The following is a 110,320-nucleotide window of genomic DNA, read 5'->3' on the forward strand; positions in this document are numbered from 1 at the left end:
ATAGGCGGCGGGCAGGCCGAACTTGGCCGCCAGCCTGGCGGTGGAGACCACTTCGTCCTGTCCTATCCAGCCCAGGGCCACGCAGCAATGCAGGCCCCACTCCACGCCTTCGCTCATCCTCATGGCTATGCCTCGTAATGGATAATCCGGACTATACACATCCAGATTATGCTTAGCCAGCGTCTGGATCGGGCCCGGAATCCGCGGGATGCTAGCGGATGGACACGCGGTGCATGGTCCGCGGCGAGGGGTAGTAGTCGTTGATCGCATAGTGCTGGGTGGCCAGGTTGTCCCACACGGCCACCGAGCCCTTGCGCCAGTTGAACCGCACCTGCCATTCCGGCACGCGGGCCAGGCCGGCCAGGAAGGACAGCATGTGCGCGCCGTCGTCGTGCCCCATCTGGTTGATTCGCGTCGTGTACAGGCTGTTGACGAAAACCACGCGCTTGCCCGTGGCGGGATGGGGCAGGAAGACGGGCTGGTCCACAGGGGGGTAGCGGCGGCGCATGGCGTGGTACTTCTCGTCGCCGTCGGGCTGGCGCTTGAGGTTGTTCACCAGGGCGGGAGCTTCCCAATGGTGGACGGCGGTCATGCCGGCCAGGTAGCGCCGCAGTCCTTCGTCCAGGGAATCGTGCGCGGCCGTCATGCTGGCCCACATGGTGTCTCCGCCCACCTCGGGCACCTCGACCGCATACAGGCAGGCGGCCACCGGCGGGCGAGGCTGCCAGGTCAGATCGGCGTGCCAGATATCGGTGCCGGTCTCCTTGCCGCGGGTGACGAGCATTTCCACGTAGGGATTGGCGGGGTGCGACGGAAAGGTCGATGACACCGGTTCGACGTCGCCGAACACCTGCGAGAAGAACACCTGGGCATCGGGCGAGAGCCGCTGCTCGCGGAAGAAGATGACCTGGCGCTCGGCCAGCAGGGCGCGCAGCCGGTCGGCGTGGCGGGTGACCTGGGTCGCGTCGGCAAGGTCTATGTCCAGCACTTCCGAACCTATGGCCGGCGTAAGGGGGCGGATCAGCATGATGTCTCCGGACGATGCGGCGCTAGGGCGCCTTGCCGACGAAGCGGTCGGTATAGAAGTCTTCCAGCGGTGCGCGCCTGGCCAGCAAGCCTTCCTTGACGTAGAAGTCCTGCAGCCGCTGCAGCAGGGCGGGGTCCATCTTGCCGGGCACGGCCTGCCCGGGATAGACGTCGCGGGCATAGGCGCCGATGATCTGCGCGACATAGTCGCGCTTGTCCTGGTAGGCGGGTACGGCGGCGACGAAGTCGTCCACGGCGGCGGCGGGGTCCTGCATGATCTCGCGCATGGCGCGCAGGGTGGCGCCGACCACTTTCTCGACCAGGTCGGGCCGGGTGCGTATCGTTTCGTCCGAGGCCACGATGGCCTGGGGAAGGCCGGGGAATACCTGGTCGCCGTAGAACACGCGCACCTTGGCGCCCGCGTTGACCGCCGCCAGGGCCCAGTCGGGCGTGGCGACCATGGCGTCGGCCTCGCGGGTGGCGAACAGTTTCCAGACGCCGGTCGGGCCGGCGGCCTGGATGTTCACGGCCTTCTTGTCCACGCCATAGTGCTTGAGCATGCCCAGGAAGCTGTAATAGATCGAGTCGGTATACGAGCCGACCGTGACCGTCTTGCCGCGCAGGTCCGCCGGCGTCTTGATGCGGGCGTCGTCGTCGTGGACCACGACCTGCATCAGGGAGTGGCCGCCCAGCACGGCCACCACCTTGATGGGAATGCCGTTGGGCCGCAGAAACAGCGGCGCGTCGCCCACCGAGCTGCCGGCCAGCGCGATGCCCGCGCCCACCTGCTTGGCCACCTGGACCCCGCCGCCGTTGGCCGCCATCAGGTTGACCTTCAGGCCCCGGTCCCGGTAGTAGCCGCGGGCCTGCGCCAATATCCAGGGAGCGAACCCGGGCAGGGTGGGGGGAGCGGGCGTCAGCACCGTGATCTCTTCGGGCGTGGCCGCTGCCTGGGCGCCGGTCCCGGCCAGCGCCCAGCAACAGGCCAGTGCCCCGGCGGCGCGCAGCATCGATGAGCGAGGACGAAGCATGACGGGTACTCCTTCACATGGTTACCAGGGGTGGCGCGGCGCTACCGGATGCCTGCCGGCTGGGCGCCGCGTTCGGCTTCGATCAGACGCGCGAGAATCCGGCGCGCCTTGACCGGCGCCAGGTCGGGAGCAAGGTAGACGGGATGCAGCGACGCCATGTAGGCGCCCGGCCCGAGGTTGTCCTGCTGCGCTTCGATCATCGGCTCGTCTTCCAGCATGAAGGCGCGCTCGGTGGTCGCCTGTATCCAGCCGGTCAGTTCGTCGTCGTCCGGGGAGTGGCTGCGCGTCGCCGCCCAGAAGTAGTGTGTCCGGGTGCCGCTTTCCGGTGTCGGCAGATGCAGGAACGACAAGGTCACTCCGTCGCCGGGGTCGGCGCCCGTCTCGGTGGCGCCGACGTCCAGGAACAGGGTGCAGGGAGGGTGCCAGCGTATGCACGACCGCGCGTCGCCGATGGCATCGGGCCTGCCCCAGCACCGGCCCAGCAGCGGGCTCACGGTGCAGCCCGGTTTCCAGCGATTCGCGTGCACCACGCCGTCCGCCTCGATGACTTCGTGGCGGGTGTTGCCGATGGCGCCGCCGCTGGCAAAGGCGGGGTGCAGGTACTCGACGTGGCTGAGGTCCAGCAGGTTGTCGATGACGAGCTGGTAATGCGCGTCGATGCGCAGGTAGCCCCATTGGGTCCGATATCCCGGACGCGGGTCGAACGGGGAAAGGTCCGGCAGCAACGCGGCGTCGGCGAGCGCCGGATCGCCCGGCCACAGCCAGATGAAGCCGTAGCGCGATGCGAGAGGATAGGCGCGTATGTCGGCATGGGCGGGGATCCGGGGGCCGTGCGGGTTGTGCACGCAACGGCCGCCGGGGTCATAGCGCAGGCCGTGGTAGCCGCACTGCAGTTCGTCGCCGAGCAGGGTGCCCCGGGACAGCGGCGCGAAGCGGTGCGCGCAGCGATCCTGCAGGGCGACGGGGTTGCCGTCCAGGCTGCGGAACAGCACGACGGGCGTGTCCAGGAGCATCCGGCGCAGGGGCGTCCGGGTGATTTCGGCCTCGGCCGCGGCGGCATACCAGGCATTGCGCAGATATTCCAAGGCTGTCTCCCCGGGCATGCATCGCTTCGGCCCGGCAATAATTACCATAAGTGGTAATTAAAGTCAGGATAAGACGGCCGGGAGGGCGCGTCAACGCCGGACCGGACAGGGGAATCCCTAGGTGGGCGAGGGGAGGCGTCCGCCGCCGTCCGGCCGGATCTGGTCCTCCAGCATGCGGGCGACGAAGTCGACGTAGGCGTCCATCATCGTCTCGGCCTGGGGGCCGGTGCCGAACAACGTCTCGATGAGCGGCTGCGCCGTCGAGACGAAGGCCGGCACGCCTATCAATATTAGATGCACGAAGCGCGGATCGACGGCGGGCGGCACGCCCTCCGGAAAGAGCATGGCGGTGATCTCCAGCCCCCGCGCGGTCACGCGCTGGATGGGGGTGGGCGCGCCGGCCTTGTTCCCGGTCCTGGGCGCATGGTAGATCTCGGCCAGCGCCAGCCGCTCGAAATGGGGATGCTGCCGCATGAACTCGAGACGCAGCGTCAGGCGCGCCTTGAGTTGCTCCCGCAGGGAGCCCGGCTGCCGCAGCGCCCGCTCCATGCGGTCCTGCAGCTGGCGCATCAGGAATTCGGTCACCTCGTGCAGCAAACCCCGCAGATCGCCGAAGTAGTAGCGCACCAGCGCCCGGTTCACGCCCGCTTCGGCGGCGATCTCGAGGATGGTGAGTTCTTCCGGGGTGCGGCGCCCGAGCAGGTCCACGGTGCAGTCGATGATACGATCCCGGCCTACCGACTGGCTGTCGACCGGCCGGCCGGCGCCGCGCGGAGCGGGGGCGTCTTTCTTGGTTCGAGGCATGGAGCGGGCCGGCTGCTGGTGGCGACGCGCCATTCTAGTCGGCCCGCCGGTGTGCCCGCCACGGTACGCCCGAGCGGATCTGTCGTTGACAGTCTCGCGCCGTGCACGCTATTATGGCAAGCTCTCTGGAGTCGGCTCGCCCGGGCCGCGCGTTCTTTGATGTGCAGAATTGCAATATCCGGCTGGTACAAATTGCCCGGATGTCCCGCAAACACTGCCTTTCTCAAGAGCCGCGTCGCGGCGTTCCTCCCCCAGCAGGTTTTCATGCCGCACGATCGTGCGGCCCGTGCATGTTCCTCTTCCGGTTCGCCCCGGTTGCGGCTTCCTGCTCGGGGCCGCGCTGCCGGATGGCTTGTTGTAGATGTCTGGGCCTTGTGACGTAGGCCCCAGACCTAACCAAAAGACCCCAAAAGGTTACGGAAGAGGGCTTATGCCAACTATCAGCCAACTCGTGCGCAAGCCGCGCGAATCCAGCCACGCCAAGAGCAAGTCGCCCGCTCTTGAATGCAGCCCGCAGCGTCGCGGCGTCTGCACCCGTGTCTACACCACGACCCCCAAGAAGCCGAACTCGGCTCTGCGTAAGGTTGCGAAGGTGCGCCTGACCAACGGTTACGAAGTCATTTCGTACATCGGCGGCGAAGGCCACAACCTGCAGGAGCACTCGGTGGTTCTGGTGCGTGGCGGCCGGGTGAAGGATCTCCCGGGTGTGCGCTACCACATCGTCCGCGGCTCGCTGGACCTGCAAGGCGTGAAGGATCGCAAGCAGGCCCGCTCGAAGTACGGCGCCAAGCGCCCCAAGAAGGCCTGATCCCCAGGTCTCGCAGCTTTACCCGTTGCGTCGCCGCATCCTGGATTGCAGGAGCGGCACGAGTAAGGGGCCCGTCGGGGCGCAAGCCCAACGTGACAGGCCACGGCCGCAGGCGAAACCCCGCGGTTCAACTGAAGACATAGGAAGTAGAAATGCCTCGTCGTCGCGAAGTACCCAAGCGTGAAATCCTGCCCGATCCCAAGTTCGGCAGCGTTGAACTCGCCAAATTCATGAACGTCGTCATGCTCTCCGGCAAGAAGGCCGTCGCAGAGCGGATCGTTTACGGCGCCCTCGAACAAATCCAGACCAAGACCGGCAAGGACCCCATCGAGGTGTTCGGTCAGGCGATCGGCAACGTCAAGCCCATCGTCGAGGTCAAGAGCCGCCGGGTTGGCGGCGCCAACTACCAAGTGCCGGTTGAAGTGCGCCCCGTGCGCCGCCTGGCCTTGGCCATGCGTTGGGTTCGCGAGGCCGCCAAGAAGCGTGGCGAGAAGTCCATGGACCTGCGCCTGGCCGGCGAGCTGATGGATGCGTCCGAGGGCCGCGGCGGCGCGGTCAAGAAGCGCGACGACACGCACAAGATGGCCGAGGCCAACAAGGCATTCAGCCACTTCCGCTGGTAAGCAGCACTCTTCGTTTCTCAAATGGCCCGCGGCCGATCGCCGCGGGCCAACCAGTCCAGTCACCAAGGAAATCCGATCATGGCCCGCAAGACCCCGATCGAGCGCTACCGCAACATCGGCATCTCTGCGCACATCGACGCAGGGAAGACCACCACCACCGAACGTATCCTGTTCTATACGGGCGTCAACCACAAGCTCGGCGAAGTGCACGACGGCGCCGCCACGATGGACTGGATGGAGCAGGAGCAGGAACGCGGCATCACGATCACCTCGGCTGCCACCACCTGCTTCTGGAAGGGCATGGCGGGCAACTATCCCGAGCATCGCTTCAACATCATCGACACCCCGGGGCACGTGGACTTCACGATTGAAGTCGAGCGCTCCATGCGCGTGCTGGACGGCGCCTGCATGGTGTATTGCGCCGTGGGCGGCGTGCAGCCCCAGTCGGAAACCGTCTGGCGCCAGGCCAACAAGTACGGCGTGCCCCGTCTCGCGTTCGTCAACAAGATGGACCGTACCGGCGCGAACTTTTTCAAGGTCTACGAGCAGATGCGTCTGCGCCTGAAGGCCAACCCGATCCCGCTGCAAGTGCCGATCGGCGCCGAGGACTCGTTCAAGGGTGTGGTCGACCTGGTCAAGATGAAGGCCATCCTGTGGGATGACGCCAGCCAGGGCACCAAGTTCGAATACGGCGACATCCCCGCCGAGCTGGTCGACACCTGCAACGAATGGCACGAGAAGCTGGTCGAGGCGGCCGCCGAGTCGTCCGAAGAGCTGATGAACAAGTATCTGGAATCCGGCGAACTGTCGGAAGCCGAGATCAAGTCCGCCATCCGCCAGCGCACCATCGCCGGCGAGATCCAGCCCATGCTGTGCGGCACCGCCTTCAAGAACAAGGGCGTGCAGGCCATGCTGGACGCGGTCATCGACTACCTGCCTTCGCCGATCGACATCCCCCCGGTCGACGGCACCGACGAGAACGACCAGCCCGTGGTCCGCAAGGCCGACGACAAGGAAAAGTTCTCGGCGCTGGCGTTCAAGCTGATGACGGACCCGTTCGTCGGCCAGCTGACCTTCATCCGCGTGTATTCGGGCGTGCTGGCTTCCGGCGACACCGTCTACAACGCGATCAAGGGCAAGAAAGAGCGCGTCGGCCGTATCCTGCAGATGCACGCCAACCAGCGTGAGGAAATCAAGGAAGTTCTGGCGGGCGACATCGCCGCGGCCGTGGGCCTGAAGGACGTCACGACCGGCGAAACGCTGTGCGATCCGGAATCGATCGTCACGCTGGAAAAGATGGAGTTCCCCGAGCCCGTGATCGCGCAGGCCGTCGAACCCAAGACCAAGGCCGACCAGGAGAAGATGGGCATCGCCCTGAACCGCCTGGCCCAGGAAGATCCGTCGTTCCGCGTGCGTACCGACGAGGAGTCGGGCCAGACCATCATTTCGGGCATGGGCGAGCTCCACCTCGAGATCATCGTCGACCGCATGAAGCGCGAATTCGGCGTGGAAGCCAACGTGGGCAAGCCCCAGGTGGCCTACCGCGAAACCATCCGCAAGACCTGCGAAGAGTCCGAAGGCAAGTTCGTCAAGCAGTCGGGCGGCCGCGGCCAGTACGGTCACGTGGTGCTGAAGGTCGAGCCCCAGGAAGCCGGCAAGGGCTTCGAGTTCGTCGACGCCATCAAGGGCGGCGTGGTGCCCCGTGAATTCATTCCGGCCGTGGAAAAGGGTTGTATCGACACCCTGCAGGCTGGCGTGATGGCCGGCTACCCGGTGGTGGACGTCAAGGTGACGCTGTTCTTCGGTTCGTACCACGACGTGGACTCGAACGAAAACGCGTTCAAGATGGCCGCCTCGATGGCCTTCAAGGAAGGCATGCGCAAGGCCAACCCTGTGCTGCTCGAGCCCATGATGGCCGTGGAAGTCGAGACGCCGGAAGACTACGCCGGTACCGTGATGGGCGACCTGTCCTCGCGGCGCGGCATGGTCCAGGGCATGGACGACATGGTCGGCGGCGGCAAGATCATCAAGGCCGAGGTTCCCCTGGCCGAGATGTTCGGTTATTCCACCGCGCTGCGTTCCGCGACCCAGGGTCGCGCGACGTACACGATGGAGTTCAAGCACTACGCGGAAGCGCCGAAGAACGTCGCCGACGCAATCATCAGCGCCCGCGCCAAGTAATTGGCGACAGGCAAGTAATCGTTAAATCTCCAGGCAAACTGCAGGAAGAGAGAACATGGCAAAAGGCAAGTTTGAGCGTACCAAGCCGCACGTGAACGTGGGCACGATCGGTCACGTTGACCACGGCAAGACGACGCTGACGGCGGCGATCACGACGGTGCTGTCGAAGCAGTTCGGCGGCGAGGCCAAGGCGTACGACCAGATCGACGCGGCGCCGGAAGAGAAGGCGCGTGGGATCACGATCAACACGGCACACGTGGAATACGAGACGGAGACCCGTCACTACGCGCACGTTGACTGCCCGGGGCACGCGGACTACGTGAAGAACATGATCACGGGCGCGGCGCAGATGGACGGCGCGATCCTGGTGGTGTCGGCCGCTGACGGCCCGATGCCGCAGACGCGCGAGCACATCCTGCTGTCGCGCCAGGTTGGCGTGCCGTACATCATCGTGTTCCTGAACAAGGCGGACCTGGTTGACGACGCCGAGCTGCTGGAGCTGGTGGAAATGGAAGTCCGGGAACTGCTGTCGAAGTACGACTTCCCGGGCGACGATACGCCGATCGTGAAGGGCTCGGCCCGCATGGCGCTGGAAGGCGACAAGGGCGAGCTGGGCGAGCAGGCGATCCTGCAACTGGCGGCGGCGTTGGACTCGTACATCCCGACGCCCGAGCGTGCGGTCGACGGTGCGTTCCTGATGCCGGTGGAAGACGTGTTCTCGATCTCGGGTCGTGGCACGGTGGTGACGGGGCGTATCGAGCGTGGCGTGATCAAGGTCGGCGAGGAAATCGAGATCGTCGGTATCAAGGACACGGTCAAGACGACGTGCACGGGCGTGGAAATGTTCCGCAAGCTGCTGGACCAGGGCCAGGCCGGTGACAACGTGGGTATTCTGCTGCGCGGCACCAAGCGTGAAGACGTCGAGCGTGGCCAGGTTCTGGCCAAGCCGGGTTCGATCACGCCGCACACGGAGTTCTCGGCCGAGGTGTACGTGCTGTCGAAGGAAGAGGGCGGCCGTCATACGCCGTTCTTCAACGGCTATCGTCCCCAGTTCTACTTCCGTACGACGGACGTGACGGGCACGATCGAGCTGCCCAAGGACAAGGAGATGGTGCTGCCGGGCGACAACGTGTCGATCACGGTCAAGCTGCTGGCGCCGATCGCCATGGAAGAAGGCCTGCGCTTCGCCATCCGTGAAGGCGGTCGTACCGTCGGCGCCGGCGTCGTCGCCAAAATTATTGCTTGATTTTAAGGGTCTCCCTTAAAAAAACGGCCCCACCCAGGACGCCGCGGATCCGGCTCTGCCGGTCCGCCAGCGTCGCCCCCCCTGGGGGGCGCGCGTAAGCGCGTAGGGGGGGTCCAACCTCGCTCTTTAGGACAGTTTCATGAAAAAGCAGAAGATTCGCATCCGCCTCAAGGCGTTCGATTACAAGCTCATCGACCAGTCGGCCGCTGAGATCGTCGAAACCGCCAAGCGCACGGGTGCCGTGGTTCGTGGTCCGGTTCCCCTGCCGACCCGTATCCGCCGCTACGATCTGCTGCGTTCGCCGCACGTCAACAAGACGTCGCGCGACCAGTTCGAGATCCGCACCCATCAGCGCCTGATGGACATCGTGGATCCCACCGACAAGACCGTGGACGCGCTGATGCGCCTGGACCTGCCGGCTGGCGTGGATGTGGAAATCGCTTTGCAGTGACGTGGTATTTGCGCCCGGGGCTTGAAAAGGCCGCCGGGCGCAGGCTATACTAGCCGGCTAGCCCGTGGGTGAGCCCATGGGCTTTTGGCACGTATTTTTGGCACGTATTGATCCGGCGGGGTTTCCCCGGCATTTTTCCCGGGTCGTGCCGCCAGCAATCACTATCGCATCAATGTAGGCGCAGCGCCCTTGGCGTTGCTGTCCGGTGCCGCACTTCGGTGCGACGCCATTTTTAGCCCCGGCCAATCGTAGTCGGGAATGGAGAAAACGATGTCGACCCAATCGACGGCCTCCACGCCAGCCGCATTCCGGCTCGGCCTGGTGGGTCGCAAGGTTGGCATGACCCGCATTTTCACGGACGATGGCGAGTCCATCCCCGTGACCGTGCTGGACGTGTCGAACAACCGTGTGACCCAGGTCAAATCCCCGCAAACGGACGGTTACGCCGCCGTTCAGGTCACGTTCGGTACGCGCCGTGCTTCGCGCGTCACCAAGCCTCTTACCGGCCATTTCGCGAAAGCGGGTGCCGAAGCGGGCAGCGTGCTCAAAGAATTCCGCCTTGATCCGGCCAAAGCGGCCGAGTTCGCTCCGGGCGCAGTCATCACCGTGGAATCCGTCTTCACGGTCGGCCAGAAGGTCGACGTGACGGGCACGACCATCGGTAAGGGCTTCTCGGGCGCGATCAAGCGTCACAACTTCTCGTCGAACCGCGCTTCGCACGGTAACTCGGTGTCGCACAACTCGGCCGGCTCCATCGGTATGGCGCAGGATCCGGGCCGCGTGTTCCCGGGCAAGAAGATGGCCGGCCACTATGGCGACGTCACCCGCACCGTGCAGAACCTCGACGTGATCCGCGTGGACGCCGAGCGCGGCCTGCTGCTGGTCCGTGGCGCCGTCCCGGGCCATGCCGGCGCGAACATCGTCGTTCGTCCCGCTGTGAAAGGAGCCTGAACATGGCAGATCTCAAGCTCCTGAATGACCAGGGCCAGGTCGCTGCGACCGTCAGCGCCCCCGATACGGTCTTCGGCCGCGAATTCAACGAAGCGCTGGTGCACCAGGTCGTTGTCGCCTACCAGGCCAACGCCCGCAGCGGCAACCGCGCCCAGAAGGACCGCACGGAAGTCAAGCACTCCACCAAGAAGCCCTGGCGCCAGAAGGGTACCGGCCGCGCTCGCGCCGGTATGACCTCGTCGCCGCTGTGGCGTGGGGGTGGTCGCATTTTCCCGAATTCGCCTGAAGAAAACTTCAGCCAGAAAGTGAACAAGAAGATGTACCGCGCCGGTGTGCGGTCGATTCTGTCGCAACTGGCCCGCGAAGACCGGATCGCGATCGTCGAGAACTTCGTGGTCGATTCGCCCAAGACCAAGGTGGCCGCCGACAAGCTCAAGAGCCTGGGCTTGAACTCGGTCCTCATCATTACCGATACGGTTGACGAAAACCTCTATCTGGCCACGCGCAACCTGCCGCACGTGGCGGTGGTCGAGTCCCGTTATGCCGATCCGCTGTCGCTGATCCACTACAACAAAGTGTTGATCACCAAGCCCGCGATCGCTCAGCTCGAGGAGATGCTGGGATGAGCAACGACCGTCTGCTCCAGGTTCTGCTGGCTCCGATCGTCTCTGAAAAGAGCACGTTCATCGCCGACAAGAACCAGCAAGTGGCTTTCCGCGTCCTGCAAGACGCCACCAAGCCGGAAATCAAGGCTGCCGTCGAACTGCTCTTCAAGGTGCAGGTCGAGTCCGTGCAGGTTCTCAATACCAAGGGCAAAGTCAAGCGCTTTGGCCGCTTCATCGGTCGCCGCCGCAACGAGCGCAAGGCGTACGTGTCGCTGAAGCCGGGTCAGGAAATCGACTTTGCGCAGGAGGTGAAGTAAATGCCCCTCGTCAAGCTGAAGCCGACTTCCGCCGGTCGCCGCGCGATGGTGAAGGTGGTTCACCCCCACCTGCACAAAGGTCGCCCGCTCGACAGTCTGCTTGAAAAGCAGATGCAGAATGCCGGCCGCAACAACAACGGCCATATCACCACGCGTCATCGCGGCGGTGGTCACAAGCAACATTATCGTGTGGTCGATTTCAAGCGCACCAAGGACGGCATCCCGGCCAAGGTCGAGCGCATCGAATACGACCCCAACCGTACGGCGCACATCGCTCTGTTGTGCTATGCCGACGGCGAACGTCGCTACATCATCGCCCCGCGCGGTCTTGAAGTCGGCGCCACGCTGGTGTCCGGTAGCGAAGCGCCCATCCGCGCTGGCAATGCCCTGCCGATCCGCAACATCCCGGTCGGTAGCACCATCCACTGCGTGGAAATGATCCCCGGCAAGGGCGCCCAGATGGTGCGTTCGGCAGGCGGATCGGCCGTGCTGCTGGCTCGTGAAGGTACCTATGCCCAGGTTCGCCTGCGTTCGGGCGAAGTCCGCAAGGTGCACATCGAGTGCCGTGCGACCATCGGCGAAGTCAGCAACGAAGAGCATGGCCTGCGCCAGATCGGCAAGGCCGGTGCCACTCGTTGGCGCGGCATTCGCCCCACCGTTCGCGGTGTTGCCATGAACCCGATCGACCACCCGCACGGTGGTGGTGAAGGCCGTACTGGCGAAGCCCGTGAGCCGGTCAGCCCCTGGGGCACTCCGTCCAAGGGTTTCAAGACCCGCCGCAACAAGCGGACGAACAATATGATCGTCCAGCGGCGCAAGAAGAAGTAAGCGAGGCGAGCCATGTCACGTTCGATTAAAAAAGGCCCGTTTGTCGACCTGCACCTTCTGAAGAAGGTTGAGTCGGCCACGGCCGGCAAAGACAAGCGCCCGATCAAGACCTGGTCGCGTCGTTCCACGATCCTGCCCGAGTTCATCGGTCTGACGATCGCGGTTCACAATGGTCGCCAGCATGTTCCCGTGTATGTCAACGAGAACATGGTCGGTCACAAACTCGGCGAGTTCGCGCTGACCCGTACGTTCAAGGGTCACGCTGCGGACAAGAAGGCCAAGAGGTAAGCGCGATGGAAACCACTGCGATTGTTCGTGGCGTACGCGTGTCGGCCCAGAAGGCCCGTCTGGTCGCGGATATGATCCGCGGCAAGTCGGTGGCCCAGGCCATCAACATTCTTACGTTCACGCCCAAGAAGTCCGCCGGCATCATCAAGAAGGCGGTCGAATCCGCCATCGCGAATGCCGAGCACAACGACGGTGCCGACATCGACGAACTGAAGGTGAAAACCATCTACGTCGACAAGGGTGCGTCGCTCAAGCGTTTCGACGCCCGCGCCAAAGGCCGCGGCGTCAAGATCGAGAAGCAGACTTGCCACATCGTGGTCAAGGTCGGCAGCTAAGGAGCCACGATGGGACAGAAAATTCACCCGACCGGGTTCCGTCTCTCGGTCAGCCGTAACTGGTCCTCCCGCTGGTACGCCAGCGGTAGCGCCTACGCCGGCATGCTGGCGGAAGACATCAAGGTCCGCGAGTACCTGAAGAAGAAGCTGAAAGGCGCTTCCGTGGGTCGCGTGGTCATCGAGCGTCCTGCCAAGAACGCGCGCGTCACGGTCTACTCGGCTCGTCCGGGCGTCGTGATCGGCAAGAAGGGCGAGGACATCGAGATCCTGAAGGCCGATCTGCAGCGTCTGATGGGCGTGCCCGTGCACGTCAACATCGAAGAGATCCGCAAGCCGGAAATCGACGCCCAGCTGATCGCCGACTCGATCGCCCAGCAGCTCGAAAAGCGCATCATGTTCCGCCGGGCGATGAAGCGCGCCATGCAGAACGCCATGCGCCTGGGTGCCCAGGGCATCAAGATCATGAGCGCCGGTCGCCTGAACGGCATCGAGATCGCCCGTACCGAATGGTACCGCGAAGGCCGTGTGCCGCTGCACACCCTGCGCGCCAACATCGACTACGGCACGTCCGAAGCCGGTACGACCTATGGTCTGATCGGCATCAAGGTGTGGGTCTACAAGGGCGACACGCTGGGCTCGGCCGAGCTGGCCGCCGCCCCTGAAGCAACCAAGGACGAAGAGCGCAAGCCGCGCCGCGGCCCGCGTAACGACCGTCCGGGCAACCGCCCCGGCGCTGGTCGTGGTCGCGGCGGCCGCCGGCCCGAAGGCGAGGCAGCTGCTGCTGCCGCGCCCGAGGGTGGTGCCCGGCGTGCGCCGCGCAAGCCGGCTGCTGACGCGGCCGCGCCTGCCAAAGACGGAGAATAAGCATGCTGCAGCCATCGCGCAGGAAATACCGCAAGGAACAAAAGGGCCGCAATACCGGCCTGGCCACGCGCGGCGCCAATGTCTCGTTCGGCGAATTCGGTCTGAAGGCCACGGGTCGTGGCCGCCTGACCGCTCGCCAGATCGAGTCGGCCCGTCGTGCCATCACCCGCCACATCAAGCGTGGCGGCCGTATCTGGATCCGCGTCTTCCCGGACAAGCCGATCTCGCAGAAGCCCGCCGAAGTCCGGATGGGTAACGGCAAGGGCAACCCGGAGTACTGGGTCGCCGAGATCCAGCCCGGCAAGGTGCTGTATGAAATGGAAGGCGTCAACGAAGAACTGGCGCGCGAGGCGTTCCGCCTGGCGGCTGCCAAGCTTCCGATCTCGACCGTCTTCGTGACGCGTCATCTCGGAACGTAAGGAGATAGCAATGAAGGCAAGCGAACTCCGTTCGAAGGACGCCGGCGAGCTCGGCAAGGAGCTCGAGGGTCTGCTTAGGGCTCAGTTCAGTCTGCGCATGCAGCTGGCTACCCAGCAGCTTTCCAACACCAGCCAGCTCGGCAAGGTGCGCCGCGACATCGCGCGTGTCCGTACCGTGCTGCGCGAGAAAGCCGGGAAGTAAACATGAGCGAAACCAAGCTGAAGCGTACGCTGACCGGTCGTGTGGTCAGCGACAAGATGGACAAGACGGTAACCGTGATGGTCGAACGCCGGGTCAAGCACCCGCTGTACGGCAAGATCGTCGTCCGGTCCGCCAAGTACCACGCTCACGACGAAACCAACCAGTACAAGACCGGTGATCTGGTCGAGATCTCGGAAACCCGTCCGGTTTCCAAGACCAAGGCCTGGTCGGTGGTCCGTCTGGTCGAAGCCGCGCGGATCATCTGATCCCCGCAGGCTGAACGGGCATCGCGAGATGTCCGGCGCAAGGCCGTGGAGGCAACTCCACGGCCTTTTGTTTTGGGTGCCCGCCGCCACGGGCGCAGAGCCCCGTCTTCAGTTGGCCGGTGGAACCGTGTCGCCGCTCGACAGGCGTTGCTCGAACTCGCCTATCCGCGCCGCTTCCGCCTGCAGGCGGGGAACGAGAGCCAGAGCCTGGGCGCGTTCCGCCTCGGTGTGGGCGGTCAGCAGCAGCAAGCTGCCCATGACTTGCCCGTCGACATGGCGTACCGGAACGGCCAGTGCCAGGATGCGGGGATTGCGCTTGCCCACCGTAGCCACGTAACCCTGCTTGCGGATGGTCGCGAGGGCGCTGCGGAATTCCTGCCAGTCCTGGCCCAGTCCCGACTCGGCGATCTCGGCCTGCTTCGCCAGGTACAGGGCCCGAATCTGATGCGGAGCCAGGTTGGCCAGGATGGCTTGCGAGCCGGCGCCCTGGAACAGGGGGAAGGCGGATCCACGGCCACGATACAGCGGCATGCGCTCCCCTTCGTGGATGATGTGGCTGGAGCCCACCTGATGGGTACACAGGACGCGATCGTTGTACAGGGTGCATAGCAGCAGCGCCCGGTTGTCGCAGATGTCGGCCATACCTGCCATGACCGACTTGCCGGCGTTGAGCAGCGGATCCGATTGCTGCAGCAGCCTTTCGAGTTCGACGATGCGCGAGCCCAGCGAATAGCGGCCCTTGCCCCGCTGCGCCAGCAGCCCGCGATCGCTCAGTTCCTGCAGGTAGCGATAACAGGTGGAGCGGCCCACGCCCAGCCAGGCGGCAACTTCGTCCACCTGGATCTGCAGGTTGTCGGCGGTGAAGAGATCCAGGATGGTCAGCAGCCGGCCGACCGCGCTTTCGCCTGTGGCTGGCGGCGGCGTGGCGTCGGTCGGGATGGGAGGGAGCGCTGCGGGAGAAGGGGAACGGACGGGCATCGGCGGCGGCGGGATCAGGATTTTCCTATGATCGCACAACATCGCACTTCTTCGTAATTGTGGGAATAGTAAAAATTCTCTCTTTGACGGAAAAATTTATTTCTCCTAATATGGGAAAAATTTTATCCAACAAAGGAAGGATCATGCGCCGAGAGGAAGTGCTGAAGGACTACGAGGAATATCGGGAACAGGGCCGGATCTGGGGGCAAGTGCCGGTAGAACGCATCACTCGCATCAAGTTTCCCCGTGTCTCGCGGGCGGTCGTGGAGCGTTACCTGGCGCTGCCCGACCTGACCACCACCGTGTCCGACCTGCTGGACGGCTTCGGCGTGTGCGGGGTGGTCGCCGCTTCGCACATCAAGCCGCTGCAAAGCGGCAGGAAGATCGTGGGCCATGCCGTCACCCTGCGCTCCATGCCCGAGCGCAAGACGCCCACGCAGGGCTACCTGGACAAGGAGCCCATCAAGATGTCCACGCGCGAGATCTACTATCTGTCCGAGCCGGGCGACGTGCTGGTGGCCGACTTCGGCGGCGACCTGAACGTCTCGAACATGGGCGGGCAATCGGCGCTGGTGGCCAAGACCCACGGGTTCGCCGGGGCGATCGTCAACGGCGCGGTGCGCGACCTGCCGGCCATTCGCGAGATCGACTATCCGGTCTGGGCCGCGGGCGTGACCCCCATCACCGGCAAGTTCCGGATGGAGGCCATGGAGATCAACGGACCGGTGCGCGTGCACGACATCGTGGTCTATCCGGGTGACCTCATCGTGGCTGACGATTCAGGCATCTGCGTGGTCCCGGCCGAGTTCATCGAGCCTTTGATCGACGAGGCCGAGAAGGTCGGCGGTGCCGAGGACAAGATGCGGGAACTGATCGTATCCAAGGCGCCCATTTCCGAATTGCGCCCCCTTTTCCGCAAGCGCTACGACTGACACCGGACATGGGGACGGCCGCGCGGGCCGTCCCGCGACAAGATCAGGAGACTTTCATGCATCGCTTCGGCATTTTTGCGTCGTTGCTGCTGGCGGCGCCGTTGCCCATGGCGCTGGCCCAACCTTTTCCCTCGGCCCCGGTCAAGCTGGTGGTGCCGTTCGCGCCCGCGGGCGGGACGGACGCCGTGGCGCGCGCCGTGGCGCAGTCGCTGGGCAAGCAACTGGGGCAGTCGGTCATCGTCGAGAATCGGCCGGGAGCGGCCGGGGCGCTGGGGTCGCTGGCCGTGGTGCGGGCGCCGGCCGACGGCTATACCCTCTTGCTGGGCAGCAATGGCCCGATCGCCATCAGCCCCAGCCTTGATCCCAAGCTCCTTTACGACCCTGCCCGGGACCTGCGGCCGGTCGCTGCCGTGGCCTCGGTGCCGTTCATGCTGGTGGCGAACCGCAACCTGCCGGCCAATGATGTGAAGGGGCTGGTGGAACTGGCCCGGCGCAAGCCTGGCGCCATCAATTTCGCTTCTCCCGGCACGGGCACTACCAACCACCTGGTAGGGGAACTGCTCAAGACGATGGCGAAGGTGGAGATGGTCCACATTCCCTACAAGGGCGCTTCGCCAGCGATGAACGACGTCGCCAGCGGGGTGGTGCAATTCATGTCAGGCGACATCAATACCTTGCTGCCCATGATCCAGGGCGGTCGGCTCAAGCCGCTCGCGGTCACGGGTGCCACGCGCAGCAGCCTGGTGCCCGATGTGCCGACCGTGGCCGAGAGCGGCATCGCGGGTTTCGAGGCCACCGGCTGGTTCGGCCTGTTCGCGCCGGCCGCCACGCCGCGACCGGTGGTGGACCGGCTGGCCGCGGCCGTCGCCGCGGCGCTGAAGGATCCGGAGGTGGACGAGCGGATCAAGGCCCTGGGCGGCGCGCCGCTGGAGCTGTCGGGCGACGCCTTCGGCGCCTATGCCGCGAAGGAGCGCGCCAAGTGGAAGCAGGTTATCGACGCCCACCAGATCAAGCCCGACTAGCAGCGGGCCGCCCCGGCGGGCGGCCCGCCGCGGTCAGCGCAGCGTGAAGCTGGCGCGCTTGACGTCCTGGGAATCCAGCCCGATCTGGACCTCGAAGTCTCCGGGTTCCGCCACGTGCTGGAGGCGGGCATCGAAGAACTTCAGGTCGTTCTCGTCGATCTCGAAGCGCACGGTGCGTGTCTCGCCCGGTTCCAGCGCGATGCGCTGGAAGCCCCGCAGCTCCTTCACCGGCCGCACGACCGAGGCGGCGGCATCGTGGATGTATAGCTGCACCACCGTCTCGCCGCGCCGCGTGCCGGTGTTCTTCAGGTTGACCTGGGCCCCGAGCTTGCCGCCCCGGGCCATCGTGGCGCTGTCCAGCACGACGTCCGACAGGCTGAAGCCGGTATAGCTCAAGCCGTACCCGAACGGATAAAGCGGCCCGTTCTTTTCCTCGAAGTACTGCGAGGTATAGTTGCCCGGCTTGCCTTCGACGAAGGGCCGGCCCACTCGGGGATGGTTGTAGTAGGTCGGAATCTGGCCGATCGAGCGGGGGAAGGAGATGGGCAGCTTGCCGGCGGGATTGTAGTCGCCGAACACGACGTCGGCGATCGCATGGCCGCCCTCGGTGCCGCTGTACCAGGTCTCGAGCAGGGCATCGGCGTTGGCGCTCTCCCATTGCAGGTCCAGCGGCCGGCCGTTCATCAGCACCAGCACCAGCGGCTTGCCCGTGGCCTTGAGCGCATGCAGCAGCGCGCGCTGGCTGGCGGGAATGTCCAGCCGGGTGCGGCTGGAGGATTCATGCGACATGCCGCGCGATTCGCCCACCGCGGCGACGATGACGTCGGCCTGCCTGGCGATGCCGACGGCTTCGGCGATCATGTCGGCGGGCGGCCGCGGGTCCTGGAAGACTTCCTTGTTGTCCCAGTTCAGGAAGTTCAGGTAGTCGACGATGCGCGCATCATCGGTGACGTTGGCCCCTCGCGCGTAGAGCAGGCGGCCCTGGCCGCGCATGGCTTCTTCCATGCCTTGCCGCAGCGTGATCGAGGATTCGCTCTTGCCGGCCGCCGACCAGCTGCCCATCATGTCCAGCGGCGAATCGGCCAGCGGACCGACCAGCGCGACGGTGGCCGTCCTGGCCAGGGGAAGGGTCTGGTTGCGGTTCTCCAGCAGGACCAGCGATTTGCGCGCCAGCTCGCGCGCGTCGGCGCGGTGCATGCGGCTTTCGGCATAAAGGTCGGGCGGATCGTCGGCCGCGGCGCCGATGCGCAGGTAGGGGTCGTGGAACAAGCCCATGTCGTACTTGGCACCCAGTACGTTGCGCACCGAGCGGTCGATCTCCGCGACGGTGACTTCGCCCGACTTGACCAGGCCGGGCAGCTCCTGCAGGTACAGCGTGTCGGCCATGCTCATGTCCACGCCCGCCTTGATGGCAAGCCGCGCGGCCTCGCGGTCGTCGCGCGCCACGCCGTGGCGGACCAGCTCGGTGATGGCGCCATGGTCGCTGATGGCGATGCCCCGGAACCCCCAGTCCTTGCGCAGCAGGTCCTGCAGCAGCCAGGTGTTGGCGCTGGCGGGGATGCCGTTGATGGAGTTCAGCGCCACCATCACGCCGCCAGCTCCGGCGTCGATGGCCGCGCGGTAAGGGGGCAGGTAGTCCTGGTACATGCGCAGGGGGCTCATGTCGACGACGTTGTAGTCGCGGCCGCCTTCGACCGCGCCGTACAGCGCGAAATGCTTGACGCTGGCCATGATGCTGTCGGCCCGCGCCGGCGACGGGCCCTGGTAGCCCTTGACGGTGGCCCGCGCGATGCGTGAGACCAGATAGGGGTCTTCGCCGAACCCTTCCGAGGTGCGGCCCCAACGCGGATCGCGCGAGATGTCCACCATGGGGGCGAAGGTCATGTCCAGGCTGTCGGCGGCGGCCTCGATGGCGGACACGCGCGCGGCACGTTCGATCGCGCCCATGTCCCAGCTCGACGCCAGGCCCAGGCCGATGGGGAAGATGGTCCGGTGGCCGTGCACGACGTCATAGGCGAAGAACAGCGGGATGCGGAGGCGGCTCTTCCTGGCGGCGGCATCCTGCATCATGCGGTTGTCGACGTGGATGACCGAGTTGAACGTGCCGCCTATGCGGCCGGCCGCGATCTCCTTGGCGATCTTCTCGCGCGGCATGTCCGGGCCGATGCTGATCAGGCGCAGCTGGCCGATCTTCTCGTCCAGCGTCATCTGCGACATCAGGTCGGCGATGAAGGCATCCTTGTCGTTCAGCAGCGCGGGGTTGGCCGCGGCGCGGGCGCCGCCGGAAGCGAGCAGGAAGGCGCACAGGCCCAGGGCGAGCCGCTTCGCCACCGACCGGCCAGCGGCGCCGGCCGTCCCGCGCGAAGGGCGGGCCAGGGGAGGATGGGGGAGAAGGCGGAATCGATGGGATGAACTTGGCGCCAAGTGGTCGTCCTCCATGGGGGCGGGCCTGGGGAGCGGCGACGCGGGACGCGGCGCCGCGGAAGGTCGCCCGATTGTACGGGTGCACGGCGCGATTCTGCCCTCGTGCGCCCTGGCGCGGCGTTCGGCTGTGATACTTTCCGTTTCGCCCGGGCCGCGTGGCGGCAGGGCGCGCGGGCGTTGGTGCGCCAGACGGCTTGTTACAACCGCGACGGTCCGGGACCCCCGGATCGAGGAATCATCGTGCCTTGCGGCGGTCGTAACCCGACTCGGGGTTCCACCGTCCACATCGTTCCAGGGAGAAACTAGTGGGTTTTGCAGACGTAGCCAGCTTCGCGCGCAACAGGTTCGCGCCTGTGTCGCTCGGGATCGCCACGGTCTTGTTGTCCTTGCTGGGCGCGGCCACGGCAAGCGCCTTTACGCTCGACGACGTGACGGCGCGGGCCAGGACGCTTGCCGACCGGGCCTACCAGGCCCCGGTCAGCAACCTGCCGCCGGCCTTCAGCAAGATGCAGTTCGCCGATTACCTGCGCATCCAGCCACGCCGCGACCAGTTCGAGTGGCACGACCGCGATACGCCGTTCAGGTTGGCGTTCTACCACCAGGGCATGCATTTCTCCACGCCGGTCGGCATCAACGAGGTGGTCGACGGCCAGGTCCACGAGATCAAGTACGACCCCGCCAAGTTCGACTTCGGCGGCATGTCCTTCGATGCGAACACGACGCGCAACCTGGGCTACGCGGGCTTTCGCGTGCTCTATCCCATCAATCGCGATGGCGTGCACGACGAAATCATGAGCATGCTGGGCGCGAGCTATTTCCGCGTGATCGGCAAGGGCCAGGTTTACGGCCTGTCGGCGCGGGGCCTGGCCCTGGACACCGCGTGGAAGGACGGCATGGCCGAGGAGTTCCCGCGCTTTCGCGAGTTCTGGATCGAACGGCCCAAGCCCCAGGACCGCTTCCTGGTGATCTACGCCTTGATGGATTCGCCGCGCGCCACCGGCGCCTACCGCTTCGTGCTGCGGCCGGGCGAGGACGCCGTGCTGGACGTCGAGTCGCGCGTGTTCCTGCGCGGCCAGATCAACAAGCTGGGCGTTGCGCCGCTGACGAGCATGTTCCTGTACGGGCCGAACCAGGGCGTGCGGGGCAACAACTTCCGTCCGGCGCTGCATGATTCCAACGGCCTGGCCATCCACACCGGCAGCGGGGAATGGCTGTGGCGGCCCCTGAACAACCCGCCCACGCTGTCGGTCAGCTCATTCCAGGTGACCGATCCCAAGGGGTTCGGCCTGCTGCAGCGGGGGCACGAGTTCTCCCGCTACGAGGACCTGGCCGACCGCTACGACCTGCGCCCCAGCGCGTGGATCGAGCCCAAGGGCAACTGGGGGCCGGGCAAGGTGGAGCTGGTCGAGATCCCGACGGCGGACGAGACCAATGACAACATCGTCGCGTTCTGGACGCCGGACGTGGTGCCGCCCAAGGGCCAGCCCATGCGCCACGACTACCGCATCCACTGGACGATGAACGAACCCGCGCTGATCGAGAAGGACGTGGGTTGGGTCAAGCAGACGCTGCGGACCGACGGCGAGATCCGCCAGGCCAACCTGATCCGCCACCTGGACGGCAGCACGGCCCTGATCGTGGATTTCGAAGGACCGGTCCTGGCGCGGCTCTCGCCCGATGCCACGGTGGGCGCCGAGGTCAGCGTGGGCGACAACGCCGAGCTGATCGAGAATGTCCTGCAGCGCAATCCCGCCATCCAGGGCTGGCGCCTGACGCTGCGAGTCAAGGTCAAGGACCCGAAACGGCCGGTCGAGATGCGGGCCGCGCTGGTCGAGGGCAAGCGCGCGTTGACCGAGACCTGGAGCTACCAGCTGCCAGCGCGGTAATCTGGAGGGTCCGCAAGCCGAGTTTCCAGACGGACCCACCATGATCATCAAGAACCAGGAAGACGTTACCCGCGCGGTGCTGGCCGAGGCCGCCCGCGCGCCCGATGCGCGCTTTCGCGAAATCCTGTCGGCGGGCATCCGCCACCTGCATGCCTTCGCGCGCGAGGCGCGGCTGACCGAGGCGGAGTTCCACCAGTTGTGCGGCGCGATCGCGCGGCTAGGCCAGGCGACCACCGCCTCGCACAACGAGGTGGTGCTGGCCGCCGGCTCGCTGGGCCTGTCCGCGCTGGTCTGCCTGCTCAACAACGGCGACAACGGCCAGACCGAGACCACCGCCAACCTGATGGGACCGTTCTGGCGGATGGGCTCGCCCGAGACGCCCAACGGCGGGTCCATCGTGCGTTCTCCCACGCCGGGCGACCCGGTGTTCGTCCAGGCCTGGGTGCGCGACCGCGAGGGGCGGCCGGTCGAGGGCGCGGAAGTCGACGTCTGGCACAGTTCGACCGAGGGCTTCTACGAGAACCAGGATCCGGCGCAGGGCGACATGAACCTGCGTGGCAAGTTCGTTACCGACGGCGATGGCCGCGTCGCGTTCCGCAGCATCAAGCCGGCCGGCTATCCGATCCCGGTGACCGGCCCCGTGGGCGAACTGATCCAGGCCCAGGGCCGGCACAACATGCGCCCGGCCCACATCCATTTCATGATTTACAAGCCGGGCTTCAAGACCCAGTTCTCGCAGGTCTATTCCAGCGACGATCCCAACCTGGAGACCGACGTGCAGTTCGGCGTCACGCAGGCGCTGGTGGGGCAGTACGTGCTGCACGACAGCGCGACCGAGCCCGCGCCCGACCCCGATCTGCGGGGCAAGTGGTACTCGATGGACCACCACTTCGTGATCGAGCCCGGCGAGGCCCGGCTGCCCCGGCCGCCCATCACCGGCAAGGCGGACGGCGAGCGGCCCGTCCTGACGGTGCTGGCGCGGCGCCCCTGACGGGCATCGGTCACGCGCACTGCCGGGGCTGGCCGATGGCGGGCGCCGAGGCCGGCGACATCCTTGCGCTCCACAGCGCCAGCAGCAGGCCCACGCCCGTGAGGGCGGCGCCGGCCCAACCCACCGACACCAGGCCCAGGCCCGACAGGGCCAGGCCGCCCACCCACGCCCCCAGGGCATTACCCAGGTTGAAGGCGGCGATGTTCAGGCTGGAGACCAGCGTGGCGCCGGCGGGGCCGGCCTGTTGCAGCACGCGCATCTGCATGGGAGCGACGGTGGCGAACGCCACCGTGCCGAGAACGATGGTGTACGCCATGGCCACCAACGGCTGGCCGAAGGCCCAGGGGCCCAGTGCCAGGGCCGCCATCAGTGCCGCGGTGGTCAGCAGCAGCGCCTGCATGACGCCGCGGTCGGCCATGCGCCCGCCCAGCAGGTTGCCGGCCGCCAGGCCGGCGCCGAACAGCAGCAGGGTGACCGCGACCAGGTTGTCGCTCATCGCGGTGACCTGTTTGAGCAGCGGCTCGATGTAGGTATAGAGCGCGAACACCCCGGCGAACCCGAATACGGTGATGCCCAGACCGGCCCAGACCTGGATGCGGCCGAGCACGGCCAGCTCCTGGCCCAGCGGCGCGAGTTGCGGGCGGCCCTGGTCGCGCGGCACGAACCAGGCAAGGATGACGTAGGCGGCCACGCCCACCATGGCCACCGCGGCGAAGGCCGAACGCCAGCCGAAATGCTGGCCGATCCAGGCGCCGGCGGGCACGCCCAGCAGCGTGGCCAGCGTCAGCCCCGAGAACATCAGCGCGATCGCCGAGGCGCGCTTGTGGGGCGGGACCAGGCCCGTCGCGACCACGGCGCCCACGCCGAAGAAGGTGCCGTGCGTGAGCGAGGTCAGCATGCGGGCGGCCATCAGCCACCCGTAGCCGGGCGCCGCCGCGGCTGCGACGTTGCCGGCGATGAAGATGAGCATCAGGGACAGCAGCAGGCGCTTGCGCGGCCAGGTCCGGGTCAGCAGCGTCAGCACGGGCGCGCCCACCGCGACGCCGATCGCGTAGCCCGAGATCAGCGTGCCCGCCGTGGGCAGGGAGATGCCCAGGTCCGTGCTGACCTGCGTCAGCAAGCCCATGATGATGAATTCCGTGGTGCCGATGCCGAAGGCACCGGCGGCCAGCGCCAGGAGAGAGAGTGGCATGGTCGGGGTCCTGTGAGTGGATTGCAGTCGATAGCGACACTGTGGAGGCGGGCGCGACCTTTGTGTAGATGGAATAATGGAATGACATCTGTTCCATCAAGGAAAAACCGTGCCGATCTCCGCCAAGACCGCCCCGACCCGTGCCGCACGGGCTCCTGCGCCCGCCGATGCCAACCGGTCGGGCGAGCTGGAGACCTTCGTGCTGGTGGCCGAGCGGGGCAGCCTGTCGGCCGCGGCCCGTCGGCTGGGCGTGTCGCCCTCGGCCGTGAGCAAGGTCATGTCGCGCCTGGAGGCGCGGCTGGGCGTGCAGTTGTTGCAGCGCAGCACCCGCCGGGTGCTGCTGACCGCGGAAGGCGCCCAATACTATGAGCAGGGCAAGCGCGTGCTGGCCGACCTGGACGAACTGGAGACCTCGGTCGCAGGGCAGGCCGAGCCCCGCGGACTGGTTCGCATCACTGCCAGCACGTCGACCGGACAGACCCTGCTGGGGCCGCTCATCCCGCGGCTGCTGGCGGCGCACCCCGGCTTGCGGCTGGACCTCAGCTTCACCGACCAGGTCGTGGACCTGTTGGAAGCGGGGGTCGATATCGCGATCCGCTGGGGGCGGCTGCCCGCCTCGGATGTGGTGGCTCGGCTCCTGGGCCGCACGCGCCAGGTCGTCGTCGGCAGCCCTGAATACCTCGCCGTCCACGGCACGCCCGTCCATCCCGGCGACCTGGGCGCCCACCTGCGCCTGGGCTGGAACTACCGGCGCGAAGTCCCGCGCTGGCCTTTCGAGGTGGCGGGGCGCCGGATCGAGGTCGACATCGGCGAGATCGTCCGGGTGAACGACGGCGAGGTGATGCGCCGCCTTGCCCTGAACGGCGCTGGACTGGCCCGGCTGTCGGTGTATCACGCCTGGGACGACCTGCTGGCAGGCCGCCTGGTGCCGGTGCTGGAGCCCTACAATACCGGCGACCTCGAGCCCATCCACGCGGTCTACGTGGGCAAGCCCGGCCGGCTGCCGCCCCGCACCCGGGCGGTGCTGGATTTCCTCCAGGCCAACGTCGACCTGCGATACGCCGAGCACACGCCCGGGCCGGCCGGCGGATGAGGGCGCCGGCTGTGGGGGATATCCCGACAAAAGGCTTGCTATGTGGCAGTTTGCCGGGTATGATGGCAGGCTTACCTATGGGTTCTTGCCTTTTTGCCAGTGTAGTTCGCGGCTATCGCGCGTGGCGGGAAGGGGGAGTCCGGGGTGGGTAGTAACTGGCCTGGCACCGCGTTCTTGCGGTGTCCGCTTCAGAATTTCAACCCAGGGTGCGCAAGTCGCATTGCCGCCTGACGGGACCAAAACTGATCGGAAGGCTTGGCGTTCACTGAAAAGGTGGTGCCGGGCATTTCGGGTTAAGTTGGAACAGGGTAAACCATGATTCAAATGCAGACCACGTTGGACGTGGCCGACAACACCGGTGCGCGCTCGGTTATGTGCATCAAGGTGCTCGGCGGCTCCAAGCGCCGCTATGCCGGCATCGGCGACGTCATCAAAGTGAGCGTCAAGGATGCGGCCCCCCGCGGTCGCGTGAAAAAGGGCGAAATCTACAACGCCGTGGTGGTTCGTACCGCCAAGGGCGTCCGTCGCAAGGACGGTTCGCTGATCCGTTTCGGTGGCAATGCCGCCGTGTTGCTCAACGCCAAGCTCGAGCCCATCGGCACTCGCATCTTCGGACCCGTTACGCGTGAACTGCGTACCGAGCGTTTCATGAAGATCGTGTCGCTGGCGCCCGAAGTGCTGTAAAGGGACCGCGATGAACAAGATTCGCAAAGGTGACGAAGTCATCGTCCTGACCGGCAAGGACAAGGCCAAGCGCGGCGTCGTGCTGAGCGTTGCCGAAGACCGCGTCGTGGTCGAGGGCATCAACGTCGTCAAGAAGAATGTGAAGCCGAATCCGATGGCCAACCAGCCCGGCGGCATCATCGACAAGACCATGCCCATCCACGTCTCCAACGTGGCGATTTTCAACCCCGCCACCGGCAAGGCCGATCGCGTGGGCGTGAAGAAAGTCGACGGCAAGAATGTGCGCGTCTTCCGTTCCAATGGCGAAGCCATTGCGACGAAAGCGTAAGCGGGAGCAAACACAATGGCCCGTCTTCAAGACTATTACCGCGAGAAGGTCGTTGCCGACCTGACCAAGCAGTTCTCGTACAAATCCGTGATGGAAGTGCCCCGCATCACCAAGATCACCCTGAACATGGGTGTCTCGGAAGCGGTCGCTGACAAGAAAGTCATCGAGCACGCCACCGGCGACCTGACCAAGATCGCCGGCCAGAAGCCCGTCGTGACCAAGTCGCGCAAGGCCATCGCCGGTTTCAAGATCCGCGAGAACTACCCGATCGGCTGCATGGTGACCCTGCGTGGCGCCCGCATGTACGAATTCCTCGATCGCCTGATCAGCGTCGCGCTGCCGCGCGTGCGCGATTTCCGTGGCGTGTCCGGCCGTGCTTTCGACGGTCGCGGCAACTACAACATCGGTGTGAAAGAACAGATCATCTTCCCCGAGATCGAGTACGACAAGATCGACACGCTTCGTGGGCTGAACATCAGCATCACGACCACGGCCAAGACCGATGAAGAAGCCAAGGCGCTGCTGTCGGCCTTCCGCTTCCCGTTCCGTAATTAAGGGGTGAAATAGTGGCTAAGCTTTCACTCATCAACCGCGATATCAAGCGTGCCAAGCTGGCGGCCAAGTATGCCGCCAAGCGCGCCGCGCTCCAGGCTATCGTCGACGATGCGTCCAAGTCGGACGAAGAACGTTACCAGGCTCGCCTGAAGATTCAGCAGCTGCCCCGTAACGCCAACCCCACCCGCCAGCGCAACCGTTGCGCGGTGACCGGTCGCCCCCGTGGCGTGTTTCGCAAGTTCGGTCTGGCCCGTAACAAACTGCGCGAGATGGCTATGCGCGGCGAAGTTCCGGGCATGACCAAGGCCAGCTGGTAGGAGAGTCATTCATGAGCATGAGCGATCCGATCGCCGATATGCTGACGCGCATCCGCAATGCGCAGCGCGTAGATAAGGCGTCCGTGTCCATGCCCTCCTCGAAGCTGAAGGTGGCGATTGCCACCGTGCTGAAGGACGAGGGCTATATCGACGGTTTCGAGGTCAAGGCCAACGATGGCAAACCCGAACTCGAAATTTCCCTGAAGTACTACGCCGGCCGTCCGGTCATCGAGCGCATCGAACGCGTCTCGAAGCCCGGCCTGCGCATCTACAAGGGCCGTCATTCCATTCCCCAGGTCATGAACGGCCTGGGCGTGACCATCGTGTCCACCTCTCGTGGCGTGATGACCGATCGCAAGGCGCGCGCCAACGGCGTGGGCGGCGAGGTCCTCTGCTACGTGGCGTAAGGAGCCGACATGTCGCGTATAGCTAAATATCCCGTCGAGCTGCCCAAGGGCGTCGAAGCCACGATCGCTGCCGACCAGATCACCGTCAAGGGTCCCCTTGGCACGCTGGTCCAGGCCCTGACCGGCCAGGTCACGATCGCGCAAGACGCCGGCAAGCTGACTTTCGCCGCCGCCAACGACAGCCGCGAAGCCAAGGCCATGTCCGGTACCGTCCGGGCCCTGGTCAACAACATGGTGACCGGCGTGAGCAAGGGCTTCGAGCGCAAGCTGACCCTGGTCGGCGTGGGCTACCGTGCCCAGGCGCAAGGCGATTCCGTCAAGCTGCAGCTCGGTTTCTCGCACGATGTCGTGCATCAGATGCCTGCCGGCGTGAAGGTCGAGTGCCCCTCGCAGACCGAAGTGGTCATCAAGGGCGCCAACAAGCAGCAGGTTGGTCAGGTGGCCGCCGAAATCCGCGCCTACCGCTCCCCCGAGCCCTACAAGGGCAAGGGCGTGCGCTATGCGGACGAACGGGTCATCATCAAAGAGACCAAGAAGAAATAAGGCGGGCAAGGACGAATCATGGACAAGAAGCAAGCTCGTTTGCGTCGCGCGGTACCTACCCGCCGGAAGATCGCCGAGTTGCGCGTGCATCGCCTGTCGGTGTTCCGCACCAACCTGCACATCTACGCAAACATCATTTCGCCTGAAGGCGATAAGGTGCTGGTCAGTGCCTCGACCGTCGAACCCGAGGTTCGTCAGCAACTGGCTGGCGATTCGGGCAAGGGCGGCAACGTGGCCGCAGCAACCCTGGTGGGCAAGCGCGTGGCCGAGAAGGCCAAGGCTGCCGGTATCGAATCCGTCGCGTTCGATCGCAGCGGTTTCCGCTACCACGGCCGCGTCAAGGCCCTGGCTGATGCCGCGCGTGAAGCCGGCCTGAAGTTTTAAGCGAGGATTACATGGCCAAGATGCAAGGTAAGAATGCAGCGGCTGAGGAACGCGACGACGGTCTTCGCGAGAAGATGATTGCCGTCAACCGCGTCACGAAAGTCGTGAAGGGCGGTCGTATCCTCGGTTTCGCGGCGCTGACGGTGGTCGGCGATGGCGACGGTCGCGTCGGCATGGGCAAGGGCAAGGCCCGGGAAGTCCCGGTCGCCGTCCAGAAAGCCATGGAAGAAGCCCGCCGCAAGATGGTCAAGGTGCCCCTGAAGAACGGCACCCTGTACCACAACGTGGTCGGCAAGCACGGCGCCTCGACCGTTCTGATCTCGCCCGCCGTCGAAGGTACCGGCGTGATCGCCGGCGGCCCGATGCGCGCGATTTTCGATGTGCTCGGCGTTCGTAACGTGGTGGCCAAGAGCCTCGGCTCGACCAACCCGTACAACCTCGTGCGCGCTACGCTCAACGGTCTGAGCGCAAGCTCGACTCCGGCCGACGTCGCCGCCAAGCGCGGCAAGTCGGTCGAAGAGATCCTGGGATAAGCCATGACGACGAAGAAAAACGTCAAAGTGACGCTCGTGCGTTCCCCCATCGGGACGCCCGAATCGCACCGCGCCACGATTCGTGGCCTGGGACTGCGCCGGCTGAACAGCTCGCGCGTCCTGGTCGACACGCCCGAAGTGCGCGGCATGATCCGCAAGGTGTCGTATCTGGTCACCGTGTCGGAAGCCTGAGAGGTCTAGCATGCAACTCAATACGCTCAAGCCCGCCGAAGGCGCCAAGCACGCCAAGCGCCGTGTCGGTCGTGGTATCGGCTCCGGCCTCGGCAAGACCGCCGGCCGCGGCCACAAGGGTCAGAAGTCCCGTTCGGGTGGCTTCCACAAGGTCGGTTTCGAAGGCGGCCAGATGCCGCTGCAGCGCCGGCTGCCCAAGCGTGGCTTCAAGTCGCTGGGCCAGCACCTGTACGCGCAGGTCCGCCTGTCCGAACTGCAAGCGCTGCCGGTCGACGAAATCGACGTGCAGGCGCTCAAGCAGGCCGGCGTGGTCGGCCAGCAAGTCCGCTACGTCAAGGTCATCAAGACCGGCGAGCTCACCCGCAAGGTGGTGCTCAAGGGCATGACGGCGACGGCCGGTGCCAAGGCGGCGATCGAAGCCGCTGGCGGCTCCCTGGTCTGATAACCGAGGACTGAGCTTTGGCTAATGCGAACGCACTGGGCAAGACCGGCAGCAAGTACGGCGACCTGAAGCGCCGGCTGGTCTTCCTGTTGCTCGCCCTGGTGGTGTACCGGATCGGTACGCACATCCCTGTTCCCGGGATCGATCCGGTCCAGCTGACCTCCCTGTTCCATCAGAACCAGGGCGGGATTCTGGGCCTGTTCAACATGTTCTCGGGCGGTGCGCTTTCGCGTTTCTCGATCTTTGCATTGGGGATCATGCCGTACATCTCGGCGTCGATCATCATGCAGCTGATGACGGTCATCGTGCCGTCGTTGGAAGCGATCAAGAAGGAAGGCGAGGCCGGGCGGCGCAAGATTACGCAGTACACGCGCTACGGTACGCTGGCGCTCGCGCTGGTGCAGTCGGTGGGCATCTCGGTCGCGCTGGAGTCGCAGCCCGGGCTGGTCATCGATCCTGGCCTGATGTTCCGGGCCACCACGATGATCTCGCTCGTCACGGGAACGATGTTCCTGATGTGGCTGGGTGAGCAGATCACCGAGCGGGGCCTGGGCAACGGCATCTCGATCCTGATCTTCTCGGGTATCGCGGCCGGCCTGCCGCACGCATTGGCTGGGCTGTTCGAGCTGGTCAATACCGGAGCGATGGCTGTCCTGACGGCGCTGTTCATCGTCGTGCTGGTGGTGCTGGTGACGGCTTTCGTGGTGTTCGTGGAACGCGGGCAGCGCAAGATCGTCGTCAACTACGCCAAGCGCCAGGTGGGCAACCGGGTGTATGGCGGACAAAGCTCGCACCTGCCGTTGAAGCTGAACATGGCCGGGGTGATTCCGCCGATCTTCGCGTCGTCGATCATCCTGTTCCCGGCCACGGTGGTCAGCTGGTTCTCGAGTGGTGACGGCCTGCGCTGGCTGAAGGACCTGGCCGCCGCGTTGTCGCCCGGGCAGCCGCTGTACATCACGCTGTATGCCATTGCAATCGTGTTCTTCTGCTTCTTCTACACGGCGCTCGTGTTCAACAGCCGCGAGACCGCCGACAACCTGAAGAAGAGCGGCGCGTTCGTTCCGGGTATCCGTCCGGGCGAGCAGACCGCGCGGTACATCGACAAGATCCTGATGCGCCTGACTTTCAGCGGCGCCATCTACATCACGTTGGTGTGCCTGCTGCCGGAGTTCCTGGTCTTGCGGTGGAACGTGCCGTTCTACTTCGGTGGTACGTCTTTGCTGATTATCGTTGTGGTCACGATGGATTTCATGGCCCAGGTGCAGGCATACGTGATGTCGCACCAATATGATTCTCTGCTCAAGAAGGCGAACTTCAAGGGCGGAAATCTACCGGTGCGGTAACGAGAAAATGTCCAAAGACGACGTTATCCAGATGCAGGGCGAGGTCCTGGAGAACCTGCCCAATGCGACGTTTCGTGTCAAGCTCGAGAATGGCCATGTCGTGCTGGGACATATCTCGGGAAAAATGCGGATGAACTACATCCGCATCCTGCCGGGGGATCGTGTGACGGTCGAACTGACGCCATACGATCTATCGCGAGCAAGAATCGTGTTCCGCTCGAAGTAAGCCTGGGGCTTACCGGGTAAGAATTAGGAGTCAATCATGAAAGTAATGGCATCGGTCAAAGCAATTTGCCGGAACTGCAAGGTCATCAAGCGCAAGGGCGTGGTGCGGATTATCTGCACCGACCCGCGCCACAAGCAACGTCAGGGCTGAGCCTAGGCTCGGTTCTACGCTACAGGTATTCAAGGAAACGTTATGGCCCGTATTGCTGGCATCAACATTCCGCCGCATCAGCACACCGAAATCGGTCTGACGGCTATCTTCGGCATCGGTCGTTCGCGCGCTCGCAAGATTTGCGAAGTGGCCGGCGTGCCGAGCAACAAGAAGGTCAAGGATCTGAACGACGCCGAGCTCGAGCGGATTCGCGAACAGATCAACACTTTCACCGTCGAAGGCGATCTGCGTCGTGAAATCCAACTGTCGATCAAGCGTCTGATCGACCTCGGCTCGTATCGTGGCTTCCGCCACAAGCGCGGTCTGCCCGTGCGTGGCCAGCGTACCCGTACGAACGCCCGCACCCGCAAGGGTCCGCGTCGCGCCGCTGCGTCGCTCAAAAAGTAATCGGCTGACAGCCAGTCAAGGATTCAGAAATGGCGAAATCCCCGAACAGCGGCGCCCAGCGCGTTCGCAAGAAAGTCAAGAAGAACGTCTCGGACGGCATCGCGCACGTTCACGCGTCCTTCAACAACACCATCATCACGATCACCGATCGCCAGGGCAATGCCCTGTCGTGGGCGACGTCGGGCGGCGCCGGCTTCAAGGGCTCGCGCAAGTCCACCCCGTTCGCGGCCCAGGTCGCGGCGGAGTCCGCCGGTCGCGTGGCGATGGAATACGGCATCAAGACGCTGGAAGTGCGTATCAAGGGCCCCGGTCCCGGCCGCGAATCGTCGGTTCGCGCCCTGAACGCCCTGGGCATCAAGATCTCCAGCATCGCCGACATCACGCCGGTGCCGCACAACGGCTGCCGTCCGCCGAAGCGCAGAAGGATCTAGGCCCCCCCCTACGCGCTTCGCGCGCCCCCCAGGGGGCGGCACTGGCGGACCGGCGGAGCCGGATCCGCGGTGCCCTGGATCGGTGGGCTCGTTGCCCGTTGGGCAACGTTGCCTGGGGGTTTGGGGCAAAGCGCGGTAGAATAGTGGGCTTTGCTGTTGGCAGTACGTAGTTTTTATTGTTTTCTGGGGGCGCGGCCGGCATGGGTCGGGCGCGCCGAGTAAGACCACCGTTTGCCGCGTTCTGGTTCATCGAACGTAATAGACCAAGGCAAACTCCTCGCCATGTCTGGTGCATGGCCTGACAGAGAAAAGGATACATCGTGGCACGTTATATTGGCCCCAAATGTAAGCTTTCCCGCCGCGAAGGCACGGACCTCTTCCTGAAGAGCGCCCGCCGTTCGCTGGATTCCAAGTGCAAGCTCGAGAGCAAGCCCGGCCAGCATGGCCGCACCTCGGGTGCCCGTACCTCGGACTACGGTCTGCAGCTGCGCGAGAAGCAGAAGCTCAAGCGCATGTACGGCATTCTGGAAAAGCAGTTCCGCAAGTACTTCGAAGAAGCCGAGCGCCGCAAGGGCAACACCGGTGAAAACCTGATCCAGTTGCTCGAATCGCGCCTGGACAACGTGGTCTATCGCATGGGCTTCGGCTCGACCCGCGCCGAAGCGCGCCAGCTGGTCAGCCACAAGGCGCTGATGCTGAATGGCCACACCGCCAACGTGCCGTCCATCATCGTCAAGGCCGGCGACGTGATCACCGTCCGCGAGAAGGCCAAGAAGCAGGCCCGTATCCAGGAAGCGCTGCAACTGGCCTCCAGCCAGGGCATGCCGCAGTGGGTCAGCGTCGACATGACCAAGCTGGAGGGCACGTTCAAGCAGGCCCCGGATCGTGCCGATGTCGCCCGCGACATCAACGAATCCATGGTCGTGGAACTCTATTCGCGGTAATAACTGAAGCCGGCTCTAGGTGCCGGCTTTCCCATCCCTGGGCACAGAGGATCCGGCTTTGCCGGTCCGCCAGTGCCGCCCCTTGAGGGGCGCGCGGAGCGCGTAGGGGTGGGCCTATTTTTCCCCCAGCCTTATCGGTGTAACGAGCCGAGGGTATTGATAAGGAATAAGGAAGATTCATGGCGAATGCCGCATTTCTGAAACCGCGCAATATCGACGTCGAAACCATCGGCTCGAATCATGCCAAGGTGATCATGGAGCCGTTCGAGCGCGGCTACGGTCATACCCTGGGCAACGCGCTGCGCCGCATCCTGCTGTCGTCGATGGCGGGCTACGCGCCGACCGAAGTGCAGATCACCGGTGTCGTGCACGAATATTCGGCCATCGATGGCGTGCGCGAAGACGTGGTCGACATCCTGCTGAACCTCAAGGGTGTGGTGTTCAAGCTGCACAACCGCGACGAAGTCGTGCTGACCCTGCGCAAGCAAGGTCCCGGCGTGGTCACCGCCGGCGACATCGAGATCTCGCACGACGTCGAGATCATCAACCCCAACCACGTCATTGCCAACCTGACGGACAACGGCCGCCTGGAAATGCAATTGAAGGTGGAGAAGGGCCGCGGCTACGTGCCGGGCAACCTGCGCAGCTTCGCCGATGATCATTCCCGCACCGTGGGCCGCATCGTGCTGGACGCTTCGTACAGCCCGATCCGCCGCGTCAGCTACACCGTCGAAAGCGCCCGCGTCGAGCAGCGTACCGACCTGGACAAGCTGGTCCTGGACATCGAGACCAACGGCGTGATCTCGCCGGAGGAAGCCGTGCGCCAGTCGGCCCGCATCCTGATGGACCAGCTGTCGGTGTTCGCCGCGCTGGAAGGCTCGACCGAGACCATCGAAGCGCCCGCCCGAGGCACGCCGCAGATCGATCCGATCCTGCTGCGCCCGGTGGACGACCTCGAACTGACCGTTCGTTCGGCCAACTGCCTGAAGGCCGAGAACATCTACTACATCGGCGACCTGATCCAGCGTACCGAGAACGAATTGCTGAAGACCCCGAACCTGGGCCGCAAGTCGCTCAACGAGATCAAGGAAGTCCTGGCCGCACGCGGCCTGACCCTGGGCATGAAGCTCGAGAACTGGCCGCCTCTCGGCCTCGAGCGGCCGTAGGGGTCCCCCCCCCCTACGCCCTACGGGCGCCCCCCAGGGGGCGGCACTGGCGGACCGGCGGAGCCGGATCCGCTGTGCCTTGGGTAGCGGAGCTTCTTCCGTGCAGTAGTAGCAGTACCGAATTTTTTCACCGGCCCGCGGCGCTTTGCCGATAGAAGAGCTGGAAACCTCGCGGCAAAGCCGCTCTTAGATTCATAAAGGAAGTCATCATGCGTCACCGTCACGGTCTCCGTAAACTGAACCGCACCAGCAGCCACCGTCTGGCCATGTTCCGCAACATGGCTGTCTCGCTGCTTACGCACGAAGCCATCAAGACCACCCTGCCCAAGGCCAAGGAACTGCGCCGCATCGTCGAGCCGCTGATCACCCTGGGCAAGGAACCGACCCTGGCCAACAAGCGCCTGGCGTTCGCCCGCCTGCGCGATCGCGACCTGGTCGTCAAGCTGTTCGCCGAGATCGGCCCCCGCTTCAAGGAGCGCAACGGTGGCTACACCCGCATCCTGAAGATGGGTTTCCGCCAGGGCGACAACGCTCCCATGGCCTACATGGAGCTGGTCGACCGCGCGCCGGAAGCCGAAGCCGCCGACGCCGAGTAAGCAAGGCCAAGCCGGGCTTGCCCCGGCCGGATGTCTGGTTTCATGAAAACTGCGAGCTTGTCTCGCAGTTTTTTTCGCCCGGTGTATGTTGTCCGCACTCGCGTACCTTACCGAAAAGGGCATGCCATGGCTCGTCTGACTGCGCAGGACTTCGACCCTCGACTGCTGGAGCTGTACGACTATTACGTCCACGGCAGGATATCCCGGCGGGAGTTCCTGGACCGGGCGGCCAGGTTCGCGGTGGGCGGGCTGACCGCCGCCGGGCTACTGGCTTCGCTCAGCCCGGACTATGCGCTGGCCGAGCAGGTGTCCTTCACCGATCCGGACATCGTTGCCGAATACATCGGCTATCCCTCACCCAAGGGTCACGGCACGGTGCGCGGCTACCTGGTGCGGCCGGCGAAGGCCGCGGGCAAGGTGCCGGGCGTGGTCGTGGTGCACGAGAACCGTGGCCTGAACCCCTATATCGAGGACGTCGCGCGCCGCCTGGCCAAGGCGGGCTTCCTGGCGCTGGCGCCCGACGGCCTGAGTTCGGTGGGCGGGTATCCGGGCAATGACGACAAGGGGCGGGACCTGCAGCGGCAGGTCGATCCGGCCAAGCTCATGAACGATTTCTTCGCCGCGGTCGAGTTCCTGATGCAGGGCGACAGGACGACCGGCAAGGTGGGGATCACCGGCTTCTGCTACGGCGGCGGCGTGGCCAATGCCGCCGCGGTGGCGTATCCCGAGTTGGCCGCGGCGGTACCCTTCTACGGCAGGCAGGCCAGCGCGGCGGACGTGCCGCGCATCAAGGCGCCGCTGCTGCTGCACTATGCCGAACTGGACAAGGGCATCAACGACGGCTGGCCCGCCTACGAGGCGGCCCTGAAGGCGGCCGGCAAGACCTACGAGGCTCACGTCTATCCGGGCACGAACCACGGCTTCCACAACGATTCCACGCCCCGCTACGATGAGGCGGCGGCCAGGCTGGCCTGGGACAGGACGATCGCCTGGTTCAAGCGCTACCTGGCCTAGCCGCCGGGGCTGGCCCGGTGGCCGCCAGGCCTCATGCCTCGTCGATCACCGGGTTGCGCAGCACGCCCACGCCTTCGACCTCGATCTCGCACACGTCGCCGGGCTTGAGCCACACCGGCGGCTTGCGCGCCAGGCCCACGCCCGACGGGGTGCCGGTGATGATCATGTCTCCCGGTTGCAGCGCCATGCCTTCCGAGCAGGCAGCCACCAGGGTGGCGACGTCGAAGATCATGTCGCGGGTGTTGGCGTCCTGCATCACCTGGCCGTTCAGGCGGCACTGGATCCGCAGGCCGGCGGCGCCCGCGGGCAACTCGTCGGCGGTGACGAATTCCGGGCCGAAGCCGCCGCTGCGGTCGAAGTTCTTGCCCCACAGCCACTGGTTGGAGCGGAACTGGTAGTCGCGGATCGAGCCTTCGTTGAACAGCGAATAGCCCGCCACGTGCTCGAGCGCGCGTTCCTTGGGAATGTAGCGGCCACCCTTGCCGATGACCGCGACCAGCTCGGCCTCGTAGTCGAACTGCTCGGATACCCGGGGGCGTTCGATGGCCTCGCCGTGGGCCACCCAGGACGAGGGGAAGCGCTGGAACAGCACCGGATGCGCGGGCGGCGCGAAATTGCTTTCGGCGGCATGGTCCACGTAGTTCAGGCCGATGGCGAAGGCCTTGGCGGGGTGTTGCAGCGGCGGCAGCAGCGCGAGGCCGGCCAGGGCCAGGCGCTCGCCGGGGGCGTTGGCGGCGGCGCGCGCGGCGTCCAGGCCGCCGGGGTCGCGCAGCAGTTCGTCCAGCGTGGCGGGCAGGCCGCGCGCGGTCAGGTCGACCACGTCGTTGCCGATGCGGGCGCCCAGGGCGGGCGCTCCGGCCTGGTTCTTGAAGGCGATCAGTCTCATGGTGTGTCTCGTTGCCCCGTCAGCCGGGGTATTCCTGGTTGGTGATGAAGTCGGCCGGCAGGGGCGGACCCCAGACGTAGAGCGAGTCCTCGGGCGGATGGTCGGCGGCGGGCCAGTCCAGTCCGGCCGGAACGTAGTCGATATCGTACGAGTATTCGGCCCAGCTGCCCCAGGGGTCGCGTACATAGTAGAAGTAATTCGAGCCCAGCACGTGCCGGCCGACCCCCCAGCCCTGTTGGTAGCCGGCGATGCGCATCTGTTCGGAGCCGCGCCCGACCTCGTCCAGGCTGCCGACGTCCCAGCTCGAGTGATGCAGGCCGCGCGCGTGCGACTTGGCGAAGGCCACGAGGTGGTGGTCGCTGCCGTGGATGCCGTGCATGAAGGCGATGAGATCGCCGGAATGATCCGACACGCGCAGGCCCAGGATGGTCCGGCAGAAGTCCACCATGCGCGTGACGTCGGGCGTGAAGAACAGGACGTGCGACAGGTGGCGCGGCCGCACCGGCTGCACGCGGCTGCGGGCCGGCACGGCGCCCTGGCCGGGCGGGACCGGGGCGACGGGGGTGGGCGGGCTCTTGGCGGCGGGCGAGACCTTGTCCGCCACCACCAGTTGCAGCGGCGTGCCGTCCGGATCGCGCAGCCACAGGCCCTGGCCGTCCGACAAGTCGTGCGGCTCGGTCCGCAGGCCGGCGTCCTCGATGCGCGTGCGCATCTCGTCCAGGTCCCGCGCGTGGATGCCGTAGCGCACGTACTGCAGGCGCTTGGTCGCGCTCCCTTCGTGGAGGCGGCTCCACACGTGGGGATGGCCGTGCGTGCGCAGTTCGAGATGGCCGGCCCGGCGCCGCACGTCCAGGCCGAAGGCCAGGTAGAAGCGCTCGGCCTCGGCCAGGTCGGGCACCGAGTACACGAAGCAGTCCACCGAATGCACGGCGGCGCGGCGTTCGAGGTGGATCGTCAAGGCAGAGGCGCGCATCGGCGTGCTCCTATTCCGGCTTGACGCCCGCCATGTCGACGGCCGCGCGCAGGATGGCGGTGTCGTCGCGCAGCGAGGCGGCGAAGGCTTCGGGGCTGCTGCCGATCACGCTCCAGTGCTGTTCCTCGATCTTGGCGCGCACGTCGGGCTGCTGGACCACGGCCCGGAAGGTGTCCGCCAGCTTGGCGACGATGGGCGCGGGCGTGCCCGCGGGCGCGACGAATCCCATCCAGTTGCCGAAGGGGCGGAAGTCGGGAAAGTCTTCGGTGATGGCGGGCACGTCGGGGTGCAGCGGATGGCGCTTGGGCGTCATGAAGGCCAGCACCTTGATCTGTCCTGCCTTCCACTGCCCGAGCAGGCTGCCCACGCTCAGGATGGTGGCGTCGAGGCGGCCGGCCAGCAGTTCCATGGCGATCTGGCCCGCGCCCTGGTAGGGCACGTGCAGCATGTCGACCCCGGCGGCGGCCTTGAACTGTTCGCCCAACAGATGGTTGAACGAGCCGTTGCCGACGCTGGCGAAATTGAGCTTGCCGGGATTGCGCTTCAGGTAGTCGACGAACTCGCGCGTGGTGTTGGCCGGCACCTTGGCGCTGACCATCAGCGCGACGGGCAGGTCGGCCACTGCGGTGATGGGCGTGAAGCTCTTGAGCGGCTCGTAGGGCAGGTCCTTGCGCAGGTAGCTGTTGAGCAGCAGGGCCGAGGTGGTGGTCAGGTGGATGTTGTAGCCGTCGGGCGCCATGCGCGCCGCATAGCTGGTGCCGACGATGCCGTTGGCGCCCCCGCGGTTCTCGAACACCAGCGGCTGGCCCAGCAGCTTGCCGGCCCGATCGGCGATGAGGCGGCCGATGGCATCGATGGGCGATCCGGTGGGATAGGGGAACACCACGTGGATGGGCTTGTTGGGGTAGGGCTGCTGCGCGCCCGCCTGCAGCGGGCAGGCCATGCCGAGCAGCGCGGCCAGCGCTCCGGCGATCAGTTGCTTGGCGTGTCTCATCGTGGGTCCTCTTGGGGGGCTACATGGCCGGGGGACATGGCCCCGGCCTGGGAAAGGGATGCCAGGCAGGCGCGGAATGCCCGGCAGATATCGTCGTTGGCGCGGCGTGCCGCGGCCGAGGCTTCGAAGAAGCCCAGGAACGGGTGGAACATGTCGTCGTGGCGCAGCAGCGTGACGGGCACGCCGGCGCCGCGCAACCGGTCGGCGTAGGCCAGGCCTTCGCCTTGCAGCGGGTCGTGCCCGGCCACCGCGATGACGGTGGAAGGCAGCCCGCCCAGGTCGGCGGCGCGCAGCGGCGAAGGCGGAAACGCGGCGGCTTCCCCGGCGCGTTCGCCCATGTACAGGCGGGCGATGTCGCGCAGGTCGGCGGGGGACAACATCGGATAGTCGCGGCCGTCCGCCTCCAGCCGCAGGGTGTCGCGGGCCATGTCCAGCCCGGGCACGACCAGCAACTGCGCCGCCAGCGGCCGGCCGGCGTCGCGGCACAGCAGGGCGGCGCTGGCGGCCAGGTTGGCGCCCGCGCTTTCGCCGGCCACGGCCACGCGGGCCGGATCGCCGCCCAGTTCGCGGGCATGCGCCTGTACCCACCGGGTGGCGGCCAGGGCATCGTCGTGCGCGGCCGGGTAGGGATGCTCGGGCGCCAGCCGGTAGTCCACCGAGACGACCACCGCGTCCAGGTCGCGGCACAGCTTGCGCGCGATGTCGTCCATCAGCTCGACGCTGCCCAGCACGAAGCCGCCGCCGTGGAAGAAGACCACGGTGGCGTGCGGACCCGCCGTGGCAGGCCGATAGACGCGGCCGGGAACCGGGGCGTCGTCCAGGTCGCGCACGGCGCCCACTTCGGGCAGGCCGTGGCGTTCGCGCGCGGCCAGGATGGCGCGCGCCATGCGCTGGCGAGCCTCGGGCGCGCTGCCGGCGAAGGGCGGCGGGGCATTCTGCGCGCGCAGGGCGGCCACGATGCGGGCCAGGTCCGCGTCCAGCGGCACGACCGGCGCGGCCGTCATGCCGGCAGCTCCAGTACGTGGGCCTGCGAGGCCCGTGACCGCCGCCGCAGCGCCTCGACGTCGATATGCAGCAGTCGCCCCGCGCGCTTGACGGCGCGGCCGGCCACGAACACGGTGTCGACGTTGCCGGGGTGGGCGGCCAGCACCACGGCGCCTACCGCGTCCGATACGGGCGTCAAGTTCAGATCGTCGCCGCGTATCAGTACGATGTCGGCCTGCTTGCCGGGCGTCAGCGAACCGGTCTTGTGGTCCAGGCCGGTGGCGCGCGCGCCGGCCAGCGTGGCGAACTCCAGCACGTCGCGCAGCGTGAGCGTGGCGGGGGCATCGGGCACGCGCGAGTGGCCGCCGCCCATCCACGACCGGTAGTAGGCGAAGGCGTGGCGCATCTGGGTGAACATGTCGCCCGCGCATTTGGTCTCGGTATCGCCGCTCAGGCTGGGCCGGATGCCGGCGGCCAGCAGGCGGTCGAAGGGAATGTCGCCGATGCCCTGGGCGTTCATCTCGCAATGCACGCCCAGCGAGGCGGTCACCCCGGCATCGGCCATCATCGCGATCTCGTCGCGGCCGCAGAAGCAGCAGTGCACGAAGGTCAGGTCCGGGCCCAGCGCGCCTTCGGCGTGCATCTGCGCGATCGCGCGTATCGGCGCGTTGCGCGCGTAGGCGCCCATGTGGATGCTGGAGCGCAGGCCCAGTTCGCGCGCCAGTCGCAGGTCGTCCAGCCAGACTTCGCGGCGGGCCATCTCCGGGCCGCGCGCCGCCATGGCCAGCGTCAGCAACTGGTCGTCCGAGGAAAAGAATTCGCGGCGCAGCCGGCGAATGTCCTGCGGATGGCCGCGCTGGCTGTCGAACATCCAGCTCGCGCCTTCGACCAGCGGCCAGCCGTGGCCGAACACGGCCCGCAGGCCGGCGTCGCGCAGCGCCTGGACGGCGGCGTCGCTGTGCTCGGGGCTGTTCTGCACGTGCGACCAGTCCATCATGGTCGTGATGCCGCCGTCCAGCGCCGACACCGCGCCCAGCAGCGTGCCCGCATAGACGTCCTCCGCGCGGAAGGCCGCGCCCTTGGCGCCCAGCATCTCGGCGAAATAGATCTGCGGATCGATGTCGGCGTAGCGGTGGCGCACGCAGGTCTGCCAGGTATGGCGATGCGTGTCGACGAAGCCGGGCAGGACGATCATGCCCCGGGCGTCGAGCTGTTCGGCATCCTCCACCGTCAGTTGCGGGGCGATCGCGGCGATGCGGCCGTCCTCGATCAGCAAGTCGCCCTGGCGCAGGTCGCCCACCTGGGGATCGACGCTGACGATCCAGCCCTGGCGGATGAGCGTGCGCCGGGTCATGCCCGGGCCCCGCGCAGCCAGCGGGCCAGTTCGGCGCGTACATCGCCGGCCTGTTGCACGGACGTGCCGGCCCAGGCGATGTAGCCGTCCGGCCGCACCAGCATTCCTTTGACGTCGGCCAGCGCGGCGGGCGCACGGCCCAGGCGCGCCTGCACGCAACGCACGGGCAGTGCGTCCAGCGGCAGGCTTGCATACTGGTTGCTGTAGCCTTCCAGGTCCAGCAGCACGAAGCGCCGTTCGCGCAGCAGCTCGGCCAGGCGCACGGATTGGCCGTCCAGCGCGACCAGGTCGATGTCCGGCGCGTGCTGCCCGGCCAGCGGATGGCTGCCCGGCGGCGCGGGATAGGGCCGGGTCAGGCCGCACAGTTCGCGCACCAGCTTGCGCTGCACGTCGGGCAGCGGAATGTACTCGCGCTGCATGCGCCGCTTCAGCGCCACGCCCTCGGGCTCGAAATTGAACTGCAGCGCGCACTGGGTCGCGACGCTGTCGAGCAGGTCGCGCATGACCGGCAGGCGCTCCTCGTCATAGCTGTCCAGGATCGCGGCGTCGCTGTGGCCCTGCACGACGTGGGCCAGCTTCCAGCCCAGGTTGAACGCGTCCTGCAGGCAGAAATTCATGCCCACGCCGCTGGCGGGGTAGTGGATGCGCGCCGATTCGCCCACCAGGAATACGCGGCCGCTGCGCAGCGTGGGCACGGCGCGCATCTGGTCGTCGAAGCGCGACGCCCAGCGATGGCCGCGGATGCCATAGTCGGTGCCGTGCACGTCGCGTATGCATTGCAGGGCTTCTTCCAGGGTGACGGGTTCGTCCTTGGCCGCATGCCGCCGGTCGCGGTGTACGATGTTGAAGCGGGTGATGCCGGCGCCGAAGGCGTAGCCGCGCACCCAGCCCATCTCGTTGTCGACGTTGATGCGGCCGCCGGGCCAGGGCGCGTCCAGTTCGGCATCGATCACGATGCCGCGGAACGAGCCGCCGCGGCCGTCGAAGGGAAGCCCGGCCTGGCTGCGCACGACGCTGCGGCCGCCGTCGGCGCCGACCAGGTAGCGGGCGCGCAACGTGGCCGCCGTGCCGTCCCCGCCACCGACGTCCACCTCGACTCCGTCCGCGGTCTGCCGCACGGCCCGGGCTTCGACGCCGCGCCGGATCTCGGCGCCGCTTTCCTCGGCCCAGGTCCACAGGATTTCCTCGGTCAGGTTCTGCGGCAGGCCCAGCGTGAAACCGTAGCGGGTCTCCAGGTAATGCCACTCGATGGGATGGAAACCCGCCCAGATGTGCGAAGGGCGGAACGGGTAGGGGCTGATGTCGCGCGTGCGCCGGATGAAGCGGTCGGCGATGCCGCGCGCATCGAACAGTTCCAGCACGCGCGGCAGCAGGGTGCCGGCGCGCGACTGCACGCCTTCGGTGCGTCGTTCCAGGACCAGGGTCCTCGCTCCCGAGCCGGCCAGTTCGGCGGCCATGGTCAACCCCGACGGGCCGCCACCGACCACGATCACATCCCACTGCATTGCTCGTCTCCAGCTTTCTCGTCATGGCGGCTCCGAGCCGCATGCCTCGCATGGTGGCGACCCTGTCGACAGACGTAAAGTTAATTGTTTAAATCCGAACCATTTGCTCGGTAAATGGATGAGCCATGCGCTTCAACAAGCTGGACCTGAACCTGCTGGTGGTGCTGGACGCCCTGCTGGCCACCCGCAGCGTGAGCCGCGCCGCCGAGCGCCTCTTCCTGAGCCAGCCCGCGACCAGCCTGGCGCTGGGGCGCCTGCGCGAGTATTTCGACGACGAACTGCTGGTGTCGGTGGGCAAGACCCTGGTGCCGACCCCGCTGGCCGAGCAACTGGTCAAGCCGGTGCGCGACGTGCTGCTGCAGATCCAGACCGTGACGCGCGCCCGGCCCACCTTCGATCCCGCCACGGCCACGCGCCGCTTCACGATCGAATCCTCGGACTACGTCATCACGGTGCTGCTGGCCGAAGTGGTGCGGCGCGCGGCGAGGCTGGCGCCGCTGATGCAGTTCGACCTGCGGGCGATCAGCCCCCAGACGCCCGAGCACCTGGACAGCGGCGGAATCGAACTGCTGATCGCGCCGGAGTTCGCGGTGGTGGCGGGACATCCGGCCGAACCGCTGTTCGAGGATACGTTCTCCTGCCTGGTGTGCGAGGCGCATTTCGACCCCGCGTTCGAGTTGTCGAGCGAAGCCTATTTCGATGCGGCGCACGTGGGCGTCGAGTGGGGCGGCGGGCGGCGCATTACCTATGACGCGAAGATGCTGTCGCGCGGCCGGCGCCAGCGCCGCCAGGACGTGATCGCCCCCAACTTCACGCTGGTGCCGGAGCTGCTGGTGGGCACGCCCCGCATCGCGACCCTGCCGACCCGGCTGGCGCGCCACATGGCGGCGCGCTTTGCGCTGCGGGTGGTGCCTTGTCCGATTGCGATTCCCCGCTTCGCGGAGAACCTGCAATGGCACAAGTATCAGGAGCGGGATCCGGCCATTTCATGGCTGCGGGGGTTGTTGCGGGCCACGGCGGCGGATTTGCCGGCGCTGGACGAGCCCCAGCAGGGGCCGCCGCGGCGCCGCGAAGCCACACGCGCCTAGCGTCCCATCCCGGCCGCGCGCACGATTTCCGCCGCGGCGATCCGGATCGCATCGTCGTCGATGTGCCGGTGGATTACGAGGCGCAGGGTATCGGCATCGCGCGGACGAACGAGTAGGCCGCGGGAGGCCAGCCGCGCGGCGAAGGCCGTGGCGCCGCCGGGCCCGGATGCGCCCAGGTGGACCAGCACGATGTTCGTGTCTGGCGCGTCGCCGATCAGCGCCGGCTCTTGGTCCCGCAGGTGGGTCCACAAGGCTCGGGCCCGCCGGTGATCGTCGGCCAGCCGTCCGGCCATGTCGCGCAGGGCGACCAGGCCGGCGGCGGCCACGCAGCCGGCCTGGCGCAGGCCGCCGCCGACCATGCGGCGATAGCTGCGCGCGCGGACGACGAAGTCGCGGGAACCCGCCAGGATCGAACCCATGGGCGCGCTCAGGCCCTTGGAGAGGCAGAACGTCACCGTATCGCCGAACGCGGCGATGGCCGCGGGCGGGACGCCTTGCGCCAGCGCGGCATTGAAGATCCGCGCGCCGTCGATATGGACGGCCGCGCCGGTCGCCCGTGCGCGTTCGCCCACGGCGGCGAGGTAGGGCAGGGGCAGGGCGCGGCCGCCCGCGTGGTTGTGGCTAGTCTCGACCACCACCATCGCCGTGGGCGTGCCGTGGCGGGAATAGCTGCCGCGCATCGAGGCCGCCAGCGAGTCGAGGTCCATCATGCCGTCATGCGATCGGACCGCCGTGCACATCAGGCCGGCCAGGCGCGAGATGCCGCCCCCCTCGGAGCGGGCCACGTGCGCGTGTTCGTCGACCAGCGCTTCGCCGCCCCGGTTCGCGTGCACCAGGGCCGCGACCAGATTGCCCATGGTGCCGCTGGCCACGAACAGGGCGTCTTCCTTGCCCATGGCCGCGGCGCCCGCCGCCTCCAGTTCGCGCACGGTCGGGTCGCCGTCCAGTCCGTCGTCGCCGTCGACGGCCGCGCGCATCGCCTCGCGCATCGCGTCGGTGGGCTGCGTGACGGTATCGCTGCGCAGGTCGATGCGGCGCTCGGCCTTTTCGGCGGGAAGGCGGTCAGGCGCGTTGGCGTTCATGCCATTGCGCGGTCACGGCCACGGCGCGGTCGATGTCCGACCGGTCGTTGTAGGCATGGATGGAGAAGCGCAACAGGTCGCGCCGGACGGCCGCCTGTACCCGGTGCTCCTGGAGGTGGCGTTGCAGTTCGGCCGGCGCGGAGCCGCCGCCGGGGATGCGCAGGCACACCATGTTGGCCATGATGGCGCCCGTGGGCCGGACCACGCCGCAGCCGCGCTCGGCCAGGCCGTCGGCGAGCGAGGTGGCCAGGGCCGTGACGTGCCGGTCGATCGCCGGGGTGCCGCACCCGAGCAGCAGGGACAAGGTGTCCGCCACCAGCGCCGACGCCAGGAAGTTGTAGTTGCCCACGTCGAAACGCTGCGCCCCCGCCTTGTAGTGGATGGGGCCCTTGTCGTAATCGGCTTCGTGGGTGGCGGCGATGGTGACGCCGAAGCGCGCCAGGTAGCGCGGCGTCATCGATTCGGCAAAGGCGCGGCGCACATACAGCAGCCCCATGCCGTACAGCGAACACAGTCCCTTCTGCGTGCTGGCCGCCAGCGCGTCGATCCCCATGGCCTCGACATCCAGGTGCGTGATGCCGGCCGCCTGCGCCGCATCCACCACCAGGTGCACGCCGGCGGCGCGGCAGGCCCGGCCGAGCGTATGCAGGTCGGTGCGCAGTCCCGGCTTGAACGAGGTGGCGGACACCGTCACGACGCGCACGCGCGAGCCCTCGCCCAGCCGCTCGAGCACGGCCTCCAGCGGGAACAGTCCGTCGGGGGACGGCAGGTCGCGCACCACCACGCCCAGCCGCTCCTGGTTGCGCCAGGTGTAGAGGTTGTTCGGGTGTTCGATGTCGGAGCACAGGATGACTTCGTCTCCTGGCCGCCAGTCGATGGATGCCGCGACGATGTTCAGGCCCTCGGACACGTTCTTGGTCATGGCGATCTCGATCGGATCGGCATTGACCAGGCGCGCGAAGGACTGGCGCACCGTCTCGACCAGGCCGAAGTAGCGGTCCTTGTCGATGACGCCGTTCACGCGCTCTTGCAGGTGGGCCTGGGCGATCTCCAGGCTGCTGGCGGGAATCAGGCTGCGGCTGGCCACGTCCAGGTGGGCGCGCTGGGCGGTGCCGGGGAAACGGGCGCGCAAGGCGGCAAAGGGCGAAGTGTCGGTATCGGTCGTCATGGCTGGCTCGGGAAAATGCGGGGAATGTCCGGCAGCATAGTCAGCGCGACTTTGCGCGCCTATCGATTTTTCGGTGCGCGAGCTATGACCTCAGGACATACCGCGTGCACCCCGTGCGGCGGCGGGGGCGACCTGCCCGGCCTGCTCGTGCAGGAAACCGATCAGGGTCTCGGCGGCGGCCGACAGGGGCCGGTCGATCCGGCGCAGGATGCCCATCCGCCGCTGCGGCCGGGGCAGGCCGATGCGCCGGTGCACCAGGCCGGTCAGGTTCATGGCTTCCAGGCCGACGCGGGGCAGCACCGTCACGCCCAGGCCTTCGCGCACCATGCTCAGGGCGGTGACCATGTTGACGACCTCGAAGGCCGGCGCGCGATGGCTGCCGGCCTGCGCCAGCCCCGCGTCGACCAGCCGCCTGACGCTGGACGGCGCCGGCAGCAGCACCAGCGGCATCGCGGCCAGCTCGGGCCAGCCGATCTGGCGCGCACGCGCGCGGGGATGGCCGGCGGGCAGGATGGCGACCAGTTCGTCGGTGAACATGAAGTCGAACCGCAGCGCCGGGATCTCGTGCGAGTACATGCCCAGGCCGAACTCCACTTCGCGCTGGAGCACTTTGTCGATCAGGAGGTCGTTCTGGTCCTCGATCTGGCGCACCTGGACCTTGGGAAAGCGCTCGCGCAACTGGGCGATCGCGCGGGTGCCCAGGCCGAATGCCGACGAGGGCAGGACGGCGAAGGTCACGGTTCCGCTTTCGCCGCCGGCCAGTTCGCGCAGGTTGGCATAGGCGTGCTGCAGGTCGTCCAGCGGGCGCTTGACCTGCGCCAGCAGCAGGCGTCCGCCTTCGGTCAGTTCCATGCGGCGGGTGGTGCGCTCGAACAGGCGCACGCCCACCATGGCTTCCAGTTCGCGTATGAGCTGCGAGAACGCGGGCTGGGTCATGGCCAGCCGGTCGGCGGCCTTGCTGAACGCGCCGGTTTCCGCGGCGGCCACGAAACCTTCGAGTTGCCGCAGCTTGAAATTCATACGTAGCACCTATGAATGGTAAATAAATATCCAATTGTCGTAACAGTCTACCAAGCTCATAGTCCTGCCGACAGGACCGATCCGCGGTCCTTGCCGAGGAAGGAATGAGCGAATACTGGATAGGCATCGACACGGGCGGTACATTCACCGACCTGGTGTTGGGCGATACGCGCGGCGGCCGCTGGCACTACCACAAGGTGCCCACGCTGACGGCGGACCCCGCGCAGGGGATATTGAACGGCATCGCCGAGATCATGAGCCTGGCGGCGGTCGATCCCGCGCAGGTCGGGTTCCTGGTGCTGGGCACCACGCTGGCGACCAATGCGGTGCTGGAAGGACAGTGGGCGCGGACGGGGCTGATCACCACGCAGGGCTTCGGCGACGTGCTGAGCCTCGCGCGCCAGCGCCGCCCCCACTATTTCAACCTGGACGTGCCCAAGCCCATGCCGCCGGTGCCCGACGACTGCCGCGCCGAAGTCGCGGAGCGCATCGCCGCCGGCGGCGAGGTCGTCACGCCGCTGCGCGACGAGGACGTGCTGCGCGCGCTGGACACGCTGCGCGGCCGCGGCGTGAAGACGGTCGCCATCTGCTTCCTGCATGCCTACCAGAACGCGGCGCACGAGCAGCGCGCGCGCCAACTGGTCGCGCAGCATTGGCCCGAGGCCTATGTCAGCGTCTCGTCCGAAGTGCTGCCCGAGTTCCGCGAGTACGAACGTTTCATCACCACCGTCGTCAACGCGAGCCTGATGCCGGTGATGGACGACTACCTGCAACGCTTCGAGATGGGCGTGCGCGACCTGGGCGTGCGTTCGGCGCCCCACGTCATGCAGTCCAACGGCGGCGCGGTCACCACGCAGACCGTGCGGCAGCGTCCCATCAACACCTTCTTCTCGGGCCCGGCGGGCGGGGTCGTCAGCACGGCGGCGCTGGGCGAGGCCTGCGGCGTGCGCAACCTCATCACCTTCGACATGGGGGGCACGAGCACCGACGTCTGCCTGATCCGCGACGGCCGGCCGGCCATGAAGAGCGAGCGCGACATGGGGGGCTTCCCCGTGCGCACCCGCACCCTGGACATCCACACCATCGGCGCGGGCGGCGGCAGCCTGGCCTGGCTGGACGCGGGCGGGCTGCTCAAGGTCGGTCCCAAGAGCGCCAGCGCCTATCCCGGCCCGGCCTCATATGGACGCGGCGGCACCAAGCCGACGGTCACCGATGCCAACGTGCTGCTGGGCCGGCTGAGCCCGGTCGCGCTGCTGGGCGGGCGCATGTCCATGCATCCGGAACTGGCGGCACAGGCCATCCGCGACGAGGTGGCCACCGCCATGGGCCGCGGCGCGGAGGAAGTCGCGATCGGCATACTGGAGATCGCCAACGCCAACATGACGGGCGCGGTGCGCGTGATTTCCGTCGAGCAGGGCGAGGATCCGCGCGACTACGCGCTGGTCGCCTTCGGCGGGGCCGGGCCCTTGCATGCGGCCGACGTCGCGGCGATGGCGGGCATGCGCCACGTTATCGTTCCGCCGCGTCCCGGGCTCATGTCGGCGCAGGGCCTGCTGCAGTCGGACCGGCAGGGCGATTTTTCGCTGACCCGCCTGGTGCCCGCCGCGCCGGACCGGCTGCCGTCCCTGAACGCCGGCCTGAGTGAACTGGCGCGCCGCGCCGACGATTGGCTCGCCGCCGAAGGCGCCGATCGCACTGCCCCCGGCGTGTCGCGCCACTGGCAGCTCGACCTGCGCTATCTGGGCCAGAACGCGGAACTGATCCTGGACATCGCCGCGGGCGAGCTCGACGCGGCGGCGCTGGCCCGCGCGGTCGATGCCTACCATGTCCGGCATGCCGATCTGTATGGCTACGACATGCGCGCCCAGGGCGTGGAGGTCGTCAACCTGCGGGTATCGGTCGTCATCGCCCGCGAGCGCCTGGAAGCCGCCGCCATTGCCCGGCAGGACGCGCGGACCGACCCCGTGGCCGGCGCGCCCACGCGCCGCGTGTGGTTCGCCGCGACCGGCTTCGTCGACACGCCCGTGCTGCAGCGGGACGGCCTGCTGGCCGGCGCCTGCCTGGACGGGCCGGCCATCGTCGAGCAGATGGACACCACCACGGTCATTCCGCCCGGCTCGTCGACCCGCGTCGGCGCGGACGGCAGCCTGCACATCGATCTCACGCCCGGCGAACCGGGCAAGGAAGCCCATTGATGACTCCCGTCGATCCCATCCGCGCCGAAGTCGTCGCCCGCTATCTGCTGGGCGTGACCGAGGAAATGAGCGCGGCGCTGATGCGCACCGCGTTCTCGCCCAACATCAAGGAACGCGGCGACTGCTCGACCGCGGTGTTCGACCATCTCGGCAACGTCGTGGCGCTGCCCCAGCGCGTGCCCATCCACCTGGGCTCGATGGTCGGCGTGGTGCAGGCCGTGCTGGAACGGTTTCCCCGGCAGGAGATCCGGCCGGGCGACATGTTCCTGGCCAACGACCCCTACAACGGCGGCGGCTCGCACCTGCCCGACATCAACGTCATCTCGCCGGTTTTCCTGGGCGGCGAGATCGTGGCCTATGTGGCCTGCATCGCCCACCACGCGGACGTGGGCGGCATGGTGCCGGGTTCCGAGGCCGCGGTCTGCCAGTCCATCTTCCAGGAAGGGCTGCGCATTCCGCCCGTGCGCATCGTCAGCGCGGGCCAGGTCAACCGGGACGTGTTCGACATCCTGATGCTGAACTCGCGCACGCCCGACGAACGGGCGGGCGACCTGCGCGCCCAGATCGCCGCCAACACGGTGGGCCAGCGCAGCGTGCAGGCGCTGTTCGAACGCTACGGCGTGGCGGAGACCCAGGCCATCATGGCCGCGTACCTGGATTTCACCGAACGCCGTTTCGCCGCCGCCATCGCCAAGGTGCCGCCCGGCCGCTATGAGGCCTGCGAATACCTGGATGGCGTCGAGCCGGGAGAAAAGGCCGCGATACGCCTCGTCCTGACCGTGGGCGAAGGCAAGCTGGGGTTCGACTTCGCGGGCTCGGCGCCGCAACTGGCGGCGGCGCGCAACATTCCGCTGCGGGCACTGGTGGCTACGGTCTACACCGTGGTCAAGAGCCTGCTCGATCCCGACGTGCCGGCCAACTCCGGCTATTTCCGGACCATGGACATCCACGCGCCGGCGGGCTCGGTGGTCGGGCCGGTGTCGCCGGCGGCGGTCGGCGCGCGGTCGATTTCGTGCGCGGTGCTTGGCGACGTGATCGCCGCCGCGCTGTCGCAGGCCATTCCCGACCGGGCCCTGGCCGGCTGCGGGCCGCACCAGTTGATCGTGCTGGCCGGAACCGACCCGCGCACCGGCGGCTACTACGTGAACTACGAGACCATCGCCGGCGCCATGGGCGCGCGGGCCTACCAGCCCGGCGTCGATGCCGTGCGGGTGCACGCCTCGGGTTCGTCCAACCTGCCGGTGGAGGCGCTGGAGCACGCCTATCCGTTCCTGATCGAGCGCTATGCGCTGCGCAAGGGCTCGGGCGGGGCGGGGCGTCACCGTGGCGGCCAGGGCGTGGTGCGCGACTATCGCGCGCTGGGCGACGATACGGTGCTGAGCCTGTCGTCCGAGCGGCAGAACGTGCCGGCCGCGGGCATGGCGGGCGGGGCCGACGGCGCGTTGGGAGAATTCATCCTCAACCCGGGCACGCCCGAAGAGCGGCGCCTGCCGCCGGCGGCGGCCGAGATCCGGCTGCGCCGGAACGACGTGCTGCGGGTGTGCACGCCGGGCGCGGGCGGCTACGGGCCACCCGGGTGACACGACAACGGCCGGGGGCGGGCGTCCTGGATGCCCGCCCCCGGCCGCGCATCGAAGACAAGGAGACACGGTCAGGCAGTACGGCTGTTGCAGCGAATTTTTCCAATACATACAAAGCGAAGGAAATCCTCATGTACTCGATCAAGACTGTTTGCCGGCTGGCGCGGTGGCTGCCGGCCATGGCCATCGCGCTGGCCGCTTTTCCGTCCGTTGCCGCGGATGCCTATCCCACCCGGCCGCTGCGCTTCGTCGTGCCCTATGCCGCCGGCGGTGCGGTGGACGTGGCCGCGCGCATGATCGGACGCTACGTGTCCGAGCGGCTGGGCCAGCAGGTCGTGGTCGAGAACAAGCCGGGGGCGGGCGGCATCATCGCCATCAAGCACGTGCTGGGCTTTCCGGCCGACGGCTACACCTTCCTGATCTGTGCCGCGGGCGAGATCGTGATCAATCCCGTCATCAACAAGGAAGTCGACTACGACACCAGCCGGGACCTGACGCCGGTCAGCATGGTCACCACCGCGCCCAACGTGCTGGTGGTGAAGCGCGACTTTCCGGCGAACAGCGTTTCCGAACTGATCCGCTACGCCCGCCAGCATCCGGGCGAACTGACCTTTTCCTCGAGCGGCGTGGGCACCATCCAGCACGTGACCGGCGAGGTGTTCAACAAGATGGCCGGCATCGAGGCCAGGCACGTGCCCTACAGCGGCGCGCCGCAGGCCGCGATGGAGGTGGCGACGGGGCGGGTGACCATGACCTACGCCAGCCCGGGCTCGATCCGCGGCTTCGTCGACCGCGGCGAACTGAAGATGCTGGGCATGGCGCTGCCCGAACGCTATCCGCCGCTGCCGCAGGTGCCGACCATCCGCGAGGCGCCCGAGGTGTCGTCGTTCAACGTCGAAAGCTGGTTCGGCATGTTCGCCGCCAGCGGCACGCCCGAGCCGGTGATCCAGAGGATCAACGCCCTGGTCCAGCAAGCGATGCAGCAGCCGGATATCGCCAAGAAGCTCATGGATACCGCGGGCGTGCCGATGCAGACGACCCCGGCCCAGGCCAAGGAATTCGTCGGCCGCGAGATCGCCAAATACAAGACCTTGCTGAAAGAGGCCGATATCCGGCTGCAATGATGACCGCCGCCCCCGCCATGTTGCCTGCGCCGTCCGCGTTGCTCGCGCGGCTGCCGTCGACGCGTCTCATGCTGGCCTTCGACGTCTCGGCGCGCCACCTGAACCTGGTGCGCGCGGCCGAGGAGCTCGGCATCACGCAGGGCGCCCTCAGCCGCCAGATCCGCGCGCTCGAGGATCACCTGGGCGTGCGCCTGTTCGAGCGCCACGCGCGCGGGCTGCGCTTCACGCAAGAGGGGGAACTGCTTTACGACTTCACCCGGCGCGGCTTCGAGACGCTGGGCGCGGGAATCGGCCGGCTCACGCTGCGGGCCGAGCGCCAGACCCTGGTGCTGTCGGTGGCGCGCAGCTTCGCGCTGCGCGTCCTGATCCCCCGCCTGGCGGGTTTCACCGACGCTCATCCGCGGATCCACCTGAGCCTGGACATCCACCGCTACTTCGCGGACATCGCCAGTTCGGGCGTGGACGTCTCGATCCGGCTGGGCGGCGGGGACTGGCCGGACTGCCGCGCGCTGCGCCTGACGCGGGATCGCATCGTGCCGGTGTGCGCGCCCGCGATCCGCGAGCAACTGCGCGACCCCGAGGCGCGCACGCGCGTGCCGCTGCTGCGCAATATCGAACGCGACGACGCGTCGCTGCGGGCCGAGGGGCTGGATGGTCTCCCGCCCGGCGACCTGCGCATCGATTTCAACGATTCGGCCTCGATGCTCGCGGCCGCAGAGTCGTCGCTGGGCGTGGCCATCAGCCGCTCATCGCTGGTTGCCGACGCGGAGGCCGCCGGGCGTCTGGCGCGGCCCACCTCCTGGGAGGCGTGCGACGGCCTGGACTACTACGCGGTATGTACCGAGCGGGCCTATTGCAAGCCCGCGGTCAAGGCCTTCCTGGACTGGATCGCGGGCCTGGCGCCGGACTGACGAACGGTTTCAGCGCTTGACCCGCGACAGTGGATCGTCCGGCTTGTAGGTCGGCGTCTGCGGTTTGGGCGAACCCAGCATCACGCACATCAGCGCCTCTTCGTCGCCGATGTTGACCTCGCCCCGGTAGACACCGGGCGGGACCGAGATCAGGTCGCGTTCGCCGGCCTCGATCTCCCAGTATTCGCCTTCCTTCGATTCGCACATGATGCGGACTCTGCCACGCAGCACGAAGAAGACTTCCTCGGTGTCCTCGTGCAGGTGCAGCGGGCCGACGTGGCCGGCGGGGATGATCATGGTCGAGAAGGTGAAGTGCACCGCCGGCACGGTGTTCGAATCGCTGGCGACGCCGGTGGCGCCGGTGCCGAGATAGCGCATCTGCGCGCGGCCGTACTTGGGGTCGTAGCCGGCCTGGAACTTCAGGGCGTTCCAGTCGTACTTGCGGGTGGAGCGCTGCACACAGCGCGAGTTCATCCAGTCGCCGAAGCTCATGCCCTCGGGACGCCGGAGGGTGGGTTTGGCGGCATCGATCAGGGTGTCGACGGGATCGTTCATGGGGCAGCTCCTGCTTGCGGCATGGTGGGGAAACAGAGCTGCCAGTCTAGGAACGGCGGCCGGCCGGGGCCTTGATCTAGATCATGGATGTTCCATTAATAAATCATCGTCTTATATATAAACCAAATTAGGCTTCGGCCTTGCCCTGGAAAGGCTTGAGTCCTGGCGGCCGGGCTTCTTCGATATGCCGCTTCAGGGCAAGCTGGAATGCAGAGAATTCCTTGTCCTCGCGGCTGGCCAGGTAAAGCGGCAGGGTGAGCGCGAGACCGGGCGTCCGGACGCAGCGCAACTCGCCGCGCGCCAGGTCGCGTTCCACCGCGGTCTTGGAGAAGAAGCACACGCCCAGGTCGCGCCGTACGGCTTCCTTCTGCGCCTCCGGATGGCCCAGGTTGAGCACGATGCGCCGCGACGGGATGCCGTTGGCGCGCAACTGGCCCTCCTCCAGTTGCTGCATGACGGTGCTGTTGGCGGTGCTGATGAAGGGCAGGCGCGAGATGTCCTCGCGCCGCGCCTCGTCGCCCACCCAGCGGCTGTCCGGAGCGCTGACCAGCAGCAGGTCCTCGTCCCACAGCGGGCGCACCGCCAGGCCATCCAGGTTCTGCGTGGGCGCGATGATGAGGACGGCGAAGTCGCAGGCGCCGGTGCGCGTGGCTTCCAGCGCCACCTGCGGGTTGGAGATGGACACGTGGACCTGGCCGTCGGGACGCTGCACCTGGAAGTCGCAGATCAACTGGCTCAGCAGATAGGTGCCCACGCTCATGGACGAGCCGACCACCGCCTGGCCCGGCGCGAGATCGGTCGAGCCGCCCAGTTCCCGCTCCAGCTCGCGCGTGCGGGTGACGACCTCCTGCGCCCATTTGTAGACGCGCTGGCCGGTGGCGGTCAGCGCGATGCCGCGGCCTTCGCGGCGGACCAGCGCCGTGCCCAGCTTGTCTTCCAGGCTGCGGATGTGCGAGGTGACGACCGGCTGGGTGACGAACAGGTAGTCCGCGGCGCGCGTGACGCTCTGCAGTTCGGCAACCACGCAGAAGACCTCGAGCTTTTGCAGAGTGAGGTAGGGATCGAAGCGGGCCATGGGTTCAATTCATAGTTGATTGGCTATGTAAGTAGGTAAATATTTGAATTAGACGAATGGTTGGCGTCAACCTAGGATCTCTCCCCACAACGAGAGGAGACATCATGTCCAGTACCCAGCCCGGCGGCGCGCGGCGCATCCTGCGCGGCCTGGAGCGCGCCGCCACCAGTCTCGAGCGCGCCCTGGCCAGCGCGCTGCTGGCGGCCGTCGCGATCAACGTGGCCAACGTGGTGGCGCGTTACGTGTTCGGCCGTTCGATCACCGGGGCCGACGAGTTGCAGGTCTACCTGATGGCCGCGCTGGCCTTCTTCGGCTCGGCGGTGGCGGCGGTGCGCGGGCAGCATCTGCGCATGGACGTGCTGAACCGCTATTTCCCGGTGGAGCTGCGGCGCTTCCTGTCCACGCTCGAGGCGCTGGCAGCGGTGGCGCTGTGTGGCTTCGTCTGCTTCATTTCGTCGGAATACGCCTGGCGTATCCACCAGATCGGCAGCGTGAGCGAGAACGGCCACATCCCGATGTGGATCCCGCATTCGCTGGTGGCGGTGGCGTTCGCCGCCATGGTGATCGTCGGCCTGTTCGACGTGGCGCTGCGCGCGGCCGGCGGCGGCCTGCGCCAGCCCGATCCGGTGGATGCGGCCGAGGAGGCGCTGTCATGAGTTTCGCGCTGGGTTTCCTGCCCCTGGGCCTGCTGCTGCTGGGCTTTCCCATTTTCCTCGTGCTGCTGGCGTCGGTCAGCGTGGCGCTGCTGTTCTTCATGGACGTGCCGCTCACGGCCCTGCACCAGAACCTGTTCGGCGCCATCGACGCCTATGCGCTGCTGGCGATTCCCTTCTTCATCTTCGCCGGCGAACTGATGGGCCGCGGATCGGTGGCGGACCGGCTGGTGAGCTTCGTCAACGCGGGCGTGGGCTCGGTGCGCGGCAGCCTGGCGGTGACCACCGTCGGGTCCTCGGCCCTGTTCGGCGCGATCTCGGGCGTGAGCGCGGCCACCGTCGCCACCATCGGCCGGGTGATGCTGCCCGCGCTGCGGCGCAACGGCTATCCCGAGAAGTTCTCGGCGGGGTTGCTGACGGCGGTGGGGGCCATCGACATCATCATCCCGCCCAGCATCCCGATGATCGTCTATGGCGCGGCCGCGCAGCAGTCGGTTCCCCGGCTGTACGCCGCGGGCGTGCTGCCCGGGCTGCTGCTGGCCGGCATGCTGTGCGCCTACGTCATGTGGTATGCCCGGCGCCATCGCATCGGCGGCGGCGAGCGCTTTTCGTGGGCGGCCTTCGGCCGCGCCGCGGCCCGCGGGCTGGGCGCGCTGGGCGCGCCCGTGATCATCCTGGGCGGCATCTACGGCGGCGTGTTCTCGCCCACCGAGGCCGCCGCCGTGGCCTGCCTGTACGCCATCGTCGTGGCGCGCTACTTCTACCGCGAGCTGTCCTGGCGCGACATCCTGGCTAGCGCCGGCACGACGGCGGTGTTCACCGGGCAGATCCTGATCATCGTGGCCTGCGCCAACGTGTTCGGCTGGCTGCTGACGGTGCACCAGGTACCGGCCGCGCTGGTGCAGTGGCTGACCGACCTGCACCTGCCGGGCTGGTCGCTGCTGCTGGCGATCAACGTGCTGCTGCTGGCGGTGGGCTGCTTCATCGATCCGCTGTCGGCCATCCTGCTGCTGTCGCCGCTGCTGATGCCGCTGGTCACGGCCATCGGCGTGGATCCGGTGCACTTCGGGATCATCATCACGGTGAACCTGTCCATTGGCCTGTTCCACCCGCCCTTCGGCATCAACATCTTCGTCGCGCAGAGCGTGCTCAAGCTGCCGCTCGAAAGCATCTACCGCGGCATCGTGCCATTCGTCGTCATCTACCTGATCGCGCTGGGGCTGATCACCTACATCCCGGACATATCCCTCTGGGGCATGCGCTTGCTGTTGAACTGAAGGCCGTCCGCCGGCCACCCACCACTGGAGACATCATCATGAATCGCCGTCTATGCCTGGCGCATCTGGCCGGCCTGGGAGCGCTCGCGCTCCTGCCCGTCGCCCGCGCGCAGAACCTGGTCATGAAGCTCACCACCACCACGTCCGACGACCTGGGCGTCGACTGGCTGAACGCCTACAAGGTCAACCTGGAGGCGGCCACGCAGAACAAGGTCAAGGGCCAGGTGTACCCGGCCAGCCAGCTCGGCACCGCGCAGCGCACGATCGAGGGCGTGAGCATGGGCACCGTCGAGATGGCGCTGAATGCCTCGGGCATGTACGAGGGCCTGGACGCGCGCTTTGGCGCATTGGCCGTGCCCGGCTTGTTCGACGGCATCGACCATGGCATGAAGGTGCTGGCCGACCCCGAGGTCAAGACCAGGCTCGCGTCCATCGCCTCGAAGAAGGGCGTCGAGGTGCTGACCACGCTGGTGCATTCCCAGTGCAGCATCGTCTCGCGCAAGCCCATCCGCAAGCTGTCGGACCTGGCCGGGCAGAAGATCCGCGTTCCCGGCTCTTCGATCCTGATCGCGCAGCTGCGGCAGCTGGGCGCCAACCCGGTGTCGATGTCGCTGGGCGAGGTGCTGCCCGCCTTCCAGAACGGGACGCTGGACGGCGTCTATTCCGGCACGCCCATTCCCTCGGCGCTGAAGTACTTCGACGTCGCCAAGTCGCAGACGCTGCTGCCGTCCACGTATATCGCCATCGTCGGGCTGGTCAGCCCCACCTTCCTGAAGTCGGCAGGTGCGCTGGAGCAGCCGCTGCGCCAGGCCGCCCGCAAGACCGACGCCGAGATCGGTCCGCGCGTGCATGCGCGCGTGGCCGAGGCCCGCGCGATCTGGGAGAAGGGCGGCGGCGAGATGATCGAGCTGCCGCCGGCCGATGCCAAGGCCTACCTGGACGCGGTGATCCCCGCCGCGATGAAGGAACTGTCGACCGATGCTCGCAAGGACTACGAGGCGCTGCGAGCGGCCGCTGTCCGTCTCAGGAGTTGACCCCTCTACGCCCTGCGGGCGTCCCCCAAGGGGACGGCCCCGGGGATACAGGGCCATGAAAACCGACTGTACTGACTTATCGGAGACGCCATGCGCGCACACGAGATTCCCGCCGGCATCCTGCCGACCCACCGCCAGCTTTTCTATGGGGGAGCCTGGCACGAACCCCTGGCCGGCGTCTACGCGCCTACCATCAATCCCGCGTATGACGAGCGCCTGGCCGATACGCCGGTCGCCGATGCGCGCGACGTCGACGCCGCGGTGCGGGCGGCCCAGGTCGCCTTTCCCGCGTGGGCGGCCACGCCGCCCAGGGAGCGCGGCCGCATGCTGCGCCAGGCCGCGGACATCCTGCGCGCCCATGCCCAGGAACTGGCGCTGCTGGATGCGCTGAACAACGGCAATCCGGTGTCCATCCTGGCCAAGGACGCGGACTTCGCGGCCGACAGCCTGGAGTATTTCGCCGGCCTGGCGACCGAGGTCAAGGGCGAGACCCTGCCGATGGGCCCCGGCTATCTGGACTACACCGTGCGCGAGCCGCTGGGGGTCGTGGGGCGCATCGTCGCCTACAACCATCCGCTGATGTTCGCCGCCATGCGCCTCGCGGCGCCGCTGGCGGCGGGCAACACGGTGGTGGTCAAGTCGCCGGACCAGGCGCCGCTGTCCATCATCCGGCTGGCCGAGCTGATCGGCCACGTGTTTCCCAAGGGGGTGGTCAACTTCCTGTGCGGCAGTCGCGAGTGCGGGCAGGCCCTGGCCGAGCATCCGCTGGTGCGCAAGATCACGTTGATCGGCGGCGTGCCTACCGGCAAGTCGGTCATGAAGACCGCGGCCGACGGGCTCAAGCCCGTGCTGCTGGAGCTGGGAGGCAAGAATGCGCTGGTGGCCTATCCGGACGCGGACCTCGACAAGCTGGTGGACGGCATCGTGGGCGGCATGAATTTCACGTGGTCGGGCCAGAGCTGCGGCTCCACCAGCCGCGTGTTCCTGCATGAAAGCATCCACGACGAGGTCCTGGCGCGCGTGGCGGAATTGCTGCCCAGGCGCCACCGGCCGGGCATCCCGACCGATCCCGCCACGACCATGGGATCGCTGGTCAGCCGGGCGCAGCTCGAGAAGGTGCAAGGCTTCGTGCGATCCGCGCTGGACGAGGGGGCACGGCTGGTGACCGGCGGCCGGCAGCCCGAGGATCCCGCGCTGCGCGACGGCTTCTTCTTCGAGCCCACCATCTTCGCCGACATGCGGCCCGACATGCGGCTGGCGCGCGAGGAAGTGTTCGGTCCCATCATGTCGGTGTTCCGCTGGTCCGACGAGGACGCATTGTGGACCGACGTCAATGCCGTGGACTTCGGCCTGACTGGCTCGATCTGGACCCGCGACCTGGACACCGCGCACCGGGCGGCTCGCCGCATCCATACCGGCTACGTCTGGATCAACAACACCAGCCAGCACTTCATCGGCGCGCCGTTCGGGGGCGTGAAGCAATCGGGCATAGGCCGAGAGGAATGCTTCGAGGAGCTCCTGGAGTTCACCTACACCAAGAACGTCAACCTGAAACTGAATTAATCCCCCCTACGCCCTTCGGGCGCCCCCCGGGGGGCGGCGCTGGCGGACCGGCGGAGCCGGATCCGCGGCGCCCTGGATCGACATGCGCTAGCGGCTTGGAAATGACATGAATCATTACGACTACATCATCGTGGGTGCGGGCTCCGCGGGGTGCACGCTGGCCTACCGGCTGGGTGCCGACCCGGCGCTGAAGATACTGGTGCTGGAGGCCGGCGGACCGGACCGATCGCCCGTGATCCGCATTCCGCTGACCTGGGGCCTGATCCTCAAGCACCGGATGTACGACTGGGGTTACTTCACCGAGCCCGAGCCCGGCATGGACGGCCGGCGCATCGAATGCGCGCGCGGCAAGGTCCTGGGCGGCTCGACCTCGATCAATGGCATGGCCTATGCGCGCGGCGCCCGCGAGGACTACGACCACTGGGCGCGTGGCCTGGGACTGGAGGGATGGTCCTACGACGACGTGCTGCCGTATTTCCGCCGCAGCGAATCGTGGGAAGAGGGCGCGAGCGACCTGCGGGGCGGCGACGGTCCGCTTACCGTGACCCGGTTGCATTACGAGGACCCGCTGGTGGACGCCTTCCTGCGCGCCACCGACCTGGCCGGCTATGCCCGAAACGACGACTACAACGGCGCCAGCATCGAAGGCTTCGGCCCCATGCAGGCCACCATCCGCCGCGGCCGCCGCTGGAGCGCGGCGTCGGCCTACCTGCGGCCCGCGGTGGCGCGCGGCAACGTGACGGTGTGGACCGGCGCGCTGACCACGAAAGTGCTGATGGAGCAGGGCCGCGCCGTGGGCGTCGAAGTCCTGCGCGGCGGACGCCGCGAGCAGGTGCGCTGCGAGCGTGAAGTCCTGCTGGCGGGCGGCGTGATCAACTCGCCGCAGTTGCTGATGCTCTCGGGCATCGGCGATGCCTCGGAGCTTGGCCGGCACGGCATCGCGACCCGCGTCGACCTGCCCGGCGTGGGACGCAACCTGCAGGATCACGTGGTTTGCGACGTGCGCTGGCGCCGCAAGGAAACGGGGCCGCTGCACCGGGCGCTACGCCTGGACCGCATCGGCTTCGATCTGCTGCGCACCTGGATGTTCGGCTCGGGCCTGTCCAGCAAGGTGCCCGCCGCTGCCGTGGGCCTGGTTCGCAGCCATTCCGACTTGCCGCTGCCCGATCTGCAATTGCTGCTGGCCGCGGCGCCCATGGACGCCGGCCCGCACCTCGGTCCGTTGCTCAAGCCCTACGTCGACGCGTTTGCCATCAAGGGCGTCTTCATCACGCCCGAGAGCCGGGGCAGCGTCTCGCTGGCCAGTGGCGATCCGACGGCTCCCGCCGTGATCCGCCAGAACTTCCTGTCGACCGACTACGACAGGCGCGCCGTGCGCCAGATGGTGCGCATCATGCGGGCCATCGGCGAACAGCCGCCGCTCGCGCCGTTCCGCGCCGAGGAACTGGCGCCCGGTCCACAGGCCACGAGCGACGCGGACATCGATGCCTTCATCCGGCGTACCGCCATCACCTTGCACCACCCGGTGGGCACCTGCAGGATGGGCGGCGATGCCGATCCCGATGCCGTGCTCGATGCGCAGATGCGGGTGCGCGGCGTGCAAGGCCTGCGGGTGGTGGACGGGTCGGCGATGCCGCGCGTGGTGCGGGGGCCGACGAACGCGCCCATCATCATGATGGCCGAGAAGGCGGCGGACCATATCCTGGGCCGGCCGCCGCTGGCGCGCGACAGGCGGGGTGCGCCGGCGGCGCGCCGGTGGGCGGAGAACGAGCCCGTCCCGGCCTGACAGGCATCCGGCCGCTGCCCGGAGCTTGCCGGGAAGCGGTCAGTGCCGCGCCATCCTCAGCAGCAGGCTGACGAGCTCGCCCTGCCGGTGCGTGCCCGTTTTCGTGAAGAGCGCGCGCAACTGCGTGCGAGCGGTGCTGAGCGCGATGCCCTGGCGCTCGGCATACTCGGCCAGGCTGAGGCCTTCCTGCAGTTTGCTGGCCAGGCGCGCCTCGGCCCGGCTGAACTGGAACAGGTCGTTTATCCGCAGGTTCTGCTGTTCCGGATCGACCACGCTGACCGCGACGAGCGGGCGTTGCAGCGGGTTGTCGGGGTGGTCCTCGGACAGCGGCGTAACCAGGATGTCGGGGCCGCCGGCGGTGGGCGGCGCGATACGCGCGGCACGACGCGATCCCGCGTGCCCCGTGGCCTGCAGGATGGCCGTTTCGAGCCGGCTGGCGGTGGCGTGACGGGGGCGGATCTGGCCGTTGTATTCGCACAGGGCGCCATCGGGCAGCGCCGCATGCCGTTCGGCCGCTGCATTGCGGTAGGCCACGTGCCGGCCTTCATCGAGCAGCCACAGCGGGGTGGGCAGGCTGTCCAGCACCTGGTCGCGCAACGCCAGGCCGTCGCGCAATCCGGCGAGCGTGTCGTAAAGCGTGCCGGCCCGCTGCAGGTGCGGCGCGATGCGCGCCAGCAGATCGTCGTGGCAGGCGTCGGGCCGCACGCCGATGGCGGTCAGGAGGGCGACGTAGACACAGGTGCCCTGGCCGTTCAGCCGAATCGACGCGCGATTGTCCATCCCTTGGGCCTGCTGGAAGTCCTGGTAGTACGGATGGTGCTCGAAGGTTTCGGCCGACAGTTCGCGCCGGTCGTGATTCCACCGGCCGTCATCGGTCGCGGCGATCAGTTCGCGCATGGGGTCGATGGCGCCGTAGTGGGCGTTGTAGGCCTGGATGGCGGCGGGATCGCACCGGGCGGCCAGCGTGACGGTGGCGGCGCTTTCGCCGGGCAGGCTGATCGCGACGGCGCCGAACTGCCTGCCGCTGGCGGCGGCCAGCGCGTCCAGCAGCGCCGGCCAGCGCGCGTTGTCCAGCACGCTTTCATAGCAGAGTCCGACGAGGGCGTCGTAGGTTTCCTGGGACGGGGGCATACCCATGATGGTCATGTACTCGGTTAATCGTTACATCATGTTACGTAACCTGCGAAGTTGGCAATCACTTCCAACCATCCGACCACATAAGGAAAACCCTGCGCGGGGGTGTCGCAGCGGGTGCGCGCCGGCCCCGGGGTACTATTCATCGCATGACCACCAATTCGCTGCACGCGGGGGCCAGGCCCCTGGCTACCTCCGGACCCGCGCTGCGGGTCGAGCGGCTGGACAAGCGCTATGGCGGCCGCGTCATCGTGGACGCGCTGTCCTTCCAGATCGCGCGCGGCGAATGCTATGGACTGCTGGGCCCCAACGGCGCGGGCAAGACCACCACGCTGCGATCCATCCTGGGCCTGACGCCGGTGGATGGCGGCACCATCCGGCTGCTGGACTACCCGGTGCCGGCGCAGGCGCGCCAAGCCCGGGCGCGCATAGGCGTGGTGCCGCAGATCGACAATCTCGATCCTGATTTCACCGTCGAGGAAAACCTGCTCGTATTCGGCCGCTATTTCGGCCTGGCCGACGCCGAGATCCGCCGCCGTATTCCCGGCCTGCTGGAGTTCGCGTCGCTGGCGGCCAAGCGCACGGCGCGCATCAACGAACTGTCGGGCGGCATGAAGCGGCGCCTGACGCTGGCGCGGGCGCTGGTGAACGATCCCGACCTGATCGTGATGGACGAGCCCACCACCGGGCTGGACCCGCAGGCGCGCCATCTGATCTGGGAGCGCCTGAAGACGCTGCTGGCGCAGGGCAAGACCATCCTGCTGACCACGCATTTCATGGACGAGGCCGAGCGCCTGTGCGACCGGCTGGGCCTGCTCGAGCGGGGGCGGATGATCGCCGAAGGCGCGCCCCAGGACCTGATCGCGCGCCACGTCGAACCGGAGGTGGTGGAAGTGTTCGGAGAGGGCGCCCTGGACTGGCTGGAGCGCCACCGCGCCGCCTTGCCGGGCCGGGTCGAGGTCAGCGGCGAAACGGTCTATTGCTATACGGCCGAGCCGGAACCGGTGCTGGGCCTGCTGCGCGAGGGAGGCCGGATACGCTATCTGCACCGGCCGGCCAACCTGGAAGACCTGTTCCTGCGGATGGCCGGCCGTGATTTGAGAGAATGACCCCCCTACGCGCTTCGCGCGCCCGGCATGGTGAGCCCCCAGCCGCTACGCGGCAGTCCTCCGAGGGGGCGGGGACCCGCCTCGGGGCGGCCCGGCGGCCGGATCCGCTGTGCCCTGGATCGAGGGTCGGGATGATTGGGGGCTGAGATGAGTGAATGGGCGGTGGATACTTCGCGATCGGGAGTTTGGGGCTTGCCTCGGCCGGGGCGGGGATGCGTGCCGGTGCTGCGGCGCAATTTCCTGGTCTGGCGCAAGACGGCGTTGACGACCGTGCTGGGCGATGTCATGGATCCGATGGTGGCGTTGCTGGCGCTGGGCTACGGCCTGGGCAGCCTGCTGCCGGGCATAGACGGCGTGCCCTACGTGACTTTCCTGGCTGCCGGCTCGATCTGCATGGGGGCGCTGTACGCGGCCACCTTCGAGGCCACCTACAGCGCCTTTTCGCGGCTGCACATCCAGCGTACATGGGATGCGATGTTGAACACGCCGCTGTCGCTGGACGACGTGGTGTTCGCCGAGATCCTGTGGGCCGCGGCCAAGAGCATGAAGAGCGGGCTGGCGATCCTGCTGGTGGTGGTGGCGCTGGACATCTCGCGCGCCGCCACGCTGCTGTGGATCCCGCCGGCGCTGGTCCTGCTGGGCGTGACCTTCGCCGCGCTGGCGCTGGTCATGTCGGCCCTGGCCAAGGGCTTCGATTTCTTCATGTACTACTTCACGCTGGGCGTGACGCCGATGGTGTTCCTGTCCGGCGTGTTCTTTCCCGTGTCGCAGTTGCCCGAGGCGCTGGTGCAGGCGGCACGGCTGTTGCCCCTGGCCCCGGCCATCGAACTGGTGAGGCCGCTGGTGCTGGGGCGGATGCCGGACCAGCCGTGGTTGCCCGTGCTGCAGCTGGCGCTGACGGCGGCGGTCGCCATCTGGCTGGCCACCGCGCTGATGCGCCGCCGCCTGTTGCGCTGATATCCTGGAGATCGCCATGTCGTCGCCAACCGAGGCCGCCCGCCAAGTGGTGCTGGTATTCTGCAATGCTCCCGATGCCGATACCGCCGGGGCCATCGCCCGTCGCCTCGTCGAAGACGGGGTGGCCGCCTGCGTGAACGTCGGTGCGCCGGTGTTGTCCATCTATCGATGGAAGGGGGAGGTGGAGTCCGCCGACGAGATTCCACTGTTCATCAAGACCACGGCGGCCCGCCAGAGGGCCGTGCAGGAGACGATCGCCCGGCTGCATCCCTACGAGGTGCCCGAGATCATCGCCGTGCCCGTGACCGACGGTTTGCCGGCCTATCTGGATTGGGTCCGGCAGGAAACGAAAAACTGATGTCCATGTTCCGTTTGCGGGCCGCCGGCCCGCGCGTCCATTGGTTCCTGGCGTGCCTCGTGTGGGCCTGCGCCGCGTTCATGCCGCGATCCGCGGCGGCGGAGGACTTCCTGCCGCCGGAGCAGGCCTTCCGCTTTTCCGCGCGCGCCGTGGCGCCCGACGCCATCGAACTGTCCTGGGCGATCGCGCCGGGCTACTACATGTACCGCGAGCAGTTCCGCTTCGTCGCCGATCCGCCGGATGTGGCGCTGGGCGATCCCCAGTTGCCGCCGGGACAGGTCAAGTTCGACCAGACCTTCGACAAGGAGGTCGAGACCTACCGCGACAAGGTGTCGGCCCGCCTGACGATTCCCACCGGCACGGCGTTCGCGCTGGCCGTGACCAGCCAGGGCTGCGCCGACGCCGGCCTGTGCTATCCGCCGGCCGAACACAAGCTGCGCATCGCCGCCGCTTCGGCGCCGGGCGGCCTGCCGCAAGTCGAGGGCGGGGCGGGGGCCGGCCTGCGGTGGTCGGCCTTCGCCGGCACGGACGACGTGGGCCTGGCCGACATGCTGGCCGGCAGCGGCCTGGTCCGCACGGCGCTGATCTTCCTGGGCCTGGGCATCCTGTTGTCGTTCACGCCCTGCGTGCTGCCCATGGTGCCCATCCTGTCGGCCATCGTGGTCGGCGACGCCGCCGGCCAGTCCCGGCCCCGCCTGCGCGGGCTGGGACTGGCTGCGGCCTACGTGCTGGGCATGTCGGTGGTCTACACCGGGGTCGGGCTGCTGGCGGCACTGAGCGGCGTCAGCCTGGCGGCCACCTTGCAGACGCCCTGGGTGCTGGGGGTGTTCGCCGCGCTGCTGGCCGTGCTGGCCCTGGCCATGTTCGACGTGTTCACGCTGCAATTGCCGTCCAGCTGGCAGTCTTCCCTGTCGGACCGGGTCTCGCGCCTGCCCGGCGGCCGCGCCACCGGGGCGCTGGCCATGGGCGCCGTGTCCGCGCTGATCGTCGGGCCGTGCGTGGCCGCGCCGCTGGCGGGCGCGCTGCTGTACGTCTCGCAGACGGGCGACGTGCTGCTGGGCGGGGTCGCGTTGTTCGCCCTGGCCTGGGGCATGGGCGTGCCGCTGCTGGCCGCCGGCGCGTCGGCGGGCGCGCTCCTGCCCAAGGCGGGAAGATGGATGGAGGGCGTGAAACGTTTCTTCGGCATGCTGCTGCTGGCCGTGGCGTGGTGGATGCTCTGGCCCGTGCTGCCGGGTTGGATCCAGATGGCGGGCTGGGCGGTACTGGCCATCCTGGCGGCTGCGCTGCTGCATGCGTTCGACGCCCTGCCCGCCGATGCCGGAACGGGCCGCCGCGTGCTCAAGGGCCTGGGCATCCTGTTCGCGCTGGTCGGCGTCCTGCAGGCGGTGGGCGTGGCCAGCGGCGGCCGGGATCCCTTGCAGCCGCTGGGGCATCTCGCCGCCTCGGGCGGCGAGGGTCCGGTCCTGGCGCCGCCCGTGCAGGGGCCCGCTCCGGCCCGGGGCGGGGAGGGACTCTGGAGCCCGCCAGGAGGAGCCTCGTCGCGGCCCGGGGCTGCGGCGTCATTCGAGCGCGTACGCTCGGTGGCCGAGCTGGACGCGCTGCTGGCCGCGTCCGACCGTCCCGTGATGCTGGATTTCTATGCCGACTGGTGCGTCTCGTGCAAGGAAATGGAGGCGCTGACCTTTCCCCGCCCCGACGTCGCGCAGCGGCTGGCCGGCATGCGCCTCGTGCAGGCGGACGTGACCGCCAACAATGCCGACGATCGCGAACTGCTCAAGCGCTTCCGGCTGTTCGGGCCCCCGGGCATCGTGTTCTTCGCGCCGGGCGGCGCGCCGCTGCCCCAGCGGGTGATCGGTTTCCAGGGGGCCGAGCGTTTCTCGCGCGTGCTGGACGACGTGCTGGCGACGGCCGCGCGCTGACGCTCAGGCCAGCGTCCGGATCAACTGCACCAGCTCGACCTGCCGCCGACAGCCGGTCTTCCTGAAAAGATTTTTCAGGTGGCTGCGCACGGTTTCCGGCGAGACGGCGTGCGCGGCGGCGAATTCCTTGAGAGTCTGGCCGGTGGCCAGGGCGTGGGCCAGGCGTGCCTCCGCGGGCGTGATGTCCAGGGCCTGGATGATGAGCCGGGCGTCCAGCGGCAGGCTGTCGGCAGGCACGGAGAAAATCAGCATGGCCAGCGGCGTATCGCGCAGCCCGGCCAGCAGGTGCGTGGCATCCAGCGGCAGGACCGTGATCCAGGCCGGTGCCGGGGACCCGCCGGCCGGAAAGAGGTCGGCTTTCCTGCCGGCCGAGCAGGCCTGCTTCAGCGCCGCCTGCAGTCGCCGCTGAGTGGGGGCGTCCCGCATGGCCAGCATGCCGCCTTTCGCGCTCGCCCAGGGCGAAACGCGCAGGTACCTTTCGGCGCGCGCATTGGCGTATTCGACCCGGCCACGGATGTCGACGATTGCCACGCCACGCGGCAATCCGTCCAGCGCGGCCCGGCCCAGCAGGGCTTCGCGCTGCAATTGCCTCATGCGCGCCCGCAGTCCCGCCGCGCGAACCATGTCGGGCATGACCAGTTCCAGCAGGGCGCGCTCGCGTTCGCCATAGGGGCGGTGGTCCACCGGACGCATGATGCCCAGGTAGTCGCGCGTCTGGCCGTCGTCGCGTTGCAGGACGCACAGGGTATGGCGCAGGTCCACGCTGCGCAGGAAATCGGCGTAGACCGCGGAACGCGACATCTGCCGGCGATCCAGGTGTTCGTGGTCGAGAATGAAGCTGCCTTCCCGCAGGTGCGCGAAGAGTGTCAGCCGTTCGTCGTCCCGCACGTAGTGCTCGGCGTATTCGGCGAACTTGTGCAGCGGCGCGGCGTCGCAGATCACGCTGTCCGGCACGCTGCCGTCACGCAGGTTCACGGTCACCTGGTGGAAGGCCTGGCCGCCCACTTCAGCGGCCAGCAGGCCCAGTCCCGCCTGCCATTGCTCCGGCGCCGCGATGCCTTCGTAAAGGCGCGCGGCGATCAAGCGCGAACGGTCCGGGAGCGAGGCGCGTGTCGCCATGGGTCAAAGCCTGTCCGCCGTGTCCGCGTCTTCCCTGCCGGCCCTCAGCCCGGCCTTGCGCGCCAGGGCCTCCGCCACCCGGTAGGGCCGCATTTCCAGGAAGCGGCGGGCCGAGAACCAGCTCCACAGCAGCAGCGCCAGCAGCACCATGCCGGCCATGATCCACCAGAACGAGCCCCGCTCGTGCACGAAGGGCAGGTGGTCCACGTTCATCCCGAAGATGCCGGTGATGAGTGTGAGCGGCATGAAGATGACCGTGACGACGGTCAGGATGCGCATGATCTCGTTGGTGCGGTGGGCCGTGGCGGAGAAGTGCAGTTGCACCGCGGTTTCCACCGACGACTCCATGCGCCGCGCGTGGCCGAGCACGCGGTTCACGTGTTCCATGACGTCATTGATGCGTACCAGCAGTGCATCGCGCCGCTGGTCGAAGGCGCCGGAGCCCCAGGCATCCTCGCTGCGGTCCATGGCCGCGTCGCGCAGCTCGGACAGCGCGTCGTACTGTTCCTCGCAGATATTCTCCAGCCGCCGCAGCACGATGCGGGCATCGAGCAGCGCCAGCCAGTTGCGGAAACGGCCGTTGGGGTTGAGCAGTTCGCGCTGCCAGCGATCGAGCTGCAGGGTCAGGGGCTGGCGCAGCGCGAGATACTTGTCGACCATGCCGTTCAGCAGCCGCAGCATCAGTTCGGCGGGGCCGGACGGAACGCGGCCCAGCGGGCCGATGCTGCTGGGCGTGCGGTCGCGCCGCCCCTCGGGCGGGGCCTCGCCGCGCTGCTCGGCCAGGCGGCGCTTCATTTCCTGGCAGGTGGCGCTGTAGCCGTGGCGCACGGTGATCAGCGCCTGCCCGAGCACGAAGAACGACACCGGCTGCGTGCGCAGGCTCGCCAGCAGCGGGATCCCCATCTTGCCGTTGGCCGCGGGGCGCGGCTCGGCCTCCGGCGCGTCGGTCACGATGCGGCGGAACACCACCATCTCGTAGGTGGTGGTGTTGTCGAAGTACGAAGGGTGGACCGGGTTGGCGGCGTCCTGCAGGTGCAGGTCGTGCAATTGCACGCCGGTCAGTCGCGCGATCTCGTCGCGCCAGGCGTCGGGGTCGGCCGCCAGGTCTTCGGCGCCCGCGTCTATCCACAGGTAGCCCTTGCTGGCGGCCAATTGCGCCGCGTTGTGTGGACGGGGCCCTCCGTGTTCCGAGATCCAGAGGACGTCCATGGCTTCAGCCTTTCAGCTTGCGGGCCGCGTCGAGGGCGAAATAGGTCAGGATGCCGTCGGCCCCGGCGCGCTTGAACGCCAGCAGCGCTTCCATGACGACCTTGTCCTCGTCCAGCCAGCCATTGGCGCTGGCCGCCTTGAGCATCGCGTACTCGCCGCTGACCTGATAGGCGAAAGTGGGGACGCGGAAGGTGTCCTTGACCCGCCTCAGCACGTCCAGGTAGGGCATGCCGGGCTTGACCATGACCATGTCCGCGCCCTCGCGCAGGTCCAGCGCGACTTCGCGCAGGGCCTCGTCGATGTTGCCCGGATCCATCTGGTAGGCCGCCTTGTTCGACTTGCCCAGGTTCGAGGCCGAGCCGACGGCATCGCGGAAGGGGCCGTAGAACGCGCTGGCGTACTTGGCCGAGTAGGCCATGATGCGGGTATGGATGTGGCCGTTGCCTTCCAGGGCCTGGCGGATGGCGCCGATGCGCCCGTCCATCATGTCGCTGGGCGCGACGATGTCCACGCCGGCCTCGGCCTGCGCCAGGGCCTGCCTGACCAGTATCTCGACCGTGGGTTCGTTCAGCACGTAGCCGGATTCGTCGATCAGGCCGTCCTGCCCGTGGCTGGTGTAGGGGTCGAGCGCGACGTCGGTCAGGATGCCCAGCTCGGGCAGGCGTTTCTTGAGCTCCGCCACCACGCGCGGGATCAGGCCGTCGGGGCGCGTCGCGGCGATGCCGTCAGGCGTCTTCAGCTCCGGCGCGATCACGGGGAACAGCGCAAGGACCGGGATGCCGAGCTCGACGCATTCCTCGGCCACCGGCAGCAGGGTGTCCAGGCTGTAGCGCTCGACGCCGGGCAGCGACGGCACCGGCTGGCGCAGCCCCTTGCCCTCGGCCACGAATACGGGATAGATCAGGTCGTCGGCCGACAGCCGGCTCTCGCGCACCAGGCGGCGGGTGAAGTCGTCGCGCCTCAGGCGGCGGGGGCGACCGGCGGGAAAGTCGGCGAATACTTCGTGTTGGCTCATTGCGGTTGTCGTCCTGTCAATGCTGCGCGGCGGGGGACGGGCCCCATGCCATCGCAAGATACCATCGCTCCGTCGCGGGCGTCATGCCGCGACCTGCGGCATCAGCCAGCCCTCGATATGGGCCGTCGCTTCGTCCAGGCCGATGCGATGGGTCGAGGAAAACGGCACGGTGTGCAGCGCGCCGATGGCGGCCAGTTCCTTCTTCACCGCGAACTGGGCCTTGATGCGCTGGCCGTAGGGAAACTTGTCGGCCTTGGTCAGCAAGGCCAGTACCGGCTTGCCGGACGGGGCGATCCAGTCGATCAGGTTGCGGTCCAGGTCGGTCACGCCGCGGCGGATGTCCACCAGCAGCACGACGCCGGCCAGCGAGGTCCGGTTGCGCAGGTAGCCGCCCAGCACCTGGGCCCACTGCGAGCGGTCTTCCCGGGCCACCGAGGCATAGCCGTAGCCGGGCAGGTCGACCAGGAACCCCAGGTCGCGCTCGGGTTCGAGCGGATCGGGCAGGCCGAACATGTTGATCAGCCGGGTGCGGCCCGGCGTCTTGCTGGAGAAGGCCAGGCGCCTTTGCTGGGTCAGCACGTTGATCGCCGACGACTTGCCGGCGTTGGAGCGGCCGACGAAGCAGACTTCCGGCGCCCCGGGCGGGGGCAACTGGTCGAGCCGGGCGGCGGACGTCGTGAAATGGGCGCGATGGAGAATGGACACTGGGCGTCGCCGGCCGGCGAAGTTAAGCAATAACCCGCTATTGTACGACCGGCCCCGCGGCGCGGCCGCCCGTCAGCCGACCCGCTTCAATTCCTTCTTGAACAACTGCTGCCGCTTCACGTAGCTTTCCACGCCGGCCCGGATGCGGGCGATGTCCTCGTCGGTCAGCTGGCGCACGACCTTGGCGGGTGCCCCCAGGATCAGCGATCGGTCGGGGAACTCCTTGCCCTCGGTCACGATGGCGCCCGCGCCCACCAGGCAGTTCTTGCCGATGACCGCGCGGTTCAGCACCACGGCCTGGATGCCGATCAGCGAACCGTCGCCGATGGTACAGCCGTGCAGCATGGCCTGGTGCCCGACGGTCACGTAGTCGCCGATGGTGAGCTTGAGCCCGGGGTCGGTGTGCAGCACCGCGCCTTCCTGGACGTTGCTGGAGTCGCCCAGGATGATGTCGTCGTTGTCCGCCCGGATCACCGCGCCCGGCCAGACGCTGGCGTTCTCGCCCAGCCTGGCCTTGCCGATGACGGTGGCCTGCTCGGCCACGTACGCCGAGTCCGGAATGTGGGGCGCGTCGGCGCCGAGCTGGTAGACAGCCATGGTGGTCCTTCCCGAATAGTTTTCTATGGGCTACGTTGTAGTTGCTATAATAAGCGGTTACTTAACATAGGAAAGCGCGGTCGGGCTTGCCTATGCGCTCCCCGCGCAAGCGGGGGCGGACCGGGTTTGCAGTAGAACAAAACTCGCAGTAGAAGAACGATCACCTCCGGCGCGAGCCGGGTCGAATCGATAACGGGGTAGGTGGGCCCCGCGGAGACACCTGCAGGAGAATCCTTGCCGCAAGCCGGCGGGAGCAGCAGGAGCAGGGCATCCGTGAGTCGCGTATCCGTAGCCTGATTGTGGAATTTAGGTCGAGGTTTTCATGAAGCGTGTGCTGTCCCTGATGCTTGTCGCGAGCGGTGCAATCCTGGGTGCGGCGGTGGCCCTGCCTTCCGTGGCCGCCGATGCCCAGCCCCGTCCCAAGGTCGATGCGGCCAAGGGCGAGCAGTTGTTCACCAACGGCGACGCGGCCCGCAACATCATTTCCTGTGCCAGCTGCCATGGTCCCGGCGGCAACAGCGCCGGCGCCGCCAACCCCAAGCTGGCCGGCCAGCATCCCGACTACATCTACAAGCAGCTCGTCAACTTCAAGGTCAAGGAAGGCGCCAAGACGCCCGAGCGCGTCAATGCCGTCATGAACGCCAACGTCGCCGGCCTGACTGACGAGGACATGCGCAACATCTCGGCCTACCTGGGTGCCCAGACCCTCAAGCCCGCCGTGGCCAAGAGCAAGGACACCGTCGAGCTGGGCCAGCGCATCTTCCGCGCCGGCATCGCCAGCAAGGGCGTCCCGGCCTGCGCCTCCTGCCACAGCCCCAACGGCGCCGGCATCCCCTCGCAATATCCGCGCGTGGGTGGCCAGTTCGGCGAATATACCGAGGCCCAGCTGGTGGCCTTCCGCAGCGGCGCGCGGCACAATAACGTGCCCATGGCGCAGATCGCCAACAAGATGACCGACGCCGAAATCAAGGCCGTGGCCGACTACATCGCCGGCCTGCGCTGATCCGCGCCAGGAACCACTGCTGTCGATCGCGGTCATTGAAGGGGCGGATCTTCCGCCCCTTTTGCATTCTTGGCAGGATGCATACCTGGCAGGATTCCAGCGGCAACCGACCTGTCCGAACCGAGGTCCGCAGCACCCATCATGACCATCGCTACTTCCTCCGCTTCCCGCCCAGCCTCGCGCGGCCTTGGCGCCGACCTGCTCGAACTGCTGGCCTCGATGCGGTTCGCCGTCAGCCTGCTGGTCTTCATCTGCCTGGCCAGCATCGTCGGGACGGTGCTGGTGCAGAACCAGCCGTCGAACAACTATGTCAACCAGTTCGGCCAGTTCTGGTTCGAGGTGTTCGACACCTTCTCGCTCTATCACGTCTACAACGCGTGGTGGTTCCTGCTCATCATGGGATTCCTGGTGGTCTCCACCAGCCTGTGCATCATCCGCACCGCGCCCAAGATGGTCCGCGACATGCGCTCGTTCCGCGAGCACGTGCGCGAGAACAGCCTGCGGTCCTTCCACCATCGCGCCGAGTTCGCGTCGCCCGAGGCGCCGTCGCGGGTGGCCGGCTCGCTGGCCGAATTGCTCAAGCGCCAAGGTTATGCCGTGCGCACCCGGGCCGAAGGCCCGGCCACGCTGCTGGCGGCCAAGCGGGGCAGCGGCAATCGGCTGGGTTACATCTTCGCGCACACGGCCATCGTCATCGTCTGCATAGGCGGCCTGCTCGACAGCGAACTGCCGATACGGCTGCAGATCTGGCTGGCCGGCAAGAAGCCCCTGTTCGAGAACATGGCCATCGCCGACGTGCCCGCTTCCGGGCGCCTGGGCCTGGGCAATCCCAGCTTCCGCAGCAGCGTGCTGGTGCCCGAGGGCGGCAAGGCGCGCAACGGCATCGTCATGGTGGACGACGGTGCGCTGGTGCAGCCCCTGCCGTTCACGCTGGAGCTGAAGAAGTTCATCGTCGAATACTATTCCACCGGCATGCCGCGCCTGTTCGCGAGCGAGGTCGAAGTCACCGACAACGAGACCGGCGAACACTTCCCCGCCACCATCAAGGTCAATGAACCGCTGCGCTACAAGGGCGTGACGGTCTACCAGTCCAGCTTCGACGACGGCGGCAGTTCCCTGGAACTGACGGGCTACGCCTTGCGCGGCGACCAGCCCTATACCTTCCCGGTGTCGGGCAAGGTCGGCGGCACGGCGCAACTGGTGGCCGACGGCGCTCCGGCCAGCGACGCGCTGAAGGACCTGACCGTCGAGTTCAGCGGCTTCCGTCCCATCAACGTCGAGAACTTCGCCAATGGCCGCGTGGGTGCGGCCGAACCCAAGGCGCTGCGCGAGCACGTGGCCGCGGTGTCCGGCAGCGCCGCCCGCGTGGGCCAGAACGAGGACTTCCGCAACGTCGGTCCCAGCGTGCAGTACAAGCTGCGCGACGCCAGCGGCCAGGCGCACGAATTCCACAACTACATGCTGCCCGTCGAGGTCGACGGCGTGAAGGTCTTCCTGTCGGGGGTGCGCACCAATCCCGACGAGGATTTCCGCTACGTGCGCATGCCGGCCGACGCCGACAATTCCCTGAAGGAATTCATGGGGCTGCGCGCCATCCTGCAGGATCCGCAGGCCCGTGCGCTGGCCGCGCGCAGGTTCGCCCACGCCAACCGGCTCGCCTCGGGCGGCGCCGCCGACGGCGAACTGACCGCGCAGTTGCAGGCATCGGCCGAGCGGGCCCTGGATACTTTCGCCGACGGTGGCCTGCAATCCATCGCCCGTTTCCTGGAAACCAATGTGTCGTCGGGCGAGCAGCAGCGCGCGGCCGACGTCGTGGTCAAGCTGCTGGGCGGGGCGATGGCCGAGCTGCGCGCGGTCGAGCGTGAGCGCGCCGGGCTGCCCGCGCTGCCCACCAGCGGCCCCGAGGCGGCCGCGGCGGTGGCGTGGACGCAGGCGGCGGTGGGCGCGATGTCGGACCTGTTCCTGTATCCGGCGCCGGTCATCCTCGGCCTGAAGGATTTCCATCACGTCCAGGCCAGCGTGTTCCAATTGAGCCGGACCCCCGGTAAAAATGCGGTATACCTGGGTTGCGTGCTATTGATCCTGGGCGTGTTCTCGATGTTCTACATCCGCGAGCGCCGCGTCTGGCTGTGGGTCAAGCCCGGACAGGACGGGCAGGGCGCGCAGACCTTGATGGCCATGACTTCCCAGCGGCGCACGCTGGATTTCAACCAGGAATTCGAACGGCTCAAGGCGGATATCGCCGCCTTGTCGCCGCAGCAGAAAGGGTAGCTAAATGGAACTGACCTCATCCGCCCGCCCGGGCGCCGGCCGGGCTCCCCGGCGGGGCATGGACGGCCCGCGCCGGGTAGACTGGACCGACATCGCCTTCGCCGTGCTGCTGGCGGCTGGCGCCGCCTTCGCGTTCCAGCGGGTCGGCGGGATCATGAACTACTACGACAAGGCCATCCTGGGTGGCGCGGTCGTGGTGCTGGCCTGGCTGGCGTGGCTGTGGCGGCCGTTGCGTGCGCTGATGATCGCGGTGGCCATCAGCGGCGGCCTGGCCGTCACGCTCTACCAAGGCGACCTCGCGCGGGCCGACCAGGCCTTCCTCCTCAAGTACCTGCTGTCCTCGCAGTCCGCCATCCTGTGGATGTGCGCGCTGTTCATCATCGCCACCGCGTGTTACTGGATAGGCCTGGTCGCCCGCAGCGGCACCGCGGCCTGGCTGGGGACGGCGCTGACCTGGAGCGCGGTGTTCGCCGGCCTGACCGGCCTCCTGGTGCGCTGGCATGAAAGCTACCTGCTCAGCCCGGACATCGGCTACATCCCCGTCAGCAACCTGTACGAGGTCTTCATCCTCTTTTCGCTCATCACCGCGCTGTTCTACCTGTACTACGAGCGCAAGTACGACACGCGCAGCCTGGGTGGCTTCGTGCTGCTGGTCATCGCCTCTGCGGTCGCCTTCCTGATCTGGTACACCTTCGACCGCGGCGCGCAGCAGATCCAGCCGCTGGTGCCGGCCCTGCAAAGCTGGTGGATGAAATTGCACGTGCCCGCCAACTTCATCGGCTACGGCACGTTCTCGCTGGCGGCCATGGTCGCCTTCGCCTACCTCGTCAAGGCGCACGGCAAGACCTCCTCGTGGGTGAAGCTGGCGCCGCTGTTCGTCCTGGGCGTGCTGCTGGCGGTCGAACCCATGATCTTCCGCCAGAGCGGCATGCCGGCCTACTGGATGACCTACGCCGGCGTGGCCGCGCTGATCGTCGGCGGCATCCTGCTGGGCCGTCGCCAGCTTGCCGAGCGCCTGCCCGCGCTCGAGGTGCTGGACGACATCATGTACAAGGCCATCGCCGTGGGCTTCGCGTTCTTCACCGTGGCCACGGTGCTGGGCGCGCTGTGGGCGGCCGACGCCTGGGGCGCCTACTGGCAGTGGGACCCGAAGGAAACCTGGGCGCTGATCGTCTGGCTCAACTACGCGGCCTGGCTGCACATGCGGCTGATCAAGGGCCTGCGCGGCAACGCCGCCGCCTACTGGGCCCTGGTGGGCCTGCTGGTGACGGGTTTCGCGTTCCTGGGCGTGAACATGTTCCTGTCCGGCCTGCACTCCTATGGAGAGCTCTGACATTGGCTCACGGTTGCTACCGCTGGCAGCCAGCGATAGCAACGGAACCACACCCCAAGATAGCGGTCCTAGACCCAGGATGCGGTGGATCCGGCTTTGCCGGTCCACCCGCGTCGCTCCCTTGAGGGGGCCCGCGTAAGCGGGTACGGGGTGGGCTTTATACGGACTGGAGACCGTCATGCTGATACGCAGGCCTTCCGATATTTTGCCTTCCGAGATCACGCCCGAGGCGGTCTATCGGGACCGGCGGCGGTTGATGCTGCAGGCGGGGCTGGCCGCGTCGGCGATGGGGCTGGCGGGGTGGAGCGGCCGCCAGGCGTTCGCGCAGACGACGGGCGTGAAGCTGGCGGCGCAGCGTAATGGCGCCTTCGTGGTGATGGACAAGCCGACCTCGCAGAAGGACGTCACCACCTACAACAATTTCTACGAGTTCGGCACCGACAAGGGAGATCCCTCGGACCACGCGGGGCGTTTCCGCACGTCGCCCTGGACGGTCGCGATCGAGGGCGAGGTCAAGAAACCGCAGGTATTGTCCCTGGACGACCTGCGCAAGCTGGCGCCGCTGGAAGAGCGGATCTACCGGCTGCGCTGCGTCGAGGGCTGGTCCATGGTGATCCCCTGGACCGGGTATTCCCTTGCCGCGCTCATCCGCCGGGTCGAGCCCACCGGCAACGCCCGTTTAGTCGAATTCGTCACCGCCGTGCAGCCCGATACCATGCCCGGCCTGCGGACGCGCGTGCTCGACTGGCCCTATGTCGAAGGGCTGCGCATGGACGAGGCCATGCAGCCGCTGACCCTGCTCACCTTCGGCGTCTACGGTGAAACCCTGCCCAACCAGAACGGCGCGCCCGTGCGCGTGGTGGTGCCGTGGAAATACGGTTTCAAGTCGGGCAAGTCGCTGGTGAAGATACGTTTCGTGGAAAAGCAGCCCGCCACCAGCTGGGTCAAGGCCGCGCCGCAGGAATACGGCTTCTACGCGAACGTCAACCCCAACGTGCCCCATCCGCGCTGGAGCCAGGCGTCCGAGCGGCGCATCGGCGAGGACGGCCTGTTTTCGCCCAAGCGCAAGACGCTGATGTTCAACGGCTACGGCGACCAGGTCGCCAGCCTTTACGCCGGCATGGACCTGGCGCGCGATTACTGAGATGGCGGATGCGCCCGTCGCATCGCATCGGACCGCCGCCCGGGCCGCGCCGCCCGAGCCGCGCGTGTTCGGACTGGCGGTGGGGCGCTTCAAGGTCCTGCTGTTCATCGTCGCGCTGCTGCCGCTGGCGCGTTGGATCTGGCTGGGGGCGACGGATGCGCTGACGGCCAATCCCGTGGAGTTCCTGACCCGTTCCTCGGGCACCTGGACCCTGGTGGCGCTGCTGGTCACGCTGGCGGTCAGTCCCCTGCGCGTCCTGCTCCGCCAGCCGGCCTTGCTGCGGGTGCGCCGCATGTGCGGGCTGTTCGCTTTCTTCTACGCCTGCCTGCATTTCACCACCTACATCTGGTGGGACCAGTGGTTCGATCTCATGTCCATCGCACGCGACGTGGCCAGGCGCCCGTTCATCACGATGGGCTTCGCCGGTTTCGCGGGGCTATGCCTGCTCGCGGCCACGTCCACGCGCGGCTGGATGCGGCGCCTGGGCTCGCGCTGGCAGTCGCTGCACCGGCTGGTCTACCTGATCGGCGTGCTCGTGCTGTTGCACTATTGGTGGCAGAAGGCCGGCAAGAATGATTTTTCGGCGGTGTTTCTCTACACTGTGGTCTTCGCGGGGTTGATGGGATGGCGCCTGGTGCGCCGGCGTGCCGCCAGGCCGTGACCGCAGCAGGCGGCGCGGCCGCCCGACCATGCGCTTCCCGATGCCCGCTACCGACAACAACAAGAGGTGCATCATGAACGACGTCACGGTCGACTCCGCCAAGCTTCAATCCGCCAAGAACCTCACCACCGTCGTCTATGCGCTGTATGCGCTGGCCATCCTGATCGGGCTGAGCAGCATCGTCGCGATCATCATCAACTACGTCAAGAAAGGCGACATGGCCGGCACCTGGCTGGACAGCCACTTCCGCTGGCAGATCCGCACGTTCTGGTTCTCCGTGCTGTGGGCCATCGTGGGGGCGCTGACGGTGTGGGCCTTCATCGGCTGGGTCGTGTGGTTCGTGGCCTTCATCTGGTACATCTACCGCATCGTGAAGGGCTGGCTGAACCTGAACGACAACAAGCCGATGTACCCCGCCTGATCCTCAGGCCGGATGCGGCGGCGCCCGCGTCGGCGACGGCGGGAAGGCGAAGGCCATCGCGACCGCGCCCATGCCGACCGCGGCCGAGCCCAGGTACAGCCAGGCATAGCCGTTGAAGTGGTCGAAGATCCAGCCTCCGGCCAGCGGTCCGAAGGCCATGCCCAGGCTGGAGGCCATGACCGCGGCGCCCAGCACGCTGCCCATGATGCGCGGCCCGAAGTAGTCCCGCGCCAGCGCCGCGTACAGCGGCATCACGCCGCCATAGGCGGCTCCCAGCAGTATGGACAGGCCATAGAATTCGCCGATCGCGCGGGCCTGCGAATAGACGGCTATCACCAGCGCCTGCAGTAGCAGGCCCGCGATCAGTACCCGCTTGGTGCCGAGCCGGTCGGCCAGGGTCCCCAGCAGCAACCGTCCTCCCAGCCCGGCCAGTCCTTCGACGCTGTAGATGGTGACGGCGGCCATGGGCGCGATGCCGCAGAACGTGGCGAAGCTGACCACGTGGAAGATCGGGCCGGAATGGGCGGCGCAGCACAGGAAGAAGGTCAGCGCCAGCGCGGCGAAGGGCGCCGATCTCAGGGCCTGGCGGACCGACAGGCCGGGATCCTCCGCCTCGGGCCGGGCCTGGCCGGCCATTCCGGCAGGTGGCTGCCGGACGAACAGGGCCGCCGGGATCAGGAGCAGCAGGGCGGCGATGCCTGTCGTCGTCATCGCCGTGCGCCAGCCATGCTCCAGGATGAGCCAGCTGGCCAGCGGCGACACGGTCATGGGCGCAACGCCCATGCCCGCGGAGACCAGGGAGACGGCCAGGGCGCGATGGCGCTCGAACCAGAGGGTCGTCACCGCCATCAGCGGGGCGAAGAACGCGCCGCCCGCCACACCCACCAGCACGCCATAGCCGAGCTGGAAGGCCAGCAGCGAAGTGGCGCGGCTGGCCAGCAGCAGCCCCAGGCCCAGCAACAGCGAGGCGGCCAGGATCACGGGGCGCGTGCCGTAACGGTCGCTCAGCGCGCCCCAGCCGAACGCCGCGGCGCCCATCACCAGGAAGTCCAGCGTCATGGCCGCCGAGATGCCTGCGCGCGACCAGCCGGTATCGGTGGAGATGGGCTGCAGGTAGACCGCCAGCGAGAACATGGCACCCGCGGCCACGCAGGTGATCAGCGCGCCCGCGGCGACGACGACCCAGCCGTAGCCGCCGTCGGGCCTGCCGGGGGCTGCCGTCGGGGCATCCGTTTCGTGTGTGTTCATGGACGAGGGAAAGCCGGGTAGCGGCGGGGAGCCGGGACGGCGCCCCTTTTCGCGAACATAGCAATTGGCCGGGGTGCTGTCGAGCCGACCCGCGGCGCGGCGCCTCCGGCTCCCGCCCGCGCGGTCAGGGGGCCCGGCCGAACAGTTCGTGGATCACCGTCCGCATCCAGACCCGCCCGGGTTCGCGCGCGTAGCGCTCGTGCCAGAACTGGGATACGTCGTAGGCGGGCAGGCGCAGCGGCGGGTCATACATCCTGACGCCCCATGCGGCCTCGAACGTCGCGGCCAGGGTGCGGGGAATGGTGGCGATGTAGTCGGTCTGGGCGACGATGCGGCCGATCGAGAGAAAGTGGCCCACGCGCAGCGCGACGGAAGCGCCCACGCCGGGCGAGGCGAGAATGCCCTCCAGCACGTGCGCATGACCCGTCATTGAACCTTCCGATATCACGTGGCCGAGCTGACGGAAGTTCTCCATGGTCATCCGGCCGAATATGGCGGGGTGGTCGTTGCGGGCGATGCAGGCGTAGCGCGCCGAGAAGAGCCGGCCGATCTGCAGTCCCTCCGGATCCAGGCGCAAGTGGCCGACGGCCAGGTCCACGTTGCCGTCCGCCATGGCCTCGCGCAGTGCCTTGCCCTGCAACTGGCTCGTGCGCAGGTGCACGCCGGGCGCCAGCTCCGCCACCCGCCGGGCCAGTCCGGGCAGAAAGACCTGCTCGCTGACGTCCGACATCGCCAGCGTGAATACGCGCCGTTCGGTGGCGGGCACGAAGGCCGGCGTCTGCAGCGTCCCCCTCACGATGTCCAGGGCCTGGTGCAGGGATGTGTTCAGGTCGTCGGCCAGGGGCGTGGGCAGCAGGCCGTGCGGCTGCCGCACGAACAGCGGATCGCCATAGGCATCGCGCAGGCGGGCGAGGGCGCGGCTCATCGCGGGCTGGCTCAGCCCGAGTTCCCTGCCGGCGGTGGTCAGGTTGCGGCTGCCGTATACCGCCAGGAAGAGCTCGAGCAGGTTCAGGTCCACCTGGTGGGAAAGACGCTTGGCCATGGCTTGGATATACCTATGGTGCATGTCAGACATCAGTTCATTTTACGGATTTCACTCCGATTCCTAACATGGGCCAACCGCACAGGAGACCCCATGTACAGCAGCGCCCACTATTTGCTCCAGGGACTCACCGATCTCGGCATCGAGTACGTGTTTTCCAACCTGGGCACCGACCACGCTTCCGTCATCGAGGAACTCGCGCGCTGGCGCGAGCAGGGACGCAAGCACCCCCGCTTCATGCTCTGTCCGCACGAGAATGTCGCGATCCACATGGCCGCCGGCTACGCGGCCATGACCGGGAAGGGGCAGGCGGTGATGGTCCACGTGGACGCCGGCACGGCGAACGCGGCCATGGGCATGCACAACATGTTCCGCTCGCGCCTGCCCGTCATGCTGATGGCGGGGCGGGCGCCGGGCACCGTGCGCGGCGAGCTGCCCGGCTCGCGCGACAACTACGTGCATTTCGTGCAGGACCCTTTCGACATGGCGAGCCTGGTGCGTCCCTACGTCAAATGGGAATACTCGCTCTCGACCGGCATCAATGCGCGTGAAGTGGTGCGGCGCGGCCACTCGGTCATGCAGAGCGATCCACCGGGGCCGGTCTACCTGACCCTGCCGCGCGAGGCCCTGACCCAGGAATGGGCCGAAGACCAGGTGAAGGCCTTTGGCCAGGACCGCTACGGTCCCGTCGCCGCCGGCGGCATCGACGAGGCGCGGGCCGCGCAGATCGCCGAGGCCCTGATGCGGGCCGAGCGCCCCATGGCCGTTACCGCCTATCTCGGCCGCAAGGCCGAGGCCGTCCAGGCGCTGGAGGAACTGGCGCTGCTGTGCGGCATCCGCGTCTTCGAGTTCGCGCCCAGCTACCTGGGCATCTCGCGCGATTCGCCCTGCTTCGGCGGCTTCGACCCCGGCGCGGCGCAGGCCGACGCCGACCTGGGCCTGCTGCTGGACGTGGACGTGCCCTGGCTGCCCAAGTACGTGGCCGAGCGGCCCGACATGCGCTGGCTGCATGTCGACGTCGATCCGATCAAGAAGGACTTCCCCATGTGGGGATTCGCGACCGACATGCGCGTGCAGGCCGATTGCGCCACGGTGCTGCGCCAGGTCATCGACATCGTCCGGGCCCGTGCCGGCAAGGACTTCCACGAGCGGGTGCGTGTGCGCCTGGACGGCTATCGGGCGCAGGCCAAGGCCCGCGCCGACGCGCTGTCCCAGGCCGCGGGCAAGCGCGGCGCCCGCGGCGCGATCTCGCCGGCCTTCCTGTGCGCGCAGTTGAGCGCGGCCCTGTCTCAGGACGACGTGGTCATCAACGAGGCCATCCGCAACGCGCCCGCGGTGCTGGGCCACATTCGCCGGACCCGGCCGCTGACGCTGCTGGGCACGGCCGGAGGTGGCCTGGGCTACAGCGGCGGCATGGCGCTGGGCGTCAAGCTGGCGCGGCCGGATGCGCGCGTGGTGCAAGTGGTCGGCGACGGCGGCTTCCATTTCGGCACGCCCACCTCGGTCTATGACGTGGCGCAGCGCTACCGGCTGCCCATCCTGACCGTCGTGCTGGACAACGGCGGATGGCAGGCGGTGAAAGAGGCCGTGCTGCGCGTGCACCCGGATGGCTCGGCGGCCGACACGGACGAGTTCCACGCGCGGCTGCATGGCGAGACGCGCCGCTTCGAACTGGTCGCCCAGGCTTTCGGCGGCCATGGCGAGACGGTGGAGGACCCCGACGACGTGCCGGACGCGATCGCCCGCTGCCTGCGCGCCGTCGACGAAGGACGGGCCACGGTGCTGCACGTGCGCATCGGCGGAATCTAGGGGCGCGGGCGGCCGGCGCCGCCCGTGGCCGGAATCAAGGGAACGCACGAGTCCCGTGGAAGGAGACACCATGCAAGTACGTCGCATCCTGAACCTGGCCGCGCTGGCGCTGGCCATCTCGCCGCTCGGCCTGCCGGCCGCGCATGCGCAGCCGAACTATCCGGCGCGCCCGATCACCATCATCGTCGGCTACGCGGCGGGCGGGGGCAACGACGTCCTGGCCCGTATCGTGGCCGAGGAAATGACCAAGGGACTCAAGCAGCCCGTGATCGTCGAGAACCGCCCCGGCGTGGCCTCCATCGTGGGCGCGGCCTACGTGGCCAAGGCCAGGCCGGACGGCTACACGCTGTTCTGGGGAGCCAGCGGTCCCATCTCGTTCAATCCCGCCCTGTACGCCAAGCTGCCCTACAAGGTCGAGGACTTCACCCCCGTGTCGCTGACGGCGAAGTTCCCGCTGGTGCTGGTCTCGGATGCCTCGCTGCCGATCAAGTCCGTGAGCGACCTCGTGGCCTATTCGAAGCAGCACCCGGACAAGGCGAACTACGGCTCCAGCGCCGCCTCGTTCCAGCTCGTGACCGAGCTGTTCAACGGCAAGACCGGCGCGCGCTTCGCGCACATTCCCTACAAAGGCAGCAACGAATCGATTCAGGCCGTCATGGCGGGCAACGTCACCATGGCCATCACCGATCCGGCGCCGGCCATGACCGGCCTGCAGGGCAAGCGCGTGCGGGCCCTGGCCGTGACCTCTCCGCAACGGGCAGGCTTCCTGCCCGAGGTCCCGACCATGCGGGAGGCGGGGGTGGACCTGGATGTCGAGTTGTGGGCGGGCCTGCTGGCGCCGGCCGGCACGCCGGCGGACGTGGTCCAGGTATTGCAGCGGGAGATCGCGCGCGTGGTCGCCCTGCCCGAGGTAAGCAAGAAGATGGCCTCCCTCGGCTGCTTGGCCCACGCCAGCACCTCCGACGAGTTCCGTCGCCTGATCGAGAAGGAAGTGCCGCTCTGGACCAAGGTGGCGCGCGAGAACGACATCAAGGTCGAGTAGGGCGCACGGGAGCGGACATGAAGATCACGCGAGTCGCGGCGGTGCCGATCAAATGGCCCGTGCAGGTCGGCATAGGCGGGACCACGCCCGTCGAGCAGGAAATCCGGGCGTGCCTGGTGCGCGTGGAAACCTCCACCGGGTTGTGCGGCCATGGACTGACATCGATCACCAATGAACGGGTCGTGGCCGCGGCCGTGAACGACGTGGCCGCGCCGGCGCTGGTCGGCGAGGACCCCATGAACCACGAGGCGTTGTGGGACCGTCTCTACTGGCTGCTGTCGCCCCGGGGACAGACCGGCCACGCCGCGCATGCCATGGCGGCGCTCGACATCGCCCTGTGGGACATCAAGGGCAAGGCGCTGGCACAGCCAGTGTGGCGGTTGCTGGGGGGCGCCCGTTCCCGCGTGCCCGTCTACGCGACCTTCGGCTTCGATTTCCTGGACCGCGATGCGCTCGGCCAGGCGGCCGCGACGCTCAGGGCCCAGGGCTACCAGCATCTGAAAATGGTCGTCGGCCATCAGGCGCTTCAAAGGCGCGACCGTGGCGGCCCTTCGCTGGACGAGGTCATCGCCGAGGACGAGCGCCGGGTGCGAACCGTGCGCGAGGCCGCGGGCAGCGACGCGCAGGTCTACATCGATGCCAATTGCAGCCTCGACGCCTTCCATGCGCAGCGCCTGGCAATGAATCTGTCCGATTGCCGCATTGCCTTCTTCGAGGAACCGGTCACGCAGAACGACATTCCCGCCATGGCGGACCTGCGCCGCCGTTGCGGCGTTGCCGTGGCGGCCGGGCAGAACGAAGGGCTGGCCTTCCGCTTTCGCGACATGCTGGTCCACGGCGCGGTGGACTTCATCCAGCCCAATGTGGTGATCGGCGGCGGATACACGCAATGCGTCCGTATCGCGGGCCTTGCCAGCGCGTTCAATGTCTCTGTCACCAATGGCGGCGCCTTTCCGCTGCACAACATGCATCTGCATGCGGGGCTGGCCAACGGCGGCAAGGTCGAGTGGCACCTGCCCACGGTGGCGTTGATGCGTCGCCTTTTCGTCGGCTTTCCCGAGCCTGCTGCCGGATGGCTCGACTTGCCGGATACGCCCGGGCTGGGCTTCGAGCCGAGCGCCGAGATGCTCGATCTGTTTCGCGCGTGAACGACGGCGTCCCGGCGGCGCGGCATCGTTCATCATTTCGACCAGGGAGACGACATGGTGTGGAGAAGAGCGGGGGGAAGCATCGTCCTGGGACTGGCGGCCGCAACGGCCGCGCCGGCGGCAGGGGCCTGGACGACGCAGCCGGTGCGGCTGGTCGTGCCGGCCTCGCCGGGCGGGTCGATGGACCAGATGGTGCGGCCGCTGGCGGCCGTGATGAGCCGCCTGTCGGGACAGACCTTCATCGTCGACAACCGCAGCGGCGGTGCCGGCGTGCTGGCGCGGGAATTCGTGGCCCACGCGCCCGCGGACGGCACCGCCTTCCTGCTCGGGAGTGTCCATGAACTGACCCGGATGGCGCTGACGCCCTCGCTGTCCTATCCGCTGACGGGACCGGACTTCCTGCCCATCGGGCGGTTCGCCACCATGCCCAACCTGGTGGTGGTCAAGGCCGGGACCGGCGTGGACATCCTGGACGCGCTCGTGGCCAAGGCGCGGGGCACCGACAAAGGAATCAGCTATGGCGTGGGCAGCGTCGGCAACCTCCAGCACCTGGCCGGCATCACGTTCGCGCAGAGCGCCGGCATCCACATGGTTGCCATACCCTACAAGGGAAGCGCGCCGGCGCTCAAGGACCTGGTGGGCGGACAGATAGACGTGCTGTTCGACACCATGCCGGCCGCCTCCACGTTCGTGCGCGAGGGCCGGTTGAAGGCCCTCGCGGTCACATCAGCTCGCCGCTCCCCGCTGTTTCCCGACGTTCCCTCCGTCAAGGAACTGAGGCTGGACCGGATGGTGCTCGGGACCTGGTACGGCGTATTCGCGCCGTCCGCGACGCCGCCGCGCATCGCCGATGCGATGTCCGACCTGCTCAACCGGGCGCTGGCCGACCCGGACATCCAGCGCATGTGGGAAGGTTGGGGAAGCGAGAAGCCCGCGCCGCAGTCGCGCTCCGAGTTCGCCCGCTTCGTGAGCGGCGAGGCCGGACGCTGGACGGAAGCGGTGCGGCAGGCCGGCATCAAGGTGGAGTAGGGCGGCCCGATGCTTGCGCTTGCCGACTTCGAACGCGAGGCCAGGAAAAGGCTGCCACGCAGCATCTACGGCTTCGCCGCACACGGCGCCGAGGACGAGCGTTCGCTGCGCGCCAATGCCGAGGCCTTGTCCCGGCTGGAACTGGTGCCCCGCGTCCTGGTCGATGTCGGAACCCGGTCCACGCGCTGCCAGCTGTGGGGCCGCGAGTACAGTGCGCCCTTCGGCATCGCGCCCATGGGCGGCGCGGCCCTGTTCGCGTTCCAGGCGGACCTGGCCCTGGCCGAGGCGGCCGCCGCGCAACAGGTCCCGTTCGTGCTGAGCGCGGCCTCGTCCGTGCCGCTGGAAACCATCGCAGCGCGGTCGCCCGGGGCGTGGTACCAGGCTTATCTGCCAGCGGACCCGGGGCGGATAGACAGCCTGCTCCAGCGCGTGGAACGTGCCGGTATCGAAGTGCTGGTCGTGACCGCAGACGTGCCCGTCGCGGCGAACCGCGAGAACGACCTGCGGCGAGGATTCGGCATCCCGGTCACGCCTGGCCCGCGGTTGCTGGGCGACGTGCTGGCGCATCCCCGCTGGATGGCGAGCGTGGTGCTGCGTACGCTCCTGAACGGCGGCATCCCGCGCTTCGAGAACTTCGGCGCCGACCGTGGAGGACCGATCGTGGCACCGCCCAGCCCAGGGTTCCGCGTCGGCCGCGACCGCCTGACCTGGGACCACCTGCGTTACATCCGGCGCCGGTGGCGGGGCAGGCTGCTGGTCAAGGGCATTCTTCACGAGGACGACGCCCGCATCGCGCTGGACGCCGGCGTGGACGGCATGATCCTGTCCAACCACGGCGGCAGGCAACTGGACGGCGCGGTGTCCCCCTTGCGCATGCTGCCCCGGATCGCCGCGCTGCGCGGCGGCGCCAAGCTGATCGTGGACGGCGGTTTCCGGCGCGGCACCGACATCATCAAGGCGCTGGCCCTGGGCGCGGACTTCGTGCTGATCGGCCGGCCATTCCTGTACGCGGCATCCGTGGGCGCCACCGCAGCGGTGCGGCGGGCGATCGGCCTGCTGCATGCCGAACTGGACCGCGACCTGGCGCTGATCGGCCGCGCCGACATCCGCGATCTCGACGCCTCGTGTCTCGCGCACGGATCGCGGCCGATTTCCTCTTTCGAGCCGCCGACCGCGGCCGTGTCCCCTATGGAGCAATCATGACGACCCGACACCATTCCGGCCTGATCATCGCCGGCGCCCTGCAGGAGTCCGGCGCGGCGCCGGTCCTGGACAACATCAACCCGGCCAACGGCGAGACCGTCGGCACCGTCGCCACGGCCGACGCCGCGGCCGCGCGCGCCGCCATCGGCGCGGCCCGCCAGGCCTTCGAGGAATCGGCCTGGGCCAACTCCCCCCGCCTGCGGCAGGACGTGCTGCTGCAATGGGCGCGCAACCTCGCTCCGCGCGCCCAGGAACTGGCGATGCTGCTGACGATGGAGAACGGCAAGGTCATCGCCCAATCCACCGGCGAAATGCATGGCGCCATTTCCGAGATCAACTACTACGCCGGCCTGGCTCGCTATATCGCCGGCAACGCGCAGGAAGTCAGCCCCGGCGTGTTCTCGACCATGCTGCGCGAACCCGCCGGCGTGGCCGGCATCATCGTGCCCTGGAACGCCCCGGCGCTGCTGCTGGTGCGCAGCCTGGCCCCCGCGCTGGCGGCGGGATGCACGACGGTGATCAAGCCCGCCTGGCAGACCGCGCTCGTCACTTGCGAGATGCTCAAGGAACTGATCAGGATCCCGGGCCTGCCGCCGGGCGTCGTCAACATGGTGGTCGAGGACGGCGCCGAACTCTCGCAACTGATCTGCCAGTCCGACGACGTCGACGTCATCAGCTTCACCGGCTCGAACGAAACCGGCCAGCGCATCTACGCCTCGGCCGCGCCCACGATGAAGAAGCTGTCGCTGGAGCTGGGCGACAAGGCCAGCTGCATTGTCTTCGACGACGCCCCCATCCCCGACGTCATGCGCAAGATCGCCGACGCCGCCACCATCATCTCCGGCCAGCAATGCACCGCCGCGCGCCGCGTGCTGGTCCATGCCAACGCCTACGACGCCGCCCGCACCCACCTGCGCGACGCCCTGGCCGCCCTGAAAACCGGCCCCGGCTGGCTGCCCGGCCACCACCTCGGCCCCCTGGTCGACCGCGCCTCGCGCGACCGCGTCCTGTCCCAGGTCCACCGCGCCATGAGCGAAGCCGACGAAGTGCTGCTGGAAGGCTCCACGCTGGACAGCCAGCATCCCCACGGCGCCTTCCTGACCCCGTCGCTGGTGGCTCACGGCGACACCAGCGCCTTCTTCGTCCAACAGGAAATCTTCGGCCCCTTCGTCGTCCTGGAAAAATTCCACGACGAGGCCGAAGCCATCGCCCGCGCCAACCACACCGTCTACGGCCTGTCCTCCAGCGTCTGGACCCGCGACGGCGCCCGCGCCCAACGCGTCGCCCGCAAGCTGCGCCGGGGCACGGTCTGGATCAACGATCACAACAAGCTGATGGCCGAAGCGGAAACCGGCGGCTATCGCCGCAGCGGGCTGGGGCGCCTGCATGGACATGAGGCGTTGAGCGACTTCACGGAGTCGAAGATCATCTACCAGGACAGCAACCCGCTGTGACGGCTCAAGCGCCCAACCCCAGTATCTGCCCACCCCCATAACTGCTCTGCACCGGCTCCGTCCCTCCCGCCCGGATCCGTACCGCGCAGTACTTGAACTCCGGAATCTTCCCGAACGGATCCAGCGCGGCGTTCGTCAGCTTGTTGATCGCCGCCTCGTAATAACAGAACGGCACGAACACCGCTCCCCGCGGCGTGCCTTCCTCCGCCCGCGCATACAGCGACACCTCTCCGCGCCGCGACTCCAGCGTGATCACGTCTCCCGGCCGCACCCCGATCTCTTCCAGATCCAGCGGATGCACCAACGCCACCGGATCCGGCTCGATCGCATCCAGCACCGATGCCCGCCGCGTCATGCTGCCCGTGTGCCAGTGCTCCAGCTGCCGCCCCGTGATCAATACCCGCGGATACTCTCCGTCCGGCCGCTCGTTCGCCGGAATGATGTCGGCAGGCACGAAACGCGCGCGGCCCGTCTCGGTCGGGAACGTGGTCGTGAACACGACAGGGTCTCCGGCATCGCCCTCCGCCAGGCAGGGATACGTCACCGCATGCTCCGCCTGCAGGCGCTCCCAGGTGATGCCGCCTATGCTCGGCATCGAATGGCGCATCTCGTCGAACACCTCGGACACGTCGCGGTAGTGCCAGTCCAGCCCCATGCGCGCCGCGATCTGCTGGATGATCCACAGGTCCTGGCGCGCGTCGCCCGGCGGATCCAGGGCCTGCCGGCCCATCTGCACCAGCCGGTCGGTATTGGTGAACGTGCCGGTCTTTTCCGGAAAAGCCGAGGCGGGCAGGATGACGTCGGCCAGGTAGGCCGTCTCGGTCAGGAAGATATCCTGCACGACAAGATGGTCCAGTGCCGCCAGCGCCTCGCGCGCGTGGTTGGCGTCGGGGTCCGACATCGCCGGGTTTTCTCCCATGATGTACATGCCCCGCACCGTGCCGGCCCTGATCGCGTGCATCACCTCCACCACCGTCAGCCCCGGCTGCGGATCCAGCGGCATGCCCCACAACTGTTCGAACTTCTGGCGCGCGGCGGCGTTGTCCACGCGCTGGTAGTCCGGATACATCATCGGAATCAGTCCCGCGTCCGACGCGCCCTGCACGTTGTTCTGGCCGCGCAGCGGATGCAGGCCGGTGCCGGGGCGGCCGATCTGCCCGGTCATCAGCGCCAGCGCGATCAGGCAGCGCGCGTTGTCCGTGCCGTGCACGTGCTGCGATACGCCCATGCCCCACAGGATCATCGAGCCCTTGGAGGTGGCGTACAGCCGCGCGACCTCGCGCAGCGTGTCCGCGTCGATGCCGCAGATGGGCGCCATGCTCTCGGGGCTGTAGCCTTCCACGTTCCTGCGCAGTTCGTCGTAGCCGATGGTGCGGCCGGCGATGAAGTCTTCGTCGACCAGGCCTTCATGGACGATCACGTGCATCATCGCGTTCAGCATCGCCACGTCGGTGTCCGGCTTGAACTGCAGGAAGCGGTGCGCCAGCCGGGCCAGGTCCGAGCGGCGCGGGTCGGCCACGATGAGCTTGGTGCCGTTCTTCACCGCGTTCTTGATCCAGCTCGCCGCCACCGGATGGTTGACCGTGGGGTTGGCGCCGATCACGATCACCACCTCGGCCTTGCCCACGTCCATCACCGGATTGGACACCGCGCCCGAGCCTATGCCTTCCAGCAGTGCCGCCACCGACGAGGCATGGCACAACCGCGTGCAGTGATCGACGTTGTTGCTGCCGAAGCCCGTGCGCACCAGCTTCTGGAACAGATAGGCTTCCTCGTTGCTGCCCTTGGCCGAGCCGAAGCCGGCCAGCGCGCGCTTGCCGTGCGTGTCGCGGATCGTGCGCAGCCGCTCGCCCACCAGGTCCAGCGCCTCGTCCCACGTCGCTTCGCGGAACACCTCCATGACGCGGTCCGGATCCATCACGGCGTCGCCGCGCTTGGGCGCGTCCGCGCGGCGGATCAGCGGGCGGGTCAGGCGGTGGGGGTGGTGGGCGTAGTCGAAGCCGTAGCGGCCTTTCACGCACAGGCGCTCGTGGTTGGCCGGACCGTCGCGGCCCTCGACGTACAGGATGCGGTTGTCCTTGACGTGGTAGGTCAGCTGGCAGCCCACGCCGCAATAGGGGCAGACCGATTCGACCGCCTTGTCCGGCACTTGCAGCGCCACCTCGCGCGCGGGCATCAGCGCGCCGGTGGGACAGGCCTGCACGCATTCGCCGCAGGCCACGCATGTGGAAGCGCCCATGGCGTCGTCCATGTCGAACACGATCCTGGCATGGTCGCCGCGATGGGCCAGCCCGATCACGTCGTTGACCTGCTCGTCGCGGCAGGCCCGCAGGCAGCGCGTGCACTGGATGCAGGCGTCCAGGTTGACGGCGATGGCCGGGTGCGAGGTGTCGGCGGCCACCGGCGCGCGCGGCGCGAAGCGCGGCTTGCCCACGCCCAGCTTGCGCGCCCAGAGATCGACTTCGTTGTTCCGCGTGTACGAGGTCTCGGGCATGTCGGCCTGCAACAGCTCGAGCACCATCTTCTGCGCGCGCACGGCGCGTTCGCTGTCGGTCGTGACCTCCATGCCCTCGCGCGGCGTGCGGCAGCACGACGGCGCCAGCACGCGCTCGCCGGCGATCTCGACCACGCACGAGCGGCAGTTGCCGGCCGGTTCCAGTCCGTCGGCATGGCACAGGCGGGGAATCTCGATGCCCAGGCGGTCGGCTACCTGGATCAGGGTTTCGTTGTCGGCGGCGCTGACTTCCTGCCCGTTCAGGCGGAAGTTCACGGTGACGGCAGAGAGGCCGAGCTCGCGGCGATTGATGGCATTCATGTCAGTTACCCGTGGCACGGCTGGACGACCCGGAGCCGAGTTCTCCAGGAAAATACTTGATGACGCAATCGACCGGATTGGGGGCGGCCTGGCCCAGTCCGCATATCGAGGCATCGCGCATGACGGCGGACAACTCCTCCAGCAGCGGGATGTCCCACTCGGGCTGGCGGATCAGCTCCAGCGCCTTGGCCGTGCCCACGCGGCAGGGCGTGCACTGGCCACAGGATTCGTCCTTGAAGAAGGCCATCATGTTGCGCGCCGCGCCCACGGCGGTGTCTCGATGGGACAGGACCATGACCGCCGCCGAGCCGATGAAGCAGCCGTAGGGTTGCAGCGTGTCGAAATCCAGCGGGATGTCGTTCATCGATGCCGGCAGGATGCCGCCCGACGCGCCGCCCGGCAGGTAGGCGTAGAACTCGTGGCCGTCCTGCATGCCGCCGCAGTATTCGTCGATCAGTTCCTGGATGGTGATGCCGGCCGGTGCCAGATGGACGCCGGGTTGGCGCACGCGTCCCGATACCGAGAACGAGCGCAGGCCCTTGCGCCCGCGCCGGCCCTGCGAGGCGAACCAGGCGCCGCCGCGTTCTAGGATGTCCCGGACCCAGTGCAGCGTCTCGAAGTTATGCTCGAGCGTGGGACGGCCGAACAGTCCGACCTGCGCGACATAGGGCGGGCGCAGCCTGGGCATGCCGCGCTTGCCTTCGATCGATTCGATCATGGCCGATTCCTCGCCGCAGATGTAGGCACCGGCGCCTCGCCGCAATTCGATGCGGGGCAGGCCGGGAACGGGCGGATCGGCGCGCAGGCGGTCCAGCTCCGCCTGCAGGATGGCGCGGCAGCCGTGGTATTCGTCGCGCAGGTAGATGTAGACGGCCTGCGCCTCGACGGCCCAGGCCGCGATCAACAGGCCCTCCAGGTGGCGATGCGGATCGCGCTCGAGATAGTAGCGATCCTTGAAGGTACCGGGCTCGCCTTCGTCCACGTTGACCGCCATCAGGCGCGGCGCGGGTTCCGCGCGCACCGCGCGCCATTTGCGGCCGGCCGGGAAGCCCGCGCCGCCCAGGCCGCGCAGGCCCGAATCTTCCATGGCCTTGAGCACGGACTCCACGTCGCGCTGTCCGGACGCGCATTCGCGCAGCACGCGGTAGCCGCCCTGCGCGACGTAGCCGGCGTAGTCGATGTAGGCGCCCGGCACGTCGCGGGTGTCGCCGCTCGCGACGGCTGCCTGCACCGTATCCGCCGTTGCACAGGAAATGGGGCGCTGGCCCACCATCGCCACGGGTGCTTGTTCGCAGCGCCCCAGACAGGGGGCGGGCACGACCCGCACGCCGGCGCCCAGCACTTGCCGCAGACGCTCGATCAGCGGTCCGGCGCCCGCCAGTTCGCAGGACAGGCTGCCGCACACCCGCACGGCCAGCGGCGCGGTGCCGGATTCGGCCTGGCCGTCGTCGCGCACCACGTCGAAGTGGTGGTAGAAGGAGGCCACTTCATAGACCTCGGCCTGCGCCATGCGCAGTTCCTGCGCCAGCGCCGCCAGGTGGCGGGTGCCGAGCTGGCCGTAGCGGTCGTTGATGCGATGCAGGTGTTCGATCAGCAGGTCGCGCCGGCGCGGCGCGTCCCCCAACAGCGCACGCACCTCGGCCAGCGCGGCGGGATCGACGCGCCGGCCCTTGGGTTGCTGGCGCCTGCGTTCGCGCGTGGGCGCCGCCGCGACGATGGGAATGACTTTCTGGTCCATGGGGTTCCGTGCCGTGCGTCGCGAAGGAGGAAACGGCTAATATATGAAATTCAGAACATATGTCTTGCTACGCGACCCACTCTAACAAAGAAATTTCCGTCGAAAAATATGTTCAGGATTGCATAAATGTTCAAGATCGCGATCCAGCCCGGCTGGCACGTCCAGGGGACGGGGGCCGAGGCCTCTTCCGCGGTGGATACGTCCCTGCTGCTGCGCCTGCTGGCCAGCATCCGCGAGTCGGGCTCGATCGCGGCGGCGGGCCGCCTGGAAGGGTTGTCCTATCGCCACGTATGGGGGCTCCTGCGCAGCGCCGAGCAATTGTTCGGCACGCCGCTGCTGGAGAAGCGGCCGGGCAAGGGTACGCGGCTCAGCCACCTGGGCACGGTCCTGTTGCTGGCCGAGGACCGCATCCGCGCCCGGCTGTCGCCCACGCTGGACAGCCTGGCCTCGGAACTCGAGGCGGAGATCCGCAAGGCGGTGGCGCCCGAACGCTCGCCCTTGCGGCTGTACGCCAGCCACGGTTTCGCCGTGGCGGCCCTGGTGGACTGGATCAACACCGCGCAGATGCCGGTGGAACTGCGCTACCGCAACAGCACCGAGGCCGTGGCCGCGCTGGCGCGCGGCGAATGCGACCTGGCCGGTTTCCACGTGCCCATCGGCCCCTTCGAGCGGGACGCCGTGCGCCAGTACCTGCAATGGCTGGATCCGCGCAAGCACGTGCTGGTCCAGCTCGCGCTGCGCGTGCAAGGGCTGTGCGTGGCGCCGGGCAATCCCAAGCGCATCCGGACGCTGGCCGACCTCGCGCGGCCGGGCGTGCGCTTCGTCAACCGGCAGGCCGGCTCGGGCACGCGCATGCTGCTGGAGCTGATGCTGGCGCGCGACCAGGTGCCGCAGCAGGCCATCAACGGCTTCGACAGCACCGAGTTCACCCATGCGGCGGTGGCCGCCTACATCGCCAGCGGCATGGCCGACGTCGGCTTCGGCATCGAGACCGCGGCCCGGCGCTTCGGACTGGACTTCGTGCCGCTGGTGACCGAGCGCTACTTCTTCGCGGTGGAGCAGTCGGCCCTGGAGACGCGGCGGCTGGACGACGTGCTGGCCATCTTGAAGGCGCCCGGCTTCATACGGCGCCTGGAGGCGCTGCCGGGCTATGAACCGGTGGCGACCGGCGAAGTGCTGACGCTGGCGCGCGCCTTCGGCGGCCGGCCGGGCGCTCAGTCTTCCTGAGCCTTCGCCGCGGTCTTGCGCGCGCGGGGGCGCGCGGGCGTCTTGCGGGCGGTCTTGCGCGCCGCTTTCTTGGCGGGGGCGCCGGCCGTGGCGGCAGCGTCGGCGCTGGCGGTTTCAACGGCGGGCGGCTGGGCCGGCTCGGGCGGCGCGGCGACCGGCGCGGGCCCGAGCTCGGGTTCGGGCCGGGCGGCCGGTTCGGCGGCAAACAGGGGCAGGGCGGCGGATTCCTGCCGCGCCGTTTCCCCGGCCGCCTCGGCCTCGGGCCGTCCGCGGCGGGAAGCGCTCTTGCCGGCGCCGCGGGTGTTGCGCCGCTTGTCCGCCCGGGGGGCAGGGGCCTCGGCTGCGGGTGCCTCGGCGGGTTCGACGGCGGGAGCCGGGGCGGGCGCCGCAGCCGGCTTGGGCGCGGCCGGCTCGACCGGCGCGGCTTCGCCGTTGGCGCGATACACATAGGCGCCGGACTTGTCGTCGCGGCCGAACTCCAGCAGCCCGCGCGACTGGGCCGCCTCCAGCAGGTTGCCGAAGGCGCGGAAGCCGTAATAGGACTCGTTGAAGTCGGGGCGCCGGCGTTTGATGGCCTCCTTCAGCACCGAGGCCCAGATCTTCCCGGTGTCGCCGCGTTCGGCCAGCAGCGCATCGAAGGTCTCGACCGCCAGCGCGATGCCTTTCTCGCGCCGGGACTCCAGTTCGTCCTTGCGTGCCTTGTCTTCGTCGTGCGGGCGGCGGCTGGCCGGCTGCGCCCCGCGCGGCTCGCGGCGGGCGGCCTGGTGCGTCTCGCGGACCAGGTCGTCGTAGAAGATGAACTCGTCGCAGTTGGCGATCAGCAGGTCCGAGGTGGACTGCTTGACGCCCAGCCCGATGACCTGCTTGGCGTTCTCGCGCAGCTTGGAGACCAGCGGCGAGAAATCGGAGTCGCCGCTGATGATCACGAAGGTATTGACGTGCGACTTGGTATAGCAGAGGTCCAGCGCATCGACCACCATCCGGATGTCGGCCGAGTTCTTGCCGGACTGGCGCACGTGCGGGATGTCGATCAGCTCGAAATTGGCCTCGTGCATGGTGGCCTTGAAGCCCTTGTAGCGGTCCCAGTCGCAATAGGCCTTCTTGACCACGATGCTGCCCTTGAGCAGCAGGCGTTCGAGCACCAGCTTGATGTCGAAGCGCTCATACTTGGCGTCGCGCACGCCCAGGGCCACGTTCTCGAAGTCGCAGAACAGCGCCATGCTGACGTTTTCCGGGGGATGGTTCATGGGGGAATGCTCCGGTCGTGCGGCGGCGGGCGGATGCCTGCCGCGAAAACAGGATGATACCGGGTCGGCCCGCGCGGGAAATGCCCCTGCTGGCGGAACAGGCTTGAAGACGCTGCCATGCCTATCCTATACACTCGACTTCCGCCGCCGGGACCGTGCCTTCCCCTCCCATTCCCCCGCGGCGCGACCATCACGCCATGCAGCCAGTCTCGACCCGCCCCCCGCTTCCCGGCGAGGCGCCCGCGATCGTTTCCATCTCGGGCCTCGCCAAGACCTACGCCAATGGCTTCCACGCGCTCAAGGGCGTGGACCTGCAGATACGCAAGGGCGAGATCTTCGCCCTGCTGGGCCCCAACGGCGCCGGCAAGACCACCCTGATCAGCATCGTCTGCGGGCTGTCGCGCCCGAGCGCGGGCGCCGTGCTGGTGGACGGCCACGACATCGTCCGCGACTATCGCGCGGCGCGTTCGCGCATCGGCCTGGTGCCGCAGGAACTGGCCACCGATGCCTTCGAATCGGTGTGGGCCACCGTCAGCTTCAGCCGCGGCCTGTTCGGCCACCCCGCCAACCCGGCCCGCATCGAAGGCATCCTGCGCGACCTGTCGCTGTGGGACAAGCGCAACGCCAAGATCATGACGCTGTCCGGCGGCATGAAGCGGCGCGTGCTGATCGCCAAGGCCCTGGCCCACGAACCCAAGGTGCTGTTCCTGGACGAGCCCACCGCCGGCGTGGACGTCGAACTGCGGCGCGACATGTGGAAGATGGTGCGCCGCCTGCGCGACGAGGGCATGACCATCATCCTGACCACCCACTACATCGAGGAAGCCGAGGACATGGCCGATCGCATCGGCGTCATCAACAAGGGCGAGCTGGTGCTGGTCGAGGAAAAGCGGGCGCTGATGCGCAAGCTGGGCAAGAAGCAGCTGACGCTGCAGTTGCAGGCCCCGCTCCAGGCGCTGCCGCCGGCGCTGGCCGGCTACGCGCTGGAACTGGCCGACGGCGGCAATGCGCTGGTCTATACCTTCGACACCCAGGGCGAGGCCACCGGCATCGCCTCGCTGATGCGGGCCCTGAACGAGCAGGGCATCGACTTCAAGGACCTGCATTCCAGCGAAAGCTCGCTGGAGGATATTTTCGTGAGCCTGGTGCGGGAGTAAGCATGATCAATTTCTACGCGATCCGGGCGATCTACCGGTTCGAGATGGCGCGGACCTTCCGCACGCTGACCCAGAGCATCGCCTCGCCGGTGCTGTCCACCTCCCTCTACTTCATCGTGTTCGGCACCGCCATCGGCTCGCGCATGGGCGAGATCGGCGGCGTCAGCTACGGGGCGTTCATCATCCCCGGCCTGATCATGATGTCGCTGCTGAACGAAAGCATTTCCAACGCCTCGTTCGGCATCTACCTGCCCAAGTGGACGGGCACCATCTACGAGCTGCTGTCGGCGCCGGTGTCGCCGGTCGAGGCGGTGGTCGGCTACGTCGGCGCGGCCGCCACCAAGTCGATGATGCTGGGCCTGCTGATCCTGGTCACGGCCCGCATCTTCGTGCCCTATCACATCGAACATCCCGTCTGGATGGTGGGCTTCCTGGTCCTGACCGCCGTCACGTTCAGCCTGTTCGGCTTCATCATCGGCCTGTGGGCCGACGACTTCCAGAAGCTGCAGATCATTCCGCTCATGGTCGTCACGCCGCTGACCTTCCTGGGCGGCGCGTTCTATTCCATCAGCATGTTGCCGCCGATCTGGCAGAAGATCACCCTGGCCAACCCCGTGGTCTACCTCATCAGCGGGTTCCGCTGGAGCTTCTACGGCCAGTCCGACGTCAACGTCGTGGTCAGCCTGGGCATGACGCTGGCGTTCCTGGTCGTATGCCTGGGCATCGTGACCTGGATCTTCCGCACCGGCTACAAGATGAAGACCTGAGGCCGGCCCGCCGCGCCATTCCGGTGCGCATGGACCCCCGCCGGTGCGGCGGCGCGCCCCGAGCGGGCGCCGCACCGGTGGTCCGCCCAGGGCGCACGGCTGGCACTCTTCCTGCTTACGAAGCGACGGTGCCGGGAAATTATTGAGTCGAACAATTATTTTTCCCGGATCGTGCCGATTGCCGAAAACCCTAATTCATCGATAAATTAATTACTTGTTTAATTAATCGAGGCGATGGGCAATTCTTAATCGAAACCTTTGCGAGAGGTCGCTATGCGTAAGCTGTCTTGGGCATTGTTGCTGGCGGGGACCATGGGCGGGGCAGCTCCCGCGGCGTGGGCGCAGGAAACCATCAAGATCGGTGTCATCCAGCCCCTCACGGGTTCGGTCGCCTACAACGGACTCACCTACGTCAACGGCGCCAAGCTTGCGGTCGAGCGCCGCAACGCGGCCGGCGGCGTGCTGGGCAAGAAGATCGAGCTGGTCATCGAGGACGGCCAGTGCCGTCCCGCCAACTCGGTGAACGCGGCCGAGAAGCTGATCGTGCGCGACAAGGTCGTGGCGCTGACCGGGGCCTTCTGCAGCTCGGCCACGGCGGCGGTGATGCCCGTGGCCGAGAAATACAAGCTGCCCATGCTGACCGGGGTGTCCTCGAAGGCGGACCTGACCGAGAAGGGACTCCAGTACTTCTTCCGCTCGGCCGAGACCGACCGGTTGATGTCCAGGACTTTCAGCAAGATCCTGGCGCAGAAGCTGCAACTGAAAACGGTGGCCTACATCGGCGTCAACGACGACTGGGGCCGCGGCGGCGTGGAGGACTTCTCCAAGGACCTCTCCGCGCTCGGGGTCAAGACGGTGATGAAGGAGTACTTCGATCACGGCGCCACCGACTTCTACACCTTGCTGACCAAGCTGCGCGCGGCCAAGCCCGACGGGGTCTTCGTCGCCGCCGAGACCCAGGACGGCTCCATCCTGGTCAAGCAGTTCAAGGAGTTCGGCATCCAGACCAAGATCTTCGGCGTGGGATCGTGGGCGACCTCCGACTTCATCGGGCTGACGGGCGACGCCTCGGAAGGCATTTACGCGGCGGTGCCCTACGCCTCCAGCATGCCGGGCGAGCGCAACCAGGCCTTCGTCCAGTACTACAGCGCCGCCTACAAGGAAAAGCCGGGCAAGTACGGCGCCGCCGGCTACAACGCGCTGAACATCGTGATGGAGGCGATCGCCCGGGCGGGCAACACGCAGCCCGATGCGATCCGCGATGCCCTGCGCAAGACGGACTACGCCGCGCCCAACGGCCATTTCAAGTTCACCGAGAAGGGCGAGGGCTACGGCTTCGACGTGGTGCTGGTGCAGATCCAGAACCGCGAGCCCAAGGTGGTGGCGCAGGCCCCCACCGAGCGGCCCTGATCCGCGCGCCGAGTCGGGAGAAACGATGGACTTGCTGCCGCAGTTCCTGGCCAACGGATTGGTGATCGGGTCCTTCTATGCGCTGTCGGCGCTGGGGCTCACGCTCATTCTCGGCCTGATGCGCGTCGTCAACTTCGCCCATGGAGAGCTGTACATGCTGGGGGGCGTGCTGGGCTGGTGGGTGACCACCGCCCTGGGCCTGGATTTCCTGACGGGCCTGGCGCTGGTCGCCCTGGTCATGGGGGTGTTCGGCTGGCTGGTCGACCGGGTGCTGATAGAGCGCATCCGTGGCCAGGGCGAAGAGCCGGGCATCCTGCTGACCATCGGCCTGTCCATCTTCCTGGCCAACACGGCGCTGCTGGTGGTGGGCACCGCGCCGCTGAAGGTGGAAGGGCCGGTTTCCAGCGGACCGGTGTTCCTGGGCCCCATCGTGGTCACCAAGATCCGGCTGTTCGCCGTCGCGGTGTGCGCGGCGCTGATCGTGGCCGCCTACCTGCTGATCCAGAAGACGCGCCTGGGCCGCGCGATGCGGGCGACCTTCCAGGATCCGATGGCCGCGCAACTGGCGGGCATCAAGACCGCGAACGTATACGCCTGCACCTTCGCGCTGGGAACCGTCATCGCGTCGCTGGCCGGGATGCTGCTCGGATCGATCTATTCGGCGCAGGTGTCGGTGGGCGGGCTGGTCAGCATGAAGGCCTTCGTCGTGGTGATCCTGGGCGGCATGGGCAGCTTCGCGGGCGCCATCGTCGGCGGGCTGGTGCTGGGGGTGGCGGAGGCGCTCTGGGGCGGCTACGTCGCCACCGGCTGGGTCGACATCATCGGTTTCGTCATCGTGATCCTTACCCTGGTGTTCCGGCCCTACGGCCTGTTCTCCAAACGAGCCGAGAGAGCCTAGATGACGCCCCCCCCTACGCCCTTCGGGCGCCCCCCAGGGGGCGGCGCTGGCGGACCGGCAAAGCCGGATCCGCGGCGCCCTGGATCGGGCAGGGCATTTGCATACGTCATGGGGAGTTGAGATGCAGTTCGAACGTAACGCGATCTTGGTTGCGCTGCTGGTCGCGGGGCTGCTGCCGCTGGTGGTCCACGACCAGTACCTGCTGCACGTGGCCATCATGGTGCTGTTCTATGCCGTGCTGGCCACCAGCCTGAATCTGATCGTGGGCTATGTGGGCGAGTTCTCGCTCGGCCATACGGCCTTCCTGGGCACGGGGGCCTATGCCGCGGCGCTGCTGTCCACCCAGCTGGGCTGGCCGATGTGGGCCACGATTCCCGCCGCCGGCGTGCTGGCGGCGGCCATGGGCCTGTTGATCGGCAGCATCACGCTGCGCCTGCAAGGGCCGTTCTTCGTCATCGTGACGCTGTCGTTCGCCGAGGTGCTGCGGCTGGTGGCGGACAACTGGGTCGCCTTCACCAACGGCCCGATGGGTATCGCCGGGGTGCCGCAGCCGGCATGGCTGGCCCAGGCAGGCAACCTGGCGACCAAGCAGTTCTTCTTCTACCTGGCCTGGGGCGTGCTGGCGGTCTCGCTCTACCTGGCGTACCGCTTCGTCTATTCCAATGCCGGCCGGGCCGCGGTAGCCGTGCGCGAGAACCGCTACGTCGCCCAGTCCATCGGCATCCGGCCGTTTCGCTACGCCATGCTGGCATTCGTGCTGGGCGCCTTCCTGGCGGGCATGGCGGGCGGGTTCTACGCGCACTACATCTCGTTCGTCGGGCCGGAAGTCTTCCGCTTCGCCTTCATGGTCAGCATGATCATCATGGTGCTGATCGGCGGCAAGGGGACCCTGGTCGGGCCGCTGATCGGGGCGCTGCTGGTGACCTTCCTGGAGGAATACCTGCGCGAGGCCAAGGAACTGCGGCTGTCGCTGTTCGGCCTGGCGGTGATGGCCATCGTGCTGTTCCTGCCGCGCGGCCTGATGGGATTCCTGACCACCCGCCGAGAGATGAGGACTCCTCCCTACGCGCTGTCGCGCGCCCCCCAGGGGGCGGCACCGGCGGACTGGCGGAGCCAGATCCGCTGTGCCCTGGGTCGGGGGGGCGCCATTCTATCCGGTGTAAGCGGCGCGTGGCGCCTTGGGAAACCGAAATGACAACTGTGCATGCAATTGGCCACGCCCCCATGCTGGACGTGCGCGGGCTGTGCAAGACCTTCGGCGGCATCAAGGCGGTCAAGGACATCAGCTTCCAGGTCAGGGCGGGCGAGATCGTCGGCCTGATCGGGCCCAATGGCGCGGGCAAGACGACCTGCTTCAACCTGATCACCGGGTTCTACGCGCCCACCTCGGGCGAAGTCCACGTCAGGGGCGAGAACCTGACCGGCGCCAAACCCTACCTGATGGCCAGGAAGGGCATCGTCCGCAGCTTCCAGAAGACGAACATCCTGAAGTCGCTGTCGGTGTTCGAGAACATCCTGGCCGGCCACTACCTGAGCGCCCGGCAGGGCCTGCTGCAGACCTTCTTCCCGGGCCGCAAGGTCCGCGCGGCCGAACGCGCCGCGCGCGAGGAGGCCGAACGCATCGTCCACATCATGGGGTTGGGCGAACGCATGAACGCGCCGGCCTACCTGCTGTCCTGCGGCGAGCTGCGCCTGCTGGAGGTCGGCCTGGCGCTGGCGGCCAAGCCGGACATCCTGATGCTGGACGAGCCCGCCGCGGGCCTGAACAGCCAGGAAGCCATGGAGCTGGGGCGCATCCTGAAAAAACTGCGGGGCACGCAGGTGCAGTCCATCCTGATCGTCGAGCACAACATGGGCCTGGTCATGAGCGTATCGGACCGCGTGGTCGTCATGCACTTCGGCGAAAAACTGGCCGAGGGCGTGCCGGCGGACGTGCAGCGCGACCCGCGCGTGATCGAGGCCTATCTGGGGGGAGGGCGCGCGGCATGAGCACCGTCCAGGCATCATCCGCTCCGCTGCTGGAGCTGGACAATCTTCACGTGGGCTATGGCAAGACCTCCGCGCTGCACGGCATGAGCCTGCGCGTGCAGCCGGGCGAGACCGTGGCGCTGATCGGCGCCAACGGGGCGGGCAAGAGCACGACGCTGCGCGCCATCTCGGGCTTGCTCAAGCCCACGCGCGGCAGCATCCGCTTCAACGGGCGCGACATAGGCGGCATGGCGCCGGACCGCATCGTCGGGCTGGGCATTGCCCAGAGCCCGGAGGAACGCCATGTATGGCCCGCCATGACGGTCTACGAAAACCTGGTGCTCGGCGCCTACCTGTGCCGGTCGCAGGCCACCGTACAGCAGCGCGTGGCCAGGGTGTACGAACGTTTCCCGCGGCTGAAGGAACGCCATCAGCAACTGGCCGGCACGCTCAGCGGCGGCGAGCAGCAGATGCTGGCGATCGGCCGCGCCCTGATGTCCGAGCCCGTGCTGCTCCTTCTGGACGAGCCCAGCCTGGGGCTCAGCCCCAAGATGGCCGACGAGGTGTTCGACGTGGTGCGCGAGATCAGCAGGCAGGGCGTGACCGTCCTGTTGGTGGAGCAGAACGTGCACAACGCGCTGACCGCCGCGTCGCGTGCCTACGTGTTCGAGACCGGCCGGGTCGTGGCGCAGAGGGAGTCCGCGGGATTGCTGGAGGATCCGGAACTGCTGGCCGCCTATCTGGGAGGCTAGGGCCTGTGCCAGCCGCCTTTTGGCGTGAGCAGGCCCCAGGCGACGATGGAACCCGGGCGTCATCGAAGCATTTATTAATTTTCTGTTTAATTATTTATGGGGCCGGCCAGCCGCCGGTCCCCGCAGGAAGGAAAGGAGAAGCCGTATGAGTCGTCCCTTGCGCGTAGGCATCGTGGGTGGCGGGATCGGGGGCGTGGCGCTGTCGCGTGCCCTGACGCTGCGCGGTATCGAGAATCATGTGTTCGAGCGGGCGTCGGCGTTCGGCGAAGTCGGCGCCGGCGTGCAGGTCACGCCCAACGCCGTCAAGGTCCTGAAGGCGCTGGGCCTGACGGACGACCTGAAGCGGGTGGGGTTCCTGCCGCAAGCCATGGTGGGACGCAACTGGCGCTCGGGGCGCGAGCTGTTCCGCACGCCGCTGAAGGAAAGCTGCCCGCAGATCTACGGCGCGGAGTTCTATCACGTCCATCGCGCGGACCTGCATGCCATCCTGTCGCAACACCTGGCCGACGGCAAGGGCGCGACGCTGGGCATCCATTGCACCGGCGTGCGCACCGAGGGCGGGACCGCCGTCGCGTCCCTGAGCGACGGCGGCGAATACGAGGCCGACCTGATCGTGGGCGCCGACGGCGTGCGCTCGGTGGTGCGCGATGCGCTGTTCGGCACGGAGTCGGCGCAGTTCACCGGCCACATGTGCTGGCGGGCCCTGGTGCCGGTGGACCGCCATCCGCTGAAGTTCGTCAGTCCGGACGCGGCGTTCTGGATGGGGCCGCACGGACACCTGGTCACCTACTACGTCAACGGCGGGGCGGCGGTGAACATCGTGGCCGTGAACGAGTCGCGCAACTGGGTGGAGGAGTCCTGGAACGTGCGCAGCAGCCGGGAAGAGCTCACGAAGGCCTATGAAGGCTGGCATCCCGACGTGATCGAGCTTTTCAGCCGGACCCAGGATGTCTACAAGTGGGGGCTGTTCGACCGGGATCCGATGCAGGCCTGGTCCAAGGGCCGGGTCACGCTGCTGGGGGATGCGGCGCACCCGATGCTGCCCTTCCTGTCCCAGGGGGCGGCCATGGCCATCGAGGACGGCTACGTCCTTGGCGCGGCGCTGGAGCACTATGGCCGCGACGTCGGCGCCGCGCTGCAGGCCTACGAGGCCGAGCGCAAGCCGCGCACCAGCCGCGTGCAGCTGGAAGCCCGCGAGCGCGGCAAGACCTATCACCTGCCGTCGCCGTGGGCGCAGTTCAAGCGCGACCTGCTGTACCGGTGGCGCGAGCTGATCAATCCCAATGCCGTGGGCATCCAGGCAAACTGGGTCTACATCTACGACGCGACCACGTGCGCGCAGCGCTTCGGCCGGCCGGCGCTGGCGGCGTGAAGGGGAGGACCTCCATGACATCCCGCTACCGCATCGGCCAGATCGTGCCGAGTTCCAACACGACCATGGAGACCGAGATTCCGGCCATGCTGCGGCTGCGCGAGCAGATCCGGCCGGAACGGTTCACCTTCCATTCGGCGCGCATGCGCATGAAGCACGTCACGAAGGAAGAACTGGCCGCGATGGACGCCGAGTCCGACCGCTGCGCCCTGGAACTGAGCGACGCCCGGGTCGATGTGCTGGGCTACGCCTGCCTGGTGGCCATCATGGCGATGGGCACGGGCTATCACCGCGAGTCCGAGGCGCGGCTCGGCCAACGTACCCGCGAGAACGGCGGCGCCGCCCCGGTCGTGACCAGCGCGGGCGCGCTGGTGGACGCATTGAAGATCCTCGGCGCCCGGCGCATCGCCCTGGTCGCGCCCTACATGGTGCCGCTGACCCGGCTGGTGATCGGCTACATCGAAAGCGAGGGCGTCCAGGTGACCCAATGGCGCGCGCTGGAGATTCCCGACAACCTGGAAGTGGGGCGGCACGATCCAGGCCGGCTGCCGGACATCGTCGCCTCGATGGATACCTCGGACGTGGATGCCGTCGTGCTGTCCGCCTGCGTGCAGATGCCGTCGCTGCCGGTCATCGCCCGGGTCGAGGCGCTGACCGGCAAGCCGGTCGTGACCGCGGCCGTCGCCACCACCTACGCCATGCTCAAGGCGCTGGACCTCGAGCCCATCGTGCCCGGGGCCGGGGCCTTGCTGTCGGGCCGTTACTAGGGAGCCATTCGTGAGCAGCACTTTTCTTTACGGCGCCAACGTGCGCGCCAACGGCATACGCCAACACTATCTGCGTTTCGGCGGCAAGGGCCGGCCCCTGGTACTGGTGCCGGGCATCACCAGCCCCGCGGTGACCTGGGCGTTCGTGGCCGAGCGGCTGGGTCGCCAGTTCGACACCTACGTGCTCGACGTCAGGGGACGCGGCTTGTCCGAGACGGCGCCGGGCATGGACTACAGCCTCGAGGCCTGCGCGGCCGACGTGGGCGGCTTCGCGCAGGCGCTGGGGCTGGCGGACTATTTCCTGGTCGGGCATTCGATGGGCGCGCGTATCGGTGCCATCGTGGCCGCGCACCACGCGCAAGGGCTGGCGCGCCTCGTCATGGTGGACCCGCCGGTGTCGGGACCGGGCCGCCGGCCCTATCCGGCCAGGATCGACTGGTACGTGGATTCCATTCGGCTCATGCGGGAAGGCGCCGACTGGGAAAAGCTCAAGCCGTTCTCGCCTACCTGGACCGAGGCACAACTGCGCCTGCGTGCCGAATGGCTGCATACCTGCGACGAGGACGCCGTGGTGTGCGCCTACCACGCCTTCGGCACGCACGACATGCATGCCGACCTGCCGGCGATCGCGGTGCCCGCGCTGCTGATGGTCGCGGGCAAGGGAGGCGTCATCGAGGCGGCCGACGTCGACGAGATCCGCAGCCTGATGCCCGGGCTGGAAGTGCGGACCGTGCCGACGGCCGGGCACATGATCCCCTGGGATGACGAGGAAGGCTTCTTCCAGAGCTTTGGCACCTTTCTGGGAACCCCCGTTTAGCAAGGAGCACGCTATGGCTGTCAGCGATTCCGATTTGATCCAGGCATGGACCCAGGTCCTGACGCTGTCGCGCCTGAAGCGCGGCGACACCGTCACGGTATTGACCACCGAGGGCGTGACCCATCCCCAGACCCTGCGCTGCGCGATGACCGCCGCCGGGCTGCTGGGCGCGCGCGTCAACCGGCTGGACCTGGCGCCCGTCAACGGCGAGAAATCGCTCAGCCGCGATTCCCTGGCCTACCTGGGCACCACGCCCTTGAGCGGCAACCGCGCGGCCATCGCCGCGCTCAAGGCCAGCGATCTGGTGGTCGATCTGATGACCCTGCTTTTCTCGCCCGAGCAGCACGACATCCTGCAAGGGGGAGGCAAGATCCTGCTGGCCGTCGAGCCGCCCGAGATCCTGCTGCGCATGGTCCCCAACGAAGCGGACCGCGCACGCGTGCTGGCCTGCGGGGCGCTGCTGGAACGTTCGCGCGAGATGCGGGTGACGTCGGCGGCGGGTACCGACCTGGTCTGTCCGTTGGGCGAGTTCCCGGTGGTCAAGGAGTACGGCTTCGTGGACGAGCCGGGCCGCTGGGACCACTGGCCCAGCGGCTTCGCCCTGACCTGGCCGAACGAGCGGGCCACGCGCGGCCGCATCGTGGTGGACAAGGGCGACATCCTGCTGCCGATGAAGTCGTACGTCAGCGATCCCATCGTGATGGAGGTGGAGGACGGCTACGTCACGTCCATCACGGGCGGCATGGACGCCGAACTGCTCAGCGACTACATGGAATCCTTCAACGACCCGGAAGCCTATGCCATGTCGCACATCGGCTGGGGGGCGCAGAACCGCGCGCGCTGGTCCACGCTCGGGCTGTACGACCGCGAGGCCACGATAGGCATGGATGCGCGCGCCTACGCCGGCAACTTCCTGTTCTCGCTCGGGCCCAACAACGAGGTGGGCGGGTCCCGCAGCACCGCGTGCCACATGGACATTCCGCTGCGCCGCTGCACGGTGTCGCTGGACGGCCGCGAGGTGGTGGCCGAGGGCCGCCTGATCGAGGAGCGGCTGGCCGAGGCGGAGGCCGCATCATGAGCAAGGACGGCAACGACCGCGCGGTCTACGCCCGCCAGGGTTTCGGCGCGGGGCTGGTGCCCGAGCCTCCGTTCGGCCTGCTCGTCGTCGACTTCGTCAACGGCTTCGCCGATCCGGCCATCTTCGGCGGCGGCAACATCCCCGCGGCCATCGAGGCCACGCGTCCGTTGCTCGCGCTGGCGCGCGGACGCGGCTGGCCCGTCGCCCACACGCGCATCGTCTACGCGGACGATGGTGCCGATGCCAATGTCTTTTCCGCCAAGGTGCCGGGAATGCTGGGCCTGACCGAAGCCGCGCCGGCCAGCGCCATCGTGCCGGAACTTGCGCCCCTGCCGGGAGAGCTGGTGGTGCACAAGAACGTTCCGTCGGCATTCTTCGCCACCGGCCTTGCCCCGTGGCTGACGCAGCGGGGCGTGCGCACGCTCGTGGTGGCCGGTTGCGTGACCAGCGGCTGCGTGCGTGCGAGCGTGGTCGATGCCATGTGCTGGGGCTTCCGGCCGGTGGTGCTGGCCGATTGCGTGGGCGACCGCGCCGTCGGACCTCATGAAGCCAGCCTGTTCGACATGGCGCAGAAGTACGCCGAGGTCATGGACTACGCCGACCTGCTCCGCCGGCTGGACGACTGAAAGGCCGGGGGGCGCCCCGGCCCGCGCTAGGGTGCCTGCATGCCGCCGGTCACGAAGCGGGTGACCTGGTCGATCAGGCTGTCGGTGTCGTCCGGATCGTAAAGACCCGGGGGCGCCATTTCTTCCATGCGGTGGGTATCCGAGAACGCATACAGATAGGTACCCACCATCAAGGTGACGCGCCAGTACGCGTCCAGCTCCGGCAGGTTGGGCAGGGCCTTGCGCACCGCGTCCACATAGAGCCGCGTGGAGTTGCCGTAGGCGTCAGTTCGCAGCTTGTAGGAAATCTGCGGCGGCTCGGTGTGCAGGCGGGCCTGCAGGCGCAGGAACGACCGCCCCTCGGGCGTCGCGCGAAAGGCCAGCGTGGGCATCAGGAAGGCCTGTACGACATCGCGCACCTTGGGCCGGCCAGGCTTGGCCTGCAACTGCGCCAGGTTCTCCAGGCGCTGCTGCGAAATGATCTGGCTGCGGCGCATGAACACGGCTTCGTACAGGCCGTACTTCGAACCGAAGTAGTAGTTGATCAGTGCCTGCGTGACCTTGGCCTGGTCGGCGATCTCCCGCAAGGTGGTGCCCGCGTAGCCCAGGTTGGAAAAGAGTTCTTCCGCCGCATCGAGTATGTCGTCCCGGACGACGCTGGTGCCCTCGGGGCGGCCGGGGCCCTTCTGGCCGGCCTTGCGCCTGGTTTGGGCTGCGGGGGCGCCCCGGCGGCCGCTGACCAATTTCATAAGCGATTAATTAAATATTGGCTGCGAAGCCTCCATGCTAAGGCTTTTCGCGCACGTGGGCCACGCCCCGGCGCGCCTGTCGCGCGTCAGCGTAGCGCGAACACCTCGTCCGCGGACCATGCGCGATCCAGGTAGCCATCGGCATGCAGCATGGCGGAGAAGGCCTCCAGGGTCGCGCGGTTGCGCGCCACGCCATAGGGCCAGGGATCCGCGCCGAAGGCGGCCTGCGTTTCTTCCACGTGGTCCATCAGCCAGGGCAGCGTGGCGGCCAGCGCGCCGCTGAATCGCAGCCGCTGCCAGGCCTGGTCCTTGGCCTGTTCGCACGCCCGCACCAGCGCGGGCGCCAGCCACGGATGCGCCTCGTGGCGATCGCGGCGCAGAACCAGGGCGTGCATGATGGGGAACACGCCGGTCGCCTCGTAGTAGGCGGCTTCCACGCGCCTGTAGTCCGGAAACAGCCGCCGCACGGCGGGGTGCCTGCCGTACGAGCGGGGGATGAAGGCGCCGATGAGCGCGTCGATGCCGCCCTGGGCCAGCATGTCCGACAGACATGTGGTGGCCGGGATGCGCTGCCATTGCAACGGGCGGCTGGGGCGCAGCTCCATGATGTCGCCGCCGGCGACGCCATATTCGTTCACGCCGCCTTCGTACCATTCGGCGTTCGCCAGGTCGACGCCGTAGCCGTCGCGCAGCAGGCCGCGGATCCAGACCGCGGCCGTCATCTGGTGGCCTTGCACGCCGATGCGCTTGCCGGCGAGATCGGCGGGCGACCGGATGCCCGCGTCCTCGTTCACGAAGATGAAGCCGTGGCGGAACATGCGCGACGGGAACACCGGCAGCGTGACGAAGTTGGCGCGGCGCTGCGCGGTCAGCGCGTAGCAGTGCGTGAGCGACATCTCGGCGACGTCGAAGGCGCCGTGTTCGATCATGGGGCTGAAGATGTCCACCGGCCGCTGGCGCACGTGCGGGACGATGCGCACGCCGTCGATCGCCACGCTGCCGTCGTACAGCCCTTGCAGGCGGTCGTACGGACCCGCCGCGAAGCTGAGCTCGAGTCCGCTCATGGAGCTATTCCAGCTTGACGCCGGCTTCGCGCACCATCGCGCCCCAGCGGTCGAATTCCGACTTGAGCATGGTCTTCATCTCGGCCGGGCTGTTGGGCTTGGGATCGTGCGAGGCGGCATGGATGCGGTCGATCAGGTCCGGCGATTTCAGCGCGGCGGCGACTTCGGCATTGAGCTTGTCGACGATCTCGGGCGGGGTGCCCGCCGGCGCGAACAGCGCGATGGCCGAGTCGATCTTGAAGCCCGGCACGCCGGCTTCTTCCATCGTCGGCACGTCGGGCATGGCCGAGGCCCGCTGGCTGCCGGTCACGGCCAGCACGCGCACCCGCTTGGACTGGAGCAGTGGCTGGATGGGACCGGAATCGGTGATGCCGGCCTGCACCTCGCCCGCCGCCACGGCGGCCGCGGCGGGGCCGCCTCCCTTGTACTGCACCGGAACCATGTCCAGGTCCAGCGAACGCTTCAGCAATTCGCCCGCCAGGAAGGTCTGGCTGCCGACGCCGGTCACGGCATAGCTCAGGGCGCCCGGCTTGGCCTTGGCGGCGGCGATCAGGTCGCGCACCGACCGGATGGGCGAGTCTTCCTTGACCGACACCACCAGGCCGCTGGTCGCCAGCAGCGAGATGGGGGCGAGGTCCTTGAGCGGGTCGTAGCCGGCCTTGGTCAGGTGCACGGTCACCGTCACCGCGCCCAGCGAGGTCAGCAGCAGCGTGTAGCCGTCGGGCTTGGCGCGCGTGACCGCACCCACGCCTATCGTGCCGCCGGCGCCGGCACGGTTCTCGATGAACACTGTCTGGCCCATGCGTTCGGTCAGCTTCTGCGCCAGCGAGCGCGCGATCACGTCCACGCTGCCGCCGGGCGCGTAGGGCACGATGACCTGTACCGGGCGGTCCGGGTAGCGTTGCGCGTGGGCCGCGGGGGCGGCAAGCGCGGCCGCGGCGGCCAGGGTGGACGCGAGGGCGTATAGCGCGCGAAGGCGGTAGGGGGTCGATCCGTTGCGTTGCATGGCGTGCCTCCAGAAGGGGAAGGGCAGGGGTAATGCGGCGAAGCGCCGCGCCGGGGCGCGGCGGGCGGGCTCAGAGTTCGATGACGGTCTTGGGGGTCTTGTGCAGGCATTCCCCCGGCCCGTCGGGGCCGATGATGTAGTTGTCGCAGACGGTGGTGAAGACGCTGGCGGTGGCATGGCCGGGATGGACCACGATGTTCATGCCGGCGGCGATGGGCATGGTCTCGTCCTCGCGTATCAGCGGACGCTCGACCATGTCGTAGCCCTGGCCGTGGGCATACAGGCGCGTTTCCTCGCGCATGCCGCGGGCACGCATGAAGGCGTTGTGGGCGGCCAGGATGTCGGCGGGCATCGCGCCGGGCTTGAGGTGGTCCAGCGTGTGGCGCTGGGCCTCGACCAGCAGGGCCATGGTGTCCAGCAGTTCCTGCGAGGCCTTGCCCAGCACGAAGGTACGGGCCAGTTCGCCGTAGTAGCCGCCCGGGCCGTTGTTCTCGATCAGCAGCGTGAAGGCGTCGCCTTCGCGCATCTCCCTGCCTTGCAGGTGGCGGGGCTTGTACATCGCGGCGCGGCCGGCGGGCGAGGACGAGCCGATGAACAGCCCCTGTTCGCTGCCGCGCAGCTGGCCCGCGTACTGGGCGTAGGCGGCGACCTCGAAATCCTTCATGCCGGGGCGGATGTGGCGGGCCAGGGCCTGCAGTACCTCGTCCTGCATGGCCGCCATGCGGCCGATGGCCTCGATCTCGTCGGCGCTCTTGATGGCCTTGATGTGGTCGACCATGTCGGTGGCATCGACGAAGCGCACCGAGCCCGCCGTATTTCTATACCGTCGAGCTGCTGCGCAAGTACGGCCTCGCGCCCAACGACGTGCAATGGGTGTCGACCGGCACCGATGCCGCGTCGCGCGCCAGCATGCTGCTGGGCGGTCAGGTGGATGCCGGGCTGCTGACGGCGCCGTCGTACTTCAAGCTGGAAACCCAGGGCCTGAAGGTGCTGACCGAGCTGCCCGACCACGAGGACATCTACGTCAGCACGGCCTTCCTCCACAAACGCAGCTACCTGGCCGAGCAGCGAGGCCGGGCCGAGGGCCTGATCCGCGCCCACGCCGAGGCGATCAAGCGTTTCTACGATGACAAGGCCTTCGCCGTGGCGACCTTCAAGGCGTTTGACCAGCCCGAGAGCGAGGCCGACATAAGCCGGGTCTACGACATCTACGTCAAGCGCAACGTGCTCGACCGCGTACCTCTGATTTCCAAGGCCGCCATCCAGGCCACCATCGACCGGCTGGCGGAGCAGACGCCGGCGGTGCGCAAGCTGGACCTGGGCAAGGTCGTGGACAACAGCCTGGTGCTCAAGCTGGTCAAGGACGGATGGTTCGAGCAGACTTTCGGCTCGGCCGTGCGCGAGGAGCAGGAGCGCAAGATCGCCGGTGCGCTGGGCTGATGCCGCCGGCGGTCATGATGCAAAGTAGCGCAAGACCAGGACCGCGCCCGAGGCCAGCACGACCAGCGCCACCAGGCGCAGGAAGGCCTCGCGGCTCAGCGCCAGCGTGATCCGCCGCCCTGCCCAGGTGCCCAGCAGCATGGCCGGCGCCAGCATCAGCGCGGTGGCCAGCAGTCCGGTGTCGGCATAGACGCC

114 protein-coding genes (2 of these 114 running past the window's edge) are annotated in these 110,320 nt (G+C 67.7%); 79 read left to right on the forward strand and 35 right to left on the reverse strand.

Annotation, left to right across the window (positions count from 1 at the left end; genetic code table 11):
- The 5 genes from R4823_RS02520 to R4823_RS02540 all read right to left on the reverse strand — a co-directional run.
- Positions 1-123 carry the start of an Rrf2 family transcriptional regulator gene (locus R4823_RS02520; protein WP_087838337.1) on the reverse strand. Its footprint begins 348 nt before the window's first position, so the window shows 123 of its 471 coding nt (coding positions 1-123); it begins with the start codon at positions 121-123; the stop codon falls past the left edge of the window.
- Positions 124-211: 88 nt separating this feature from the next.
- Positions 212-1,027: a TauD/TfdA family dioxygenase gene (locus R4823_RS02525; RefSeq protein WP_132980724.1), complete on the reverse strand. Its 816-nt coding sequence runs from the start codon at positions 1,025-1,027 to the stop codon at positions 212-214.
- 22 nt (positions 1,028-1,049) lie between these two features.
- The gene (locus R4823_RS02530; protein ID WP_087838329.1) at positions 1,050-2,057 is read right to left on the reverse strand and encodes an ABC transporter substrate-binding protein; all 1,008 of its coding nucleotides are present in this window, start codon (positions 2,055-2,057) and stop codon (positions 1,050-1,052) included.
- A gap of 41 nt (positions 2,058-2,098) precedes the next feature.
- Positions 2,099-3,142, reverse strand: a complete 1,044-nt coding sequence (locus R4823_RS02535) for an aromatic ring-hydroxylating dioxygenase subunit alpha (RefSeq protein ID WP_338617281.1) — start codon at positions 3,140-3,142, stop codon at positions 2,099-2,101.
- 117 nt (positions 3,143-3,259) lie between these two features.
- Positions 3,260-3,946: a TetR/AcrR family transcriptional regulator gene (locus R4823_RS02540; RefSeq protein WP_338617283.1), complete on the reverse strand. Its 687-nt coding sequence runs from the start codon at positions 3,944-3,946 to the stop codon at positions 3,260-3,262.
- A gap of 430 nt (positions 3,947-4,376) precedes the next feature.
- Between R4823_RS02540 and rpsL the strand changes: the two genes are divergently transcribed.
- The 15 genes from rpsL (at position 4,377) to rpsQ (ending at position 14,330) form a co-directional block, all read left to right on the forward strand.
- The gene (rpsL, locus tag R4823_RS02545) at positions 4,377-4,754 is read left to right on the forward strand and encodes a 30S ribosomal protein S12 (protein ID WP_087838327.1); all 378 of its coding nucleotides are present in this window, start codon (positions 4,377-4,379) and stop codon (positions 4,752-4,754) included.
- 152 nt (positions 4,755-4,906) lie between these two features.
- On the forward strand, positions 4,907-5,377 hold the full coding sequence (gene rpsG / locus R4823_RS02550) for a 30S ribosomal protein S7 (protein WP_087838326.1): 471 nt from the start codon (positions 4,907-4,909) through the stop codon (positions 5,375-5,377).
- A gap of 78 nt (positions 5,378-5,455) precedes the next feature.
- Positions 5,456-7,558: an elongation factor G gene (gene fusA, locus R4823_RS02555; protein ID WP_132980721.1), complete on the forward strand. Its 2,103-nt coding sequence runs from the start codon at positions 5,456-5,458 to the stop codon at positions 7,556-7,558.
- Positions 7,559-7,613: 55 nt separating this feature from the next.
- On the forward strand, positions 7,614-8,804 hold the full coding sequence (gene tuf / locus R4823_RS02560; protein WP_087838324.1) for an elongation factor Tu: 1,191 nt from the start codon (positions 7,614-7,616) through the stop codon (positions 8,802-8,804).
- A 139-nt stretch (positions 8,805-8,943) separates the two neighbouring features.
- A complete protein-coding gene (gene rpsJ / locus R4823_RS02565; protein ID WP_087779994.1) occupies positions 8,944-9,255 on the forward strand; it encodes a 30S ribosomal protein S10 in 312 nt (103 codons plus the stop codon).
- Between the two features lie 258 nt (positions 9,256-9,513).
- Positions 9,514-10,206, forward strand: coding sequence for a 50S ribosomal protein L3 (gene rplC, locus R4823_RS02570; RefSeq protein WP_087838323.1), 693 nt, complete (start codon positions 9,514-9,516; stop codon positions 10,204-10,206).
- A 2-nt stretch (positions 10,207-10,208) separates the two neighbouring features.
- Positions 10,209-10,832 carry a 50S ribosomal protein L4 gene (gene rplD, locus R4823_RS02575; protein ID WP_087838322.1) on the forward strand — a complete coding sequence of 208 codons (624 nt, stop codon included), beginning with the start codon at positions 10,209-10,211 and terminating at the stop codon, positions 10,830-10,832.
- Positions 10,829-11,128 (forward strand): 50S ribosomal protein L23, encoded by a 300-nt coding sequence (gene rplW, locus R4823_RS02580; protein WP_087779997.1) that lies wholly within the window; start codon positions 10,829-10,831, stop codon positions 11,126-11,128. Before rplD ends, rplW begins: the two co-directional genes overlap by 4 nt.
- Positions 11,129-11,956, forward strand: coding sequence for a 50S ribosomal protein L2 (gene rplB / locus R4823_RS02585; RefSeq protein WP_087838321.1), 828 nt, complete (start codon positions 11,129-11,131; stop codon positions 11,954-11,956).
- Positions 11,957-11,968: 12 nt separating this feature from the next.
- Positions 11,969-12,244 carry a 30S ribosomal protein S19 gene (gene rpsS, locus R4823_RS02590; RefSeq protein ID WP_087838320.1) on the forward strand — a complete coding sequence of 92 codons (276 nt, stop codon included), beginning with the start codon at positions 11,969-11,971 and terminating at the stop codon, positions 12,242-12,244.
- 5 nt (positions 12,245-12,249) lie between these two features.
- A complete protein-coding gene (gene rplV / locus R4823_RS02595) occupies positions 12,250-12,579 on the forward strand; it encodes a 50S ribosomal protein L22 (RefSeq protein WP_087838319.1) in 330 nt (109 codons plus the stop codon).
- Between the two features lie 9 nt (positions 12,580-12,588).
- Positions 12,589-13,443 carry a 30S ribosomal protein S3 gene (gene rpsC, locus R4823_RS02600; RefSeq protein WP_087838318.1) on the forward strand — a complete coding sequence of 285 codons (855 nt, stop codon included), beginning with the start codon at positions 12,589-12,591 and terminating at the stop codon, positions 13,441-13,443.
- 2 nt (positions 13,444-13,445) lie between these two features.
- Positions 13,446-13,862 (forward strand): 50S ribosomal protein L16, encoded by a 417-nt coding sequence (gene rplP, locus R4823_RS02605; protein ID WP_087780002.1) that lies wholly within the window; start codon positions 13,446-13,448, stop codon positions 13,860-13,862.
- Between the two features lie 10 nt (positions 13,863-13,872).
- Positions 13,873-14,064 carry a 50S ribosomal protein L29 gene (gene rpmC / locus R4823_RS02610; protein WP_087838317.1) on the forward strand — a complete coding sequence of 64 codons (192 nt, stop codon included), beginning with the start codon at positions 13,873-13,875 and terminating at the stop codon, positions 14,062-14,064.
- 2 nt (positions 14,065-14,066) lie between these two features.
- A complete protein-coding gene (gene rpsQ / locus R4823_RS02615; RefSeq protein WP_087838316.1) occupies positions 14,067-14,330 on the forward strand; it encodes a 30S ribosomal protein S17 in 264 nt (87 codons plus the stop codon).
- A 108-nt stretch (positions 14,331-14,438) separates the two neighbouring features.
- On the opposite strand, the gene R4823_RS02620 is transcribed toward rpsQ, so the two are convergent.
- Positions 14,439-15,308 (reverse strand): IclR family transcriptional regulator C-terminal domain-containing protein, encoded by an 870-nt coding sequence (locus tag R4823_RS02620; RefSeq protein ID WP_176400692.1) that lies wholly within the window; start codon positions 15,306-15,308, stop codon positions 14,439-14,441.
- Positions 15,309-15,451: 143 nt separating this feature from the next.
- On the opposite strand from R4823_RS02620, the gene R4823_RS02625 reads away from it, so the two are divergent.
- Together R4823_RS02625 and R4823_RS02630 are read left to right on the forward strand one after the other, a co-directional pair.
- Positions 15,452-16,240 carry an RraA family protein gene (locus R4823_RS02625; protein ID WP_087838314.1) on the forward strand — a complete coding sequence of 263 codons (789 nt, stop codon included), beginning with the start codon at positions 15,452-15,454 and terminating at the stop codon, positions 16,238-16,240.
- A gap of 56 nt (positions 16,241-16,296) precedes the next feature.
- Positions 16,297-17,262: a tripartite tricarboxylate transporter substrate binding protein gene (locus tag R4823_RS02630; RefSeq protein WP_087838313.1), complete on the forward strand. Its 966-nt coding sequence runs from the start codon at positions 16,297-16,299 to the stop codon at positions 17,260-17,262.
- Between the two features lie 33 nt (positions 17,263-17,295).
- Here R4823_RS02630 and bglX read toward each other — a convergent pair whose 3' ends face one another.
- Entirely contained in the window at positions 17,296-19,557 is a 2,262-nt protein-coding gene (gene bglX / locus R4823_RS02635; protein WP_254914582.1) for a beta-glucosidase BglX, read from the reverse strand.
- Positions 19,558-20,039: 482 nt separating this feature from the next.
- Between bglX and R4823_RS02640 the strand changes: the two genes are divergently transcribed.
- Both R4823_RS02640 and R4823_RS02645 read left to right on the forward strand, forming a co-directional pair.
- Positions 20,040-21,572 (forward strand): glucan biosynthesis protein G, encoded by a 1,533-nt coding sequence (locus R4823_RS02640; RefSeq protein ID WP_243724397.1) that lies wholly within the window; start codon positions 20,040-20,042, stop codon positions 21,570-21,572.
- A gap of 40 nt (positions 21,573-21,612) precedes the next feature.
- Positions 21,613-22,563 (forward strand): dioxygenase, encoded by a 951-nt coding sequence (locus tag R4823_RS02645; RefSeq protein ID WP_087838311.1) that lies wholly within the window; start codon positions 21,613-21,615, stop codon positions 22,561-22,563.
- 10 nt (positions 22,564-22,573) lie between these two features.
- Here R4823_RS02645 and R4823_RS02650 read toward each other — a convergent pair whose 3' ends face one another.
- The gene (locus tag R4823_RS02650; RefSeq protein ID WP_087838310.1) at positions 22,574-23,755 is read right to left on the reverse strand and encodes an MFS transporter; all 1,182 of its coding nucleotides are present in this window, start codon (positions 23,753-23,755) and stop codon (positions 22,574-22,576) included.
- 115 nt (positions 23,756-23,870) lie between these two features.
- On the opposite strand from R4823_RS02650, the gene R4823_RS02655 reads away from it, so the two are divergent.
- The 20 genes from R4823_RS02655 (at position 23,871) to yghX (ending at position 35,511) form a co-directional block, all read left to right on the forward strand.
- Entirely contained in the window at positions 23,871-24,848 is a 978-nt protein-coding gene (locus R4823_RS02655) for a LysR family transcriptional regulator (RefSeq protein WP_087838487.1), read from the forward strand.
- A 315-nt stretch (positions 24,849-25,163) separates the two neighbouring features.
- A complete protein-coding gene (gene rplN, locus R4823_RS02660) occupies positions 25,164-25,532 on the forward strand; it encodes a 50S ribosomal protein L14 (protein WP_087780015.1) in 369 nt (122 codons plus the stop codon).
- Positions 25,533-25,542: 10 nt separating this feature from the next.
- Positions 25,543-25,860: a 50S ribosomal protein L24 gene (gene rplX, locus R4823_RS02665; RefSeq protein WP_087838309.1), complete on the forward strand. Its 318-nt coding sequence runs from the start codon at positions 25,543-25,545 to the stop codon at positions 25,858-25,860.
- 15 nt (positions 25,861-25,875) lie between these two features.
- Entirely contained in the window at positions 25,876-26,415 is a 540-nt protein-coding gene (gene rplE, locus R4823_RS02670) for a 50S ribosomal protein L5 (RefSeq protein WP_087838308.1), read from the forward strand.
- Positions 26,416-26,426: 11 nt separating this feature from the next.
- On the forward strand, positions 26,427-26,732 hold the full coding sequence (gene rpsN, locus R4823_RS02675) for a 30S ribosomal protein S14 (RefSeq protein ID WP_087838307.1): 306 nt from the start codon (positions 26,427-26,429) through the stop codon (positions 26,730-26,732).
- A gap of 11 nt (positions 26,733-26,743) precedes the next feature.
- The gene (gene rpsH, locus R4823_RS02680) at positions 26,744-27,139 is read left to right on the forward strand and encodes a 30S ribosomal protein S8 (protein ID WP_087838306.1); all 396 of its coding nucleotides are present in this window, start codon (positions 26,744-26,746) and stop codon (positions 27,137-27,139) included.
- 9 nt (positions 27,140-27,148) lie between these two features.
- A complete protein-coding gene (gene rplF / locus R4823_RS02685) occupies positions 27,149-27,682 on the forward strand; it encodes a 50S ribosomal protein L6 (RefSeq protein ID WP_087838305.1) in 534 nt (177 codons plus the stop codon).
- Between the two features lie 18 nt (positions 27,683-27,700).
- Positions 27,701-28,066 (forward strand): 50S ribosomal protein L18, encoded by a 366-nt coding sequence (rplR, locus tag R4823_RS02690; protein WP_087838304.1) that lies wholly within the window; start codon positions 27,701-27,703, stop codon positions 28,064-28,066.
- A gap of 11 nt (positions 28,067-28,077) precedes the next feature.
- A complete protein-coding gene (gene rpsE, locus R4823_RS02695; RefSeq protein ID WP_087838303.1) occupies positions 28,078-28,599 on the forward strand; it encodes a 30S ribosomal protein S5 in 522 nt (173 codons plus the stop codon).
- Positions 28,600-28,602: 3 nt separating this feature from the next.
- Entirely contained in the window at positions 28,603-28,791 is a 189-nt protein-coding gene (gene rpmD, locus R4823_RS02700; RefSeq protein WP_087838302.1) for a 50S ribosomal protein L30, read from the forward strand.
- Between the two features lie 10 nt (positions 28,792-28,801).
- Positions 28,802-29,233 (forward strand): 50S ribosomal protein L15, encoded by a 432-nt coding sequence (gene rplO / locus R4823_RS02705; RefSeq protein WP_087838301.1) that lies wholly within the window; start codon positions 28,802-28,804, stop codon positions 29,231-29,233.
- 17 nt (positions 29,234-29,250) lie between these two features.
- On the forward strand, positions 29,251-30,576 hold the full coding sequence (secY, locus tag R4823_RS02710; RefSeq protein ID WP_087838300.1) for a preprotein translocase subunit SecY: 1,326 nt from the start codon (positions 29,251-29,253) through the stop codon (positions 30,574-30,576).
- Between the two features lie 7 nt (positions 30,577-30,583).
- Positions 30,584-30,802 (forward strand): translation initiation factor IF-1, encoded by a 219-nt coding sequence (gene infA, locus R4823_RS02715; RefSeq protein ID WP_087780026.1) that lies wholly within the window; start codon positions 30,584-30,586, stop codon positions 30,800-30,802.
- Between the two features lie 36 nt (positions 30,803-30,838).
- Complete coding sequence (gene rpmJ, locus R4823_RS02720) at positions 30,839-30,952, forward strand: 50S ribosomal protein L36 (RefSeq protein WP_087780027.1); 114 nt, start codon at positions 30,839-30,841, stop codon at positions 30,950-30,952.
- A gap of 42 nt (positions 30,953-30,994) precedes the next feature.
- Entirely contained in the window at positions 30,995-31,360 is a 366-nt protein-coding gene (gene rpsM, locus R4823_RS02725) for a 30S ribosomal protein S13 (RefSeq protein WP_087838299.1), read from the forward strand.
- A gap of 29 nt (positions 31,361-31,389) precedes the next feature.
- Entirely contained in the window at positions 31,390-31,791 is a 402-nt protein-coding gene (gene rpsK / locus R4823_RS02730) for a 30S ribosomal protein S11 (RefSeq protein WP_087838298.1), read from the forward strand.
- A 320-nt stretch (positions 31,792-32,111) separates the two neighbouring features.
- On the forward strand, positions 32,112-32,735 hold the full coding sequence (gene rpsD, locus R4823_RS02735) for a 30S ribosomal protein S4 (RefSeq protein WP_087838297.1): 624 nt from the start codon (positions 32,112-32,114) through the stop codon (positions 32,733-32,735).
- Between the two features lie 179 nt (positions 32,736-32,914).
- Entirely contained in the window at positions 32,915-33,901 is a 987-nt protein-coding gene (gene rpoA, locus R4823_RS02740) for a DNA-directed RNA polymerase subunit alpha (protein WP_087838296.1), read from the forward strand.
- 209 nt (positions 33,902-34,110) lie between these two features.
- Positions 34,111-34,497, forward strand: coding sequence for a 50S ribosomal protein L17 (rplQ, locus tag R4823_RS02745; protein WP_087838295.1), 387 nt, complete (start codon positions 34,111-34,113; stop codon positions 34,495-34,497).
- A 126-nt stretch (positions 34,498-34,623) separates the two neighbouring features.
- The gene (yghX, locus tag R4823_RS02750) at positions 34,624-35,511 is read left to right on the forward strand and encodes a YghX family hydrolase (RefSeq protein WP_338617312.1); all 888 of its coding nucleotides are present in this window, start codon (positions 34,624-34,626) and stop codon (positions 35,509-35,511) included.
- A gap of 31 nt (positions 35,512-35,542) precedes the next feature.
- Here yghX and R4823_RS02755 read toward each other — a convergent pair whose 3' ends face one another.
- Genes R4823_RS02755 through R4823_RS02780 form a run of 6 tightly spaced genes read right to left on the reverse strand, consistent with a single transcriptional unit; the run spans position 35,543 to position 42,207 of the window.
- The gene (locus tag R4823_RS02755) at positions 35,543-36,397 is read right to left on the reverse strand and encodes a fumarylacetoacetate hydrolase family protein (RefSeq protein WP_338617313.1); all 855 of its coding nucleotides are present in this window, start codon (positions 36,395-36,397) and stop codon (positions 35,543-35,545) included.
- A gap of 19 nt (positions 36,398-36,416) precedes the next feature.
- Positions 36,417-37,370: a VOC family protein gene (locus tag R4823_RS02760; RefSeq protein WP_338617314.1), complete on the reverse strand. Its 954-nt coding sequence runs from the start codon at positions 37,368-37,370 to the stop codon at positions 36,417-36,419.
- Between the two features lie 10 nt (positions 37,371-37,380).
- Positions 37,381-38,364: a tripartite tricarboxylate transporter substrate binding protein gene (locus tag R4823_RS02765; RefSeq protein ID WP_087838291.1), complete on the reverse strand. Its 984-nt coding sequence runs from the start codon at positions 38,362-38,364 to the stop codon at positions 37,381-37,383.
- Entirely contained in the window at positions 38,361-39,368 is a 1,008-nt protein-coding gene (locus R4823_RS02770; RefSeq protein WP_338617317.1) for an alpha/beta hydrolase, read from the reverse strand. The genes R4823_RS02765 and R4823_RS02770 overlap by 4 nt, the downstream gene beginning before the upstream one ends.
- Positions 39,365-40,702 (reverse strand): amidohydrolase family protein, encoded by a 1,338-nt coding sequence (locus R4823_RS02775; RefSeq protein ID WP_338617319.1) that lies wholly within the window; start codon positions 40,700-40,702, stop codon positions 39,365-39,367. Before R4823_RS02775 ends, R4823_RS02770 begins: the two co-directional genes overlap by 4 nt.
- Complete coding sequence (locus tag R4823_RS02780; RefSeq protein ID WP_087838288.1) at positions 40,699-42,207, reverse strand: FAD-dependent monooxygenase; 1,509 nt, start codon at positions 42,205-42,207, stop codon at positions 40,699-40,701. Before R4823_RS02780 ends, R4823_RS02775 begins: the two co-directional genes overlap by 4 nt.
- Before the next feature lie 125 nt (positions 42,208-42,332).
- On the opposite strand from R4823_RS02780, the gene R4823_RS02785 reads away from it, so the two are divergent.
- Positions 42,333-43,295, forward strand: coding sequence for a LysR family transcriptional regulator (locus R4823_RS02785; protein ID WP_338617322.1), 963 nt, complete (start codon positions 42,333-42,335; stop codon positions 43,293-43,295).
- Here R4823_RS02785 and R4823_RS02790 read toward each other — a convergent pair.
- The 3 genes from R4823_RS02790 to R4823_RS02800 form a co-directional block, all read right to left on the reverse strand.
- Positions 43,292-44,377, reverse strand: a complete 1,086-nt coding sequence (locus R4823_RS02790; protein ID WP_338617324.1) for a GntG family PLP-dependent aldolase — start codon at positions 44,375-44,377, stop codon at positions 43,292-43,294. The two genes, R4823_RS02785 and R4823_RS02790, sit on opposite strands and share 4 nt — an antisense overlap.
- Positions 44,358-45,545, reverse strand: coding sequence for an aminotransferase class V-fold PLP-dependent enzyme (locus R4823_RS02795; protein WP_338617326.1), 1,188 nt, complete (start codon positions 45,543-45,545; stop codon positions 44,358-44,360). The genes R4823_RS02790 and R4823_RS02795 overlap by 20 nt, the downstream gene beginning before the upstream one ends.
- Positions 45,546-45,635: 90 nt before the next feature.
- Positions 45,636-46,565, reverse strand: coding sequence for a LysR family transcriptional regulator (locus R4823_RS02800; RefSeq protein WP_338617328.1), 930 nt, complete (start codon positions 46,563-46,565; stop codon positions 45,636-45,638).
- 104 nt (positions 46,566-46,669) lie between these two features.
- Between R4823_RS02800 and R4823_RS02805 the strand changes: the two genes are divergently transcribed.
- From R4823_RS02805 to R4823_RS02820, 4 genes are all read left to right on the forward strand, one after another.
- A complete protein-coding gene (locus R4823_RS02805) occupies positions 46,670-48,760 on the forward strand; it encodes a hydantoinase/oxoprolinase family protein (protein ID WP_338617331.1) in 2,091 nt (696 codons plus the stop codon).
- Positions 48,760-50,340, forward strand: a complete 1,581-nt coding sequence (locus R4823_RS02810; protein ID WP_338617332.1) for a hydantoinase B/oxoprolinase family protein — start codon at positions 48,760-48,762, stop codon at positions 50,338-50,340. The genes R4823_RS02805 and R4823_RS02810 overlap by 1 nt, the downstream gene beginning before the upstream one ends.
- Positions 50,341-50,471: 131 nt before the next feature.
- Positions 50,472-51,464 carry a tripartite tricarboxylate transporter substrate-binding protein gene (locus R4823_RS02815; RefSeq protein WP_338617333.1) on the forward strand — a complete coding sequence of 331 codons (993 nt, stop codon included), beginning with the start codon at positions 50,472-50,474 and terminating at the stop codon, positions 51,462-51,464.
- Positions 51,461-52,375 carry a LysR substrate-binding domain-containing protein gene (locus R4823_RS02820; protein ID WP_338617336.1) on the forward strand — a complete coding sequence of 305 codons (915 nt, stop codon included), beginning with the start codon at positions 51,461-51,463 and terminating at the stop codon, positions 52,373-52,375. The genes R4823_RS02815 and R4823_RS02820 overlap by 4 nt, the downstream gene beginning before the upstream one ends.
- Before the next feature lie 9 nt (positions 52,376-52,384).
- On the opposite strand, the gene R4823_RS02825 is transcribed toward R4823_RS02820, so the two are convergent.
- Together R4823_RS02825 and R4823_RS02830 are read right to left on the reverse strand one after the other, a co-directional pair.
- Entirely contained in the window at positions 52,385-52,867 is a 483-nt protein-coding gene (locus R4823_RS02825) for a cupin domain-containing protein (RefSeq protein WP_338619251.1), read from the reverse strand.
- 190 nt (positions 52,868-53,057) lie between these two features.
- Entirely contained in the window at positions 53,058-54,005 is a 948-nt protein-coding gene (locus R4823_RS02830) for a LysR family transcriptional regulator (protein WP_338617338.1), read from the reverse strand.
- Between the two features lie 104 nt (positions 54,006-54,109).
- On the opposite strand from R4823_RS02830, the gene R4823_RS02835 reads away from it, so the two are divergent.
- The 5 genes from R4823_RS02835 (at position 54,110) to R4823_RS02855 (ending at position 60,318) form a co-directional block, all read left to right on the forward strand.
- Positions 54,110-54,661, forward strand: a complete 552-nt coding sequence (locus R4823_RS02835) for a TRAP transporter small permease (protein ID WP_338617339.1) — start codon at positions 54,110-54,112, stop codon at positions 54,659-54,661.
- Positions 54,658-55,935 (forward strand): TRAP transporter large permease, encoded by a 1,278-nt coding sequence (locus R4823_RS02840; RefSeq protein ID WP_130356806.1) that lies wholly within the window; start codon positions 54,658-54,660, stop codon positions 55,933-55,935. The genes R4823_RS02835 and R4823_RS02840 overlap by 4 nt, the downstream gene beginning before the upstream one ends.
- Before the next feature lie 38 nt (positions 55,936-55,973).
- On the forward strand, positions 55,974-56,969 hold the full coding sequence (locus tag R4823_RS02845) for a TRAP transporter substrate-binding protein (RefSeq protein ID WP_087838283.1): 996 nt from the start codon (positions 55,974-55,976) through the stop codon (positions 56,967-56,969).
- Between the two features lie 90 nt (positions 56,970-57,059).
- Positions 57,060-58,532 (forward strand): aldehyde dehydrogenase family protein, encoded by a 1,473-nt coding sequence (locus tag R4823_RS02850; RefSeq protein ID WP_279814598.1) that lies wholly within the window; start codon positions 57,060-57,062, stop codon positions 58,530-58,532.
- 106 nt (positions 58,533-58,638) lie between these two features.
- Entirely contained in the window at positions 58,639-60,318 is a 1,680-nt protein-coding gene (locus tag R4823_RS02855; RefSeq protein ID WP_087838281.1) for a choline dehydrogenase, read from the forward strand.
- Between the two features lie 39 nt (positions 60,319-60,357).
- Here the strand turns inward: R4823_RS02855 and R4823_RS02860 are convergent, their stop codons facing one another.
- Positions 60,358-61,464 carry a helix-turn-helix transcriptional regulator gene (locus R4823_RS02860; RefSeq protein WP_087838280.1) on the reverse strand — a complete coding sequence of 369 codons (1,107 nt, stop codon included), beginning with the start codon at positions 61,462-61,464 and terminating at the stop codon, positions 60,358-60,360.
- Between the two features lie 137 nt (positions 61,465-61,601).
- Between R4823_RS02860 and R4823_RS02865 the strand changes: the two genes are divergently transcribed.
- The 4 genes from R4823_RS02865 (at position 61,602) to dsbD (ending at position 65,795) form a co-directional block, all read left to right on the forward strand.
- A complete protein-coding gene (locus R4823_RS02865) occupies positions 61,602-62,561 on the forward strand; it encodes an ATP-binding cassette domain-containing protein (RefSeq protein WP_338617340.1) in 960 nt (319 codons plus the stop codon).
- Between the two features lie 192 nt (positions 62,562-62,753).
- Entirely contained in the window at positions 62,754-63,518 is a 765-nt protein-coding gene (locus tag R4823_RS02870; protein WP_243724390.1) for an ABC transporter permease, read from the forward strand.
- Positions 63,519-63,534: 16 nt separating this feature from the next.
- Entirely contained in the window at positions 63,535-63,876 is a 342-nt protein-coding gene (gene cutA / locus R4823_RS02875; protein WP_087838277.1) for a divalent-cation tolerance protein CutA, read from the forward strand.
- Positions 63,876-65,795 carry a protein-disulfide reductase DsbD gene (gene dsbD / locus R4823_RS02880; protein ID WP_087838276.1) on the forward strand — a complete coding sequence of 640 codons (1,920 nt, stop codon included), beginning with the start codon at positions 63,876-63,878 and terminating at the stop codon, positions 65,793-65,795. The genes cutA and dsbD overlap by 1 nt, the downstream gene beginning before the upstream one ends.
- Before the next feature lie 3 nt (positions 65,796-65,798).
- On the opposite strand, the gene R4823_RS02885 is transcribed toward dsbD, so the two are convergent.
- The 5 genes from R4823_RS02885 to R4823_RS02905 all read right to left on the reverse strand — a co-directional run bounded on the left by R4823_RS02885 (position 65,799) and on the right by R4823_RS02905 (position 70,440).
- Positions 65,799-66,914: a LuxR C-terminal-related transcriptional regulator gene (locus R4823_RS02885; protein ID WP_338617341.1), complete on the reverse strand. Its 1,116-nt coding sequence runs from the start codon at positions 66,912-66,914 to the stop codon at positions 65,799-65,801.
- A gap of 3 nt (positions 66,915-66,917) precedes the next feature.
- Positions 66,918-68,123, reverse strand: coding sequence for a magnesium transporter CorA family protein (locus R4823_RS02890; protein ID WP_132979127.1), 1,206 nt, complete (start codon positions 68,121-68,123; stop codon positions 66,918-66,920).
- A gap of 4 nt (positions 68,124-68,127) precedes the next feature.
- On the reverse strand, positions 68,128-69,138 hold the full coding sequence (gene hemB / locus R4823_RS02895) for a porphobilinogen synthase (RefSeq protein ID WP_087838273.1): 1,011 nt from the start codon (positions 69,136-69,138) through the stop codon (positions 68,128-68,130).
- 81 nt (positions 69,139-69,219) lie between these two features.
- Complete coding sequence (yihA, locus tag R4823_RS02900) at positions 69,220-69,843, reverse strand: ribosome biogenesis GTP-binding protein YihA/YsxC (RefSeq protein ID WP_087838272.1); 624 nt, start codon at positions 69,841-69,843, stop codon at positions 69,220-69,222.
- A gap of 72 nt (positions 69,844-69,915) precedes the next feature.
- Positions 69,916-70,440: a gamma carbonic anhydrase family protein gene (locus R4823_RS02905; RefSeq protein ID WP_087838271.1), complete on the reverse strand. Its 525-nt coding sequence runs from the start codon at positions 70,438-70,440 to the stop codon at positions 69,916-69,918.
- A 322-nt stretch (positions 70,441-70,762) separates the two neighbouring features.
- Here R4823_RS02905 and R4823_RS02910 point away from each other — a divergent pair, with 322 nt between their 5' ends.
- From R4823_RS02910 to R4823_RS02935, 6 genes are all read left to right on the forward strand, one after another.
- Positions 70,763-71,443: a c-type cytochrome gene (locus tag R4823_RS02910; RefSeq protein WP_087838270.1), complete on the forward strand. Its 681-nt coding sequence runs from the start codon at positions 70,763-70,765 to the stop codon at positions 71,441-71,443.
- Between the two features lie 138 nt (positions 71,444-71,581).
- Positions 71,582-73,714, forward strand: coding sequence for a cytochrome c biogenesis protein ResB (locus R4823_RS02915; protein WP_207958583.1), 2,133 nt, complete (start codon positions 71,582-71,584; stop codon positions 73,712-73,714).
- A gap of 58 nt (positions 73,715-73,772) precedes the next feature.
- Positions 73,773-75,047, forward strand: a complete 1,275-nt coding sequence (gene ccsB, locus R4823_RS02920) for a c-type cytochrome biogenesis protein CcsB (RefSeq protein ID WP_243724395.1) — start codon at positions 73,773-73,775, stop codon at positions 75,045-75,047.
- Positions 75,048-75,225: 178 nt separating this feature from the next.
- Positions 75,226-76,191 carry a protein-methionine-sulfoxide reductase catalytic subunit MsrP gene (msrP, locus tag R4823_RS02925; RefSeq protein WP_338617343.1) on the forward strand — a complete coding sequence of 322 codons (966 nt, stop codon included), beginning with the start codon at positions 75,226-75,228 and terminating at the stop codon, positions 76,189-76,191.
- A 1-nt stretch (position 76,192) separates the two neighbouring features.
- Positions 76,193-76,852 carry a protein-methionine-sulfoxide reductase heme-binding subunit MsrQ gene (locus tag R4823_RS02930; RefSeq protein WP_087838267.1) on the forward strand — a complete coding sequence of 220 codons (660 nt, stop codon included), beginning with the start codon at positions 76,193-76,195 and terminating at the stop codon, positions 76,850-76,852.
- A 73-nt stretch (positions 76,853-76,925) separates the two neighbouring features.
- A complete protein-coding gene (locus R4823_RS02935; RefSeq protein WP_087838485.1) occupies positions 76,926-77,273 on the forward strand; it encodes a hypothetical protein in 348 nt (115 codons plus the stop codon).
- Positions 77,274-77,276: 3 nt separating this feature from the next.
- On the opposite strand, the gene R4823_RS02940 is transcribed toward R4823_RS02935, so the two are convergent.
- Positions 77,277-78,521 carry an MFS transporter gene (locus tag R4823_RS02940; protein ID WP_087838266.1) on the reverse strand — a complete coding sequence of 415 codons (1,245 nt, stop codon included), beginning with the start codon at positions 78,519-78,521 and terminating at the stop codon, positions 77,277-77,279.
- A 124-nt stretch (positions 78,522-78,645) separates the two neighbouring features.
- The gene (locus tag R4823_RS02945; RefSeq protein WP_165963031.1) at positions 78,646-79,563 is read right to left on the reverse strand and encodes a LysR family transcriptional regulator; all 918 of its coding nucleotides are present in this window, start codon (positions 79,561-79,563) and stop codon (positions 78,646-78,648) included.
- 93 nt (positions 79,564-79,656) lie between these two features.
- On the opposite strand from R4823_RS02945, the gene R4823_RS02950 reads away from it, so the two are divergent.
- The 6 genes from R4823_RS02950 to R4823_RS02975 all read left to right on the forward strand — a co-directional run bounded on the left by R4823_RS02950 (position 79,657) and on the right by R4823_RS02975 (position 87,248).
- The gene (locus tag R4823_RS02950) at positions 79,657-81,372 is read left to right on the forward strand and encodes a thiamine pyrophosphate-requiring protein (RefSeq protein ID WP_338617345.1); all 1,716 of its coding nucleotides are present in this window, start codon (positions 79,657-79,659) and stop codon (positions 81,370-81,372) included.
- 70 nt (positions 81,373-81,442) lie between these two features.
- Complete coding sequence (locus R4823_RS02955; RefSeq protein ID WP_132979126.1) at positions 81,443-82,414, forward strand: tripartite tricarboxylate transporter substrate binding protein; 972 nt, start codon at positions 81,443-81,445, stop codon at positions 82,412-82,414.
- A gap of 17 nt (positions 82,415-82,431) precedes the next feature.
- Complete coding sequence (locus R4823_RS02960) at positions 82,432-83,562, forward strand: mandelate racemase/muconate lactonizing enzyme family protein (protein ID WP_087838262.1); 1,131 nt, start codon at positions 82,432-82,434, stop codon at positions 83,560-83,562.
- A gap of 54 nt (positions 83,563-83,616) precedes the next feature.
- A complete protein-coding gene (locus R4823_RS02965) occupies positions 83,617-84,591 on the forward strand; it encodes a tripartite tricarboxylate transporter substrate binding protein (RefSeq protein WP_087838261.1) in 975 nt (324 codons plus the stop codon).
- Between the two features lie 9 nt (positions 84,592-84,600).
- Positions 84,601-85,794 (forward strand): alpha-hydroxy acid oxidase, encoded by a 1,194-nt coding sequence (locus R4823_RS02970; RefSeq protein WP_279814618.1) that lies wholly within the window; start codon positions 84,601-84,603, stop codon positions 85,792-85,794.
- Positions 85,791-87,248 carry an aldehyde dehydrogenase family protein gene (locus R4823_RS02975; RefSeq protein ID WP_338617348.1) on the forward strand — a complete coding sequence of 486 codons (1,458 nt, stop codon included), beginning with the start codon at positions 85,791-85,793 and terminating at the stop codon, positions 87,246-87,248. The genes R4823_RS02970 and R4823_RS02975 overlap by 4 nt, the downstream gene beginning before the upstream one ends.
- Before the next feature lie 4 nt (positions 87,249-87,252).
- On the opposite strand, the gene fdhF is transcribed toward R4823_RS02975, so the two are convergent.
- Entirely contained in the window at positions 87,253-90,063 is a 2,811-nt protein-coding gene (gene fdhF, locus R4823_RS02980) for a formate dehydrogenase subunit alpha (protein ID WP_087838258.1), read from the reverse strand.
- Between the two features lies 1 nt (position 90,064).
- A complete protein-coding gene (locus R4823_RS02985) occupies positions 90,065-91,801 on the reverse strand; it encodes an NADH-ubiquinone oxidoreductase-F iron-sulfur binding region domain-containing protein (protein WP_338617351.1) in 1,737 nt (578 codons plus the stop codon).
- Between the two features lie 126 nt (positions 91,802-91,927).
- On the opposite strand from R4823_RS02985, the gene R4823_RS02990 reads away from it, so the two are divergent.
- A complete protein-coding gene (locus R4823_RS02990) occupies positions 91,928-93,028 on the forward strand; it encodes a substrate-binding domain-containing protein (RefSeq protein WP_338617352.1) in 1,101 nt (366 codons plus the stop codon).
- Here R4823_RS02990 and R4823_RS02995 read toward each other — a convergent pair.
- Positions 93,016-94,275: an NYN domain-containing protein gene (locus tag R4823_RS02995; RefSeq protein WP_338617354.1), complete on the reverse strand. Its 1,260-nt coding sequence runs from the start codon at positions 94,273-94,275 to the stop codon at positions 93,016-93,018. The genes R4823_RS02990 and R4823_RS02995 overlap by 13 nt on opposite strands.
- A 197-nt stretch (positions 94,276-94,472) precedes the next feature.
- Here R4823_RS02995 and R4823_RS03000 point away from each other — a divergent pair, with 197 nt between their 5' ends.
- The 12 genes from R4823_RS03000 (at position 94,473) to R4823_RS03055 (ending at position 105,887) form a co-directional block, all read left to right on the forward strand.
- Positions 94,473-95,432 (forward strand): ABC transporter ATP-binding protein, encoded by a 960-nt coding sequence (locus tag R4823_RS03000; RefSeq protein WP_338617355.1) that lies wholly within the window; start codon positions 94,473-94,475, stop codon positions 95,430-95,432.
- Positions 95,433-95,437: 5 nt separating this feature from the next.
- Positions 95,438-96,199, forward strand: a complete 762-nt coding sequence (locus R4823_RS03005; protein ID WP_087841595.1) for an ABC transporter permease — start codon at positions 95,438-95,440, stop codon at positions 96,197-96,199.
- Positions 96,200-96,472: 273 nt separating this feature from the next.
- Positions 96,473-97,609: an ABC transporter substrate-binding protein gene (locus R4823_RS03010; RefSeq protein ID WP_243724389.1), complete on the forward strand. Its 1,137-nt coding sequence runs from the start codon at positions 96,473-96,475 to the stop codon at positions 97,607-97,609.
- A gap of 25 nt (positions 97,610-97,634) precedes the next feature.
- Positions 97,635-98,507, forward strand: coding sequence for a branched-chain amino acid ABC transporter permease (locus R4823_RS03015; RefSeq protein ID WP_087841536.1), 873 nt, complete (start codon positions 97,635-97,637; stop codon positions 98,505-98,507).
- A gap of 121 nt (positions 98,508-98,628) precedes the next feature.
- On the forward strand, positions 98,629-99,702 hold the full coding sequence (locus R4823_RS03020; RefSeq protein ID WP_338617356.1) for a branched-chain amino acid ABC transporter permease: 1,074 nt from the start codon (positions 98,629-98,631) through the stop codon (positions 99,700-99,702).
- Entirely contained in the window at positions 99,699-100,496 is a 798-nt protein-coding gene (locus R4823_RS03025; protein ID WP_338617359.1) for an ABC transporter ATP-binding protein, read from the forward strand. The genes R4823_RS03020 and R4823_RS03025 overlap by 4 nt, the downstream gene beginning before the upstream one ends.
- Positions 100,493-101,227 carry an ABC transporter ATP-binding protein gene (locus R4823_RS03030; RefSeq protein WP_338617360.1) on the forward strand — a complete coding sequence of 245 codons (735 nt, stop codon included), beginning with the start codon at positions 100,493-100,495 and terminating at the stop codon, positions 101,225-101,227. Before R4823_RS03025 ends, R4823_RS03030 begins: the two co-directional genes overlap by 4 nt.
- Before the next feature lie 145 nt (positions 101,228-101,372).
- Entirely contained in the window at positions 101,373-102,599 is a 1,227-nt protein-coding gene (locus R4823_RS03035; RefSeq protein WP_087841540.1) for an FAD-dependent monooxygenase, read from the forward strand.
- A gap of 65 nt (positions 102,600-102,664) precedes the next feature.
- Positions 102,665-103,366 (forward strand): Asp/Glu racemase, encoded by a 702-nt coding sequence (locus tag R4823_RS03040; RefSeq protein ID WP_176400851.1) that lies wholly within the window; start codon positions 102,665-102,667, stop codon positions 103,364-103,366.
- 10 nt (positions 103,367-103,376) lie between these two features.
- Complete coding sequence (locus tag R4823_RS03045) at positions 103,377-104,183, forward strand: alpha/beta hydrolase (RefSeq protein ID WP_338617363.1); 807 nt, start codon at positions 103,377-103,379, stop codon at positions 104,181-104,183.
- Between the two features lie 13 nt (positions 104,184-104,196).
- Positions 104,197-105,261 carry a 2,5-dihydroxypyridine 5,6-dioxygenase gene (locus R4823_RS03050; protein WP_279814638.1) on the forward strand — a complete coding sequence of 355 codons (1,065 nt, stop codon included), beginning with the start codon at positions 104,197-104,199 and terminating at the stop codon, positions 105,259-105,261.
- Positions 105,258-105,887: an isochorismatase family protein gene (locus tag R4823_RS03055; RefSeq protein ID WP_338617366.1), complete on the forward strand. Its 630-nt coding sequence runs from the start codon at positions 105,258-105,260 to the stop codon at positions 105,885-105,887. The genes R4823_RS03050 and R4823_RS03055 overlap by 4 nt, the downstream gene beginning before the upstream one ends.
- Positions 105,888-105,913: 26 nt before the next feature.
- Here R4823_RS03055 and R4823_RS03060 read toward each other — a convergent pair whose 3' ends face one another.
- The 4 genes from R4823_RS03060 to R4823_RS03075 all read right to left on the reverse strand — a co-directional run bounded on the left by R4823_RS03060 (position 105,914) and on the right by R4823_RS03075 (position 109,487).
- On the reverse strand, positions 105,914-106,615 hold the full coding sequence (locus tag R4823_RS03060) for a TetR/AcrR family transcriptional regulator (RefSeq protein ID WP_338617368.1): 702 nt from the start codon (positions 106,613-106,615) through the stop codon (positions 105,914-105,916).
- Positions 106,616-106,701: 86 nt separating this feature from the next.
- Positions 106,702-107,679 carry a 4,5-dihydroxyphthalate decarboxylase gene (locus R4823_RS03065; RefSeq protein ID WP_087841545.1) on the reverse strand — a complete coding sequence of 326 codons (978 nt, stop codon included), beginning with the start codon at positions 107,677-107,679 and terminating at the stop codon, positions 106,702-106,704.
- A 4-nt stretch (positions 107,680-107,683) separates the two neighbouring features.
- Entirely contained in the window at positions 107,684-108,685 is a 1,002-nt protein-coding gene (locus R4823_RS03070) for a tripartite tricarboxylate transporter substrate binding protein (protein ID WP_176400850.1), read from the reverse strand.
- A 70-nt stretch (positions 108,686-108,755) separates the two neighbouring features.
- Positions 108,756-109,487, reverse strand: coding sequence for a M24 family metallopeptidase (locus tag R4823_RS03075; RefSeq protein ID WP_087841547.1), 732 nt, complete (start codon positions 109,485-109,487; stop codon positions 108,756-108,758).
- A gap of 32 nt (positions 109,488-109,519) precedes the next feature.
- On the opposite strand from R4823_RS03075, the gene R4823_RS03080 reads away from it, so the two are divergent.
- The gene (locus R4823_RS03080) at positions 109,520-110,125 is read left to right on the forward strand and encodes a hypothetical protein (RefSeq protein WP_254914703.1); all 606 of its coding nucleotides are present in this window, start codon (positions 109,520-109,522) and stop codon (positions 110,123-110,125) included.
- A gap of 12 nt (positions 110,126-110,137) precedes the next feature.
- On the opposite strand, the gene R4823_RS03085 is transcribed toward R4823_RS03080, so the two are convergent.
- Positions 110,138-110,320: the 3' portion of a sulfite exporter TauE/SafE family protein gene (locus R4823_RS03085; protein ID WP_243724386.1), read on the reverse strand. 582 nt of this gene lie beyond the right edge of the window; the window shows 183 of its 765 coding nt (coding positions 583-765); its start codon lies off the right edge, out of view; its stop codon occupies positions 110,138-110,140.

It is taken from the genome of Pigmentiphaga sp. CHJ604 (assembly GCF_036972535.1).
In the GTDB taxonomy this organism is placed as follows: Bacteria; Pseudomonadota; Gammaproteobacteria; order Burkholderiales; family Burkholderiaceae_B; genus Pigmentiphaga; species Pigmentiphaga daeguensis.

What these genes read in the sequence shown, in the direction of transcription:
- hemB (WP_087838273.1), bottom strand. Translation starts at nt 69,138, where the DNA reads ATGAGCCAACACGAAGTATTCGCCGACTTTCCCGCCGGTCGCCCCCGC.
- R4823_RS02910 (WP_087838270.1), top strand. Translation starts at nt 70,763, where the DNA reads ATGAAGCGTGTGCTGTCCCTGATGCTTGTCGCGAGCGGTGCAATCCTG.
- R4823_RS02830 (WP_338617338.1), bottom strand. Translation starts at nt 54,005, where the DNA reads ATGGCCCGCTTCGATCCCTACCTCACTCTGCAAAAGCTCGAGGTCTTC.
- dsbD (WP_087838276.1), top strand. Translation starts at nt 63,876, where the DNA reads ATGTCCATGTTCCGTTTGCGGGCCGCCGGCCCGCGCGTCCATTGGTTC.
- R4823_RS02855 (WP_087838281.1), top strand. Translation starts at nt 58,639, where the DNA reads ATGAATCATTACGACTACATCATCGTGGGTGCGGGCTCCGCGGGGTGC.
- R4823_RS02795 (WP_338617326.1), bottom strand. Translation starts at nt 45,545, where the DNA reads ATGACGACCGATACCGACACTTCGCCCTTTGCCGCCTTGCGCGCCCGT.
- rpoA (WP_087838296.1), top strand. Translation starts at nt 32,915, where the DNA reads ATGGCGAATGCCGCATTTCTGAAACCGCGCAATATCGACGTCGAAACC.
- R4823_RS02960 (WP_087838262.1), top strand. Translation starts at nt 82,432, where the DNA reads ATGAAGATCACGCGAGTCGCGGCGGTGCCGATCAAATGGCCCGTGCAG.
- R4823_RS02930 (WP_087838267.1), top strand. Translation starts at nt 76,193, where the DNA reads ATGGCGGATGCGCCCGTCGCATCGCATCGGACCGCCGCCCGGGCCGCG.
- R4823_RS02825 (WP_338619251.1), bottom strand. Translation starts at nt 52,867, where the DNA reads ATGAGCTTCGGCGACTGGATGAACTCGCGCTGTGTGCAGCGCTCCACC.
- R4823_RS02810 (WP_338617332.1), top strand. Translation starts at nt 48,760, where the DNA reads ATGACTCCCGTCGATCCCATCCGCGCCGAAGTCGTCGCCCGCTATCTG.
- R4823_RS02650 (WP_087838310.1), bottom strand. Translation starts at nt 23,755, where the DNA reads ATGCCACTCTCTCTCCTGGCGCTGGCCGCCGGTGCCTTCGGCATCGGC.
- rpsC (WP_087838318.1), top strand. Translation starts at nt 12,589, where the DNA reads ATGGGACAGAAAATTCACCCGACCGGGTTCCGTCTCTCGGTCAGCCGT.
- R4823_RS02945 (WP_165963031.1), bottom strand. Translation starts at nt 79,563, where the DNA reads ATGGCCAAGCGTCTTTCCCACCAGGTGGACCTGAACCTGCTCGAGCTC.
- R4823_RS02865 (WP_338617340.1), top strand. Translation starts at nt 61,602, where the DNA reads ATGACCACCAATTCGCTGCACGCGGGGGCCAGGCCCCTGGCTACCTCC.
- R4823_RS03065 (WP_087841545.1), bottom strand. Translation starts at nt 107,679, where the DNA reads ATGAGCGGACTCGAGCTCAGCTTCGCGGCGGGTCCGTACGACCGCCTG.
- R4823_RS02975 (WP_338617348.1), top strand. Translation starts at nt 85,791, where the DNA reads ATGACGACCCGACACCATTCCGGCCTGATCATCGCCGGCGCCCTGCAG.
- rplP (WP_087780002.1), top strand. Translation starts at nt 13,446, where the DNA reads ATGCTGCAGCCATCGCGCAGGAAATACCGCAAGGAACAAAAGGGCCGC.
- R4823_RS03025 (WP_338617359.1), top strand. Translation starts at nt 99,699, where the DNA reads ATGACAACTGTGCATGCAATTGGCCACGCCCCCATGCTGGACGTGCGC.
- R4823_RS02985 (WP_338617351.1), bottom strand. Translation starts at nt 91,801, where the DNA reads ATGGACCAGAAAGTCATTCCCATCGTCGCGGCGGCGCCCACGCGCGAA.
- tuf (WP_087838324.1), top strand. Translation starts at nt 7,614, where the DNA reads ATGGCAAAAGGCAAGTTTGAGCGTACCAAGCCGCACGTGAACGTGGGC.
- R4823_RS03060 (WP_338617368.1), bottom strand. Translation starts at nt 106,615, where the DNA reads ATGAAATTGGTCAGCGGCCGCCGGGGCGCCCCCGCAGCCCAAACCAGG.
- rpsE (WP_087838303.1), top strand. Translation starts at nt 28,078, where the DNA reads ATGGCCAAGATGCAAGGTAAGAATGCAGCGGCTGAGGAACGCGACGAC.
- R4823_RS02525 (WP_132980724.1), bottom strand. Translation starts at nt 1,027, where the DNA reads ATGCTGATCCGCCCCCTTACGCCGGCCATAGGTTCGGAAGTGCTGGAC.
- R4823_RS03050 (WP_279814638.1), top strand. Translation starts at nt 104,197, where the DNA reads ATGGCTGTCAGCGATTCCGATTTGATCCAGGCATGGACCCAGGTCCTG.
- rplV (WP_087838319.1), top strand. Translation starts at nt 12,250, where the DNA reads ATGGAAACCACTGCGATTGTTCGTGGCGTACGCGTGTCGGCCCAGAAG.
- rplQ (WP_087838295.1), top strand. Translation starts at nt 34,111, where the DNA reads ATGCGTCACCGTCACGGTCTCCGTAAACTGAACCGCACCAGCAGCCAC.
- rpsL (WP_087838327.1), top strand. Translation starts at nt 4,377, where the DNA reads ATGCCAACTATCAGCCAACTCGTGCGCAAGCCGCGCGAATCCAGCCAC.
- rpsH (WP_087838306.1), top strand. Translation starts at nt 26,744, where the DNA reads ATGAGCATGAGCGATCCGATCGCCGATATGCTGACGCGCATCCGCAAT.
- rpmC (WP_087838317.1), top strand. Translation starts at nt 13,873, where the DNA reads ATGAAGGCAAGCGAACTCCGTTCGAAGGACGCCGGCGAGCTCGGCAAG.
- fusA (WP_132980721.1), top strand. Translation starts at nt 5,456, where the DNA reads ATGGCCCGCAAGACCCCGATCGAGCGCTACCGCAACATCGGCATCTCT.
- R4823_RS02935 (WP_087838485.1), top strand. Translation starts at nt 76,926, where the DNA reads ATGAACGACGTCACGGTCGACTCCGCCAAGCTTCAATCCGCCAAGAAC.
- rplX (WP_087838309.1), top strand. Translation starts at nt 25,543, where the DNA reads ATGAACAAGATTCGCAAAGGTGACGAAGTCATCGTCCTGACCGGCAAG.
- ccsB (WP_243724395.1), top strand. Translation starts at nt 73,773, where the DNA reads ATGGACGGCCCGCGCCGGGTAGACTGGACCGACATCGCCTTCGCCGTG.
- rpsS (WP_087838320.1), top strand. Translation starts at nt 11,969, where the DNA reads ATGTCACGTTCGATTAAAAAAGGCCCGTTTGTCGACCTGCACCTTCTG.
- R4823_RS02775 (WP_338617319.1), bottom strand. Translation starts at nt 40,702, where the DNA reads ATGACCCGGCGCACGCTCATCCGCCAGGGCTGGATCGTCAGCGTCGAT.
- R4823_RS02950 (WP_338617345.1), top strand. Translation starts at nt 79,657, where the DNA reads ATGTACAGCAGCGCCCACTATTTGCTCCAGGGACTCACCGATCTCGGC.
- R4823_RS03015 (WP_087841536.1), top strand. Translation starts at nt 97,635, where the DNA reads ATGGACTTGCTGCCGCAGTTCCTGGCCAACGGATTGGTGATCGGGTCC.
- rpsK (WP_087838298.1), top strand. Translation starts at nt 31,390, where the DNA reads ATGGCGAAATCCCCGAACAGCGGCGCCCAGCGCGTTCGCAAGAAAGTC.
- rpsM (WP_087838299.1), top strand. Translation starts at nt 30,995, where the DNA reads ATGGCCCGTATTGCTGGCATCAACATTCCGCCGCATCAGCACACCGAA.
- rplN (WP_087780015.1), top strand. Translation starts at nt 25,164, where the DNA reads ATGATTCAAATGCAGACCACGTTGGACGTGGCCGACAACACCGGTGCG.
- R4823_RS02805 (WP_338617331.1), top strand. Translation starts at nt 46,670, where the DNA reads ATGAGCGAATACTGGATAGGCATCGACACGGGCGGTACATTCACCGAC.
- rplD (WP_087838322.1), top strand. Translation starts at nt 10,209, where the DNA reads ATGGCAGATCTCAAGCTCCTGAATGACCAGGGCCAGGTCGCTGCGACC.
- R4823_RS02765 (WP_087838291.1), bottom strand. Translation starts at nt 38,364, where the DNA reads ATGAGACACGCCAAGCAACTGATCGCCGGAGCGCTGGCCGCGCTGCTC.
- R4823_RS03070 (WP_176400850.1), bottom strand. Translation starts at nt 108,685, where the DNA reads ATGCAACGCAACGGATCGACCCCCTACCGCCTTCGCGCGCTATACGCC.
- R4823_RS02785 (WP_338617322.1), top strand. Translation starts at nt 42,333, where the DNA reads ATGCGCTTCAACAAGCTGGACCTGAACCTGCTGGTGGTGCTGGACGCC.
- R4823_RS02820 (WP_338617336.1), top strand. Translation starts at nt 51,461, where the DNA reads ATGATGACCGCCGCCCCCGCCATGTTGCCTGCGCCGTCCGCGTTGCTC.
- rplO (WP_087838301.1), top strand. Translation starts at nt 28,802, where the DNA reads ATGCAACTCAATACGCTCAAGCCCGCCGAAGGCGCCAAGCACGCCAAG.
- R4823_RS02620 (WP_176400692.1), bottom strand. Translation starts at nt 15,308, where the DNA reads ATGCCCGTCCGTTCCCCTTCTCCCGCAGCGCTCCCTCCCATCCCGACC.
- rplW (WP_087779997.1), top strand. Translation starts at nt 10,829, where the DNA reads ATGAGCAACGACCGTCTGCTCCAGGTTCTGCTGGCTCCGATCGTCTCT.
- R4823_RS03030 (WP_338617360.1), top strand. Translation starts at nt 100,493, where the DNA reads ATGAGCACCGTCCAGGCATCATCCGCTCCGCTGCTGGAGCTGGACAAT.
- R4823_RS02835 (WP_338617339.1), top strand. Translation starts at nt 54,110, where the DNA reads ATGTCCAGTACCCAGCCCGGCGGCGCGCGGCGCATCCTGCGCGGCCTG.
- R4823_RS02800 (WP_338617328.1), bottom strand. Translation starts at nt 46,565, where the DNA reads ATGAATTTCAAGCTGCGGCAACTCGAAGGTTTCGTGGCCGCCGCGGAA.
- R4823_RS02530 (WP_087838329.1), bottom strand. Translation starts at nt 2,057, where the DNA reads ATGCTTCGTCCTCGCTCATCGATGCTGCGCGCCGCCGGGGCACTGGCC.
- R4823_RS03020 (WP_338617356.1), top strand. Translation starts at nt 98,629, where the DNA reads ATGCAGTTCGAACGTAACGCGATCTTGGTTGCGCTGCTGGTCGCGGGG.
- R4823_RS02755 (WP_338617313.1), bottom strand. Translation starts at nt 36,397, where the DNA reads ATGAGACTGATCGCCTTCAAGAACCAGGCCGGAGCGCCCGCCCTGGGC.
- R4823_RS02770 (WP_338617317.1), bottom strand. Translation starts at nt 39,368, where the DNA reads ATGACGGCCGCGCCGGTCGTGCCGCTGGACGCGGACCTGGCCCGCATC.
- R4823_RS03040 (WP_176400851.1), top strand. Translation starts at nt 102,665, where the DNA reads ATGGAGACCGAGATTCCGGCCATGCTGCGGCTGCGCGAGCAGATCCGG.
- R4823_RS02860 (WP_087838280.1), bottom strand. Translation starts at nt 61,464, where the DNA reads ATGACCATCATGGGTATGCCCCCGTCCCAGGAAACCTACGACGCCCTC.
- R4823_RS02890 (WP_132979127.1), bottom strand. Translation starts at nt 68,123, where the DNA reads ATGGACGTCCTCTGGATCTCGGAACACGGAGGGCCCCGTCCACACAAC.
- R4823_RS02885 (WP_338617341.1), bottom strand. Translation starts at nt 66,914, where the DNA reads ATGGCGACACGCGCCTCGCTCCCGGACCGTTCGCGCTTGATCGCCGCG.
- R4823_RS02645 (WP_087838311.1), top strand. Translation starts at nt 21,613, where the DNA reads ATGATCATCAAGAACCAGGAAGACGTTACCCGCGCGGTGCTGGCCGAG.
- fdhF (WP_087838258.1), bottom strand. Translation starts at nt 90,063, where the DNA reads ATGAATGCCATCAATCGCCGCGAGCTCGGCCTCTCTGCCGTCACCGTG.
- R4823_RS02840 (WP_130356806.1), top strand. Translation starts at nt 54,658, where the DNA reads ATGAGTTTCGCGCTGGGTTTCCTGCCCCTGGGCCTGCTGCTGCTGGGC.
- rpmD (WP_087838302.1), top strand. Translation starts at nt 28,603, where the DNA reads ATGACGACGAAGAAAAACGTCAAAGTGACGCTCGTGCGTTCCCCCATC.
- rplF (WP_087838305.1), top strand. Translation starts at nt 27,149, where the DNA reads ATGTCGCGTATAGCTAAATATCCCGTCGAGCTGCCCAAGGGCGTCGAA.
- R4823_RS02790 (WP_338617324.1), bottom strand. Translation starts at nt 44,377, where the DNA reads ATGAACGCCAACGCGCCTGACCGCCTTCCCGCCGAAAAGGCCGAGCGC.
- rplC (WP_087838323.1), top strand. Translation starts at nt 9,514, where the DNA reads ATGGAGAAAACGATGTCGACCCAATCGACGGCCTCCACGCCAGCCGCA.
- R4823_RS02850 (WP_279814598.1), top strand. Translation starts at nt 57,060, where the DNA reads ATGCGCGCACACGAGATTCCCGCCGGCATCCTGCCGACCCACCGCCAG.
- R4823_RS03055 (WP_338617366.1), top strand. Translation starts at nt 105,258, where the DNA reads ATGAGCAAGGACGGCAACGACCGCGCGGTCTACGCCCGCCAGGGTTTC.
- cutA (WP_087838277.1), top strand. Translation starts at nt 63,535, where the DNA reads ATGTCGTCGCCAACCGAGGCCGCCCGCCAAGTGGTGCTGGTATTCTGC.
- rplR (WP_087838304.1), top strand. Translation starts at nt 27,701, where the DNA reads ATGGACAAGAAGCAAGCTCGTTTGCGTCGCGCGGTACCTACCCGCCGG.
- rpmJ (WP_087780027.1), top strand. Translation starts at nt 30,839, where the DNA reads ATGAAAGTAATGGCATCGGTCAAAGCAATTTGCCGGAACTGCAAGGTC.
- R4823_RS02540 (WP_338617283.1), bottom strand. Translation starts at nt 3,946, where the DNA reads ATGCCTCGAACCAAGAAAGACGCCCCCGCTCCGCGCGGCGCCGGCCGG.
- R4823_RS02815 (WP_338617333.1), top strand. Translation starts at nt 50,472, where the DNA reads ATGTACTCGATCAAGACTGTTTGCCGGCTGGCGCGGTGGCTGCCGGCC.
- R4823_RS02905 (WP_087838271.1), bottom strand. Translation starts at nt 70,440, where the DNA reads ATGGCTGTCTACCAGCTCGGCGCCGACGCGCCCCACATTCCGGACTCG.
- rpsJ (WP_087779994.1), top strand. Translation starts at nt 8,944, where the DNA reads ATGAAAAAGCAGAAGATTCGCATCCGCCTCAAGGCGTTCGATTACAAG.
- rplE (WP_087838308.1), top strand. Translation starts at nt 25,876, where the DNA reads ATGGCCCGTCTTCAAGACTATTACCGCGAGAAGGTCGTTGCCGACCTG.
- rplB (WP_087838321.1), top strand. Translation starts at nt 11,129, where the DNA reads ATGCCCCTCGTCAAGCTGAAGCCGACTTCCGCCGGTCGCCGCGCGATG.
- R4823_RS02965 (WP_087838261.1), top strand. Translation starts at nt 83,617, where the DNA reads ATGGTGTGGAGAAGAGCGGGGGGAAGCATCGTCCTGGGACTGGCGGCC.
- R4823_RS02625 (WP_087838314.1), top strand. Translation starts at nt 15,452, where the DNA reads ATGCGCCGAGAGGAAGTGCTGAAGGACTACGAGGAATATCGGGAACAG.
- R4823_RS02630 (WP_087838313.1), top strand. Translation starts at nt 16,297, where the DNA reads ATGCATCGCTTCGGCATTTTTGCGTCGTTGCTGCTGGCGGCGCCGTTG.
- rpsG (WP_087838326.1), top strand. Translation starts at nt 4,907, where the DNA reads ATGCCTCGTCGTCGCGAAGTACCCAAGCGTGAAATCCTGCCCGATCCC.
- R4823_RS02990 (WP_338617352.1), top strand. Translation starts at nt 91,928, where the DNA reads ATGTTCAAGATCGCGATCCAGCCCGGCTGGCACGTCCAGGGGACGGGG.
- R4823_RS02760 (WP_338617314.1), bottom strand. Translation starts at nt 37,370, where the DNA reads ATGCGCGCCTCTGCCTTGACGATCCACCTCGAACGCCGCGCCGCCGTG.
- R4823_RS02955 (WP_132979126.1), top strand. Translation starts at nt 81,443, where the DNA reads ATGCAAGTACGTCGCATCCTGAACCTGGCCGCGCTGGCGCTGGCCATC.
- R4823_RS03010 (WP_243724389.1), top strand. Translation starts at nt 96,473, where the DNA reads ATGCGTAAGCTGTCTTGGGCATTGTTGCTGGCGGGGACCATGGGCGGG.
- msrP (WP_338617343.1), top strand. Translation starts at nt 75,226, where the DNA reads ATGCTGATACGCAGGCCTTCCGATATTTTGCCTTCCGAGATCACGCCC.
- R4823_RS02940 (WP_087838266.1), bottom strand. Translation starts at nt 78,521, where the DNA reads ATGAACACACACGAAACGGATGCCCCGACGGCAGCCCCCGGCAGGCCC.
- R4823_RS02995 (WP_338617354.1), bottom strand. Translation starts at nt 94,275, where the DNA reads ATGAACCATCCCCCGGAAAACGTCAGCATGGCGCTGTTCTGCGACTTC.
- R4823_RS02780 (WP_087838288.1), bottom strand. Translation starts at nt 42,207, where the DNA reads ATGCAGTGGGATGTGATCGTGGTCGGTGGCGGCCCGTCGGGGTTGACC.
- rpsQ (WP_087838316.1), top strand. Translation starts at nt 14,067, where the DNA reads ATGAGCGAAACCAAGCTGAAGCGTACGCTGACCGGTCGTGTGGTCAGC.
- R4823_RS03035 (WP_087841540.1), top strand. Translation starts at nt 101,373, where the DNA reads ATGAGTCGTCCCTTGCGCGTAGGCATCGTGGGTGGCGGGATCGGGGGC.
- R4823_RS02845 (WP_087838283.1), top strand. Translation starts at nt 55,974, where the DNA reads ATGAATCGCCGTCTATGCCTGGCGCATCTGGCCGGCCTGGGAGCGCTC.
- R4823_RS02970 (WP_279814618.1), top strand. Translation starts at nt 84,601, where the DNA reads ATGCTTGCGCTTGCCGACTTCGAACGCGAGGCCAGGAAAAGGCTGCCA.
- yghX (WP_338617312.1), top strand. Translation starts at nt 34,624, where the DNA reads ATGGCTCGTCTGACTGCGCAGGACTTCGACCCTCGACTGCTGGAGCTG.
- R4823_RS03000 (WP_338617355.1), top strand. Translation starts at nt 94,473, where the DNA reads ATGCAGCCAGTCTCGACCCGCCCCCCGCTTCCCGGCGAGGCGCCCGCG.
- infA (WP_087780026.1), top strand. Translation starts at nt 30,584, where the DNA reads ATGTCCAAAGACGACGTTATCCAGATGCAGGGCGAGGTCCTGGAGAAC.